Annotated in this window: 72 protein-coding genes, 4 tRNA genes and 17 pseudogenes (2 of these 93 running past the window's edge); 62 read left to right on the forward strand and 31 right to left on the reverse strand. The window is 68.6% G+C overall.

Annotation, left to right across the window (positions count from 1 at the left end):
* The 4 genes from DPM13_RS11805 to DPM13_RS11815 form a co-directional block, all read left to right on the forward strand.
* On the forward strand, positions 1-24 hold the final stretch of the coding sequence (locus DPM13_RS11805; RefSeq protein WP_028718080.1) for a hypothetical protein. It extends 282 nt beyond the left edge of the window; the window shows 24 of its 306 coding nt (coding positions 283-306); its start codon lies off the left edge, out of view; the stop codon is at positions 22-24.
* 71 nt (positions 25-95) lie between these two features.
* Positions 96-878 carry a succinate dehydrogenase iron-sulfur subunit gene (locus DPM13_RS11810; protein WP_028718079.1) on the forward strand — a complete coding sequence of 261 codons (783 nt, stop codon included), beginning with the start codon at positions 96-98 and terminating at the stop codon, positions 876-878.
* Between the two features lie 132 nt (positions 879-1,010).
* Positions 1,011-1,166, forward strand: a complete 156-nt coding sequence (locus DPM13_RS20865; RefSeq protein WP_155992515.1) for a hypothetical protein — start codon at positions 1,011-1,013, stop codon at positions 1,164-1,166.
* 159 nt (positions 1,167-1,325) lie between these two features.
* Positions 1,326-2,159, forward strand: coding sequence for an urea carboxylase-associated family protein (locus tag DPM13_RS11815; RefSeq protein WP_028718078.1), 834 nt, complete (start codon positions 1,326-1,328; stop codon positions 2,157-2,159).
* On the opposite strand, the gene DPM13_RS11820 is transcribed toward DPM13_RS11815, so the two are convergent.
* On the reverse strand, positions 2,156-2,848 hold the full coding sequence (locus DPM13_RS11820; RefSeq protein ID WP_028718077.1) for a metal-dependent hydrolase: 693 nt from the start codon (positions 2,846-2,848) through the stop codon (positions 2,156-2,158). The genes DPM13_RS11815 and DPM13_RS11820 overlap by 4 nt on opposite strands.
* 125 nt (positions 2,849-2,973) lie before the next feature.
* Here DPM13_RS11820 and gatC point away from each other — a divergent pair.
* The 4 genes and pseudogenes from gatC (at position 2,974) to DPM13_RS11840 (ending at position 5,991) form a co-directional block, all read left to right on the forward strand.
* Positions 2,974-3,260, forward strand: a pseudogene (gatC, locus tag DPM13_RS11825) (Asp-tRNA(Asn)/Glu-tRNA(Gln) amidotransferase subunit GatC).
* The gene (gene gatA, locus DPM13_RS11830; RefSeq protein WP_112888080.1) at positions 3,257-4,741 is read left to right on the forward strand and encodes an Asp-tRNA(Asn)/Glu-tRNA(Gln) amidotransferase subunit GatA; all 1,485 of its coding nucleotides are present in this window, start codon (positions 3,257-3,259) and stop codon (positions 4,739-4,741) included. Before gatC ends, gatA begins: the two are co-directional and overlap by 4 nt.
* A 22-nt stretch (positions 4,742-4,763) precedes the next feature.
* Positions 4,764-5,312 carry a hypothetical protein gene (locus DPM13_RS11835; protein WP_080622871.1) on the forward strand — a complete coding sequence of 183 codons (549 nt, stop codon included), beginning with the start codon at positions 4,764-4,766 and terminating at the stop codon, positions 5,310-5,312.
* Positions 5,313-5,322: 10 nt separating this feature from the next.
* Positions 5,323-5,991: an N-acetylmuramoyl-L-alanine amidase gene (locus DPM13_RS11840; RefSeq protein ID WP_112888081.1), complete on the forward strand. Its 669-nt coding sequence runs from the start codon at positions 5,323-5,325 to the stop codon at positions 5,989-5,991.
* Here DPM13_RS11840 and rlmJ read toward each other — a convergent pair.
* Positions 5,937-6,713: a 23S rRNA (adenine(2030)-N(6))-methyltransferase RlmJ gene (gene rlmJ, locus DPM13_RS11845; protein ID WP_112888082.1), complete on the reverse strand. Its 777-nt coding sequence runs from the start codon at positions 6,711-6,713 to the stop codon at positions 5,937-5,939. The genes DPM13_RS11840 and rlmJ overlap by 55 nt on opposite strands.
* A gap of 619 nt (positions 6,714-7,332) precedes the next feature.
* Positions 7,333-7,557: a DUF1127 domain-containing protein gene (locus tag DPM13_RS11850; RefSeq protein WP_080621828.1), complete on the reverse strand. Its 225-nt coding sequence runs from the start codon at positions 7,555-7,557 to the stop codon at positions 7,333-7,335.
* Positions 7,558-7,874: 317 nt separating this feature from the next.
* Between DPM13_RS11850 and DPM13_RS11855 the strand changes: the two genes are divergently transcribed.
* The 9 genes and pseudogenes from DPM13_RS11855 (at position 7,875) to murD (ending at position 18,709) form a co-directional block, all read left to right on the forward strand.
* Complete coding sequence (locus tag DPM13_RS11855) at positions 7,875-8,978, forward strand: Mrp/NBP35 family ATP-binding protein (RefSeq protein ID WP_028718071.1); 1,104 nt, start codon at positions 7,875-7,877, stop codon at positions 8,976-8,978.
* Between the two features lie 674 nt (positions 8,979-9,652).
* Positions 9,653-10,123 carry a division/cell wall cluster transcriptional repressor MraZ gene (gene mraZ, locus DPM13_RS11860; protein WP_233577693.1) on the forward strand — a complete coding sequence of 157 codons (471 nt, stop codon included), beginning with the start codon at positions 9,653-9,655 and terminating at the stop codon, positions 10,121-10,123.
* Positions 10,124-11,095: a 16S rRNA (cytosine(1402)-N(4))-methyltransferase RsmH gene (gene rsmH, locus DPM13_RS11865; RefSeq protein WP_080621830.1), complete on the forward strand. Its 972-nt coding sequence runs from the start codon at positions 10,124-10,126 to the stop codon at positions 11,093-11,095.
* Positions 11,095-11,478: a cell division protein FtsL gene (ftsL, locus tag DPM13_RS11870; RefSeq protein ID WP_080621831.1), complete on the forward strand. Its 384-nt coding sequence runs from the start codon at positions 11,095-11,097 to the stop codon at positions 11,476-11,478. The genes rsmH and ftsL overlap by 1 nt, the downstream gene beginning before the upstream one ends.
* Positions 11,475-13,280: a peptidoglycan D,D-transpeptidase FtsI family protein gene (locus DPM13_RS11875; RefSeq protein ID WP_080621832.1), complete on the forward strand. Its 1,806-nt coding sequence runs from the start codon at positions 11,475-11,477 to the stop codon at positions 13,278-13,280. Before ftsL ends, DPM13_RS11875 begins: the two co-directional genes overlap by 4 nt.
* 29 nt (positions 13,281-13,309) lie before the next feature.
* Positions 13,310-14,778, forward strand: a pseudogene (locus tag DPM13_RS11880) (UDP-N-acetylmuramoyl-L-alanyl-D-glutamate--2,6-diaminopimelate ligase).
* A pseudogene (locus DPM13_RS27050) lies at positions 14,775-16,148 on the forward strand (UDP-N-acetylmuramoyl-tripeptide--D-alanyl-D-alanine ligase). The pseudogenes DPM13_RS11880 and DPM13_RS27050 overlap by 4 nt, the downstream one beginning before the upstream one ends.
* Positions 16,148-17,230, forward strand: coding sequence for a phospho-N-acetylmuramoyl-pentapeptide-transferase (gene mraY, locus DPM13_RS11890; protein ID WP_080621835.1), 1,083 nt, complete (start codon positions 16,148-16,150; stop codon positions 17,228-17,230). The pseudogene DPM13_RS27050 and the gene mraY overlap by 1 nt, the downstream one beginning before the upstream one ends.
* A gap of 78 nt (positions 17,231-17,308) precedes the next feature.
* Positions 17,309-18,709, forward strand: coding sequence for a UDP-N-acetylmuramoyl-L-alanine--D-glutamate ligase (murD, locus tag DPM13_RS11895; protein ID WP_112888083.1), 1,401 nt, complete (start codon positions 17,309-17,311; stop codon positions 18,707-18,709).
* Positions 18,710-18,842: 133 nt separating this feature from the next.
* Here the strand turns inward: murD and DPM13_RS11900 are convergent.
* The 5 genes and pseudogenes from DPM13_RS11900 to glgB form a co-directional block, all read right to left on the reverse strand.
* A pseudogene (locus DPM13_RS11900) lies at positions 18,843-21,240 on the reverse strand (glycogen/starch/alpha-glucan phosphorylase).
* Between the two features lie 191 nt (positions 21,241-21,431).
* Positions 21,432-23,503 (reverse strand): annotated as a pseudogene (gene glgX, locus DPM13_RS11905) (glycogen debranching protein GlgX).
* Entirely contained in the window at positions 23,500-24,930 is a 1,431-nt protein-coding gene (gene glgA, locus DPM13_RS11910; RefSeq protein ID WP_112888084.1) for a glycogen synthase GlgA, read from the reverse strand. The pseudogene glgX and the gene glgA overlap by 4 nt, the downstream one beginning before the upstream one ends.
* A gap of 88 nt (positions 24,931-25,018) precedes the next feature.
* Positions 25,019-26,278: a glucose-1-phosphate adenylyltransferase gene (gene glgC / locus DPM13_RS11915; RefSeq protein ID WP_112888085.1), complete on the reverse strand. Its 1,260-nt coding sequence runs from the start codon at positions 26,276-26,278 to the stop codon at positions 25,019-25,021.
* Between the two features lie 25 nt (positions 26,279-26,303).
* Positions 26,304-28,475 carry a 1,4-alpha-glucan branching protein GlgB gene (gene glgB / locus DPM13_RS11920; protein ID WP_112888086.1) on the reverse strand — a complete coding sequence of 724 codons (2,172 nt, stop codon included), beginning with the start codon at positions 28,473-28,475 and terminating at the stop codon, positions 26,304-26,306.
* A 140-nt stretch (positions 28,476-28,615) separates the two neighbouring features.
* Between glgB and DPM13_RS11925 the strand changes: the two are divergent.
* Positions 28,616-30,216, forward strand: a pseudogene (locus DPM13_RS11925) (alpha-glucosidase family protein).
* 258 nt (positions 30,217-30,474) lie between these two features.
* Here the strand turns inward: DPM13_RS11925 and DPM13_RS20870 are convergent.
* The 7 genes and pseudogenes from DPM13_RS20870 to gltX all read right to left on the reverse strand — a co-directional run bounded on the left by DPM13_RS20870 (position 30,475) and on the right by gltX (position 33,945).
* On the reverse strand, positions 30,475-30,612 hold the full coding sequence (locus tag DPM13_RS20870) for a hypothetical protein (protein WP_189654645.1): 138 nt from the start codon (positions 30,610-30,612) through the stop codon (positions 30,475-30,477).
* Positions 30,548-31,135 carry a hypothetical protein gene (locus DPM13_RS11930; protein ID WP_223252584.1) on the reverse strand — a complete coding sequence of 196 codons (588 nt, stop codon included), beginning with the start codon at positions 31,133-31,135 and terminating at the stop codon, positions 30,548-30,550. Before DPM13_RS11930 ends, DPM13_RS20870 begins: the two co-directional genes overlap by 65 nt.
* The gene (locus DPM13_RS23235) at positions 31,036-31,614 is read right to left on the reverse strand and encodes a hypothetical protein (protein ID WP_223251979.1); all 579 of its coding nucleotides are present in this window, start codon (positions 31,612-31,614) and stop codon (positions 31,036-31,038) included. Before DPM13_RS23235 ends, DPM13_RS11930 begins: the two co-directional genes overlap by 100 nt.
* A 233-nt stretch (positions 31,615-31,847) precedes the next feature.
* Positions 31,848-31,924: transfer RNA gene (locus tag DPM13_RS11940), tRNA-Met, on the reverse strand.
* A gap of 80 nt (positions 31,925-32,004) precedes the next feature.
* Positions 32,005-32,154: a DUF1003 domain-containing protein gene (locus DPM13_RS23240; protein ID WP_223251980.1), complete on the reverse strand. Its 150-nt coding sequence runs from the start codon at positions 32,152-32,154 to the stop codon at positions 32,005-32,007.
* Complete coding sequence (locus DPM13_RS25125; protein ID WP_262983118.1) at positions 32,151-32,573, reverse strand: DUF1003 domain-containing protein; 423 nt, start codon at positions 32,571-32,573, stop codon at positions 32,151-32,153. The genes DPM13_RS23240 and DPM13_RS25125 overlap by 4 nt, the downstream gene beginning before the upstream one ends.
* Before the next feature lie 50 nt (positions 32,574-32,623).
* Positions 32,624-33,945: pseudogene (gene gltX, locus DPM13_RS11950) on the reverse strand (glutamate--tRNA ligase).
* A 78-nt stretch (positions 33,946-34,023) separates the two neighbouring features.
* On the opposite strand from gltX, the gene DPM13_RS11955 reads away from it, so the two are divergent.
* Positions 34,024-34,431, forward strand: coding sequence for a metallopeptidase family protein (locus DPM13_RS11955; protein WP_080621845.1), 408 nt, complete (start codon positions 34,024-34,026; stop codon positions 34,429-34,431).
* A gap of 7 nt (positions 34,432-34,438) precedes the next feature.
* Here DPM13_RS11955 and DPM13_RS11960 read toward each other — a convergent pair.
* Positions 34,439-36,291 (reverse strand): annotated as a pseudogene (locus DPM13_RS11960) (bifunctional sugar phosphate isomerase/epimerase/4-hydroxyphenylpyruvate dioxygenase family protein).
* On the opposite strand from DPM13_RS11960, the gene DPM13_RS23250 reads away from it, so the two are divergent.
* The 6 genes and pseudogenes from DPM13_RS23250 (at position 36,209) to DPM13_RS11985 (ending at position 41,379) form a co-directional block, all read left to right on the forward strand.
* Entirely contained in the window at positions 36,209-36,388 is a 180-nt protein-coding gene (locus DPM13_RS23250; protein ID WP_223252656.1) for a hypothetical protein, read from the forward strand. The pseudogene DPM13_RS11960 and the gene DPM13_RS23250 overlap by 83 nt on opposite strands.
* Positions 36,389-36,440: 52 nt before the next feature.
* Positions 36,441-38,131, forward strand: a pseudogene (locus tag DPM13_RS11965) (FAD-dependent oxidoreductase).
* A complete protein-coding gene (locus DPM13_RS11970; RefSeq protein WP_112888088.1) occupies positions 38,128-38,952 on the forward strand; it encodes a sugar phosphate isomerase/epimerase family protein in 825 nt (274 codons plus the stop codon). The pseudogene DPM13_RS11965 and the gene DPM13_RS11970 overlap by 4 nt, the downstream one beginning before the upstream one ends.
* A 395-nt stretch (positions 38,953-39,347) precedes the next feature.
* Positions 39,348-39,749: a DUF2946 family protein gene (locus DPM13_RS11975; RefSeq protein WP_112888089.1), complete on the forward strand. Its 402-nt coding sequence runs from the start codon at positions 39,348-39,350 to the stop codon at positions 39,747-39,749.
* A gap of 60 nt (positions 39,750-39,809) precedes the next feature.
* Positions 39,810-40,775 (forward strand): DUF1775 domain-containing protein, encoded by a 966-nt coding sequence (locus DPM13_RS11980; protein ID WP_223251981.1) that lies wholly within the window; start codon positions 39,810-39,812, stop codon positions 40,773-40,775.
* The gene (locus DPM13_RS11985) at positions 40,762-41,379 is read left to right on the forward strand and encodes an SCO family protein (protein WP_028718050.1); all 618 of its coding nucleotides are present in this window, start codon (positions 40,762-40,764) and stop codon (positions 41,377-41,379) included. Before DPM13_RS11980 ends, DPM13_RS11985 begins: the two co-directional genes overlap by 14 nt.
* An 84-nt stretch (positions 41,380-41,463) precedes the next feature.
* On the opposite strand, the gene DPM13_RS11990 is transcribed toward DPM13_RS11985, so the two are convergent.
* A tRNA-Arg gene (locus tag DPM13_RS11990) sits at positions 41,464-41,540 on the reverse strand.
* 95 nt (positions 41,541-41,635) lie between these two features.
* The gene (locus DPM13_RS11995) at positions 41,636-43,072 is read right to left on the reverse strand and encodes a sensor histidine kinase (RefSeq protein ID WP_099648879.1); all 1,437 of its coding nucleotides are present in this window, start codon (positions 43,070-43,072) and stop codon (positions 41,636-41,638) included.
* Positions 43,073-43,371: 299 nt separating this feature from the next.
* Between DPM13_RS11995 and rpmH the strand changes: the two genes are divergently transcribed.
* The 11 genes from rpmH (at position 43,372) to DPM13_RS12050 (ending at position 52,558) form a co-directional block, all read left to right on the forward strand.
* A complete protein-coding gene (gene rpmH, locus DPM13_RS12000) occupies positions 43,372-43,509 on the forward strand; it encodes a 50S ribosomal protein L34 (RefSeq protein WP_028718048.1) in 138 nt (45 codons plus the stop codon).
* Positions 43,510-43,541: 32 nt separating this feature from the next.
* A complete protein-coding gene (gene rnpA, locus DPM13_RS12005; RefSeq protein WP_080621853.1) occupies positions 43,542-44,009 on the forward strand; it encodes a ribonuclease P protein component in 468 nt (155 codons plus the stop codon).
* A 101-nt stretch (positions 44,010-44,110) separates the two neighbouring features.
* Entirely contained in the window at positions 44,111-44,251 is a 141-nt protein-coding gene (gene yidD / locus DPM13_RS27055; protein ID WP_112888091.1) for a membrane protein insertion efficiency factor YidD, read from the forward strand.
* Positions 44,252-44,293: 42 nt separating this feature from the next.
* On the forward strand, positions 44,294-45,193 hold the full coding sequence (ttcA, locus tag DPM13_RS12015; RefSeq protein WP_112888092.1) for a tRNA 2-thiocytidine(32) synthetase TtcA: 900 nt from the start codon (positions 44,294-44,296) through the stop codon (positions 45,191-45,193).
* Between the two features lie 59 nt (positions 45,194-45,252).
* Positions 45,253-46,545, forward strand: coding sequence for an EAL domain-containing protein (locus tag DPM13_RS12020; protein ID WP_112888093.1), 1,293 nt, complete (start codon positions 45,253-45,255; stop codon positions 46,543-46,545).
* A gap of 171 nt (positions 46,546-46,716) precedes the next feature.
* Positions 46,717-48,633, forward strand: a complete 1,917-nt coding sequence (gene yidC / locus DPM13_RS12025) for a membrane protein insertase YidC (RefSeq protein ID WP_028718044.1) — start codon at positions 46,717-46,719, stop codon at positions 48,631-48,633.
* Positions 48,630-49,388, forward strand: coding sequence for an MOSC domain-containing protein (locus tag DPM13_RS12030; protein WP_112888094.1), 759 nt, complete (start codon positions 48,630-48,632; stop codon positions 49,386-49,388). The genes yidC and DPM13_RS12030 overlap by 4 nt, the downstream gene beginning before the upstream one ends.
* Positions 49,385-50,035, forward strand: coding sequence for a ribosome biogenesis GTP-binding protein YihA/YsxC (yihA, locus tag DPM13_RS12035; RefSeq protein WP_112888095.1), 651 nt, complete (start codon positions 49,385-49,387; stop codon positions 50,033-50,035). Before DPM13_RS12030 ends, yihA begins: the two co-directional genes overlap by 4 nt.
* A gap of 190 nt (positions 50,036-50,225) precedes the next feature.
* The gene (argB, locus tag DPM13_RS12040; RefSeq protein ID WP_028718041.1) at positions 50,226-51,125 is read left to right on the forward strand and encodes an acetylglutamate kinase; all 900 of its coding nucleotides are present in this window, start codon (positions 50,226-50,228) and stop codon (positions 51,123-51,125) included.
* 88 nt (positions 51,126-51,213) lie between these two features.
* Positions 51,214-51,732 carry a SixA phosphatase family protein gene (locus tag DPM13_RS12045; protein WP_080621860.1) on the forward strand — a complete coding sequence of 173 codons (519 nt, stop codon included), beginning with the start codon at positions 51,214-51,216 and terminating at the stop codon, positions 51,730-51,732.
* Between the two features lies 1 nt (position 51,733).
* Positions 51,734-52,558, forward strand: coding sequence for a shikimate 5-dehydrogenase (locus DPM13_RS12050; RefSeq protein WP_223251982.1), 825 nt, complete (start codon positions 51,734-51,736; stop codon positions 52,556-52,558).
* 27 nt (positions 52,559-52,585) lie between these two features.
* On the opposite strand, the gene DPM13_RS12055 is transcribed toward DPM13_RS12050, so the two are convergent.
* Positions 52,586-52,675: transfer RNA gene (locus DPM13_RS12055), tRNA-Ser, on the reverse strand.
* A gap of 514 nt (positions 52,676-53,189) precedes the next feature.
* Here DPM13_RS12055 and DPM13_RS12060 point away from each other — a divergent pair.
* The 7 genes from DPM13_RS12060 to zapE all read left to right on the forward strand — a co-directional run bounded on the left by DPM13_RS12060 (position 53,190) and on the right by zapE (position 60,089).
* Positions 53,190-53,909 (forward strand): NUDIX domain-containing protein, encoded by a 720-nt coding sequence (locus tag DPM13_RS12060; RefSeq protein ID WP_223251983.1) that lies wholly within the window; start codon positions 53,190-53,192, stop codon positions 53,907-53,909.
* Between the two features lie 76 nt (positions 53,910-53,985).
* Positions 53,986-55,017 carry a cysteine synthase A gene (locus DPM13_RS12065; RefSeq protein WP_080621861.1) on the forward strand — a complete coding sequence of 344 codons (1,032 nt, stop codon included), beginning with the start codon at positions 53,986-53,988 and terminating at the stop codon, positions 55,015-55,017.
* Between the two features lie 8 nt (positions 55,018-55,025).
* A complete protein-coding gene (locus tag DPM13_RS23255) occupies positions 55,026-56,312 on the forward strand; it encodes a DUF3772 domain-containing protein (RefSeq protein WP_223251984.1) in 1,287 nt (428 codons plus the stop codon).
* 94 nt (positions 56,313-56,406) lie between these two features.
* A complete protein-coding gene (locus DPM13_RS23260; protein WP_223251985.1) occupies positions 56,407-56,595 on the forward strand; it encodes a hypothetical protein in 189 nt (62 codons plus the stop codon).
* Positions 56,568-57,506: a mechanosensitive ion channel family protein gene (locus tag DPM13_RS23265; RefSeq protein WP_223251986.1), complete on the forward strand. Its 939-nt coding sequence runs from the start codon at positions 56,568-56,570 to the stop codon at positions 57,504-57,506. Before DPM13_RS23260 ends, DPM13_RS23265 begins: the two co-directional genes overlap by 28 nt.
* 115 nt (positions 57,507-57,621) lie before the next feature.
* The gene (locus tag DPM13_RS12075) at positions 57,622-58,935 is read left to right on the forward strand and encodes an MFS transporter (protein WP_028718031.1); all 1,314 of its coding nucleotides are present in this window, start codon (positions 57,622-57,624) and stop codon (positions 58,933-58,935) included.
* A 50-nt stretch (positions 58,936-58,985) separates the two neighbouring features.
* Positions 58,986-60,089, forward strand: a complete 1,104-nt coding sequence (gene zapE / locus DPM13_RS12080; protein WP_112888096.1) for a cell division protein ZapE — start codon at positions 58,986-58,988, stop codon at positions 60,087-60,089.
* A 14-nt stretch (positions 60,090-60,103) separates the two neighbouring features.
* Here the strand turns inward: zapE and DPM13_RS12085 are convergent, their stop codons facing one another.
* The gene (locus DPM13_RS12085; RefSeq protein ID WP_112888097.1) at positions 60,104-61,090 is read right to left on the reverse strand and encodes a bifunctional folylpolyglutamate synthase/dihydrofolate synthase; all 987 of its coding nucleotides are present in this window, start codon (positions 61,088-61,090) and stop codon (positions 60,104-60,106) included.
* On the opposite strand from DPM13_RS12085, the pseudogene DPM13_RS12090 reads away from it, so the two are divergent.
* Positions 61,085-61,229 (forward strand): annotated as a pseudogene (locus DPM13_RS12090) (IS5/IS1182 family transposase); the annotation flags it as partial. The gene DPM13_RS12085 and the pseudogene DPM13_RS12090 overlap by 6 nt on opposite strands.
* 3 nt (positions 61,230-61,232) lie before the next feature.
* Here DPM13_RS12090 and DPM13_RS12095 read toward each other — a convergent pair.
* A pseudogene (locus DPM13_RS12095) lies at positions 61,233-61,371 on the reverse strand (bifunctional folylpolyglutamate synthase/dihydrofolate synthase); the annotation flags it as partial.
* Positions 61,372-61,379: 8 nt separating this feature from the next.
* Complete coding sequence (accD, locus tag DPM13_RS12100; protein ID WP_036761804.1) at positions 61,380-62,309, reverse strand: acetyl-CoA carboxylase, carboxyltransferase subunit beta; 930 nt, start codon at positions 62,307-62,309, stop codon at positions 61,380-61,382.
* Positions 62,310-62,418: 109 nt separating this feature from the next.
* Here accD and cls point away from each other — a divergent pair, with 109 nt between their 5' ends.
* The 4 genes from cls (at position 62,419) to DPM13_RS12120 (ending at position 65,557) form a co-directional block, all read left to right on the forward strand.
* Entirely contained in the window at positions 62,419-63,825 is a 1,407-nt protein-coding gene (gene cls / locus DPM13_RS12105) for a cardiolipin synthase (RefSeq protein ID WP_223251987.1), read from the forward strand.
* An 18-nt stretch (positions 63,826-63,843) separates the two neighbouring features.
* Entirely contained in the window at positions 63,844-64,167 is a 324-nt protein-coding gene (locus DPM13_RS12110; RefSeq protein WP_028718027.1) for a 4a-hydroxytetrahydrobiopterin dehydratase, read from the forward strand.
* A gap of 175 nt (positions 64,168-64,342) precedes the next feature.
* Complete coding sequence (locus DPM13_RS12115) at positions 64,343-65,128, forward strand: DUF6478 family protein (protein ID WP_099648902.1); 786 nt, start codon at positions 64,343-64,345, stop codon at positions 65,126-65,128.
* Positions 65,129-65,137: 9 nt separating this feature from the next.
* Entirely contained in the window at positions 65,138-65,557 is a 420-nt protein-coding gene (locus DPM13_RS12120) for a hypothetical protein (protein WP_112888098.1), read from the forward strand.
* Here DPM13_RS12120 and DPM13_RS23270 read toward each other — a convergent pair.
* From DPM13_RS23270 to DPM13_RS12130, 3 genes and pseudogenes are all read right to left on the reverse strand, one after another.
* The gene (locus tag DPM13_RS23270) at positions 65,542-65,841 is read right to left on the reverse strand and encodes a GNAT family N-acetyltransferase (RefSeq protein WP_223252586.1); all 300 of its coding nucleotides are present in this window, start codon (positions 65,839-65,841) and stop codon (positions 65,542-65,544) included. The genes DPM13_RS12120 and DPM13_RS23270 overlap by 16 nt on opposite strands.
* Positions 65,841-66,266, reverse strand: coding sequence for a hypothetical protein (locus DPM13_RS23275; RefSeq protein ID WP_223251988.1), 426 nt, complete (start codon positions 66,264-66,266; stop codon positions 65,841-65,843). Before DPM13_RS23275 ends, DPM13_RS23270 begins: the two co-directional genes overlap by 1 nt.
* Positions 66,263-67,004, reverse strand: a pseudogene (locus DPM13_RS12130) (competence/damage-inducible protein A). The gene DPM13_RS23275 and the pseudogene DPM13_RS12130 overlap by 4 nt, the downstream one beginning before the upstream one ends.
* A gap of 111 nt (positions 67,005-67,115) precedes the next feature.
* Here DPM13_RS12130 and map point away from each other — a divergent pair.
* Positions 67,116-67,922 carry a type I methionyl aminopeptidase gene (gene map, locus DPM13_RS12135; protein ID WP_112888099.1) on the forward strand — a complete coding sequence of 269 codons (807 nt, stop codon included), beginning with the start codon at positions 67,116-67,118 and terminating at the stop codon, positions 67,920-67,922.
* Positions 67,923-68,170: 248 nt separating this feature from the next.
* Here map and DPM13_RS12140 read toward each other — a convergent pair.
* Positions 68,171-69,188: pseudogene (locus DPM13_RS12140) on the reverse strand (LacI family DNA-binding transcriptional regulator).
* Between the two features lie 94 nt (positions 69,189-69,282).
* Here DPM13_RS12140 and DPM13_RS12145 point away from each other — a divergent pair.
* A tRNA-Arg gene (locus DPM13_RS12145) sits at positions 69,283-69,359 on the forward strand.
* A 26-nt stretch (positions 69,360-69,385) separates the two neighbouring features.
* On the opposite strand, the gene DPM13_RS12150 is transcribed toward DPM13_RS12145, so the two are convergent.
* The 4 genes from DPM13_RS12150 to nspC all read right to left on the reverse strand — a co-directional run bounded on the left by DPM13_RS12150 (position 69,386) and on the right by nspC (position 73,830).
* A complete protein-coding gene (locus tag DPM13_RS12150; RefSeq protein ID WP_112888100.1) occupies positions 69,386-70,213 on the reverse strand; it encodes a glycosyltransferase in 828 nt (275 codons plus the stop codon).
* A 102-nt stretch (positions 70,214-70,315) separates the two neighbouring features.
* The gene (locus DPM13_RS12155; RefSeq protein ID WP_099648906.1) at positions 70,316-71,344 is read right to left on the reverse strand and encodes a GlxA family transcriptional regulator; all 1,029 of its coding nucleotides are present in this window, start codon (positions 71,342-71,344) and stop codon (positions 70,316-70,318) included.
* 119 nt (positions 71,345-71,463) lie between these two features.
* Complete coding sequence (locus tag DPM13_RS12160) at positions 71,464-72,687, reverse strand: saccharopine dehydrogenase family protein (protein ID WP_112888101.1); 1,224 nt, start codon at positions 72,685-72,687, stop codon at positions 71,464-71,466.
* 36 nt (positions 72,688-72,723) lie between these two features.
* Positions 72,724-73,830, reverse strand: a complete 1,107-nt coding sequence (gene nspC, locus DPM13_RS12165) for a carboxynorspermidine decarboxylase (protein WP_099648908.1) — start codon at positions 73,828-73,830, stop codon at positions 72,724-72,726.
* Positions 73,831-74,062: 232 nt separating this feature from the next.
* Between nspC and DPM13_RS12170 the strand changes: the two genes are divergently transcribed.
* Positions 74,063-74,983: a VaFE repeat-containing surface-anchored protein gene (locus tag DPM13_RS12170; RefSeq protein ID WP_145963360.1), complete on the forward strand. Its 921-nt coding sequence runs from the start codon at positions 74,063-74,065 to the stop codon at positions 74,981-74,983.
* Positions 74,984-75,017: 34 nt separating this feature from the next.
* On the opposite strand, the gene DPM13_RS12175 is transcribed toward DPM13_RS12170, so the two are convergent.
* Positions 75,018-75,476, reverse strand: a complete 459-nt coding sequence (locus tag DPM13_RS12175) for a Fe-S cluster assembly transcriptional regulator IscR (RefSeq protein ID WP_028718017.1) — start codon at positions 75,474-75,476, stop codon at positions 75,018-75,020.
* Between the two features lie 169 nt (positions 75,477-75,645).
* Between DPM13_RS12175 and DPM13_RS12180 the strand changes: the two genes are divergently transcribed.
* The 11 genes and pseudogenes from DPM13_RS12180 to DPM13_RS12220 form a co-directional block, all read left to right on the forward strand.
* The gene (locus DPM13_RS12180; RefSeq protein WP_028718016.1) at positions 75,646-76,305 is read left to right on the forward strand and encodes an alpha/beta hydrolase; all 660 of its coding nucleotides are present in this window, start codon (positions 75,646-75,648) and stop codon (positions 76,303-76,305) included.
* 3 nt (positions 76,306-76,308) lie between these two features.
* Positions 76,309-77,433, forward strand: coding sequence for an HD domain-containing protein (locus tag DPM13_RS12185; RefSeq protein ID WP_112888103.1), 1,125 nt, complete (start codon positions 76,309-76,311; stop codon positions 77,431-77,433).
* Positions 77,434-77,527: 94 nt separating this feature from the next.
* Positions 77,528-78,344 (forward strand): annotated as a pseudogene (locus tag DPM13_RS12190) (NADP-dependent isocitrate dehydrogenase); the annotation flags it as partial.
* 77 nt (positions 78,345-78,421) lie between these two features.
* Positions 78,422-78,718 (forward strand): annotated as a pseudogene (locus DPM13_RS27060) (NADP-dependent isocitrate dehydrogenase); the annotation flags it as partial.
* Positions 78,719-78,989: 271 nt separating this feature from the next.
* Entirely contained in the window at positions 78,990-79,658 is a 669-nt protein-coding gene (gene purQ, locus DPM13_RS12195; RefSeq protein WP_112888104.1) for a phosphoribosylformylglycinamidine synthase subunit PurQ, read from the forward strand.
* A gap of 51 nt (positions 79,659-79,709) precedes the next feature.
* Positions 79,710-81,042: pseudogene (locus tag DPM13_RS27065) on the forward strand (sensor histidine kinase); the annotation flags it as partial.
* A 29-nt stretch (positions 81,043-81,071) separates the two neighbouring features.
* On the forward strand, positions 81,072-81,503 hold the full coding sequence (locus tag DPM13_RS23290) for a sensor histidine kinase (RefSeq protein WP_223251989.1): 432 nt from the start codon (positions 81,072-81,074) through the stop codon (positions 81,501-81,503).
* 16 nt (positions 81,504-81,519) lie between these two features.
* A complete protein-coding gene (locus DPM13_RS12205) occupies positions 81,520-82,845 on the forward strand; it encodes a sigma-54-dependent transcriptional regulator (RefSeq protein ID WP_028718011.1) in 1,326 nt (441 codons plus the stop codon).
* Positions 82,846-83,310: 465 nt separating this feature from the next.
* Positions 83,311-85,926 carry an Rne/Rng family ribonuclease gene (locus DPM13_RS12210; protein ID WP_112888105.1) on the forward strand — a complete coding sequence of 872 codons (2,616 nt, stop codon included), beginning with the start codon at positions 83,311-83,313 and terminating at the stop codon, positions 85,924-85,926.
* A gap of 71 nt (positions 85,927-85,997) precedes the next feature.
* A complete protein-coding gene (locus DPM13_RS12215) occupies positions 85,998-86,741 on the forward strand; it encodes a cytochrome c biogenesis CcdA family protein (protein ID WP_112888106.1) in 744 nt (247 codons plus the stop codon).
* 81 nt (positions 86,742-86,822) lie between these two features.
* Positions 86,823-87,053: pseudogene (locus tag DPM13_RS12220) on the forward strand (PaaI family thioesterase); it runs 171 nt beyond the window's last position.

Raw genomic sequence — 87,053 nt, forward strand, 5'->3', positions numbered from 1 at the left:
CAACCGGGGTGGAGGGCGCGCTGACGCCCTTTGCCATTCAGCCTGCCGCATGACGGCCGATCGCCCGTGGCGGTCAGACCACCAGGAGTAACCCAATGGTCCAACTCAATCTTCCCAAGAACAGCCGCATGCGGGTCGGCAAGACCTGGCCGATGCCCCAGGGCGCCACGAACGTCCGCCGCTTCAACATCTATCGCTGGGACCCGGACACCGGGGAAAACCCGCGCATCGACACCTATTACGTCGACCTGGACAAGTGCGGGCCGATGGTGCTGGACGCGCTGATCAAGATCAAGAACGAGATCGATCCCACGCTGACCTTCCGCCGGTCCTGCCGCGAGGGGATCTGCGGCTCCTGCGCGATGAACATCGACGGCGGCAACCACCTGGCCTGCATCTTCGGCATCGACGAGGTGAAGGGCAAGGAGGTGAACATCTATCCCCTGCCGCACATGCCGGTGGTCAAGGACCTGATCCCCGACCTGACGCATTTCTATGCCCAGCACGCCAGCGTGAACCCCTATCTGATCACCGAGACGCCCACCCCCGACAAGGAGTGGCGTCAGTCGATCGAGGACCGCAAGAAGCTGGATGGGCTTTACGAATGCATCCTGTGCGCCTCGTGCTCGACATCCTGCCCGAGCTACTGGTGGAACGGCGACCGCTATCTGGGCCCGGCGGCCCTGCTGCACGCCTATCGCTGGCTGATCGACAGCCGCGACGAAGCCACGGGCGAGCGGCTGGACGCGCTGGAGGACCCGTTCAAGCTGTATCGCTGCCACACGATCATGAACTGCACGAACACCTGTCCCAAGGGGCTGAACCCGGCCAAGGCCATCGCCTCGATCAAGCACATGATGGTCGAGCGCATCGCCTGATCGCCGCGTGACCTGCACCGGCGTCATGGCCGGTATACCGTGACATGCCGCGCCGCAGGGTGGAATATTCTGCGGCGCGGCATTATCTTTTCCGCGGGGAGACAAACGACCGTTCCGACCCCGGAGAGAACCATGACGACCCTGAACGCGACCGAAAACCTTGCCGTGCTGAAGCGCTCCGCCGACAAGCCTGCAGCCGAGGCGCTGGCGGTGCTGGAGCAGATGTTCGGCTATTTCAGCTTTGAGCCGATGCCGCTTGAGCGTGCGGAAGAGCGCCTCGCGGCCTGAACCCGGCCTTGCCCCTTCGGGCCTTGCAGCGCGGCTTGACGGCCGCGCTTTCGTTTTTGCGGGAGCGTCCCGTGGCACGGCCGCATGGGTATTTGGCAAAACGGTGAAAGCCCGGCGGGCGCTTGCCGTCCCGCGCCCCTTGCGGCTAGCATTGCCGGCATGACCCATCGCATCCCTGTCGACGCCGCCGAGCGTCGTGCCGTCGCCCCGGTCGTCTGCTATCCGGCCGAGGCGCTTCCCGATCCGCAGCTGTTCCAACTGGCCGAGACCCGGCGCATGGCGCGCAAGACCGGCGAATGCCTGGTGCCGCCGCGCCGCGCCCGGTGTTTCCGCGTTCCCGCGGGGCATTTCTTTCGCATCACCTGCACCGAAGGGCCGCAGGTCGGCGACCTGAACCTGTGGTCCGCACATGATCCGTCCGAGCGGTTCTTTTCCGGCAAGACCCGGGCGCTGCACGGCACGCACCTGACGCGCGGCGACCGGATGTGGTCCTGCCTGCCGTTCCTGCGCCCGATGGCGACGGTGACCGAGGACACGCTGGAATGGTACGGGATCGACGAATACGGCGCATCGGTCCATGACGTGATCGGCACGCGCTGCGACCCCTATACCCACAAGCTGCTGAGCGGCGGCGATTATCACCACTGCTGCCATTCGAACCTGACCAACGCCCTGGCCGAGGAACTGAACCGTCCCCCGGCCGAGGTCGAGGGGCTGGTCCACGACGTGCTGAACGTCTTCATGTGCACGGGCTTCAGCCGCGACACAGGGCAGTATCTGATGAAGGCGAGCCCGGTGCGGCCGGGCGACTATCTTGAGCTGTTCGCCGAGATCGACCTGATCGGCGGGCTTTCGGCCTGCCCGGGCGGCGACTGCGGCGCCGAGCATTCCAGCGACGCCGCCCCCTGCCACCCGCTGCTGGTCGAGATCTTTGCGCCCGCGGTCCCGACCGACCGGCCGGTGCCGCAGCCAAGTCCCTATCGCTGGCCCTAGAGCGCGATCGGCACCAGCACCTCGGGTTCGATCACCTGGACCCCGGGCAGGCCGTCCCGCAGGGCCTGGGCATCCTGTTCCAGCAGCGGGAAGGTCTTGTAGTGGCAGGGGATCACGGTCTTGAAATCGAAGTACTTCCGGGCCGCCCATGCCGCGCGCTTCATGTCCATGGTGAAATGGCCGCCGGCCGAAAGGATGCCGATGTCGGGCTGGTGGTATTCGCCCATCCAGCCCATGTCGGCCATGATGTCGGTGTCGCCCGAGACATAGATCACATGGCCTTCGCCCGCGATCATGTAGCCGGATTCGTGGCCGGCATAGATCGGGCCCTCGTTGCCTTCGAAGGACGAGCTGTGGCTGGCGTTCACCATGGTGACGCGCGCGCCGCCCAGGTCCACGGTGCCGCCCTTGTTGAAGCCGATTCCCTCGATCCCCTGGTGGGTCTGCCAGGTCGAGATCAGGTCGTAGATTCCCGCGACCGGGATCTTGAGGTCACGCGCGATGGACAGCGTGTCGCCGGTGTGGTCGCCGTGGCCGTGGGTCAGCAGGATGTGGGTCGCGCCACGGACGGCCTCGTCGCGGCGGTCATCGGGAAAGACCGGGTTTCCCGACATCCAGGGGTCGATCAGGATCACCGCCTGTTCGATTTCAAGCCGAAAGCCGGAGTGGCCAAGCCAGGTCAGTTTCATCGGGGCTCCTTTCCTTGTCGCGGGCATCCTGCCAAGCCAGGCGGCCCGGGTAAAGTTCCGCCGCATCCGCCGCTTGCCCCGCCGGGGCGCGGGCGGTAAACCGCCCCCAAGCGAAAGGAGCCCCCATGGCGATTACTCAGGATGAGGCCCGCAAGGTCGCGCATCTGGCGCGCATCGCGGTCGATGACGCGGACCTGCCGGCCTGGCGCAGGAGCTGAACGGCATCCTGCACTTCATGGAGCAACTGAACGAGGTCGACGTGACCGGCGTCGAGCCGATGACCGGGGTCGAGCCGATGCGCCTGAAGCGGCGCGAGGATGTCGTGACCGACGGCGACATGCAGGACCTGATCCTGAAGAACGCGCCCGACGCGCGCGAGGGCTTCTTTGCCGTGCCGAAGGTGGTGGAATGAGCGAGCTGAACAGACTGACCATCGCCGAGGCCCGCGACGCGCTGGCGAAAGGCGAGACGACGGCCGTTGAGTTGACCGAGGCCTGCCTGTCGGCCATCGAGGGCTCGGCTGCGCTGAACGCCTTCGTCCACAACACGCCCGACCGGGCGCGCGAGATGGCCAGGGCGGCGGATGCCCGCATCAAGGCGGGCGAGGCCGCGCCGATGACCGGCATTCCGGTCGGCGTCAAGGACCTGTTCTGCGTCCGGGACGTGCCCTCGCAATCGGCCAGCCGCATCCTGGACGGGTTCCGGCCGCAATATGAATCGACCGTGACCGGGAACCTGTGGGGCCAGGGCGCGGTCATGCTGGGCAAGCTGAACCAGGACGAGTTCGGCATGGGGTCGTCGACCGAGAACAGCGTCTATGGCCCGACGGTGAACCCGTGGAAGCTGGACGACGGCGTGAACCGGACGGCGGGCGGTTCCTCGGGCGGGTCTGCGGCTGCGGTGGCGGCGGGCCTGTGCCTTGGGGCGGCGGCGACCGACACCGGCGGCTCGATCCGCCAGCCGGCGGCCTTCACCGGCACGGTGGGGCTGCGCCCGACCTATGGCCGGGTCAGCCGCTGGGGTGTCATCGCCTATGCCAGTTCGCTGGACCAGGCCGGGCCGATCGCCCGGACGGTGCGCGACGCCGCGATCATGCTGGGAGCCATGGCTTCGGTCGATCCCAAGGATTCGACCAGCGCCGACCGCCCGGTGCCGGATTACGAGGCGGCGCTGACCGGCGACATCCGCGGCAAGCGCATCGGCATTCCCAGGGAATACCGCATCGAGGGGCTGTCGGACGAAATCGACGCGCTCTGGTCGCGCACCGCCGACATGCTGCGGGATGCGGGCGCCGAGATCGTCGACATCAGCCTGCCCCATGCGCAATATGCGCTGCCGGCCTATTACGTCATCGCCCCGGCCGAGGCATCGTCGAACCTGGCGCGCTACGACGGCGTGCGCTATGGCCGCCGCGCCAAACTGGGCGCGGGCGACGGCGTGGTCGAGATGTATGAAAAGACCCGCGCCGAGGGCTTTGGCCCCGAGGTCAAGCGCCGCGTGATGATCGGCACCTATGTGCTGTCGGCGGGGTTCTACGACGCCTATTACAACCGCGCCCGCAAGGTCCGCGCCCTGATCAAGCAGGACTTCGACCACGCCTATGCCGGCGGCATCGACGCGATCCTGGCGCCGACCACCCCCAGCGCCGCCTTTCCGCTGGGGTCGATGGACAAGGGCGATCCGGTCGAGATGTATCTGAACGACGTGTTCACGGTCACGCTGAACCTGGCCGGCCTGCCCGGCATCTCGGTTCCGGTGGGGCTGGACGCGCAGGGGCTGCCTCTTGGCATGCAACTGATCGGCCGCCCTTGGGAGGAGGGGGCGCTGTTGAACCTTGCGCAGGCGGTGGAGTCTGCGGCAGGCTTCGACGCGAAACCGTCGCGCTGGTGGTAGGCGGGCAAGCAGGGGCATGGCGATGCGCAAACTGACGATCCTTTCGGTGCTGGCACCGATCCTGGCCCTGGCCGCCTGTGCCGAGAATACCGGCTGGAATCCCAATTACAGCGCCATGCACAATGGCTCGCCCTATGCGAAATACCTGCAGACCCGGGAAGCGGCGCTGCAGGGGCAGGGCCCGGTGCCGCAGGTGATCCCGGTGCAGCTGCCGGCCGAGGCGCCCCAGGTCGTGCTGCCCAAGCGCCAGACCGGTGCGGTCCGGGTCGTCGCGGCCGAGGTGCCGGCCAATGCCCAGGTCGCGACGACCGGGCCTTATCCGGGCTCGACCCCGGTGCTGGTGCGCTATGCCCATCAGCAGCCGCAGAACCCCGGCGCGACGGTCTATCAGCGCACTGGCGGTTCGATCGCGCAGGCCGCGCGCCTGTGCAGCAGTTATCCGTCGCGCGATGCGGCGCAGCGGGCCTTCATCGCGTCGGGCGGGCCGCTGATCGACCCGCGCGGCATGGACCCGGACGGCGACGGCTATGTCTGCGGCTGGGATCCCAAGCCCTTCCGCGCGCCGCGCTGAGCCCGCGGCCTTGGGCCCGTCGCCCAATCACGGCGACCGGCGCGGGCAGCGGCCGGCGCTGGTCGTGATCCATTATACCGGGATGGCCGATGCCGAATCGGCGCGCGCGCGGCTATGCGACCCCCTGGCCGAGGTCAGCGCGCATTGGCTGATCCGCGAGGACGGCCGCACCGAGGCGCTGGTCCCCGAGGATCGTCGCGCCTGGCACGCCGGCGCGGGGTCCTGGCAGGGGCGCGAGGACGTGAACTCTCGCAGCATCGGCATCGAGCTTGCCAATCCCGGCGACCGGCCCTTTCCCGAACCGCAGATGGCCGCGCTCGGGTCGCTGTTGCGCGGCATCATGGCCCGCTGGGACATCGGCCCGGCCGGGGTGATCGCCCATTCCGACATGGCGCCGGGCCGCAAGACCGATCCGGGGCCGCGATTCGACTGGCGGAGGCTGGCGCTGGGCGGCCTGGCCCTCTGGCCCGAGGGTCTGGGCGAGGACCGGCCGCTGGCTGACAGCCTGCCCCGGATCGGCTATCCCGACAACCCGGCCGCATTATCGGCCTTTCGCCTGCGGTTTCGGCCCTGGGCCACGGGGCCCGAGACGGAGGACGACCGCCGGGCCGCCGCCGCCCTGGCCTACAGCCTGGCGAACAGGGCAGAGAGCCTGGCCGCCTCGGCCTCCAGCCCGTAGGGCGGGTTCAGCACCACCATGCCCGAGCCGACCATGCCATGCCCTGGCCGGGCGGGGGGAAAGCGCACCTCGGAAAACAGCGCCTCGGGCTGGGACTGGCGCAGTGCGCGCACCATCGGCGCCTGGCGGTCGTCGGTCAGAACCGGATACCACAGCGCGATGATGCCCACGTTCCACTTCCGCGCCAGCAAGCCGATCTGGCGCGGCAGGGTGTCGTAATCGGCCTTGACCTCATAGCTGGGGTCGATCAGCAGCAGCCCCCGGCGCGGCGTGGGCGGGCAAAGCGCCTGCGCCATCTGCAAGCCGTCCTGCCGATGCAGATGGGCGAAACCCGCGACACGGGCCAGCGCCTCGTGCTCGGCCGGGTGCAGCTCGGCCAGATGGGCGTTGTCCTCGGGGCGCAGGAAGTAACGGGCGATCAGCGGCGAGCCGGGATAGGCGTCGGGGCCATAAAGGCTGCGCGCCTGGTCCAGGGCGTGGCGGAGGGGATGGTCCGGGGACAGCCAGTCCTGCGCCAGCGCGCGGGTGATGCCGGCCGCCGCCTCGCCGGTCTTGCCGGCCTCGGGGCTTGACAGGTCGTATAGCCCGCGACCGGCGTGGGTTTCCAGATAGGTCAGCGGTTTCGGCTTGGCGGTCAGATAGGCCAGCATCCAGGCAAGCAGCGCGTGCTTGTGCAGGTCGGCCAGGTTCCCGGCGTGATAGGCGTGCTGATAGGACAACATGCCAGCGCCCTACACCGATGCCCCGCAAATGAAAAGCGGCGGCGCCCAGGGAGGAGGGGGGCACCGCCGCGCAACGCCGGCCCAGGGAGGAGGAGGGGCCGCGTATGGGTGCGGCAATGGCAGGGAGGAGGAGGCCATCACCGCAAGCTGACGATCCCGGGGAGGAGGAGAGGGACCGTCGCATTCCGTGCCGCCGCGTGGCTGCTGTTTTAGGCGGCACCCCCAGGGAGGAGGAGGGGGGTGCCGCCCGAACCGCAAGGCCCAGGGAGGAGGAGGGGCCCGGCGTATTGGTGGCGGCATCCCCAGGGAGGAGGAGGGGGAAGCCGCCTGAACTGCAGGACCCAATGGGAGGAGGGGGCCCCGCGGTATGGTTCGGCGGCTTCCCGGGAGGAGGGAGGGGAGCCGCCTGACTGCGTGGCCCAGGGAGGAGGAGGGGCCCCGCGGTATTCTGTCGGCGGCTTCCCCAGGGAGGAGGAGGGGGAAGCCGCCTGAACCGTAAGACCCAGGGAGGAGGAGGGGTCTTACCGTATCTGAGCGGCGGCATCCTCAGGGAGGAGGAGGGAGGATGCCGCCTGAACCCGGACCCCAGGGAGGAGGAGGGGGTCGGGTATTCCGTTCGTTACTTCGTGCCCCAGGCGGCTTCGTAGGCCACGCTGCGGATCATCGAGCGGCTGATGCCCAGGTCGGCCAGTTCGCGGCCGTTCAGCTGGTTCAGCTCGCGGACGGTCTGGCGGTACAGCGCCCGGCGTGCGAAGTAGTCGCGCATGCCGGCGACCAGGGTGCCAACGCGGCCTTCGCCGATGTGGTTGCGGGCAGCGCCGTGGTTCAGGTCAAGAACAGCCATTTCATACACTCTTGCGTCTCGGTCAGCTTCGGAATGTCCGTCGCTTTGTTAGGGCCAACATGCGCTTTTCGCCGCAGTCGCACAATAGCGGGGGGCGCGATGCTGCTATGCAGAAACCGAATGGCTTTCTGGGAACCTGTCTCCAAGCCTTTAATAACCCTTAATTTTTATAGAACCCTTACAACTGTTCCCGCAAAACCGCGATAATCAGGCAATCTTTACGCGGGGAAACAATGCCTTATTGCGCGGCGCGTCCTTTCCCTTGCCGATGCCGGTCTAAGTTGCGATGCTGCCGCGGCTTTGAAGGCGGGGACCAAATGGCGATATCACAGGAAAGTGTTCTTCTTGAACTGCGGCAGATCGCGGTTCCAGGGGGGGGGAATCTGGTCTCGGCGGACATGGTGCGCGCCCTTTCGGTCGAAAACGGCACGGTCCGATTCGTGATCGAGGCGGCCGACGCCGCGACGGCCCGCGCCCTGGCCCCGGTCGAGGCCGAGGCCGAGCGTCGCCTGAAGGCCCTGCCGGGGGTCGAGCGGGTGCAGATCGTGACGACCGCGCCCGCCGGCCCGCGCGGGCCCGCCCCCCAGGTCGCGGCGCGTTCAGGGGGCGATGCGCCCCCCAGCCTCAAGATCGGCCGCCACCCCACGCCGCAGGCGGGGCCGGCGCCGGTGCCGGGCGTGGCGCGGATCATTGCCATCGGCTCGGGCAAGGGAGGCGTCGGCAAGTCCACGCTGACCTCGAACCTGGCGGTGGCGCTGGCGCGGGCCGGGCGGCGGGTCGGGCTGCTGGATGCCGATATCTATGGCCCCTCGCAGCCGCGCATGCTGGGCCTGACCGGGCAGCGGCCCACCAGCGAGGGGCAGATGATCCAGCCCCTCCACGCCCATGGCGTCACCGTCATGTCGCTGGGCCTGATGATGAAGGAAGGCGAGGCAGTGGTGTGGCGCGGGCCCATGCTGATGGGCGCGCTGCAGCAGATGCTGACCCAGGTGAACTGGGGCGAGCTCGACGTGCTGCTGGTGGACCTGCCGCCGGGCACGGGGGACGTGCAGCTGTCGCTGTGCCAGAAGGCCCAGGTATCGGGGGCGATCATCGTGTCGACGCCGCAGGACGTGGCCCTGATCGACGCGCGCCGCGCCATCGACATGTTCGACAAGCTCAAGACCCCGGTGCTGGGCCTGGTTGAAAACATGTCGACCTATATCTGCCCCAACTGCGGGCACGAGGCGCATCTGTTCGGCCATGGCGGCGTGGCGGCCGAGGCGCGCCAGCTGGGCCTGCCGTTCCTGGGCGAGATTCCCCTGAATCTCGAGGTGCGGCTGGCGGGCGATGCCGGAACGCCGGTCGCGGCGCAGGGCGGGCCGGTGGCCGCGGCCTTCGACCGGCTGGCCGACCGCCTGATCGGCGGCGGCATGGCCTGAGGGTGGGATTCGGGGCCGGTTCCGGGAATTCACGGGACTTTCAGAAAACGATCGTCAAATCCCCAAACAGGTGCCGCCGCGCCTGATCCTGCGTGAGCGCCGTCCGAAACTGTGTTCCTTCTTGACAAGGATGTGCCGGGGCCCGTCGGGGCCCTTTTGCGTTCGCAGCGACGGTTTCAGGGAAAATGTGGGAAATTTGTCCCACCAATGATCACCCACCATATCTTGTGGTTGTGCGCGCCCGAATTCCAATAACTTCCATCAGTTAATGTTTGCTAGCGAAATGTTTCTCCTGTGTTCACGCGCGAAAGGCCGCCTGCGTCCCAGGGCTGCGCCAACAAACCCATTGCGTCCCATGAATTCCCATGCCATCCCTTTGCTCACGGAAACGGGCTCAGGGGACGACAAGATCCCAAGGCGACAAGCAGGCTTCATACAGGCACCCGCTTTCCGAAAAATGCTTCTGTTCCGCGTGAGCAGCACCCCCCAGGTGGCGCGGAAACAGGGCCAATGATCCCCGAAACACGGGGCCCAGAAATGGGAACGAGGGCGGCGGATCGGGCAGTGGCAGCAGCCCGATCCGCCCTTTCCTTTTCGGAGAACCGAAAAGGTCGGGACAGTGGAAGGAGAGCGGGCCGTTGGCACGCCGGTTCAGAGGGTCGGAAGAGGTCAAGGTGGACGCGAAGGGTCGCGTTTCCATCCCTGCCAAGTTCCGCCGCGTCTTTGAATCCTGCGATCCCGACTGGGACACCGGCAAGCGCGCGCAACTGGTCATCGTCTACGGCACGCGCGACTGGAACTATCTGCAACTGTTCACCATGACCGCCATGGAAGAGATCGAGGACGGCATCTCGCGCATGCCGCGCGGCAGCGCCGCCCGCAACCTTCTGGAAAACATATACCAGGGCCATGCCGACGAGGCCGAGATCGACGGCGACGGCCGTCTGGTCCTGCCCCAGAAACTGCGGGAAAAGATCGGTCTCACAGACAGCGCCTTCTTCATTTCGGCGGGCGACAGCCTCAAGGTCTGGAACCCGGCCGCCTATGCGGATGAGGAACGCCGGCTTGAGGAACTGGTTCCCGAGTTCGAGCCGGGCGCCGATCCCCTGTCGCTGCTGACCCCTTCGGGCGGAGCCGAGGTCTGAATGGCGGCCGCGTCCGATCCCCATGTTCCCGTCCTGCTGGGCCCGCTGCTGCGGGCCGTCGCGCCTGTCGCGGGCGTCTGGGTGGACGGCACCTTCGGCGCGGGCGGCTATGCCCGGGGTCTGCTGGCGCAAGGCGCGCAGCGCGTCATCGGCATCGACCGCGATCCCAGCGTGTTCCGCATGGCGCGGGACTGGGCCGGAGAGTATGGCGACCGCCTGCGGCTGACCGAGGGGACCTTTTCCGACCTCGACCGCCTGGCCGGAGAGCCGGTCGACGGCGTGGTGCTGGACCTGGGCGTCAGCTCGATGCAGCTGGACCAGGCCGAGCGCGGCTTTTCCTTTCTGCGCGACGGGCCGCTCGACATGCGCATGGGTGGCGACGGTCCGACCGCCGCCGACCTGCTGAACAGTGCCCCCGAGGCGGTCATCGCCGACGTGCTGTATCTGTATGGCGAGGAGCGGGCCTCGCGCCGCATCGCGCGCGCCATCGTCGCCGCGCGCCCGCTGACCCGCACCGGCCAGTTGTCGGACATCGTCGCCGGCTGCCTGCCGCGCCCCAAGCCGGGGCAAAGCCACCCCTCGACCCGCGCCTTCCAGGCAATCCGCATCTGGGTCAATGACGAATTCGGTCAGCTGGTCGCGGGGCTTGCCGCCGCCGAACGCGCGCTGCGCCCGGGCGGCAAGCTGGCGGTCGTCAGCTTCCATTCGCTCGAGGATCGGATCGTCAAGCGCTTCATGCAGGCGCGCTCGAACAGCGCGGGCGGCGGCAGCCGCTATGCCCCCGAGGTCGAGCAGGACCAGCCCGCCTTCACGCTGCCCTTCCGCCGGGCGATCGGGCCGGACGATCAGGAACTGGCGGCGAACCCCCGGGCGCGCTCGGCCCTGCTGCGCGTCGGCATCCGCACCGATGCGCCGGCCGGCCGGGTCGATCCGCAGGCCCTGGGCCTGCCCCGGCTGGACAGGGGGGCGTGATGCGGTCCGTCCTGTACCTGCTGACGACGCTTGCCGTCATGGCCCTGGCCTTCTGGGCCTATCGCGAGAATTACCGCACCCAGGCCGCCCTGTCCGAGATGACCGCCGTGCAGCGCCAGATCGCCAACCTGCGCGAGGATCTGGGCGTCCTGCGCGCCGAATGGGCCTTTCTGAACCGGCCCGAGCGGCTGCGCGAACTGGTCAACCTGAACTTCGACAAGCTGCGGCTGGTGCCGTTCGGTGCAGACCAGTTCGTGGACGTGGGACAGGTCGCCTTTCCGCCGCCCCGCGCCGCCGCCGCCGCCGGGTTTGACCCGGCCAATCCGCCCATCGAACGCCCGGCGGGCTTTCCGCCGCTCAGACCACAGGAGACGACGCCATGATCCGCACCCCGCTGCGCCCGCTGGCCCGCATTCTTCGCGCGCGTGAGAAGGGCGAGAATCCCGATGCCATCGAGGCCGAGAACCGCGCCCAGCGGCATGCCCAGATCCAGGAACGCGCGCGCGGCCATGCCCAGCGTCGGCTGCTGTTCATGTCCTGCGCCTTTGCGGCGGCCTTCGCGGTGGTGGGCGTGCGCATGGGCGCCATGGCCGCCAGCCAGCCGGTCGAGCCGCGCGCCCAGATCAGCCGCGCCCAGATCATCTCGCAGCGCGCCGACATCACCGACCGCGAAGGACGGGTGCTGGCGACGAACCTGCTGACCCATTCGCTTTATGCCCATCCCCGCCAGATGGTGGACCCCAAGGGCGCGGCCCAGAAGCTGGCGGCGATCTTTCCCGACCTGGACGTCGAGCGGCTGACGGCCGATTTCACCGGCAAGCGCAGCTTCCTGTGGATCAAGAAAAAGATCAGCCCCGAACAGATGCAGGCCGTCCATGACATCGGAGAGCCCGGCCTGCTGTTCGGCCCGCGCGAGATGCGGCTTTACCCCAACGGCCAGATCGCCAGCCACATCCTGGGCGGCGCCACCTTTGGCCGCGAGGATGTCGCCAGCGCCGAGGTGGTGGGTGTCGCGGGCGTCGAGAAGGCCTTCGACCGCTGGCTGCGCGATCCCGCGAACGACGGCGCGCCCCTGACCCTGTCGCTGGACCTGAGCGTTCAGGCCGCGATGGAGGAGGTGCTGTCGAACGGCATGAAGGTGATGAACGCCAAGGGCGCCACCGGCATACTGATGGAGGTCAAGACCGGCGAGATCCTGGCCATGGCCAGCCTGCCCGATTTCGACCCGAACGACCGGCCGCGGCCGCTGCTCAAGGGCGATCCCTCGGACAGCCCGCTGTTCAACCGCGCGGTGCAGGGGCAGTACGAGCTGGGCTCGACCTTCAAGATCTTCCCGGTGGCGCAGGCCATCGACCTGAAGCTGGTCAGCCCCAACACGCTGATCAACGCCAAGGCGCCGATGAAGATCGGCAAGTATCTGATCAACGAATTCCGCAACCACAACTATGGCACGCTGACCGTCACCGATGTCATCGTGAAATCCTCGAACGTGGGCACGGTGCGGGTTGCGCAGCTGCTGGGGCCCGAACGCCAGCGCGACTTTCTTGAAAAGCTCGGCTTCTTCGAGCCGACCCTGATCGAGATGAGCGAGGCGCCGACCGGCAAGCCTCTGGTGCCGAAACGCTGGCCGGCCGTGACCTCGGCCACCGTGGCCTTCGGCCATGGCCTTGCCGCAAGCCCGCTGCACCTGGCCGCCGCCTATGCCACCGTCGCCAACGGCGGCAAGCGGGTGACGCCCACCCTGATCCACGACCGCGTCCGGCGCGAGGGCGAACAGGTGCTGTCGCCCCAGGCCGCGCGTACCGCCGTGCAACTGCTGCGCCAGGTCGTCGTGCGCGGCAGCGGCCGCAGCGCCAATGTCGAGGGCTACGAGGTCGCGGGCAAGACGGGCACCGCCGACAAGCCGCGCCCCTCGGGCGGGTATTACGGCAACAAGGTGGTGTCGACCTTCGCCTCGGTCTTCCCGGCCAGCGACCCGAAATATGTGCTGGTCCTGTCGCTGGACGAGCCGACCTCGGTCGCGGGCGGGGGGGAAAGCCGCACCGCCGGCATGACCGCCGCGCCCGTCGCGGGCGAAACCATCCGCCGCGTCGCGCCGCTGCTGGGCCTGCGCCCGATCACCGACAAGCCCTTGCCGATGGTTGAACGGCCCGCCGGCGATGCGCTAAAGCTCGTCTCGAACTGAAAAACGGGGTTCGCGTGACTGACAGGGCGATGCGGCTGTCCCTTCTGGGGCTAAGGGGGGACAAGGGGCGCGACCCCGAGGTGACGGGAGTAGCCACCGACTCGCGGCAAGTCCGGCCGGGCCATCTGTTCGCGGCGCTGCCCGGATCGGTCGCGCATGGCGGCGAATTCATCCAGTATGCCCTGCGTCAGGGCGCGGCGGCGGTGCTGACCGACCGCCAGGGGGCCGAGATCGCGGCCGGCGTCCTGGCCGGCTCCGACGCGGCGCTGGTGGTGGCCGAGGCCCGCGCGCGGCGCTTTCCGGCGCCGCGGCCCTCTGGTTTGCCGGCCAGCCCGAGGTGATGGTCGGCGTCACGGGCACGTCGGGCAAGACTTCGGTCGCCAGCTTCACCCGCCAGATCTGGCAGGCGCTGGGGCACAAGGCAATCAGCCTGGGCACCATGGGCGTTCAGGGCGACTATCAGGCGAAGCTGGCCCATACCACGCCCGACCCCCTGACCCTGCACCGCATCCTGGCCGAGGCGGCAAGCGCCGGCGTCACCCATGCGGCAATGGAGGCAAGTTCGCACGGGCTGGACCAGCGCCGGCTGGACGGGGTGCGGCTGAAGGCCGGGGCGTTCACGAACTTCAGCCAGGACCACCTGGACTATCACAAGGATTTCGACGCCTATTTCGCGGCCAAGGCGCTGTTGTTCAACCATGTCCTGGACGAAGGCGCGGCCGCCGTCATCAACATCGACGACCCGCGCGGCCGCGAGATGGCGCGCATCGCCCGCGACCGCGGCCTGGTGCTGACCACCATCGGCAAGGCCGAGGGCGCCGACCTGCGCATCCTGGGCCAGCGCTACGACGCGACGGGCCAGGATCTGCGGTTTTCCTGGCAGGGCCAGGCGCATCTGGTCCGGCTGGCGCTGATCGGCGGCTTCCAGGTGGAAAACGTGCTGGCGGCGGCCGGCCTGGCCATCGCGGCTGGCGATCCCGCCGAACGCGTGATCGAGGCGCTGCCCGGCCTGACCACCGTGCGCGGCCGCATGGAGCTGGCCGCCATGCGCGAAAACGGCGCGGCGGTGTTCGTCGACTACAGCCACAAGCCCGGCGCGCTGGCCTCGGCCCTGCAATCGCTGCGCCCGCATGTGATGGGCCGCATCATCGTGGTCTTTGGCGCAGGCGGCGACCGCGACCGGCTGAAGCGCCCCCTGATGGGCGAGGCGGCGCGGCAATTCGCCGATGTCGTCTACGTCACCGACGACAACCCCCGGACCGAGGACCCGGCCGCGATCCGCGCCGAGATCATGGCCGGCGCCGGTCCCGAAGCCCATGAGGTGCCCGACCGGGCCGAGGCGATCCTGCGCGGCGTGGATGCCCTGCAGCCAGGCGACGCGCTGCTGATCGCCGGCAAGGGCCACGAGACCGGCCAGATCATCGGCAGCGATGTCTATCCCTTTGACGACGCGGAGCAAGCCTCGGTCGCCGTCGCCGCGCTGGATGGCAAGATATGACGCTTTGGACCTCGACTGACGCCGCCGCGGCCACGGCCGGGCGGGCGACCCGCGATTTCGCCGTCTCTGGCGTTTCCATCGACACCCGCACGCTGCAGCCGGGCGACCTGTTCGTCGCCCTGCAGGCGGCCCGCGACGGGCATGACTTCGTGGCCCAAGCGCTGGACAAGGGCGCTGGCGCCGCCCTGGTCAGCCGCATCCCCGAGGGTGTCGCCCCCGACGCGCCCCTGCTGGTCGTCCCCGACGTTCTGGCTGCGCTGGAGGCGCTGGGTCGCGCCGGCCGCGCCCGCATGCGGGGCCGCGTCATCGCCATCACCGGCTCGGTCGGCAAGACCTCGACCAAGGAAATGGCCCGCATCGCGCTGGCTGGGCAGGGCGTGATCCACGCCGCCGAGGCCAGCTACAACAATCATTGGGGCGTGCCGCTGACCTTGGCGCGGATGCCAGCCGACACCGATTTCGCCATCGTCGAGACGGTATGAACCCGTCCTGCGAAAGCTAGCCCAGGCACGCCTGGAAAGCTAAGCAGGCCAGCCATGATCACCAGGAGGCCGCCGCCCATCTGAAGAGCTCGGCCACGCAGGAATTGTGGCTGCAGCGGGTGGAGGACTATTTCGCTGACCGCCCACTCGCCAAGCTTCCGAAGGCCTGCGCGTCAGCAACTGTTGCGCGACTGCGCCGATGCGGCGGGGGCCATCGTCATCGGCTTCGGCCAGCACGGCATGGCACGGCCCGTCACCGCCGAGACGACCGACGGCGCCACCCGCGTCCGCGCCCGTGTGCTGGGCGAGACGGTGGATTTCACCCTGGCGACCGCCGGCACGCATTTCGTGATGAACGCGGTCGGGATTCTTGCCGCGCTGTCGGCCGCCGGGGCAGACGTGGCCCAGGCGGCGCGCGGCTTGTCCGACTGGCGCCCGCCCCTGGGGCGCGGCGCGGTCGAGGATCTGGGCGGCATCCGGCTGATCGACGACGCGTATAATTCGAACCCCACCTCGCTTGCGGCCGGTCTTGCGACGCTCGCGCGGCTGACCGGCGGGCGCCGCGTCGCCATCCTGGGCGACATGCTGGAACTCGGCCCGGACGAGGCCGCGATGCACGCCGGCATGGCCCAGGACCCGGCGATGGCCCAGGTCGATCTGGTCCACACCGCCGGTCCCCGGATGCGCGCCCTGCACCAGGCGCTGCCGGCCAGCCGGCGCGGCATCCACGCCGACAGCGCCGCCGCGCTTGCGGACCGGGTCGGCGACCTGGTCGCCCCGGGCGATATCGTGCTTGTGAAAGGCTCCAAGGGATCGCGCGTCTCGACCGTGGTTGACGCGCTGCGGCGGACGGGCCAAAGCACGGCGCCTGGCGAAAGGAATGCCTAATGCTCTACTGGCTCACGTCGCTCTCTGACGGCGGCGATTTCTTCAACCTGTTCCGCTACATCACCTTCCGCGCCGGGGGAGCCTTCTTCACCGCGCTGATCTTTGGCTTCTTCTTCGGCCGGCCGTTGATCGACCTGTTGCGCCGCAAGCAGAAAAAGGGCCAGCCGATCCGCGACGACGGGCCGCAGAACCATTTCTCCAAGGCCGGCACGCCGACCATGGGCGGGCTGCTGATCCTGGCCGCGCTGACCATCGGCACGACTCTCTGGGCGCGGCTCGACAACGGCTATGTCTGGATCGTGCTTCTCGTCACGCTGGGCTTTGCCGCCATCGGCTTTGCCGACGACTACGCCAAGGTCACCAAGCAGCACCACGCCGGCCTCTCGGGCCGGGTGCGGCTGCTGATCGGGCTCTGCATCGCGGCGCTTGCCGGGGCGGCGGCCGCCTGGCTGCACCCCGACGCGCTGTCGGGCCAGCTGGCGCTGCCCTTCTTCAAGGACGCGCTGATCAACCTGTCGATCCTCTATGTCCCCTTTGCGGTCCTGGTGATCCTCGGCGCGGCCAATGCGGTCAACCTGACGGACGGGCTGGACGGGCTGGCCATCATGCCGGTCATGATCGCCGCCGCCACCTTTGCCGTCATCGCCTATATGGTCGGCAACGCCAATTTCGCGAATTACCTCGGTGTCCACTTCGTCCCCGGCACCGGCGAGCTTGCGGTCTTCGTCGCGGCGCTGATCGGCGGCGGCCTGGGCTTTCTGTGGTACAACGCCCCCCCGGCGGCGGTCTTCATGGGCGACACCGGCAGCCTGGCGCTTGGCGGCGCGCTGGGCGCCATCGCCGTCGTCACCAAGCATGAAATCGTGCTGGCCATCGTCGGCGGCCTCTTCGTGGTCGAGGCGCTTTCGGTCATCATCCAGGTCCTCTACTTCAAGCGCACCGGCAAGCGCGTCTTCCTGATGGCACCCATCCACCACCATTTCGAGAAGAAGGGCTGGGGCGAGGCGCAGATCGTCATCCGCTTCTGGATTATCGCGCTGATCCTGGCGCTGATCGGGCTCGCGACGCTCAAGCTGCGCTGATCCTTCACCGTTTGACAAATACCCTCGGGGGGTCCGGGGGGCGAAGCGCCCCCGGCCTTCCAAACCCAAGGAAGCACCATGATCCCGGTTCAAGGCGTCCAGAACCAGACCATCGCCGTCCTCGGCCTCGGCCGCTCGGGCCGGGCCACAGTGGCGGCGCTCGTCGCCGGGGGCGCTCGGGTCGTGGTCTGGGACGATGGCGCGGACACCCGCGCGCAGGCGGAACAGGACGGCATGACCGTCCTCGACCTGACCCGCGAGGCGCACTGGGACGGCATCGACGCGCTGATCACCAGCCCCGGCATCCCGCACCTTTACCCCAGACCGCATCCCGTCATCGCCTGCGCCTATGACATCGGCGTGCCGGTCGACAACGACATCGGGCTGTTCTTTCGCAGCTTCGCCACCCAGGGCTGGGACGCCTTCGACACCCCGCCGCGCGTCATCGCCGTCACCGGCTCGAACGGCAAGTCGACCACCACCGCGCTGATCCACCACATCCTGCAGGAAGCCGGCCGGCCCACACAGATGGGCGGCAACATCGGCACCGGCGTCCTGTCGCTTGATCCGCCCCATGACGGCGAGGTGATCGTCTTGGAACTGTCCAGCTACCAGACCGACCTGGCGCGCGCCCTGACGCCCGACGTGGCGGTCTTCACGAACCTCTCGCCCGACCATCTTGACCGCCACGGCGGGCCGGGGGGCTATTTTGCCGCCAAGCGCCGGCTGTTCGCCGAGGGCGGCCCCGACCGCGCCGTGATCGGCGTCGACGAGGTCGAGGGCCGCTCCCTCGCCGGCCAGCTTGGCATGGGCCCCTCGGACGACCGGGTGATCCGCATCTCCTCGGGGCAAAAGCTGGAACGTTTCGGCTGGGCGGTCTTTGCCCGCAAGGGCTTCCTCGCCGAATGGCGCAAGAGCCGCCAGGTCGCCGCGATCGACCTGCGCGAGATCGCCGGCCTGCCGGGCGAACACAACCACCAGAACGCCTGCGCCGCCTATGCCGCGACCCGCGCCATCGGCATCGCCCCGCGCGAGATCGAGCGCGCCTTCCACAGCTTCCAGGGCCTGCCGCACCGCAGCCAGCGCGTGGCCGAGATCAACGGCGTTGCCTGGGTCAACGACAGCAAGGCCACCAATGTGGACGCAGCCGCCAAGGCGCTGACGGCGTTCAGAAACATCCGCTGGATCGCCGGCGGCATGGGCAAGGATGGCGGGATCGAGGCGCTGACCCCCTTCCTCGGCGCGGTGGTCAAGGCCTATCTGATCGGCCATTCCGGCCGCGACTTCGCCCTGCAACTGGGCCAGACCCCGCACGAGGTGCTGGAAACGATGGACCAGGCCGTCGCCCGCGCGGCGGCCGAGGCCCAGCCCGGCGAAACCGTCCTGCTGGCGCCCGCCGCTGCCAGCTTCGATCAATACCCGAACTTCGAAAAGCGCGGCGAGCATTTCACCGCGCTGGTCCGCGCGCTGCAGGGCTGACGACCGCCGGCACGAGCGCCTGCGCCCCTGGCGTCCGTCAGGCCGGATGCGCGCGCCGGTCCTTAGCGACTCCATGCCTCCTCGGACTGAGCCATGCGAACGCCCGCGCCGCGGTCCGAAAGGCGCACCGCCGCTAGCGGATCAGCGATTCGACCGCCAGATTCCCGATATAGCCCAGGATCGTGCGGTCGGATGAGAAATAGCCCGACCGCGCGATGTTCAGCGTGGCCATCCGGTCCCAGTCCTCGCGGTCGCGATAGGCGGCGTCCACCCGGCGCTGGCAGGCGAAGTATCGCGAAATCCGAAGCCACCAGGAACGGGTCGTCGTTCCAGGTCCGGTCCAGCAGGGTGAAGTAATGCTCGGGCCGCCCGAACCTTCCCTCGGCGATCAGCTGCAGGGCGATCTTCATGTCCTCGCTTTTCTCGATCGCGGCGCGGCCGTGGCCGGGGCGGGCCTTTTCGGCAGCAGCCTCCTCGGCGGTCAGGCCGAACAGGAAGAAGTTCTCGGGCCCGACCAGGTCGCGGATTTCCACATTGGCCCCGTCGAGCGTGCCGATGGTCAGCGCCCCGTTCATCGTGAACTTCATGTTGCCGGTGCCCGAGGCCTCTTTCCCCGCGGTCGAGATCTGTTCGGACAGGTCCGCCGCCGGGATCAGCTTTTCCGCCATCGAGACGTTGTAGTTCGGCGGATAGGCGATCTGCAGGTATTTCGCCGTCACTGGGTCCTGGTTGATCGTGGCCGCCACGTCGTTGATCAGGTGGATGACCGATTTCGCCATCCAGTAGCCCGGTGCCGCCTTGCCGCCGAAGATCTTCAGCCGGGGCATCCAGTCGCCGTTCGGTTCCTCATGGATGCGGTGCCACAGCGCGATGGCCTCCAGGATGTTCAGAAGCTGGCGCTTGTATTCGTGCATCCGCTTGACCTGCACGTCGAAGATCGCATCCGGGTCGGCCTTGATGCCCAGGCGCGCCAGCAGCCCGTTCGACAGCGCCACCTTGTTCTGGCGCTTGGCGGCGCGCAGCTTGTCGCGAAAGCCCGCGTCCGTGGCATAGGGCGCCAGCATCGCCAGCTGGTCCAGATCGCCCGTCCAGCCGGTGCCGATGGTCTGGTCCAGCAGCCCCGCCAGCGGCGGGTTCGCCAGCCGCAGCCAGCGGCGGGGGGTGACGCCGTTGGTCTCGTTCACGATCCGCTCGGGGTGCAGGCGGTGCAGGTCGGCAAAGACGGTCGAGCGCACCAGGTCCGTGTGCAGCGCCGAGACGCCGTTCACCTTGCCCGCCATGATGAAGGCCAGTTCGCCCATCAGCACCTGGTCGTTCTGGACGATGCCGACATGCGAGGGGCGCGCCGTGTTGGCGCGATGCTCGGCGTCGATCATCTCGATGATCTGCAGGTGGCGCGGCAGCACATGGCCCATCAGCCAGGTCGACCAGCGCTCCAGCGCCTCGGGCAGCAGGGTGTGGTTGGTATAGTTCAGCGTCCGCCGCGCCAGGGCCAGCGCCTCGGGAAAGCCGAAGCCGTGTTCGTCCATCAAAAGCCGGATCAGTTCCGGCCCGGCGATGGCGGGGTGGGTGTCGTTCAACTGGATCGCCACCTTGTCGGGCAGGCTGGCCAGATCCTCTCCGTGTTCGGCGACAAAGCGGCGCAGGATGTCTTGAAGCGCGGCCGAGGTCAGGAAATATTCCTGCTTCAGCCGCAGCTCCTTGCCGCTTTCGGTGGTGTCGTCGGGGTAAAGGACGCGCGACAGGGTGCGGGCCAGCGCCTCGGGCTTGGCGGCCTCGGTGTGGTCGCCCGCGTTGAAGCGGTGCAGGTCGAACAGATGCGTGGGCTGCGCCCCCCACAGCCGCAGCGTGTTCGCCCATTCGCCCTTCCAGCCGATCACCGGCGTGTCATAGGCCCGCGCGATCACGCTTTCGCCCGGGCGCCACAGGCTTTGGCCGTCGACCGTTTCGACATGGCCCTTGAAGCCGATGGTATAGCTGTAGTCGATGCGCACGAATTCCCAGGGGTGGGGCTGGTTCAGCCAGTCCTCGGGCGCCTCGACCTGCTGGCCGCCCTCGAAGCGCTGCGAAAACAGCCCGTGCTCATAGCGGATGCCGTAGCCATAGGCCGGCACTCCGAGGCTTGAGAGCGATTCCATGAAACAGGCCGCCAGCCGCCCAAGCCCCCCGTTCCCCAGGGCGGCATCGGGCTCGTCCTCGAGGATCGCCTGCTTGTCGAGCCCGAGGGACGCCAACGCCTCGTCCATCTGGCGGTCGAGGCCCAGATTGATGATCGCGTCGCCCAGGATGCGGCCGATCAGGAACTCCATCGACAGGTAATAGACCCGCTTGGCCTTTTGATCGCGCGAGGCGCGGTGCCCCGCCACCCAAGGCGTCACGATCAGGTCGCGGATCGTATAGCTGACCGCCAGGCGCCAGTCGAAGATGGTGGCGAATTCCGGGCCGCGGCCCTGGGTGTGGGTCAGGTGGTGCAGGATCTGGTCGGTCAGCATCTGCGCCGAAGGCAGCGGGGTCGGGTCTGAGGTCATCATGGCTGGAACTCTGAGGATGGGGGCGGGGCGGAGGGGCGCGGTTTCGTCATTCCCGGTGGTGCCGGGATTTGGCAGGCTTGGAAAGGCGGGGCATGGCTGGCGGCCCCGGGCGGCGGGGCGGAGCCCGGCGCCTGCCCGGATTTTCGCTCTCCTGCCCAGCGATCGGGCGGGGCGGGCGACGGATGGGGGGATCAGCTTTCGGACAGGACAAAGACCACCACGCTTTCCGGGGGAATGGTTTCGATGCGGGTTGCGGCGCGGTCCAGCACGCCGTCCTGGCTGGTGTCGAACTGGCGCCGCCAGGCGCCGCGGGTGGCCGTGGCGGGCAGGTGCACGCGGGTTTCGGGGCCGGCGTTCAGGACCAGAAACACGGCGCCGCGCAGCGCGGCATAGGCGGGCGTCCCCGAGGCCATGCGCATCTCGGCCGCGACCAGGCGCAGTTGGGGGTCGGTCCAGTCGCGCTCCTGCATGGCCTGGCCGTCGGCGCGGCGCCAGAACAGGTCGGGGATGCCGTCCTGTTCGCGCGGCTGGCTGTGCAGGAAGCGTTTCTGCCGCAGGATCGGATGGGCCTTGCGAAAGACGATCAGCCGGCGACAGAAATCCGGGAACCCGGCGTCTGCCGCGTCCCAGTCGATCCAGCAGATGGGTTGTCCTGGCAATAGGCGTTGTTGTTGCCGCCCTGGGAATTGCCCAGCTCGTCCCCCGCAAGGATCATCGGCGTGCCCTGGGACAGAAGCATCGTGGCCATCAGGTTGCGGCGGCGGCGCGCGCGGCGGGCCAGGATCGCCGGGTCCTCGGTCGGACCCTCGACCCCGCAATTGTCGGACAGGTTGTGGTCGTGGCCGTCCCGGTTGCCCTCAAGGTTGGCGTCATTGTGCTTGCGGCTGTAGCTGACCGTATCCATCAGCGTGAAGCCGTCATGGGCCGAGATGAAGTTGACCGAACTGGTCGCCGCCCGCCCGTCGTGATCGAAGCGCGCGGCCGAGCCCGCGATACGCTTGGCATCATGCCGACCAGTCCTGGGTCGCCCCGCCAGAAGCCCCGCACCTGGTCGCGGAAATGGTCGTTCCATTCGGCGAAGGGGCGGGATAGGCGCCCAGCTGATAGCCCGCCGGGCCCAGGTCCCAGGGCTCGGCGATCAGCTTGATGCCGTTCAGCACCGGGTCCTGCCGGAGCGCTCGAAGAACGACCCGTCGCGTCGAACACGCCGCGCGACCGCCCGAGCGCCGAGCACAGGTCGAAGCGGAACCCGTCGACATGCATCACCTCGACCCAGTAGCGCAGGCTGTCCATGACCAGCCGCAGGGTGAAGGGACTGTCCAGGTTCAGCACATTGCCGGTGCCCGCGTCGTTGACGTAGAACCGCCGGTCGTCCTGCAGGCGGTAATAGGCGGCGTTGTCGAGACCGCGAAAGCACAGCGTGGGGCCAAGCTCGTTCCCTTCGGCGGTGTGGTTGTAGACCACGTCCAGGATCACCTCGATCCCGGCGCGGTGAAAGCGCGAGACCATCTGCTGGAACTCGGCGATGTCGCCGTCGCGCAGATAGCGCGGCTCGGGCGCGAAAAAGCCATAGGACATATAGCCCCAATAGTTGCGCAGCCGCCGTTCGACCAGGAAAGCGTCGTCGGCAAAGGCGTGGACGGGCAACAGCTCGATCGCGGTGATGCCCAGCCGGTTCAGGTGATCCAGGATCGGGTCCGAGGCGAGCGCCAGAAAGGTGCCGGCGTCGGGGATGTCGCTGCGGGCGGCGGTCATGCCCTTGACATGCGCCTCATAGATCACGGTGTCGATCATCGGGTGGCGCAGGGGCGCGTCCGCACCCCAGGAAAACGCTGGATCGACCACCACCGAACGCGGCACGAACGGCGCGCTGTCGCGCGGATCGAAGCTGAGATCGGCGGCCGGGTCGCGGGCGCGATAGCCCAGCAGCGCGTCGTGCTGGACCGGGCTGCCCGTCAGGCGCTTGGCATAGGGGTCGATCAGCAGCTTGTTGGGGTTGAAGCGGTGCCCCTGCGCGGGCACATAGGGCCCATCCACGCGATAGCCGTATTTCTGCCCCGGACGCAGCCCGGGGATATAGCCGTGCCAGACATGGCCGTCGCGTTCGGGCAGGTCCAGCCGGGTTCCCTGCCGGCGCGTCGAACAGGCACAGCTGGACGCGGCTGCCATGCTGGGAAAACAGCGCGAAATTGACCCCCGCGCCATCGAAGCTGGCGCCAAGCGGCGCCGGATGGCCTGCGGTGATGGTGGGGCTGCGGTTCATTCGGGGGCGATCAGCCTGTCGTAAAGCCGGGCGTAGGCCGCGGCCGACTGGTCCCAGCCGACGGGTTGCGCCATGGCGTTGCGCTGAATCCGGGACCACACCCTGGGCTGGCTGTAAAGCCTGCACAGGTTGGCCAGCGCATTGCGCAGCGCCTCTGCCGTCACCGGGGCAAATTGCAGCCCGGTTGCCACGCCGCGCGCCAGGGCGGCGGGCGAGGCGTTGATGACCGTGTCGGCCAGCCCCCCGGTCAGCGCGACCAGCGGCACGGTGCCATAGCGCAGCCCGTAAAGCTGGGTCAGGCCGCAGGGTTCGAACCGCGAGGGGACCAGGATCGCGTCGGCGCCCGCCATCATCCGGTGCGACAGCGCCTCGTCATAGCCGATGCGGACGGCGACGTTGGGCTGCTGCCAGGCCAGGTCGCGGAACGCATCCTCGAGCCAGCGCTCGCCCGAGCCCAGCAGCGCCAGCTGCCCGCCCCGTTCCAGAAGCACCGGCAACGCGTCGAGCACGAGGTCCAGCCCCTTCTGATGCGTCATGCGCGAGACGATGATGCACAGCGGGCCTTCGGCCGGGGGCAGGTCCAGTTCGTCCCGCAGCGCGGCCTTGTTCGCGCGCTTGCCCTGGGGCTGCGCATAGGGCTGGATCAGCGGGTCGGCGGCCGGATCCCAGGCCTGGGCGTCGATGCCGTTCAGGATGCCCGTCAGGCTGCCCCGGCGGGCGCGCATCATCCCGTCCATGCCCATGCCGAATTCGGGCGTCATCAGCTCCTCGGCGTAGCGCGGCGAGACGGTGGTCAGCACGTCCGCGCCGACAAGCCCCGCCTTGAGCGCCGAGACCTGGCCCCAGAACTCGTATCCGCCCGGGTGAAAGCGCCAGGGGTCCAGCCGCAGCGACGGGATGCGCTCGGGGCCGGTCGCGCCGTGAAAGGCGATGTTGTGGATGGTCAGCACGCTGCGCACGTCCCGCGTGCCCATGTAGGACAGGTATTCGGTCATGAACCCGGCCTGCCAGTCGTGCCCGTGCAGGACCTGGGGCCGCCAGTCCCCGGCCCCATGGGTCGCCACATGGGCCGCGACCCAGGACAGCGCGGCGAAGCGTTCGGGATTGTCGGGCCAGTCCTGGCCGCTGGGCGCCAGATAGGGCCCGCCGGCCCGGTCGTAAAGGTGCGGCGCCTCGATCGCCAGCAGGTCGAGGCCCGCCGCCGTACCCGCCAGCAACCGTCCCGGTTCCCCGAACAGGTCGTCGAAATCGGCCACCGGCTCGGCCCCGGACAGGGCGGTCATCACCGCCGGATATCCGGGCAGCAGCGTGCGCATCCGCACGCCTTCGGCCGCCAGCGCCGCGGGCAGGGCGCCTGCCACATCGGCAAGCCCCCCCGTCTTGATCAGGGGTGCGCATTCCGAGGCGACCGAAAGAACCTGCGTCATGAGAAACCCCTTTGTTGAAACAGCGACCCGACGCGTCAGAGCAAAGCGCAGAAAGATGAATTCACGGTAAACGGCGATGCGCCGCCGGTTACAACTCTGCGGCGCGCCGGTCCAGCATGTCCTGGGTGATCAGCACGATGCCGCGTTCCGTGACGCGGAACCACTTGGCGTCTTCGGCCGGGTCCTCGCCCACGACCAGGCCTTCGGGAATGACGACGCCGCGGTCGATCACCACGTTGCGCAGGTGCGCGCTGCGGTGGACCGTCACATAGGGCAGCACCACCGCGTGATCCAGCACCGCATAGCTGTTGGTGTGGACCTGCGTGAACAACAGCGAATTGCGGATCTCGGTCCCCGAGACGATGCAGCCCCCCGACACCATGGACGAGATCGCCACCCCGCGCCGGCCCTTTTCGTCATGGATGAACTTGGCGGGGGGCGTCATCACCGCATTGGTCCAGATCGGCCAGTCGTGGTCCCACAGGTTCAGGTCGGGGGTAAAGTCGGTCAGGTCGATGTTGGCCTGCCAGAAGGCGTCGACCGTGCCCACGTCCTTCCAATAGGCGGGGCCGCCCTCGGCGCGCACGCAGGAGATGTCGAAGCGGTGCGCCATCGCCTTGCCGTTCCTGACGATGTCCGGGATCAGGTCGTTGCCGAAATCGTGGCTGGAGTTCGGGTCCTGGGCGTCCTGTAGCAACAGGTCGCGCAGATACGCCCAGTTGAAGACATAGATCCCCATCGAGGCCAGCGCATGGTCGGGATCGCCCGGCATGGCGGGCGGATCGGCCGGCTTTTCCAGGAACGAGGTGATGCGCCCGGTATCGTCCACGGCCATCACGCCAAAGGCCGTCGCCTCGAGCCGGGGGACAGTCAGGCAGCCGACGGTCACGTCCGCGCCGCTTTCGACATGCTCGCGCAGCATGATTTCGTAATCCATCTTGTAGATGTGATCGCCCGCCAGGATGACGATGTAATCCACGTCATAGCTGTCGACGATGTCGATGTTCTGGGTCACGGCGTCGGCGGTGCCGCGATACCAGTGTTCCTCGGACATGCGCTGACTGGCGGGCAGGATGTCCAGAAATTCGTTGCGTTCCGGGCGAAAGAAGTTCCAGCCCCGCTGGACGTGCCGGATCAGGCTGTGGGCCTTGTATTGCGTGGCGACCGCGATCTTGCGGATGCCCGAGTTCATCGCGTTCGACAGCGCGAAGTCGATGATCCGCGTCTTGCCGCCGAAATAGACGGCAGGCTTGACCCGCCGATCGGTCAGTTCGCGCAGGCGCGAGCCGCGCCCCCCGGCCAGCACGAAGGCCATGGCCCTGCGCGTCAGGCGTCGTTGTTCCACCATTGAAAGACCCTCCCTTGAACCCGGATCACCCTGTTTCCCCGGCCACCAGCACCACGACCGACAGCGGCGGCAGGGTCAGCGCGGCCGAGGCGGGCTGCCCGTCGAGCGGTCCGCCCTTTGCCTCGACACCGCCCAGGTTGCCCTGGCCGCTGCCGCCGTAAACGCTGGCGTCGGTGTTGATGGCCTCGCGCCAATGACCCGTGCGGGGCAGGCCGATGCGAAAGCCGTGGCGCGGCACCGGGGTCATGTTGCAGATGACCGCGGCCGGGGCATCGCCCGTGTCCCCCAGGCGCAGCCAGGCCAGGATCGACTGGTCGGGATCGTTCCGAAGCCAGGCAAAGCCCTCGGGGTCGGCGTCCCCGACGTGCAGCGCGGGCGTTTCGCGGTAAAGCCGGTTCAGGTCGCGCACCAGGTCGCTGAGGCCACGGTTCAGCGGCTTTTCGGCCGCCTGCCAGTTCAGCTCGCCATTGTGGTTCCATTCCTCGGGCTGGCCGAATTCGCAGCCCATGAAGATGAGCTTCTTGCCGGGATGGCACCACATGAAACCGTAATAGGCGCGCAGGTTCGCGAATTGCTGCCAGGCGTCGCCGGGCATCTTGCGCAGCATGCTGCCCTTGCCGTGGACCACCTCGTCATGGCTGATCGGCAGGATGAAATTCTCTGAAAACGCATAGACCATGCCGAAGGTCATCAGGTCGTGGTGGTATTTGCGGTAAATGGGCTCGCGCGCCATGTAGCGCAGCGTGTCGTTCATCCAGCCCATGTTCCACTTGTAGCCAAAGCCCAGGCCTCCGGTATCGACGGGGGCCGAGACCTTGGGAAAGCTGGTGCTTTCCTCGGCCACGGTCATGATGCCGGGCACCTCGCCATAGGTGGCGACGTTCATCTGCTGCAGAAAGGCGATCGCCTCGTAGTTCTCGCGGCCGCCGTCCTTGTTGGGCACCCATTCGCCGGCCCGGCGCGAATAGTCGCGATACAGCATCGACGCCACCGCATCCACCCGCAGTCCGTCGATGTGGTATTCCTTGAACCAGTACAGCGCATTGGCGATCAGGAAGTTCTGCACCTCGGTCCGGCCGTAGTTGTAGATCAAGGTGTTCCAGTCCTGGTGGAAGCCCTCGCGCGGGTCGGCATGTTCGTAAAGCGCGGTGCCGTCGAACCGCGCGAGCCCATGCGCGTCGGTCGGGAAATGCCCCGGCACCCAGTCCAGGATCACCCCCAGGCCCGCCCGGTGCGCCGCATCGACCAGGTCGCGGAATTCATGCGGGGGACCGAAGCGGATGGTGGGCGCGTAAAGCCCGACCGGCTGGTAGCCCCAGGACCCATCAAAGGGAAACTCGCTGACCGGCATCAGCTCGATATGGGTGAATCCCAGGTCGCGGACATAGGGGATCAGGTCGCGGGCCAGTTCCTTGTAGGACAGGAAGCGCCCGTCCTGGTCCAGCCGCCGCCGCCAGCTGCCCAGGTGCACCTCGTAGATGGACACCGGGGCGCGGCGGTCCTGCGCGGCGGCACGGCGCTCGATCCAGTCGCCGTCATGCCAGCCGTAACCGCGGATGTCGCGCACCACGCTGGCCTTTTGCGGCGGGTGCTGGCTGCCGAACCCGACCGGATCGGCCTTGAGGATCACGTCGCCCTGCGCATCCAGGATCTCGTATTTGTAAAGCGCGCCCTCGGCCAGGTCGGGCAGAAAGATCTCCCACACGCCACTGCCGCCCAGACGGCGCATCGGATGCATGCGCCCGTCCCAGCGGTTGAAGTCCCCCACGACCGAAACGCGCCGGGCATTCGGCGCCCAGACAGCGAAATGCGTTCCCGGAACGCCCTGATGGGTCGTCACATGCGCCCCCAAGGCGTCCCACAGGCGGCGGTGCGTGCCTTCGCCGATCAGGTGCAGGTCGATGTCGCCCAGGACCGGGCCGAATCGATAGGGGTCCTGGAACTGCCATTCGCGTCCGCTGCCTGCCCGTGCCTTCAGCACATAGTCCCCGGGCGGGATCGGGCCGCCGAACAGGTCGCCGCCCAGCCGGGGCAGGGGCGTCTCGGCCCCGTCCGTCACGGCCCAGAGGGCCGCCAGGTCGGGGTGGAACACCGTCAGCCACCGGCTGTCGCCACGATCATGGGGGCCCAGGATCTGGAAGGGTCGGTCGCAGCACCCCGATTGCAGTGCGGCCCGGTCGCTGTCCTTCAGTTGCAAGGCGGGGCTCCTCGTGCCGTTTCCATCACTCTAGCGCAGGTGCAGTTTCAGACAATCTCCGGTGCAACGTTTTACCGGCCTTTGCGGTTCAGGATCGGGCGTGGTTCAGTGAACCCGAATCCGGCGCAAAGGGGATCGGCATGCAGGAGTGGTGGCGCGACGCGGTGATCTATCAGATCTATCCGCGAAGCTTTCAGGACAGCAACGGCGACGGTATCGGGGACCTGCCCGGCATCACGCAACGGCTGGATCATGTGGCCGGGCTGGGGGCGGATGCGATCTGGCTGTCGCCGATCTTCACCTCGCCGATGAAGGACATGGGCTATGACGTGTCGGACTATACCGACATCGACCCGCTGTTCGGCACCCTGGCCGATTTCGACGCGCTGGTCGCGCGGGCCCACGAACTGGGGCTGAAGGTCATCATCGACCAGGTCATCAGCCACTCCAGCGACAAGCACCCGTGGTTCGTCGAAAGCCGGCGCGACCGCACCAACCCGCGCGCCGACTGGTATGTCTGGGCCGATCCCAAGCCCGACGGCACGCCGCCGAACAACTGGCCGTCGGTCTTCGGCGGCCCGGCCTGGGAATGGGAGCCGCGGCGGCGCCAGTATTACCTGCACAACTTCCTGATCGAGCAGCCCGACCTGAACCTGTGGAACCCCGAGGTGCAGGACGCGCTGCTGGCCGCCATGCGCTTCTGGCTGGAGCGCGGGGTGGACGGGTTCCGGCTGGATACGGTGAACTATTACTTCCACGACCGCCACCTGCGCGACAATCCCTTCAACCCCGACCATACGGCGCCGGACACCTATGGCTTCCAGATCCCGCTGTTTTCCAAGAACCAGCCGGAAAACCTGGCGTTCCTGCGGCGGCTGCGGGCCCAGACGGACGAATTCGACGGCCGCATGATGGTGGGCGAGGTCGGCGACGGCGGGCAGTCCGCGATCAACATCATGGCCGCCTATACCGAAGGCGCCGACCGGCTGCACATGTGCTATTCCTTCGAGATGCTCAGCCCCGACTTCACCGCCGGCCATTTCCGCAAGGTGATCGAGGGCGTGCGCGAAGGCGCGCCGCACGGCCACAGTTGCTGGAGCTTTTCCAACCACGACGTGATGCGCCATGTCACCCGCTGGGCGCCCCATGCCAAAAGCCCCGAGGCGCTGGCGCGCCAGGCCATCGCCATGCTTGCGTCCTTTCCCGGCACTGTCTGCCTGATCAGGGCGAGGAACTGGGCCAGACCCAGACGGAGCTGGTCTATGAGGAACTGACCGACCCGCCTGCGCTGCGCTTCTGGCCCGAGATCAAGGGCCGCGACGGCTGCCGCACTCCCATGGTCTGGGAGGCGGCCGCCGCGAACGCCGGCTTTTCGTCGGGCGCGCCCTGGTTGCCCGTCAAGCCCGAGCAGGCCGCCCGGGCGCTGGACGCCCAAGGCAACGACGGCGTGCTGGCCGCCTATCGCGCGACGCTGGCCTTCCGCAAGGGACAGCCCGCGCTGCGCTGGGGGGATGTGGCGTTCCTGGACCTGCCCGAGCCCATCCTGGCCTTTCGCCGGATGCTCGACGGGTCCGAGATCACCTGCGTCTTCAACCTGTCCAAGGAACCTGCCTCGCTGCGGGTCAAGGGCAAGCCCAGCCTGATCGGGCCGGGGTCCGGCAGGATCGCGGGCTCGGTCCTGTCGCTGCCTCCGAACGGCTTTGCCTGGCTGGCCGGCGCGGGGGTCGTGCTGTCGGCGTGATGGGAGCGCCTGTTCTTGCCCCGAGGACGCAAGGCAGGGCCACACGAGGGCAAGGGCTCTCGGCAGGACGGGCGTTACCGTAAGACCTGGGGCATGGACCAAGCATTCCCCGGCGGGGGATCTGGTCGTCCCGGCGTGTGGCGGCCTTGGCGGATGACTGCGGGTGCCGGCGTCCACGAGTCCAGACGCCTGGACCTGGCGGCTGATGTGTGCTGGCAGGGGAGACCGTGCACGTCGCACGGCCTCCCCTTTGCTGGCTCAGAAGTCGAAGACGTGCGACAGCAGGATGGTATCGCCGCCGCCAAAGTTCAGCAGCGTGCCCTGGCCGTTTTCAGAGACGGAATAGTGGCGCCCGCCCAGGTCCAGCCGGTCGATGCCGACGTCGAAGCCCAGCACCGTGTCGGCACCGTGGCCCGCGCGGAAAATCAGCGTGTCGGCATCGCCGCGCCGCGTCGCGCGGAAAGAAGTCGCCATTGGCCGAGATCAGGTCGTTGCCCCGCCCGCCGGTGATCGTGTCGCGGCCTTCGCCCCCTTCAAGGGTGTCGCGCCCCGCCGAACCGATCAGCACGTCGTTGCCCCAGCGCGTGCCGGCATGGAAACCGGCCGCGTTCAGGCCGATGTCCGCACCCGAGCCGTCGATCGTGTCCCGGCCTTCATGGGTCCAGACGGTTTCGAACGAACTGAAGCGGGCCGTTTCGGTGGTGCCGGTGAAGTCGATCGTGGCGGTGCCGTTCACGGCCGAGGTCATCTTGACCGAAACGCCCGTCCCGTCCCAGTCGTGCGCCCAAAGGTTCACCACGTCCGAGCCCGTGCCGCCGTTCAGCACGTCGTTGCCATAGGCCAGGCCCTTGGTGCCCGAGTTGCCTTCGGCCGTGCCCTGACCCCAGCGGATGTTGTCGTTGCCGGCGCCGCCGAAGATGGTGTCGTTGCCGCGCGACCCGTGATGAAGTCTTCGCCCGCACCGGCCCAGACGCGGTCGTTGCCTTCGCCGGGGTCGATGAAATCGCCCGCGCGCGTGCCGTTGACCTGATCGTTGCCGCCGCCGGTCCAGATCGAGAGGCCATAGCGGTCCAGCGTCGCCTGGCCGGCGCGCACGATGTCGTTGCCATTGCCCAGAACCAGACGCTCGATTCCGGTGAAGGTCAGGGTTTCGTTGCCGCGCATCACGGTCCCGTCCTCGGTCGAGGTCAGGTGGATGCGGGTCCCGGCATTGCTTTCGATGAACAGGCGGTCGCCGCCTGTCTTGGCGCCATAGACGTTGGTGTCATAGGCTTCGCCCGTGTCGCCGCCGTGGATGGTGGCCGAACCGCCGCTGTAGTGGAATTCGTCCGCCCCACCAAGACCCCAGGTCACGAGCCGCGCGGCAATGGTGATGCTGTCATTACGTTCTGTAGGCATGTCGTCTCCAATACACATCCCGCCTTCGCGGGTGGCATTTGTCTAAGACGAGCGGTGTTAAATTACACTTAACGGGTTCCCGGCCCAGGGAGCAAAACTGGCGTGTTTATGCTTAAAATCCCGGATTCCGGCAGGTTCTTGCGCAGCCTCAATCATAAAATACAACAAAATCCGCCGATTATCGGCAGGTTCCCGCCGGTGGCAATTTGTCTGATAACACCAAGGAAGGAAAATGGTAGCGGAGGAGGGATTTGAACCCCCGACACAAGGATTATGATTCCTCTGCTCTAACCAGCTGAGCTACTCCGCCACGGGTGCGGGGTAACTACGGCGAGGCGCGGGAGGCGTCAAGGGGGTCTGCTACGCTTTTTCACCTTTCTCAGCCGCGCATCAGGTCCGGTGCTGCAATCGGCGCAGCGTCTCGGCCAGCATGTCCAGTTGCTCTTGCTGCTGTGCGATCAGGCGGGCAAGCTGATCGGTGCGAAGCTGGTCCAGCTTTTCGTGCAGCGCCATGATTTCAAGCTCGGCCTTCAGGTTCACCTCGTAGTCATGCGCGGCGGCGCGGCGGCCTCGGCCTGCCGGTTCTGGTTGATCAGGACGAAGGGGGCCGGAAGCGCGGCCAGCATCGACAGCATCAGGTTCAGGAAGATGAACGGATAGGGGTCCAGGGCGTGCCGCCCCATCGTCAGGTTCAGCGCGCACCAGACGGCCAGAAACAGAGCAAACAGGGCGATGAAGGTCCAGGACCCGCCAAAGCTGGCCACGCGGTCGGCCATGCGGGCGCCAAGGTCGTGGTCGCCGCCGTCCTCGGCGCCGACGTCTCGACTGATCGGCCGGCGGCTGCCGAGCCGGTCCAGCACGCGCCGTTCCGTCTCGGCCAGGGTGTCGATGTCGCGGCCAAGCCAGCGCGCGGCTGCGGCGGCGCTGCGGTGCGGGTCCTGCAGACGGGTCTCCTGCATGGTCTGGATGCAGACGGCCCCGGCGATGCGGCGCTGGCAAGGCCGTGCGGTCAGCCCCGTGCGCGGACCACCTGCAGCAGCGGCATGACGTCGGACATGTCGGACCATGCGCCTGGCCGGTCAGCGCCTTGCGCAGCGGCATGAACAGCGCCTTGCCCTTGCGGCCGGTGGCCTGCTTGACCGCATTGGTGAATTCCCCCCAGGTCGCGTCGCTATAGGGCGGGGGCGGCAGCAGGGTCATCGCCTGGGCGATGAAATCGGCATCCTCGGGGTCGATCTGCGGTTCGGCCCCCTGCGAAAAGATCTGCCACCAGCCCGCAAGGTCGTCGAGCCGGGTGATGTTCTGCGACGCCACCCGCCAGAAGCGCTCGGCCAGGTCCGCAGGCACGTCCAGGGCCGCGATGCGGTCCTTGACCGCGTCGAAGGGCAGGGACTGGTTCGCCTCGCGCGTCAGCGGCCACAGGTCCTCGGCGTCGAACTTGGTGGGCGAGGCGCCGAACTGCGACAGCTCGAAGCCGGCAGCCAGCTCGTCCAGCGACATCTTCAGCTCGACCGGCTGCGAGGAGCCCAGCCGCGCCATCAGCGACAGCAGCGCCTCGGGCGCCACCCCCGACTCGCGCAGGTCCTTGATCGCCAGCACGCCCAGGCGCTTGGACAGTTCCTCGCCCTGTGCGCCGGTCAGAAGGCTGTGATGGGCGAAGGCCGGCGGCGTGGCGCCAAGCGCGCGGATGATCTGGATCTGCGTCGCGGTGTTCGTCACATGGTCGGCGCCGCGCACGATATGGGTGACGCCCATGTCGGCGTCATCGACAGAAGACGCGAAGGTATAAAGCACCTGCCCGTCGGCGCGGATCAGAACGGGGTCGGACACGGACGCCGCGTCGATGGAAATGTCGCCCAGGATGCCGTCCGGCCACTCGATCCGCTCCTGATCCAGCAGGAAGCGCCAATAGCCGTCCCGGCCCTCGGCCCGCAGACGCGCCTTGTCCTCGTCCGACAGGTTCAGCCCGGCGCGGTCATAGACCGGCGCTTGCCCATGTTCAGCTGCTCTGCGCTTCAGGTCCAGCTCGGTCGGGGTCTCGAACACCTCGTAAAGCCGGCCGGCGGCACGCAGCCCCTCGGCCGCCTCGGCATAGCGGTCCAGCCGGTCCGACTGGCGTTCGATCCGGTCCCAGGTCAGGCCCAGCCATTCCAGGTCGCGCTGGATGCCGTCCGCATATTCCTGCTTGGACCGCTCGCGGTCCGTATCGTCGAGGCGCAGGATGAAGGTACCGCCCGCCTTGCGCGCGATCAGATAGTTCATCAGCGCCGTGCGCAGGTTGCCGACATGGATGTGGCCGGTGGGCGAGGGGGCAAAGCGGGTGGTGGTCATGGATGGTCTCCTGTCGGCTTCGCTCTTTCACAAACGGCGGTTTTTGTCCATATCGGGGCCTAAGGACGAGGTGATGCGATGCTGGACTGGAAGACTGCCGAGGCACCCGACGCGGCGCTGATCGAGGAAATGGCGCGCGAAGCCATTGCCGCCCTGCCGCCCGAATTCGCCGGCCCCGCCGCGCAGGTCGTGCTGCGGGTCGAGGATTTCGCGGCCGAGGACGTGCTGGACGAGCTGGAGATCGACGACCCGCTGGACCTGACCGGCCTTTACGACGGGGTGCCGATGACCGAGAAATCGGCCAGCGAGCCGCAGCATTTCCCCGACACGGTCTGGTTGTTCCGCCGCGCCATCCTGGACGAATGGGCCGCGCGCGGGGATGTCAGCCTAGGCGCGCTGGTGGGCCATGTCGTGGTCCACGAATTCGCCCATCACTTCGGCTGGTCGGACGACGATATCGCCGCCATCGACCGCTGGTGGGAATGACCGGGGCCTAGCCCCGCGGCATTCCCGCCGGACGGGCCGTGCGTTTCTGGGCGGCGATGCGGAAGGGCGCGTTCGGCGCGCCGTATCCCGCGTAATTCCCCTGACGCTGGACGATTTCCAGAAAGAATCCGTCCTCGCGCGGGGTGGAATACAGCTGGAAGAACTGGCCGCCCGCGTCCTCGTCATACATGACGTTGTGGCGGCGCAGCCGCTCGGTCAGCGACGCGTCAAGGCCGAAGCGGGCGGCCACGTCGTCGTAATAGTTCGCGCCGATGCGCAGGGCCGGAAAGCCCAGCCCCTCCAGCGCCGCGGCGGTGGTGAAGATGTCGGCGCTGGCGAATGCGATGTGCTGGACCGACGAGCCCAGGCTTTCCTCGATGAAGCGGCCGGCCAGGGTACGGCGCGCCTCGGCCCCGTTCAGGGTGACGCGCATCCCGCCCGAGCGGATGGCCTGCGACCGCACCAGCCCGTCGGGGTCGATCACGTCCACCATGGGCGATTTCTGCGCGTCGAAGATTTCGGTGTAGAACAGCGACGACGACAGCATCTCGTCATAGGGCATGGTCTGGCCCAGGTGGTCGATGCCGGTGATGCCGGCGCCCGCGACCTGCGGCTGGTCGATGCGGAAATCGACCTGCCAGATGTTGGCGAGGTCCGAGCGGCTGTCCAGGAACCGCATGACGCTGCCCGAGACGCCCCGGATGGCGGGAATCGACAGCTCGCCCGCGCCGACGTCCTGCGCATGGGGCTGTGCCAGCAGCGCGGTCGCGCGGGCATGCGCCGCCTGCGCGTCGGGTAGGTTCAGCCCGATTTCGGAAACGGTCGTGCCATGCGCCACGTAAGAGGTGCGGGCAAAGCCGCGCGGGTCGGTGTTGACCAGCACGTTCGCATCGCCCTGCCGCCACAGCGTCACCGCCTTGGAGACATGGCGCCCGGCGGGCTGGAAGCCCGTCGCGGCCAGCAGCGCACCCAGCGCCGGGGCCTCGTCCTCGCTGGTGGCGAACTCGATGAACTGGATGCCGCCGACCTGCTGGGGGGGCGGGAAATCGGGCAGGTCGGTTTGCAGCGCCGGCTCGGCGCGCCGGGCGCGGTCCTGCACCGCGATCAGGCTGCGGTGCCCGTCCAGCGCCACCAGCCGGGGCAGCCCCGCGCGGAACTGGTCGTTGAAGATTTCCAGGCTGAGCCAGCCGTCATAGCCCGTCGCCATGACCGCGCGCATGAAGCGGGTGACGTCCAGGTCGCCCTCGCCCGGCATGTTGCGGAAGTGGCGCGACCAGTACAGCAGGTCCATGTCGATGGCCGGCGCGTCCGCCATCTGCACGAAAAAGATCTTGTCGGCCGGGATCGCGCGGATGCTGTCGGGTTCGATCCGGCGCGCCAGCGTGTGAAAGCTGTCGAGGATCAGCCCGATGTTCGGATGGTCGGCGCGGCGCACGACCTCCCATGCGTCGCGGTGGTCGTTGACGAAGCGGCCCCAGCACAGCGCCTCGTATCCGACGCGGATGCCGTATTGGCGGGCAAGCTCGCCCAGGTCGTGGAAATCGGCGGCCATGCGGTCGATGCCGCCCATCGCCGCCGGGTGCAGCGAGGAGCAGAACAGCACCAGATCGGTGCCCAGCTGGTTCATCAGCTCGAACTTGCGCGCAGCGCGGGCAAAGGCGCGCGAACGGTGGGGCTCGGGCAGGCCCTCGAAGTCGCGGAAGGGCTGGAACAGGGTGATCTCCAGCCCCTGGTCGCGCACCATGCGCCCGACCTCGGCCGGGCTGAAGCCGAGGCGATGAAATCCTGTTCGAAAATCTCGATCCCGTCAAAGCCGGCGGCGGCGATGGCGGTCAGCTTCTCGGTCAGGTTGCCCGACAAGGATACCGTTGCGATCGAGGTTTTCATGGGGGTCTCGTGGTCTGAAGATGCGGAGGCGAGAACACCACAGATCGCGGCGCGGGGAAAGATGGGTTGATTTGTTGCCTTTATTTCAATAATGGAAAGCCATTCCATTACATGGGGGCGCAATGCGGCGCAACTGCGATCTTCTGGTGCTGGGCTCGGGCGCGGCGGGGCTGTCGGCGGCGCTGACCGGCGCGCGGCTCGGGCTGCGCGTGGTCCTGGCCGAAAAGGCCGAGGTGCTGGGCGGAACCAGCGCCTGGTCGGGCGGCTGGATCTGGTGCCCGGGCAACGCGCTGGCGGCCGAGGCCGGGATCGCCGATCCGCCGGGCGCGGCGCGGCGCTATCTGGCCGCCGCGCTGGGACCGGATTTCGACGCGGCGCGGGTCGATGCGTTCCTGGAAAACGCGCCCCGCATGGTGGATTTCCTGCGCGATGCGGGGCTGGATTTCGAAAGCGGCAGCCGGATTCCCGACACCTATGGCCATCTGCCGGGGGCGGGGACGGGCGGACGTTCCGTCATCGCGGCGGCCTACGACGGGCGGCGGATGGGGGCGCTGATCGACCTGCTGCGCCCGCCACTGCGCGAGACGAGCTTCTGGGGCATGACGATCCAAGCGGGGGCGGACCTGCGGGCCTTCCTGACGATGCGCCGCTCGGCCCGGTCTCTGGCGCATGTGACGATGCGCGTGGGGCGGCATCTGTGGGACCTGGCGCGGCATGGGCGGGCGATGCAGCTGCGCAACGGACAGGCGCTGGTCGCGCGGCTGATGGTGGCGGCGCAGGACGCCGGCGTGGTGTTCCTGACGCAGGCCCCGGGGCAACAGCTTCTGGTCGATGCGGGCCGCGCGCCGGGGCGGTGCTGGACACGCCCGACGGGCCGGTGCGGGTCCGCGCCGCGCGCGGGGTCGTGCTGGCGACCGGCGGTTGGCCGCATGACGGCGCGCGCCGCGCGGCGCAGTTCCCGCGCAACGACTGCCACGCCACCCTGGCCGTGCCGACCGCGCAGGGCGACGGCGTGCGCCTGGCCGAGGCGCTGGGCGCCGTGCAGGCCCGCGACCTGGCAAGCCCCGCCGCGCTGTGCCCGGTGTCCGAGGTGCCCTGGCCCGACGGCCGACGCGGCGTCTTTCCCCATGTCATCGAACGCGGCAAGCCGGGCCTGATCGCCGTGCTGCAGGACGGCCGGCGCTTTTGCAACGAAGGGCTAGGCTACCACGACTATGTCACCGCGCTGCTGCGCGCGGTGCCCAAGGGGGCTGTGCCGCAATCCTGGCTGATCTGCACGCGCGCCTTTCAGCGCCGCTATGGGCTGGGCATCAGCCGGCCCGCGCCGGTCCCGGCCGGGCCCTGGATCCGGCGCGGCTATATCAAGACCGGCGACACGCCCGAGGCGCTGGCGCGGGCCTGCGGCATCGACCCCGCAGGGCTGGCTGCGACGCTTGCGGACTGGAACCGCCATGCGGCGCGGGGCGAGGATCCGGCGTTCGGGCGGGGCAGCACCCCTTACATGCGCCTGCAGGGCGACCCGGATGTGAAGCCCAATCCCTGCGTCGCGCCGATCGACCGCGGGCCCTATTATGCGGTGCGGGTGATCCCCGGCAGCTTCGGCACCTTTGCCGGGCTGCGAACGGATGCGCGCGCCCGGGTGCTGGACGGGCAGGGCGCGCCGATCCCCGGTCTTTATGCCGCAGGCTGCGACATGGCCAGCGTCATGGGCGGGCATTATCCGGCGGGCGGCATCAACCTGGGCCCCGCGCTGACCTTTGGCCATGTCGCCGCAAGGGACGCGGCGGGCCGGCCCGATTCGGAGGACGCATGACACGACCGATCTCGCTTGCCCATCTGACCGCCATCGAACTGTCGCCGCCCGAGCTGATCCACATGGCCGCGCGGCTGGGCTATGATGCCGTGGGGCTGCGGTTGATCCGGGTCACGCCCGATACGCCCGGCTATCCGCTGATGAAGGACCCGGCGCTGATGGCCGCGACACGCGCGGCACTGGACCGGACCGGGCTGCGCGTGCAGGATATCGAATTCGTCCGCATCACCCCCGGGCTCGACGTGGCCGCGCTGGGTCCCTTCCTTGAGGCCGGGGCGACCCTGGGGGCGCGGCAGGTGATCTGCGCGCCCTATGATCCCGACCTTGCCCGGCTGGCCGATACGCTCGGCACCCTTTCGGGCGCCTGCCGCGCGCGGGGCTTGCAGGCGGTTCTGGAGTTCTTTCCCTGGACCGCCGTGCCCGACCTTGCGACCGCGCTGCGCGTCGTCGAGGCGGCGGGACCCGAGGCTGGGCTGCTGGTCGATACGCTGCATTTCGACCGCTCGGCCAGCAGCATCGTCGATCTGGGCCGCGCGCTGCCCCGAATGCCCTTCCTGCACCTGTGCGACGCGCCCGTGGCGCCGCCCTACACGACCGAGGCGCTGTTCCACGCCGGCCGGGTCGAGCGCCTGCCCGCGGGCGAGGGCCAGATTCCCCTGTGCCCGATCCTGGACGCGCTGCCCCCGGATCTGCCCGTCGCGCTGGAGGTGCCGATGACCGCCCGCACCCGGGCCGAGGGCATCGAATCGGTCGCCCGCCATGTGCTGGAGCGCACCCGTGCCTTTCTGGCCGGGCTCAAGGAAGCCGCAACTCCCGGCTGAACAGGGCCTCGGGGGCTGACGTCACGACATCGCGTCAAAAAGCTTGCAACCTGCCGGGACTATTGGCTAAACCTGCGACACGTTGCGCATGGCCTTGCATCTATGCGCGGGTTTTGCATCAGGGCTCTGCTGTTCCTGAACCGCTGGCGTGCCTTGGGCATGGCGACGTGTCGGGTCGTGTCGATGCATCACCCTTGCGCAGGGCAGCGCGCTGCTGGCGACGGTTGCAGTGCCCCCGTCGCCAGCCATCCCCTTTTCTTGCCTTGGTCCTGTCCCGCGCCGCCGGATGCTGCATCGTGTCGCGGGCCTTGGGGGTTCCCCCGGACGGGGTTTTCTGGCAGCAGGGACGGGGAAGGGTCGGAGGCCGGGGCGCAGGCATGGCATCGCAGGGCAGAATGAAAACCGGATGCCGGGCGGGGCCGCTGCGTTGGCTGGCCCTGGTGCTGGTGCTGCCCTTTCTGCTGCTTGCCGCCTTCAAGCCGGGGACCATGCTGGCCGCCGATGCGCAGGGCCGGATCATGGTCCTGCTGTGCGGCGGCCACGGCCCGGTCGAGATGGCGGTGGGTCTGGACGGCACGCTGACGCCGGTTTCGGACCTGGGCCACGATCCCGCCCCCGCCAAGGCGCCCTGCGGCTGGGCGCTGCACGGCCAGCCCGCGCTGACGGCGTCGGGCCCGGTGCTGCCTGTGCCCGTCCGTCTGTCGATCCGTTTGACCGAGGCCGCGCCGGTCCTGTCGCCCGCGCTTGTTCATCCGCCCGGCCCCGCCTGGCCCCGGGGTCCACCGCGCACCGCGTGACGGTTGCGTTCGCGCGCCCTTCGGGCGTGTGCCCCTTGTCCTTGCATGCGGAACGGATTCATGCGGAAACAGATGTTCGGCGCCCTGGTGGGTGCCTCGATTGCGGCGATAGCGAGCCCGGCGCTGGCCCATGTCACGCTGGAGCGGGCCGAGGCGCCCGCCGGCTCGACCTACAAGGCGGTGCTGCGCATCGGCCACGGTTGCGATGGCAAGGCCACCCGGACCTTGCGCGTCCAGATCCCGGACGGCTTTTACAACGCCAGGCCGATGCCCAAGCCAGGCTGGCAGCTGGCGACCACGACGAGGCCTTATGCCCGGCCCTACGACAACCACGGCACCGCGATGACCGAGGGCGTGCGCGAGATCACCTGGTCGGGGGGCGAGCTGCCCGACGACTGGTATGACGAATTCGTGCTGCGCGGCACCATCGGCCCCGAGGTCGCGCCGGGTGCCACGCTGTATTTCCCGACCGTGCAGGAATGCGACGGCGCCGCGGCGGAATGGACCGATGCCTCGGGCAACGCGGCGGCAGAGAACCCCGCGCCGGCCCTGCAGGTGACCGAGGCGGCGGACCACGGCGACGGGCACGCCCATAGCCATGGCCATGACGCGGCCGGTGCGGCCGTGCTGGGCGATCTGTCCATCGCAGGCGCCTCGGCCCGCGCCACGCCGCCCGGCGCCCCGGTCGGCGGCGTCGTGCTGGACGTGACCAACAAGGGTGCCGCGGACGACCGGCTGGTCTCGGCCAGCACCCCCGTGGCGGGGCGGGTCGAGATCCACGAGATGGCGATGGAGGGTGACATCATGCGGATGCGTCCCTTGCCGGACGGCTGGCCGGTGCCGGCGGGGCAGACGGTCTCGATGCAGGCGGGTGGACAGCACCTGATGCTGATGGAACTGAAGGGACCGCTGGTCGAGGGCCAGGCGCTGCCCCTGACCCTGCGCTTTGAACACGCGGGCGAGGTTGCGCTGACCGTGCCGGTCGGGCCCGCCGGAGGAAAGGGGGCAAGCCATGCCGGGCACTGAGAACAGGGGCGGGCTGCGCCGCATCCGCTGGGCGCTTTGGGGGCTGGTGGTGCTGGCCGTGCTGGTCGTGGCCTGGATCCAGGTGATCGGCCCCCGGCTGTCGGCACTGCCCGACGCCGGCACGGCGAACCTGGGCCGGGGCGATTACCGGCTGGCCGCGACCGACGGCTCGGCCTTCACGCAGGACAGCCTCAAGGGGGCGCCCTCGGCGGTGTTCTTCGGCTTCACCAATTGCCCCGACGTCTGCCCGACCACCCTGGGCGACATCGCTGGCTGGCAGGAGGAGTTCGCCGCCAAGGGCAAGCCGCTGCGCGCCTATCTGGTGACGGTCGACCCCGAGCGCGACACGCCCGAGCGTCTGCGCGACTATGTCTCCTGGGTGCCCGGGGTGGTGGGTGTGACCGGCGCGCCTGACGAGGTCGCCAAGGCCGTCAAGGCGTTCCGCGTCTATGCCCGCAAGGTCCAGACCGAGGATGGCTACACGATGGACCATTCCGCCATGGTCCTGCTGTTCGACGCCGAGGGGCGCTATGCCGGCCTGGTCGGCTATCAGGAGGACCCCGCCCGCACCCGCGCCACGCTCGAGGCGCTGCTGGGGGCGTGATCCCAGGTGCCCGGGCCAGCCCCGGGCGCCGCCTTCCCACGGGCCGGACATGAAAAAAACCGCCCCGAGGGGCGGTTCTTTCAATGGCGGACCCGGAGCGATTCGAACGCCCGACCCCCAGATTCGTAGTCTGGTGCTCTATCCAGCTGAGCTACGGGTCCGCTGTGAGGCGGTTATCTAGAGACAGGCGCCGGGGGGTGCAAGGCCAAAAATGAGGCCGCGCGAAGAAAACTGCGCGGGGTCGAATTCCCGGCGGTCAGGCGGCGGGCGCCTCGGCGGGCAGGGGGATGCCGGCCAGTTCGCGCGGCAGGCGCAGGCAGAACTGAGTGCCCTCCTCGTCGCTGCGCAGCAGGTCGAGGCGGCCGCCATGGTTGCGCACCAGGTCCGCCGCGATGGCAAGGCCCAGGCCCGTGCCGCCCTTGCGCGAACCGCCCGAAAAGGGCTGGAACAGATAGTCGCGCGCCTTCTTCGGCAGGCCGGGGCCGGTGTCGCCGACCCGGATGAACCATTCGGCTTCGTCCTCGCCGGCGCCGATCTCGATGGTGCCCGGGCGGCGGGTTGCCTCGATCGCCTGGCGGGCGTTGCGCACCAGGTTCGACAGCACGCGGAACATCTGGTCGCGGTCGGCCCGCACCATCAGGCCGGGCGGCACGTCGGTCAGGAACTCGATCGGGGCAGCGCCATCCTGGGCGGCGCCCTCGGCGGCCAGGGCCTCGGCCTCGGCCACCTCGGCGACCAGCGCCGCCAGGTTGAAGCGCGACAGCGACGGCGCGGGCTCCTCGGCCTTGCCGAAGGCCAGGGTGGTCTCGCACAGGTTCACCGCGCGGCTGATCGAATTGACCAGCTTGGGCGCGGCGCGGCGCACGGCGGGGTCGGCGCTGGTTTCCAGCCGGTCGGCGAAGATCTGCGCCGTGGTCAGGATGTTGCGCAGGTCGTGGCTGATGCGCGCCACGGCCTGACCAAGCTGGGCCAGCCGTTCCTTTTGCTTCAGCGACGATGTGACGGTGCGCTGCATGGCGGCCAGCGCCGTCTCGGCCTCGTTCAGTTCGCTCAGGCGCGCGGTGGGGGTGATGATCAGCCGCGCGTCCTCGGGCGCGCTGGCATAGGCGGTCATGTGGTTGATGACGCGCCGGATCGGCACCAGCAGCAGCCGCTGCGCTGCCACGTTCAGCAAAAGCGCCGTCAGGATCGAGAAGGCGGCCGAAATCAGCAGCAGGCGCAGGCCATAGTCGATCATCTCGGTGCGCAGCCGGGCGGTGTCCATGGTGATCTCGATCAGCTGGCCGGCCTGGTTGACCGGCGCGCCGATCACGCGGATCACGCGGTTCTGCGGGTCCATCAGCTGCGCCAGGGCATCGCGCGCCGAGGTCAGGAAGGGCTGGTCGCGCAGGTCGTAGGTGGCCGCGATGGGCCCGGGGATGGGCGAGGACAGCACCAACTGGCGCACGTCGTTGCGCCGCAGCACCACGTTGAACACGCCCGCGTTCTCCAGCAGCTCCGATTCCAGGTCCGAGGCCAGCGATTCATCGGTCGCCAGCAGCGCGAGACTGGCGATCTGCGCGCGTTCCAGGCGCGATTCCAGGTAGTCCTGGCGATAATTCGCAAGCGAGGGCAGCAGAATCAGCAGTTCGGCCAGAATCACGAAGATCCCGGTCAGGACCGCAAAGCGCCCGGAGAGGGTATTCAGGGACATGGTGACCTTATGCAGTTCTTCTCCAGGGCCGTGCCTTTGCCAGACACATAAGGCGTTGCAGGCCGCAGTTCAAACATTCGTGACCGGCCCAGGGTTCCGTGCCGGGCCGCCGGCGCCGGCTCGCGGCCGGTCCGGCGCCGGCATTTCCTTCACGGTCATGAACACGCGCAGCCCGGCGTGGTCAATGTGGTTGACTTGCGGGCGGGGCGGGACTATGCAGCGGGCCTCGAATAGACCGGCGCGTCTTGCGTGGGCCGATGGCCCATACCCCGTACGCGCCTTGACCCCGGAGTTTGAAGATGTCGAAACGCACTTTCCAGCCGTCGAACCTGGTTCGCGCCCGCCGTCACGGTTTCCGCGCGCGCATGGCGACCAAGGGCGGCCGCCGCGTTCTGAACGCCCGCCGCGCCAAGGGCCGCAAGGTTCTCAGCGCATAAGCGCCGACGCGCCACGGCGCGGGCCGACGCTGATGCCAGAGGCAGCCGAAAACGCCGCCGCTGACCGGAATGCCCAAGAGGGCGTGCCGGGCAGGGCGGCTTCCGGCATTTCCGGGGACGCCGGCCGGCCGAAGCTTGTGACCCTGCGTCAGCGGGCGGATTTCCTGCGCGCGGCCTCGGCCCGGCGGCAGGGAACGGCGGGCTTCCTGCTGCAGGCGCGCTGTCGCGACGACGGGTCGGACGCGGTGCGGGTGGGCTTTACCTGCTCGAAGAAGATCGGCAATGCGGTGGCCCGCAACCGCGCCAAGCGCCGGCTGCGGGCCTTGGCGCGCGAGATCCTGCCCGCGCGGTCCCGACCCGGCTGGGACTATGTGCTGGTCGGACGGCCCGAGGCCACCATCGCGCGCGACTTCGCCGAGCTGCGGGGCGATCTGGAACAGGCGCTGGCCCGGGTGCACGAGGCGCGTGCCGCCGCGTCGCGCAAGGGATCGCGGTCGTGACGCCGCTGGCCCATCTGCTGGCGCAGCCGGTTGCGCAGTTCTGATTGGCCGCAAGCCCTTCGACCTTCAGCCACGCGCCGTCAACGCCATAGACATAGCAGGTGCGTTGGCCGTTGGCTGTTACCGAAAGCGGGCGGTTCGCGCCGCCTAGGCTGACATCGCGCCGCCTGTGCCGCTGCCACCCCTGGGGCGGGCAGGGCTTCGACCCGGTGCCGGAACCCCGGGGCTGCGGGCGGGACTGACGCCCCGGCCATCCACGCCATCAGACCCCAAAGGATGCACCGATGCGGGACGACACCCACGACCAAGACGAGCCGGCCGAGGACATCCACCCGCTGTTTCGCGGCGCCCCGTCCTCGACCGAGTTCCGCAAGCTGAGAAAGCGCCTGGTGCGCGAGACCCGCGCCGCCATCGAGACCTATGCCATGGTGCGCCCCGGCGAGCGCTGGCTGGTCTGCCTGTCGGGCGGCAAGGACAGCTACACGCTGCTGGCCGTGCTGCACGAGTTGAAGTGGCGCGGCCTGTTGCCGGTCGATCTGCTGGCCTGCAACCTCGACCAGGGCCAGCCCGGCTTTCCCGCGACGGTCCTGCCGGAATTCCTGACCGAGCGCGGCGTGCCCCATCGCATCGAATACCAGGACACCTATTCCATCGTGAAGGAAAAGGTCCCCGAGGGACGAACCTATTGCGCGCTGTGTTCGCGGCTGCGGCGCGGCAACCTGTACCGCATCGCGCGCGAGGAGGGGTGCCAGGCCGTCGTCCTCGGCCATCACCGCGACGACATCCTGGAAACCTTCTTCATGAACCTGTTCCACGGCGGCAGGCTGGCCTCGATGCCGCCCAAGCTGCTGAACGAGGACGGCGACCTGAACGTGCTGCGCCCGCTGGCCTTCGTGGCCGAGGCCGATTGCGACCGCTTTGCCCGTGCGATGAACTATCCGGTGATTCCCTGCGATCTGTGCGGCAGCCAGGAGGGGTTGCAGCGCATGCAGGTCAAGCGGCTGCTGGACGAATGGGAAAGCCGCAGCCCCGGCCGGCGCCAGGTGATGTTCCGGGCGCTGACCAATGTGCGCCCGTCGCATCTGCCGGACCCGGCACTGTTCGATTTCGCCGCCCTGACGCCCGATCGGTCGGATTTTAGTGAAAAACTGGGCCGTGAAGTGCCGGTGCTGCGCGAACTTTAACGGAACGAAAAGCACCTCGCCGCTAGTCTCGGGTCAGGCAACATGATTCGGATCGGACTATGGCATACGGAATCAATGCGGCGGCCGCGCGCCTTCGGCGGCTGGTCGGCAAGGCGGGCGGAGTGGTGCCGCCGCCGGCGAAAACCCGGGCCGCCCTGGTCCTGCGCATCGAGAATGCCGAGATGCTGCGCGCCAGCCTGGGCCCCCGGGCGCTGGACCGGCTGGTCGAGGCGCTGGCCCTGCGCCTGACGGCCGAACTGCGCTTTGTGCCGCAGGCCCGCTTTCCGGGACAGACCGAACTTTACGGCTTGCTGGCGGTGCGGCGCAGTTCCGCGTTGCCGGGCCATCTGGCGCAACTGGGCGCGATCTGCCGCAGCCCCGTGGACCTGGGCGAAATCCGGGTGACGCCGGTCGTCAACGCGGTCATCGTCAGCGATGACGGCGGGCGGGCCGGCCAGGCGGCGCTTTACGCCTTTGGCCGCGACGCGCTGGACGCCTGCAGCCCGCTGACCCAGGGCGGGCAGTTGCGCTTTGTCGAATATAGCCGAGAGGAACCGCCGCTTCGGGCCGAGCCGCTGTTTTCGCCCGACCAGGTACAGTGCCGCTTTCAGCCGCAGATCTGCTGCGACACCGGGCGGGTGGTGGGGCTGTCGGTGCTGGCCGGGATCGAACATCCCGAACTGGGCCCGCTGGACCTGGCCGATTTCCAGACCCGCCTGTCCGACGAAGTGCTGGGTGCGGCGCAGCGCGCGGTGCTGCGCCAGGCGCTGAGCGCGCTGCGGGGCTGGGACCGGATGGGGCTGCAGGTGCCGCTGGTCACGCTGCCCCTGGGCGACCGCGTGCTGGCCGACCCCGCCTTCACCGAGGCGGTGCTGTGGGAACTCGACCGGCTGGAGCTGGAGCCCGCGCGGCTCGAGATCGAGGTGACCGAGCCCATCGGCCGCAGCGGCGGCCGGGCGCCGGTGGTCGAGAACCTGCAGCGGCTCTGCTCGAACGGGTGCCGGATCGCGATCGGCGATTTCGGCAGCGGCCAGGCGGGGCTGGACGACATCCGGCTGCTGCGCGTCTCGCGCGTGCGGGTCGGGCACGGCTTCACCGCGGGCTGCGACCGCCGGGTGGACCAGCAAAGGATGATCCTGGCGATCCTGGCCCTGGCCGAGCATCTGCGTCTGGCGACCCTGGCCGACGGCGTCGCCACCATCGACGAGAAATCCTTCCTGTCCCAGATCGGCTTCGGCGCGATCCAGGGCCGTGCCGTGGTTCCGCCACAGACGGCGCGCGAGATGGACGAGGTCCTGACCGCGCTGGAGACGAGCCTGCCGCCCCAGTTCGGCCTGAGCCGCCGGGCCTGAGGCACGCGCCGGCCGGCGCCCCGGGGCGCGGACCCTCGCGGCCTCTGTCCAGGGTGGGGAAGGGCCCTGCGCCATGTCGGCCTGCGGCAAATTCCCTTGACCTTTGGCGGTCGCTTCTGTTGAAGCGGCCCGAACCCCACGGGGTCGCAGACGACGAAGGACAGGTCCGGCATGGAAGACAACAACCGCAACCTCATTCTGGCGATGGTGCTTTCCGCCCTCGTCATCCTGGTCTGGTCGATCTTCTTCGCGCCGGAACCCGCGCCGCCCGCGCAACAAACCGCGCAGACACAGACGGTTCCGGGCCAGGCCACGCCGGATGCGCCGCCTGCGGCGAACGCGCCGACGCTCGGCACGGCCAGCGCCGATCCTTCGGCCGGGGCGCAGCGGCTGCGGGTCGAATCGCCCTCGCTCCGGGGCAGCATCTCGCTCGCCGGGGGCCGGATCGACGATCTGGAACTGACCGGCTATCACGAGACGCTGGATCCGAACTCGCCCTATGTCCGCCTGCTGTCGCCGACCGCCCAGCCCGGGATCAAGGCCGACGGCTCGCCGGTGGCGCCCGGCGGCAACCTGTCGGTCACGCTGCAAAAGCCCTATTATGCGGTCTACGGATGGATGCCCGGCCCGGGCACGGACCCCGCGCTGGTGCCGGGGCCGGCGACGGTCTGGCGGGTCGAATCCGGCGACGTGCTGGCGCCTGGCAAGCCGGTGACGCTGGCCTGGGACAACGGCGCGGGCCAGATCTTCCGCCGCACCTATGAACTGGACGACAAGTTCCTGTTCACCATCAGCCAGTCGCTGGAAAACACCGCCGCCACGCCGTTCTCGGCCGCGCCCTACGGGATTCTCGCGCGCCACGGCAGGCCCGACACGCAGAACTTCTTCGTCCTGCACGAAGGCGTCGTCGGCATGACCGATGGCCAGCTTCTGGAAAAGAAATACAAGGCCATCACCGAGCTTGCCGCGACGGGCGCCGAGGGGCCGGCGCTGCTGACCGACGTGGCCGAGAACGGCTGGATCGGCTTTACCGACAAGTACTGGATGACGACGCTGGCCCCCGCGCCCGGCTCGGCCTTTACCGCCGTGGTGAAATACGCCCCCGGCGCCGACATCTTCCAGACCGAGGCGCGGATGCCGATGCAGACCGTCGCCCCCGGCGCCACCGCGAGCAGTTCCAGCTATCTGTTCGCCGGCGCCAAGGTCTGGGAAACCATCCGCGGCTATCAGGAAAACCCCGGCATCGACCGCTTCGTCGATTCGATCGACTGGGGCTGGTTCTATTTCCTGACCAAGCCGATCTTCCGCCTGCTGCACTGGCTGCACGGCTTCATCGGCAACATGGGCTGGTCGATCATCGGCCTGACCTTCATCCTGAAGCTGCTGGTCTTTCCGCTGGCGCGCAAGTCCTACATCTCGATGGCCAAGATGAAGGAACTGCAGCCCCAGATGGAGGCGATCAAGGAGCGCGTCGGCGACGACCGGATGAAGTACCAGAAAGAGGTGATGGAGCTTTACAAGCGCGAGAAGGTGAACCCCGCCGCGGGCTGCCTGCCGGTGCTGCTGCAGATCCCGATCTTCTTCTCGCTCTACAAGGTGATCTTCGTCACCATCGAACTGCGCCACGCACCCTGGATCGGCTGGATCCGCGACCTGTCGGCGCCCGATCCGTCCAGCCTGTGGAACCTGTTCGGCCTGCTGCCCTGGGCGACGCCGGGGCAGGGCAGCTTCCTGCACAGCTTCACCCTGCCGGCGCTGGCGATCGTCTTGGGCATCAGCATGTGGATGCAGCAAAAGCTGAACCCGGCCCCCGCCGATCCGGCGCAGAAGATGATCTTTGCCTGGATGCCCTGGATCTTCATGTTCATGCTGGGCGGCTTTGCCTCGGGTCTGGTGCTTTACTGGATCACCAACAACCTGATCACGATTGCCCAGCAGTACACGATCATGTCGATGCACGGCCACCGGCCCGACCTGTTCGGCAACATCCGCTCCAGCCTGCCGGCGCGCGGCAAGGCCGAGGCCAAGCCCGCCGGAAAGCCTGCCGCCAAGGGCGGCGACAAGCCCGGCGGCAAGGCGGGCAAATGACCGGCCGCATCGCCCGGATCCGGCGCCACCCGATCAAGTCCGTCGGCGGCGAGGATCTGGGCCGGGCCACCCTGCGCGCCGCGCAGCGCCTGGCCGGCGACCGGCAATGGGCGCTGCTGACCGAGGCCGGCGAACGCCACGCCGGGGACGGTCCGCGCCCGGTGCGCTGGCTGCCGAAATCCTGCTTCGTGCGTGGCGTGGCCTCGGCACCCCTGCAGGCCGTCGCGGGCGGATGGGACGAGGATGCGGGCCAGCTGTCCCTGACCCATCCCGAAAGCCCCCCGCTGCGGTTCGACCCCGAGACCGAGGGGGCGCGCCTGGTCGAATGGATCGCGCCGCTGTGGCCCGCCGACAAGCCCGCACCCACGCGGCTGGTCCAAGGCCCGACCGGCTGGACCGACGTCAGCCAGCCTTGGCTGTCGATCCTGTCGCTGGCAAGCCTTCGCGACCTTGAAACCCGGCTGGGCCTGCCCCTGGGCGTCGAACGCTGGCGCGCGAACCTGTGGATCGACGGCTGGCAGCCCTGGGCCGAGCGTGACCTGATCGGCCGCATCCTGACCGTGGGCGGGGTCGAACTGCGCGTGACCGAGACCATTGGCCGCTGCGCCGCCACCAGCGCCGATACCGCGACCGGCTGCATCGACATCGACATGCCGCAGGCGCTGCAGGCGCAGTTCGGCCATTCCGACTTCGGCATCTACGCCGAGGTCGTCACCGGCGGCGAGATCGCCCTGAACGACGAGATTTGCGCATGAAGGTGGCCTTTCCCGTCGCCCCCGAGCCCGATCCCGACACCGCCGAGGCGGCGCGCAAGCTGTTCGCGGGCCCGGTCGATTTCCTGAAGGGCGTGGTCGGCATGGACGGCCTGCCCCCCGCCGACCGGCCCGAGCTCTGCTTCGCCGGCCGCTCGAACGTCGGCAAGTCCAGCCTGATCAACGCGTTGACGGGGCGGAACGGGCTTGCCCGCGCCTCGAATACGCCGGGCCGCACGCAAGAGGTGAACTATTTCACCCTGGGCGAACGCGCCTATCTGGTCGACCTGCCGGGCTATGGCTTTGCCAAGGCCCCCGTCGCGGTGGTGGCGAAATGGCAGGCGCTGCTGAAATCCTATCTGTCGGGCCGCCCGACGCTGCGCCGGGCCTTCGCGCTGATCGACGCCCGCCACGGCGTCAAGGATGTCGACCACGAGATCATGAAGCTGCTGGACCGCGCCGCCGTGCCCTTCCAGGTGGTTCTGACCAAGGCCGACAAGATCGGCGCCCAGGCGATGGAGACGACCGTGGCCCAGGTCGCCGAGGCCTTGCAGAAGCATCCCGCCGCCTATCCCGAACTTGTGATCACAAGCTCGGACAAGGGGCAGGGCATCGCAACCCTGCGCGCCATCATCGCGGGCCTGGACTGACGGGGCGGGCCCCCGCAGCCAGATCCCTGCCGGGAATGGACCGGCGGGCGCCTGCCGGACCCATCGCGGCGCCGCGCTGCGGGCGCCTCTTGCCGGGCCGGGCAGCCCATCCCGGATGGTCTGGACCTTGGCGCCGGTGCGGCCTAGGCTCGGCCGCGACGAACAGGGGCTCTCGATGAGAAAGCAAGACATGAACCGTGACTGGACCGCCACTGCCCGCACCCTATCCGAGGCGCTGCCCTATATGCAGCGCTATTCGGGCGCGGTCGTCGTGGTGAAATTCGGCGGCAATGCCATGGGCGACGACGAGGCCATGGCCGAATTCGCCCGCGACATCGTGCTGATGAAGCAGGTCGGCATCCACCCGGTCGTCTGCCACGGCGGCGGCCCCATGATCAACGAATTGCTGGGCAAGCTGGGCATCGAAAGCCATTTCGTGCGCGGCAAGCGTGTCACCACCCGCGAGACGGTCGAGGTGGTCGAGATGGTCCTGTCGGGCCTTGTCAACAAGCGCATCGTCCAGGCGATCAACGACGCCGGCGGGCGCGCGGTCGGCATCTCGGGCAAGGACGACGACCTGATGGTGTGCGAGGCGGACGACCCCGAACTGGGCTTCGTCGGACGCCCGGTGGAAATGAACGTCCAGATCATCCGCGACCTCTACAATGCCGGGCTGATCCCGGTGATCGCCCCCGTCGCCACGGGGATGGAGGACAACGAGACCTTCAACGTCAACGGCGACACCGCCGCGGGCGCCATCGCCGGCGCGCTCAAGGCCGACCGGCTGCTGCTGCTGACCGACGTGGCGGGCGTCAAGAACGCCGAGGGCGAGGTGGTGACCGCGATGACCCCGGCCCAGGTCCGCGCCATGATCGAGGACGGCACCATCGCCGGCGGCATGATTCCCAAGACCGAAACCGCCCTGCAGGCCATCGACGAAGGCGTGCGCGCCGTCGTCATCCTGGACGGCCGGGTGCCGAACGCCACGCTGCTGGAGCTGTTCACCGAACATGGCGCCGGGTCGCTGATCCGCTCGACCGAGCCCCGGGTCAAGCCGCGCGGCCTGCGCCAGGGCGGCAGCGAGCTTTGAGCGCGCGCCCCACGCAAAGGCTTGCCGGCCAAAGGAAAGCTGTGGCAGGCTGCCGATACACCAACCCAAAGGCCGCAAAGGCGCGCGCATGACCCCCTCTGGACATTGCAGACTGATCCTGACCCGCCATGCGAAATCGTCCTGGGACGACGCCGCGCAGCCCGATCACGAACGGCCGCTGAACGACCGCGGCCGGCGCTCGGCCCGGGCGCTCGGCGACTGGCTGGCCAGCCGCGGCTACGAGCCCGAGGAGGTGCTGTGTTCGACTGCGCAGCGCACCCGCGAGACCTGGGAGCGGGTGGCGCTTGCGCCGCTCGAGGTGCGGCCCGCCCTGCGGTTCGAGCCGGGCCTCTACCACGCCACCCCCGAACAGATGCTGGCCATCCTGCGCACGGCGACTGCGCCCACGGTGATGATGCTGGGTCACAACCCCGGCATCGCGGCCTTTGCCGCCGCGCTGCCGGCGCGTGCGCCGATGGACCCGGATTTCCGCCGCTTTCCGACCGCCGCCACGCTGGTCGTGGATTTCCAGGCCGAGACCTGGGCCCAGATCCAGCCGGGCCAGGGCAGCGTGCTGGATTTCGTCCGCATCGACGGCCGGGGATAGGGTGGCGGCCCCCGAAAAGCCGCCCATCGGGCCCGCGACGCAGCTTTGCATGTCGCTGGCCGCCCGGCCGGGGTCCTTCGGATCGCGCTTTCACAACCGGCTTTACGAACGGCTCGGGCTGGATTTCGTCTACAAGGCCTTCACCACCCGCGACCTGCCGGCGGCGATCGGCGGCATCCGGGCGCTGGGGGTGCGCGGCTGCGCGATCTCGATGCCCTTCAAGGAGGCGGTCATTCCCCTGCTGGACGGGCTGGCGCCCTCGGCCGCGGCCATCGACAGCGTGAACACCATCGTCAACGACGCCGGCCTTCTGACCGGGCACAACACCGATTACAGCGCCGTGGCCCAGATCAGGACCGGGCGATCGTCCCGGCGCGCGGTTCCTGTTGCGCGGGTCGGGCGGGATGGCCAGGCGGTGGCGGCGGCGCTGCGCGACCGGGGCCACCGCTCTGGCGTGATCGTGGCGCGCAACGCGGCGTCGGGGCCTCGGCTGGCGCAGCTTTACGGGTTCGATTGGGCGGAAAGCGACCGGGGGCTGACAGCGCCGCTGATCGTGAACGTCACCCCCCTGGGCATGCAAGGCCCCGACGCCGAGGCGCTGGCCTTTTCGCCCCAGGCCATCGACGCGGCCCTGACGGTCTTCGACGTGGTGGCCCTGCCCGAGGAAACCCCGCTGATGCGCGCGGCGCAGGCGGCGGGCAAGCGCCGCATCTCGGGCGCCGAGGTGGCGGTGCTGCAGGCGCTTGAACAGTTCGTGCTGTACACCGGCATCCGCCCCGATCCCGATCAGCTGCGCGACGCCGCAACCTTCGCACGCGCCGCCTGAAGCGGGGGAATTGACAAAGGGGGAAGTTGGCGGAGAGGGTGGGATTCGAACCCACGGAACCCGTGAAGGCTCAACGGTTTTCGAGACCGCCCCGTTCGACCACTCCGGCACCTCTCCGCGCTTGGGTGGTGGCGGGGATTTAGACGGGGCGGGGTTGAAGCGCAAGGGGCTTTCCGCGAAAAAGCGGCGAAATCCGTCACACCCATGTCCCGCAGGTGCGCCATGCCGAAATCCGTCCTGATCCGCTCCGTTCCGGCGGGCGCGCGATGATCTTTCTGGTGGGGGCGCTGGCCCATCCCATGCTGCGCATGCGGCTTGCGCCCGGCGCGTCGAGGTCGAGGGGCTGCCCGGCCATGCGCTGCAGGGCGGGCAGGGTGCGGGCATCGCGCCGGACGGCTGGCCCGCGCTGGTCCCCGCCCAGGGGCGGGTGCCGCTGTGGCGGACCGACGGACCCCGGCGCTGACCCGCTATGCGCACATCTTCGGGCTCGAGCCGGTGGCGGTCGCCGGGCGCGACATCCTGGGCGTCGCCGTCCGCGCGCGGGAAGGCGCCGGGCGCTGGGACCCCGAGCTTGCCGCCGCGCTGAGCCGATCACCTGATCGCGCTGCCGCCCGACCGGCCGACCGAGGCGGTGCGGGCGCGGCTGCCCCTGATCGCGGCCTGGGTCGCCTCGACCCTGCGGGCGGCGCGCGACAGCCGCGACCTGCCGGCCCTGGGCCCGGCGGGAGACGACCGGCTGCAGGTGCTGGCGGTCGAGGAGCCCTATGCGGAATTCTTCTCGGTCCAGGAAATCACCCTGCGCCACCGCCGGCACCGGGGCGGCTGGACGCCCGAGGTGCTGCGCGCGGTCTTCGTCTCGGGCGATGCGGCGGTGGTGCTGCCTTGGGACCCGCTGCGCGACCGGGTGCTGCTGATCGACCAGTTCCGCGCCGGGCCCGCCGCGCGCGGCGACCGCCAGCCCTGGTTCTGGGAGGCCCCCGCCGGCCGCGTCGATCCGACCGAGACGCCCGAGCAGGCCGTGTTGCGCGAGGCCATCGAGGAAACCGGCCTGGCCATCGACCGCCTGATCCCCGGTCCCCACAACTATCCCAGCCCCGGCCTGCTGGCCGAGTTCCTGTATCTTTACGTCGGCATCGCCGATCTGCCCGACGACGTGGCGGGCTTCGGTGGCCTCGATACCGAGAACGAGGACATCCGCAGCCAGCTTCTTCCCCGCGCCGAACTGACGCGGATGGCGCTGGCGGGGCAGGTCAGGAACGGGCCCCTGCTGTCGCTTGCGCTGTGGCTGGAACTGAACCAGCAGAAGATTCGCATGGAACTTGGGCAGGATAAGCCGGGTTTGATCCCCTGACCCCGGGCGGGGCGGGGTTGCCGCCCGCCGGCGCCCGCGTGTAAACCGGGGCGACCACTTCGCGAAAGGCCACGCCATGCGCATCTGCCCCGACCTCGCCTCTGCCATCGGCAACACGCCCCTGATCCGGCTGCGCCGCGCCTCCGAGGAAACGGGGTGCGAGATCCTGGGCAAGGCCGAGTTCATGAACCCCGGCCAGTCGGTCAAGGACCGCGCCGCGCTTTACATCATCCAGGACGCCGTGGCGCGGGGCGAGCTGAAGCCCGGCGGCACCATCGTCGAGGGCACCGCCGGCAACACCGGCATCGGCCTGGCCTTGGTCGGCGCCTCGATGGGCTTCCGCAGCGTCATCGTGATCCCGGAAACCCAAAGCCAGGAGAAAAAGGACATGCTGCGCCTGGCCGGGGCCGAACTGGTCGAGGTGCCGGCCCAGCCCTACAAGAACCCCAACAACTACGTCCGATACTCGGGCCGGCTGGCCGAGGAACTGGCCAGGACCGAGCCCAACGGCGCGATCTGGGCCAACCAGTTCGACAACACCGCGAACCGCCGCGCCCATCTGGAAACCACCGGGCCCGAGATCTGGGAACAGACCGGGGGCAAGGTCGACGGCTTCATCTGCGCGGTCGGCTCGGGCGGTACGCTGGCGGGCGTCGCCGACGCGCTGCAGCCCAAGGGCGTCAAGATCGGCCTGGCCGACCCCGAGGGCGCGGCACTTTACAGCTTCTACACCGAAGGGGTCTTCGAAAGCCCCGGCTCCTCCATCACCGAGGGTATCGGCCAGGGCCGCATTACCGCGAACCTGGAAGGCTTCACGCCCGATTTCGCCTATCGTATCCCCGATGCCGAGGCGCTGCCGGTGATCTTCGACCTCTTGGAACACGAAGGGCTGTGCCTGGGCGGCTCCTCGGGGATCAACGTCGCGGGCGCCATCCGCATGGCGCGCGACATGGGGCCCGGTCACACCATCGTGACGGTGCTGTGCGATTACGGCACGCGTTACCAGACCAAGCTGTTCAACCCCGACTTCCTGCACGCCAAGGGCCTGCCCGTGCCCCGCTGGATGGCGCGCAAACCCGCCGATCTGCCCGAGGTTTTCGAGGACTGATATCCCGCATGACACGTCTGAATGCTCTGGTCACGGCGCTGCTGCTGTGCCTGTCGATGGTTCTTGGGGGCGCCGCGCTGGCACAGGACCAGCCGCAGGCCCCGAATTACGACGCCTGGAACAAGCTGGCCGACCAGACCGAGGACATTCTGGAATCCGGCCAGGCCAATGACACCCGGCTGCAATCCATCCGCGAACAGGTCGTGCAGTGGCGCGACCGCTTCAAGGCGGCCGAAGGGACGAACAGCACCCGCATCGCGACGCTCAAGGACCAGATCGCCGCCTTGGGGCCGGCCCCGGCCGAGGGCCAGACCGAATCCGACGATATCGCCGCCCGCCGCAAGGAACTGAACGACCAGCTTTCCGAATTGCAGGCGCCGGGGCTAAAGGCGGTCGAGGCCTTTGGCCGCGCCGACGCGATCGTCCAGCAGATCGACCAGACCATCCGGCAGCGCCAGACCTATGCGCTGATCCGGCAGACACCCTCGCCGCTGAACCCGGCGAACTGGGCGCCCGCCGTGACCGAGGCGGTGGATATCAGCAGGAATGTCGCGACCGAGGTCAGCGCCCGCTGGGACGACTACGGCTCGGGGCCGGACGGCCGGTCGCGGATGCTGGTGACGCTGGGCTTCCTGCTGGCGGCGCTGCTGCTGTTGTCGCGCGGGCGGCTCTGGGTCGATTCCCTGCCGCAACGCCTGTCGGCGCGGGCCAGCGAACGGTCGCGGGCCGCGGTGGTCTTTGCCGTCTCGCTCAGCCAGATCGCGATTCCGTTCTTCGGCGTGCTGCTGGCGACGGCGGCGCTGGTGTCGACGGGGCTGTTCAGCGACTGGGGCCGGCCGCTGCTGCTGTCCATCCCCGGCGCGGGCCTGTCGCTGTTCGGCGGCATCTGGCTGGTCGGGCGGCTGTTTCCCGAACCCGGGGCGGGCGGCTCGCTCCCGCTGCCCCTGAACGACGACACGCGGCGCCAGGCGGCGTTCCGCGCCTCGATGCTGGCCTTGGCGATGGCGCTGCACCAGCTGTTCTCGCGCTCGGTGCTGCCGCTGGCCGGGTTCCACAGCCAGAACGACAGCGAAACAGTACCCCAGCGCCTCAGCGAGGCCTCGGCCGGGGTCTGGCACTTCCTGATGATCCTGCTGGGCGCCTTCTTCCTGTTCCAGCTGTGCAACATCCTGCGCCGCATCCGCCCGGTCGAGGGCGAGCGCAGAACTATCGCATCCGCATCGTGGTCTTTCTGGGCATGGCCGGGCGGATCGTCGCGCTGGCCGCGCCGATCGCTGCGGCGGCGGGCTATGTGACCGGGGCCAACGCGGCGCTCTGGTCCTCGGTCATGACGCTGGGCTGGTCGGCCTGCTCATCATCCTGCAGGACTTCATCGCCGATCTCTATGCCATGGCCACCGGGGGCGACCAGTCGGCGCGCGACGCGCTGATGCCGGTGCTGGTCGGCTTTGCGCTGGTGGTGCTGTCGCTGCCGCTGTTCGCCCTGATCTGGGGCGCCCGGCCCAGCGACCTGGCCAGCTTCCGCGCGCGCAGGGCTTCAGCTTTGCCGGCGTGCGCCTGTCGCCCATGGCGATGCTGACCTTCGTCATCGTCTTTGCCATCGGCTATTCGCTGACCAGCTTCGTGCAGGGCGCGTTCCGCAGCTCGATCCTGCCCAAGACGCGGCTGGACACGGGCGGGCAGAACGCGGTCGTGTCGATGATCGGCTATGTGGGCCTCGCGCTCGCGGCGGTCTTTGCCATCACCTCGGCCGGGATCGACCTGACCTCGCTGGCCTTCGTCGCCGGTGCGCTGTCGGTCGGCATCGGTTTCGGCATGCAGCAGGTGGTGTCGAACTTCGTCTCGGGCATCATCCTGCTGGTCGAGCGGCCCATCGCCGTCGGCGACTGGATCGAGGTCGGCGGCCAGCAGGGCGTCGTGAAAAAGATGGCGGTGCGCGCCACCCAGATCCAGACCTTCGACCGCACCCAGATCGTGGTGCCGAACTCGAACCTCATCACCCAGCCGGTGACGAACTGGACGCGCAACAACCTGTCGGGCCGCATCATCGTGCCGCTGACCGTGGGCGTTCCCACCGATCACCGGCTGGTCGCCCAGCTGCTGCGCGAGATCGCCGAGGATCAGCCCACCGTGCTGATCAACCCCGCCCCCGCCGTCCTTTTGCGCAGCATCACGCCCTCGGGGCAGAACTGGGAACTGCGGGCGATGCTGTCGGACATCAACGGCGGGGTGGGCGTGGTCTCGGAGATCAACCAGCAGATCCTGGACCGCTTCCCCGCCGCAGGCATCATCCTGCCGGGCAGCACGCGCGGGGCGCAGGACATCTTCCTGCACCCGGCCGAAGAACCCGCCGCCCCGGCCCCCGACGACGACAAGGGCGACGATGCGGCGGCCCCGGCCGCGCTGCCCGACCCATCCGAGGATCTGGCCTCGAACGAGGGCGCGGCCTTCGGTCCCTCGGGCCAGCAGCCCGCCCGCGACCGGGGCTGACGTCCGGCACCGCGCCCGCCGTCCCCGGGCGCGGGTGAAGTCCGGGTTCGCGCTGGAAATTCCTGCCGAGGTATGGGCAAATGCGGCCAGTGATTTCGGCGGGACGGGGCAGGCCATGCAGATGACCATCGACGAGGCGCTGGCACAGGGGGGCGCGGGTTCGTTCCAGCGCCGGCTTCTGGGCATCTTCGGGCTGGTCTGGGCGGCGGATGCGATGCAGGTCATCGCCATCGGCTTCACCGCCGCCTCGATCGCAGCCAGTTTCGGCCTGACCGTGCCGCAGGCGCTCCAGACCGGGACGCTGTTCTTTCTGGGCATGTTCGCGGGCGCGACCCTGTTCGGCCGCATCGCCGACCGGATCGGACGGCGCAACGTCCTGCTTCTGACGGTGGCCTGCGATGCGGTCTTTGGTCTGGCGTCGGTCTTTGCGACCGACTTCACCATGCTTGTGGCGCTACGCTTCCTGACCGGGATGGCGGTGGGCGGCACGCTGCCCGTCGACTACGCCATGATGGCCGAATTCCTGCCGCCCCGGAACCGGGGCCGCTGGCTGGTCTGGCTGGAAGGCTTCTGGGCGCTGGGCACCATCGTCATCGCCCTGACCGCCTGGGCGGCGCACAGCCTAGGTGCCGAGGAGCCCTGGCGCTGGATCTTTGCCGTCGCCGCGCTGCCCGCGCTGATCGGGGTCTGGCTGCGCCTCTGGGTGCCGGAATCGCCCATGTATCTGCTGCGCAAGGGGGACGAGGCCGGGGCGCGCCGCGTGCTCGACCGGGTGCTGGCGGCGAATGGCGCGCCGGCGCTGCAGGCCGGCACCCGCCTGGTCGCGCCGGTGCTGCCCGGCACGGGGCAGGGGCTGTTCGGCCCCGAACTGCGCAACCGCAGCATCGCGATCTTTGCGACCTGGTTCCTGGTCTCGCTGTCCTATTACGGGGTGTTCGTCTGGCTGCCCTCGGAACTGGTCAAGGGCGGCATGGGCTTCGTGCGCGGCCACGGCTTCCTGGTGCTGCTGGCCTTGGCCCAGATCCCCGGCTATGCCCTGGCCGCCCACGGGGTCGAGGCCTGGGGCCGCAAGCTGACCCTGCAGGTTTTCCTGCTGCTCAGCGCGGTCGCCTGCTTCCTTTTCACCATCGCCGCCAGCCCCTGGCTGATCGCCGCCTCGCTCATGGTGATGAGCTTTGCACTGCTGGGCACCTGGGGCGCGCTTTACGCCTTCACGCCCGAGCTTTACCCGACCGGCCTGCGCGGCACCGGGATGGGCACGGCCAGCGCGGTTGCGCGGGTGGGCGGGCTTCTGGCGCCGTCGCTGCTGGCCAGCGTGGTCGCGCGCGGCTTCGGCGTCGCCATCGGGGTCTTTGCCGCGCTCCTGGTGCTGGCGGCGCTGATGACCCTGCTGATCCGGGCCGAGACGCGCAACCAGGCCATCGGCTAGGCCGCCGCCGCCCCTTGCCTTTCCCCCGCGCGAATGGCTAGTGCGGCGCCATGACCACCGTATCCGACCTTTACGAGGCCCGCGTCCGCGCCGGCCAGCTGGAACCCGACGCGGCGCAGCGCGGCGTCCTGCCCGCGCTCGACCGCCTGGTGCGCGACCTGGGCGCGGCCGCCCCGCCGCCGCAGCCGCAGAAATCGGGCTGGTTCGGCAAGCTCCTGGGCGGGGGCGCATCCGATCCCGCGCCGCCGGTCCGCGGCATCTACCTGTGGGGCGGCGTCGGTCGCGGCAAGTCCATGCTGATGGACCTGGTGGCCGAAGCCGCGCCCACCCCGCAAAAACGGCGCGTGCATTTCCACGAATTCATGCAGGAAATCCAGGCCGGGCTGAACCGCGCCCGCCAGGCCGGCCAGCAGGACGCGGTGCGCCCCGTCGCCATGGAGGTCGCCGCCGCCACCCGGCTTTTGTGCTTTGACGAAATGCAGATCACCGACATCGCCGACGCGATGATCGTGGGCCGGCTGTTCCAGATCCTGTTCGAACAGGGCGTGACCATCGTCACCACCTCGAACCGCGTCCCCGAGGACCTGTACAAGAACGGCCTGAACCGCCAGCTGTTCCTGCCCTTCATCGCGCTGATCCGCGAGCGGCTTGAGGTGATCGAGCTGGCCAGCCCCACCGACCACCGCCAGGACCGGGACGAGGGCGCGCAGGTCTGGTTCTCGCCCGCCGACAGCATCGCGCGCGGGGCGCTGGACGCGATCTGGGCGCACGAGACGGGCGGCCAGCCGGAAACCCCGCTGGTCCTCGACATCAAGGGCCGCAAGGTCGAACTGCCCCGGCACGTCGGCCGCGCGGCGCGCGCCAGCTTCTGGGACCTCTGCGGCAGGCCGCTCGGGCCCGGCGACTACCTGACCATCGCCCAGGCGCTCGATGTGCTGCTGATCGACGCCATCCCGCGCCTGTCGCAATCGAACTTCAACGAGGCCAAGCGTTTCGTCACCCTGATCGACGCGCTTTACGAGGCCCGCGTCCGGCTGATCGCCAGCGCCGCCGACGACCCCGAACGGCTGTATGCCGAGGGCGAGGGCGCCTTCGAATTCGAACGCACCGCCAGCCGCCTGCGCGAGATGCGCGACGCCGACTGGGGGCGCTAGGGGGCCGCCAGGCCTCAGCCGTTCTCGCGCAGCACCCGTCCCGCCAGGTAAAGCGAGCCGCAGATCAGGATGCGCGCGCCGGGATGGGCGGCGGCGATCCCCGCGACCGCCGCGCCCACATCGGGCGCGGTCGTGGCAGGCAGCCCCGCCTGCGCCGCAAAACCGGCGGTCTCCTCGGCGGGCAGGGTGTTCGGCTCGCCGGGAATGGCCACGGCGGTCAGGCTTTGCGCCACGCCCGCCAAGGGGCGCATGTAACCCAGCACGTCCTTGGTGTTCAGCATGCCGCAGACCAGATGCGTCGGCCGCGCGGGCATCGCGGCCAGGGTCGCGGCCACCGCCTCGCCCCCGGCCGGGTTGTGCCCGCCGTCCAGCCACAATTCGCACCCGCCCGCCGCCTCGACCAGCGGGCCGCGCGTCAGGCGCTGCATCCGCGCGGGCCATTCGGCGCGGGTCACGGCGGCCACGGCCTCGGGTTCGCCAAAGCCCAGTTCGCGCAGCGCGGCGATGGCTGTGCCGGCGTTCTGGAACTGGTGCGGCCCCGGCAGCACCGGCGGCGGCAGGTCCAAAAGCCCGCGCTGGTCGAAATAGACCAGCCGCCCGTGTTCGGCGTAAGCGTCCCAGTCCTGCCGTGCGATCAACAGGGGCGCGCCCAGCGCCTCGGCCCGCGCCTCGATCACCGCACGCGCGGGCGCCTCCTGCAGGCCGACGATCACCGGCACGCCGCGCTTGATGATCCCGGCCTTTTCGCCCGCGATCTCGGGCAGGGTCTCGCCCAGGTATTGCGTATGGTCGATGCTGATCGGGGTGATGACGCTCAGCCGCGGGGCGGCGATCACGTTCGTCGCGTCCAGCCGCCCGCCCAGGCCCACCTCCAGCAGCGTGTAATCCGCCGCCACGCGCGAGAACGCCAGGAAGGCCGCCGCCGTGGTGATCTCGAAGAAGGTGATCGGCGCGCCGCCGTTCGCCGCCTCGCATTCTTCCAGCGTGGCGGCCATATCCATCTCGGGATCGAGGAGGAAACGCTCGAGATACGGGCGGTGGAAGTAACTTCGAGCAATGTCGGCGATGCTGCCGGACCTGCTTGCCCGGATCCCAGCGGACGAGGAGATCGCCACGGTCACGGCCCACGATGCCTACGACCCGGCGATGGGATGACCGGCGGGATGCGCCGTTCGGGATGGTCCAGCGCCGCCAGCAGCCGTTCCATCCGGTCCAGCGACAGGTCGATGACCTTCGGGTGCAGCGCCATCAGCCGCGCCAGGATCGCGTCCGACGATGTCATCGCGCGGCTCAGGCCGGGTTCGCTTCGGCCGCCTCGGGGGCGGGGGCGGGGATCGGGCCGGGCGCGGGCAGGTCGCCCGCCACCGGCGCGGGCAGGTTGCCCACCATGCGCAGGATGCCGACCAGCTCCTCGCGCAGCTTCTTGCGATGGGTCACCCGGTCCAGCATGCCGTGCTCCAGCAGGTATTCGGCGCGCTGGAACCCCTCGGGCAGCTTTTCGCGGATGGTCTGCTCGATCACGCGCGGCCCGGCAAAGCAGATCAGCGCATTGGGCTCGGCGATCTGGATGTCGCCCAGCATGGCATAGCTCGCGGTGACGCCGCCGGTCGTCGGATGGGTCAGCACGACGATATAGGGCAGGCCCGCTTCCTTCAGCATCTCGACGGCGACGGTGGTGCGGGGCATCTGCATCAGGGACAGGATGCCTTCCTGCATCCGCGCGCCGCCGGCGGCGGAAAACAGCACCAGCGGACGGCGCAGCGCCACCGCGCGCTCGGCGGCGGCGATGATGGCGTTGCCGACATACATGCCCATCGACCCGCCCATGAAGGAAAAGTCCTGCGCCGCCATGACGACGGGGGTGCGGCCCATCTCGCCCTCGGCGACCAGCATGGCCTCCTTCTCGCCGGTGGCCTTCTGCGCGGCCTTCATCCGGTCGGGATACTTCTTCTGGTCGCGGAACTGCAGCGGGTCGGCGACCGGCTCGGGGACCTTGACCTCGTTGAACACGCCGCCGTCGAACAGCGCGGCAAAGCGGGCGCGCGGGCTGATCGCCAGGTGGTGGTCGCAGTTGGTGCAGACGTTCAGGTTCTCGGCCAGTTCGCGATGAAACAGCATGGTCCCGCATTCGGGGCACTTGGTCCACAGGTTCTCGGGCACTTCGCGGCGCGAGAACAGCGAATTGATGCGCGGACGCACATAGTTGGTGATCCAGTTCATCCGGGGGCCCCTTGCGGCTCAGGTCTGGCCCGTGACTTAGGCAAAACCGCGCGGAATTGCAATTCCACGCGGGCCGGGCTTTGATGCGCGGATGTGGACCCAAGCGCTCGTGTTCCTTCACTACGCCGTCGCCCTGGCCGTGTCCGTGCGGGTGCTTCTGCGTCCCCGGCTGGAACCCTCGGTCCGCCTGTCCTGGATCCTGGTGATCGAACTTGTGCCCCTGGTCGGGATCCTCGCCTATGTCCTGTTCGGAGAGATCCGGATGCGCGGCGCCGAGGTCGAGACCATGGCCAACGTCCGCTCGCGCCTGTCGGGCCTGTGGAAGCCCAGCCCCGAACTGGTGCGCCACGCCCCCGATTTTGCGGCCCCGATCATCGCGGCGTCGCGCGACCACCGGCTTCGGCGCGGTCGCCGGCAACCGCGCGGCGCTGCTGGCCGAGGACGACAGCGCCATCGCCGACCTGGTGGCCGCCATCGACGGGGCCGCGACCACGTCCTCATGCTGTTCTACATCTGGCTCGACGATGCCTCGGGCCGGGCGGTGGCGCAGGCCGCGATCCGCGCCGCCGGGCGCGGCGTCAAGGTGCGCGCGGTGATCGACGCCTTCGGCTCGCGCGCGTTCAGCTACTCGGAAAGCTGGCGGGCGATGCGGGCGGGCGGCGTCGAATGCGTCGAGGCGCTGCCCCTGGGCCTGCCCATCGTCGGCGGGCTGTCCCAGCGCATGGACCTGCGCAACCACCGCAAGATCGTGGTGATCGACCATGCCATCGGCTTTACCGGCAGCCGCAACTGCGCCGACATGGCCTTCGCGATCAAGCCGCGCTTCGCCCCCTGGATCGACATCCTGTTGCGCATCGAGGGGCCGGTGGTGCGCCAGATGCAGGCCGTCTTCCTGCAGGACTGGATGAGCTATACCGGCGAGGACCTGGGCGACATGCTGCTGATGGTGCCCCCGGTCAACGCCCCGGGCGAGATCAGCCAGGTCGTGTCGACCGGCCCGGACGACCGCCAGGGGTCGCTCTCGGACTGCATGGTGACGATGATCCACGCCGCCCGCGACCGGCTGGTCATCACGACGCCCTATTACGTGCCCGACGCCTCGCTGGACACGGCGATCCGCACGGCGGCGCGGCGCGGGGTCGACGTGACCATGATCCTGCCCGCGCGCAACGACAGCCTGGTCGTGCAGGCCACCTCCGAGGGGTTCTACTACGGTCTCGTCTCGGCGGGGGTGAAACTGATGCTGTTCCACGGCGGGCTTCTGCATTCCAAGATCATCACCGTGGATGGGCGCATGGCGATGATCGGCAGCGCCAACATGGACCGCCGCAGCTTCGAGCTGAACTATGAAATGAACATGTTGTTCGTGGGCGACGACCTGACGGCGGTGCTGGACGCCCGCCAGATGACCTATATCGAGCGGGCCGAATCGATCACCATCGGCGAGATCCGCGCCTGGTCGGTGTGGCGCCGGCTGCGCAACAACCTGCTGGCGCTGGCCGCGCCGATCCTGTGACCCGGAAAGGGGGACCCCATGACACTGGCCCGGCAACCGATCACCCAGGGCGCGCACCGGCTGGAGCCCGAAACGCTGGCCGCGCGGCTGGCCGAACTGCCCGGCTGGACGCTGACCCCGGACGGCGACGCCATCCGCCGGACCTGGCGGCTGCGCGACTTCCGCCAGGCGGCGGCCCTGGCCAATGTCGTGGCCTGGCAGGCCGAGGCGGCCAACCACCACCCCGACATCGCCTTCGGCTGGGGCCATGCCAGCGTCGCCTTTACCACCCATTCCGCCAAGGGGGTGACGCTGAACGACCTGATCATGGCCGCCCGGCTGAACCTTGCCCTGCCCGACTAGGCGGCACCCGGCCCGGGCGCCCGCGCTTTCGGCGCCGGCCCCCTTGCCCCGGTCGCGGGCTCGCCCTATCCAAATGGCAGACAGCCCAAGGGAAGCCTTTGCGATGACAGACAGCCGCCCCGACCGGACACGCCCCCAGCGCCCGCCGTCCGCAGCCGTCGCGCGCGGCTAGCCCATGGCGATCCGTCCCCGCAGGTGGCTTGACCGCAGGGCCCGCGAACGCGCGCTCGCCCAATGGGCCGAGATGGCCGAAAGCGTCGAGTTCATGGGCCCCGGCCGCATCCGCGCCCTGACCGACGAGGCGCTGGCCCTGCGCGCCAGCATCAACCGCTTCCTGATGCGCGGCGACCGCAAGGCGGCGGTGTCGCGCGCGGCGCTGGGCGCGGTGCAGCTGCCCGGCGGCACCGACTGGCGCTGGCGTCCCGGCTTCATGGCCGGCCAGATCACGCCGCGCGGCATCGCCGCGCCCGAACCCGGCACGCGGCTGGGGGACCGGGCGGCGGTCTGGCACGACTGCGCCGAACGCACCCTGATCCTCGAACAGGTCCAGAACCCCCGCGCCACCGACCTGTCGCCCTACGGCCTGCGGCTCGAGGTCTTCGGCTTCACCGGCAGCTTCCTGTCGGTCTCGATCGACCTGCCGACCGACGCGCTCGAAGGGCTGACCCGCAACCACATCATCCGGCTGGAAACCACGCTGGCGGTGGAACGCCCGCTGCCCGTCTATGCCCGGCTGAACGTCGGCCACGGTCCCAACATCGACGAGATCCTGCAGCACCTGCGCGGGATGGAGGCCGGGCTGCAAAGCCAGCAGGTCGTCGAATTCGACCTGGCCTATACCGAGATGAACGAAAGGCGGCTGGAAAAGATCTGGCTGGACCTGATCTTCGAGGCGCCCGGCATGAACGCGGTGGACATGCGCGAACTGTTCCTCTCGCGCCACCTGCGCGCCGATTTCTAGGAGAGGCCGATGGACGAGTTCGAATCGCTGGGACTGAAAAGCGGCATCTGGCAGGGCATCCTGCGCCGCGACACCGCGCCGGGCCGCCTGCTTCTGGTCCATCTGGGCAGCCGCGTGGCCGAGGCCCGCGTCACCCCCCAGGACGACGGCCACTGGCGCGTCGCCGCCGCGATCCCGGCGCAGAAGCTGTCGGACGGGGTGCAGACCTTCCTGCTGCTCGAGGACGCGGGCGAGGGGGCCGAGCCGCCGCTGGCGACCGCGCGCCACCTGGCCAGTCTCAGCCTGGTCGCCGGGGCGCCGCTGGAACAGGACCTGCGCGCCGAGATCGACCTGATGCGCAGCGAACTCGACCTGGTAAAACGGGAACTGCGCCGCGTCGCCGCCCGGCAGGACCAGGCTCGGCAGGACCAGGCTCAGCCCGACCAGTAGTCATAGGCGCCGACCTCGGCAAAGCCCAGCTTGTCATAGGCCGCGCGGGCGGCGGTGTTGGCGCGCTCCACGGCCAGCGCCAGCCGGTCCGCGCCGACCGACAGCGCCCAGTCGGCGGCCGCGCCCAGCAGCCAGCCGGCCATGCCCTGCCGGCGAAAGGCGGGGGCGACCTCGATGGCATGGATCATTGCCACCGGCCCGTCCGCCGCGACGAAGGCCGCGCCGGCCGCGCGGTCGTGCAGGCGCCCCAGCAGGGCGGCGCGGGGCAGGGCGACGCGCTCCATCACCGCCGGCGCGCCGCGCCGATCCCGCCGGCGGCCCACAGGTCGCGCTGGATCGCCAGCGGCGGCCAGGTCGCGAAGGCGGTCATCCCCGGCAGCCGTCCGGCCAGCGCCGCGCAGCCGCAGACCATGATCGCGGTCGGCGTATGGGGGCGATAGCCGCGCGCCGCCAGCGCGTCCCGCAGCGCGGTGTCGCCCAGGGCCACGCGGAACAGCGGTGCCTGGTCCCAGCCCCGGTGCACCGCCTCGGCCGCGGCGATGTCGGCCGCGCTCCAGCCCGGGCCCAGCGCCCGGCTCGACCCGACCCGGCCCCCGGCCCCCAGGCCCCGGCCCGTGCGCAGCGCGCCGCTGTCCCGCGTCTCGGCGGCGGGCCAGGTGGTCTCGAAGGCGCGCGCCAGGTCCGGGGCGATGTCCGGGTCTGGGGTCACAGGTCCAGCCTCTGGCGCAGCACGGCCATGGCCTCGGCCACGCGGGCCGCGTCCAGGCCCCGCACCACCAGGTTGGTGCCCCAGCCGGTCGGGTCCTGGAACGGATAGGAGCCCAGCGACAGGTCGGGATAAGCCTCGGCCACCGCCTTCAGGTCCTCGGCCACGTCGCTTTCGCCGCGCCGCCACCTCGACCGATTGCGACTGCACCGGGCGCCCGCCCGGCAGGCGCGGCACCAGCCAGGCGACCATGGCGCGGAACACCTCGGGGACGCCCGCCATGACATGGGTATTGCCGATGGAAAAGCCCGGCGCGGCCGACACCGCATTGTCGATCAGCGTCGCGCCGACGGGGATGCGCGCCATGCGCAGGCGGTTCTCGGTCATCTCCAGCCCCAGCCGGTCGTAGCGCGCCTGCAGCATGGCGCGGGCCTCGTCGTTCACCTCGACCGGGGTGCCGTGAGCCGCGCCCACCGCGTCGGCGGTGATGTCGTCATGCGTGGGCCCGATGCCGCCCGACGTGAACAGCAGGTCATAGGCCCCGCCCAGCGACTTGTCGAAGGCCCGGATCGCGGCGACGATCTGGTCCTGGTCGTCGGCGACCACCCGGATCTCGCGCAGGTCGAACCCGGTCGCGGACAAGACGCCCGCCAGGTGGTGGGCATTGCCCTCGCGCGTGCGGCCGGACAGGATTTCGTCCCCGATGACAAGGATGGCGGCGGTGGGATTGTCGGATTGCATGGCACGCTCCTCGCGGCGCTGGTTCTCGGCCCAAAGGTATAGGCCTGCGCGCGGGGCTGGAACAAGTGGCCGCGCGGGACTATCTGTGGCTCAAGCAATGACGAGGATCCGATGAACGACGCACGCCAGACCCGCGAGGGCATCCGTATTCATGAGCCTCAGGATTTCGAGGGCATGCGCGCGGCCGGCCGCGTCGCGGCGCAGATCCTGGACGAGGTGGGGCCCATGGTCCAGCCCGGCACCACCACCGGCGCGCTCGACGACTTCATCCGCGCCCGGGTGACGGAACTCGGCACGACCAGCGCCACCATCGGCTATCGCGGCTATCAGCACGCCAGCTGCATCAGCGTGAACCATGTCGTCTGCCACGGCATCCCCGGCGACAAGATCCTGGCCGAGGGCGACATCCTGAACATCGACGTGACGGTGATCCTGGACGGCTGGTACGGCGACAGCTCGCGCATGTATGTGGCCGGAAAGCCCAGCGTCAAGGCCAAGCGCCTGATCCAGGTGACGCATGACGCGCTGATGAAAGGGATCGAGGCGGTGCGCCCCGGCGCCACCTTCGGCGACATCGGCTGGGCGATCCAGAGCTATGTCGAAGGCAACCGCATGTCGGTGGTGCGCGACTTCTGCGGCCACGGGCTGGGCCGCACCTTCCACGCGCCGCCGAACGTCCTGCACTTCGGCCGCCCCGGCAAGGGGCCCGTGCTGGAGGAAGGCATGTTCTTCACCATCGAGCCGATGGTGAACCTCGGCCGCCCCGAAACCAAGATCCTGGCCGACGACTGGACGGCGGTGACGCGCGACAAGTCGCTCTCGGCCCAGTTCGAACATTCGATCGGCGTGACCGCCAGCGGCGCCGACATCTTCACCCTGTCGCCCGGCGGCGTCTTCTACCCCGACCTGGATGGCTAGGCGCCGGTCGCCGGCCCCGCTGCCCTGCCAGCCTCGGGCGTGGGCAAGAATGGGTATTTGAAAAACGGTGAAGGACCAGGCGCCGTCCTGTGTGTTCGGCGCGGCGAACATGGTGCGCGCCGCATCGGGCTTTCACCGTCTTCCCAAATACCCATGCGGCGGCCGCAACCCGCGGCAGCGCCCACCGCGGTGCACACCCTGTGTACGCGCGGTGTACGCCCCGTGCACCGTCGGAACAGCGGAAAACCTCAGGTTTTCCGGCGGATGGTGTCGCCCGGGATGAAGGTCGGCGCCAGGGCGATCACCCCCCCTTCGGGCGGCGCCTCCTTGCCCGCGACGATGCGGGCGGCGCGCCGGCCGATATCGACGCGCCGCGCGTCGGTGGTGGCCAGCCGCATCGGCAGCCCGTCCAGCAGATCGACCCCGTTGAAGCCCGCCAGTCCCAGCCGGCCGGGGATGTCCAGCCCGCGCTCAAGGCACCACAAAAGCCCGCCCGCGCCGATCATGTCATTGGAATAGTAAAGGAAATCCAGGTCTGGCTCGCGCGTCAGGATGCGCTCGGTCAACTCGCGCCCCTTGCTCAGGGACGACCCGCCCTGGTAATATTCCCGCGCCGCCAGCTGCACGCCCAATTCGCCCAGCCGCGCCTCGAACCCGGCCAGGCGCTTGCGCGCGCGGTGGTCCTCGGGCATGTGCGTGCCGATGAAGCCGATGCGCCGATAGCCCGCGCCGAAGATCTCGTCCGCGATCTCGGTCCCCGCCCGGCGGTGCGAGATTCCGACAGCCGTATCAATGGGTTCGCCGTCCACGTCCATGATCTCGACGACCGGCAGACCGGCGTTGTCCAGCATCGCCCGCGCCGCCCGGCTGTGCTCCAGCCCGGCCAGGATCACCCCCGAGGGCCTCCAGCTGAGCATGTCGTAAAGCACCGCGTCCTCGCGCGAGGGGCTGTAGTTCGTCACCCCCACCACGGGCTGCAGGCCGGTATCGTCCAGTTCCGCCGGACGCGCCCGGCCTCGGGAAAGACCATGTTCGACAGCGACGGGATACCACCGCGACCAGGTTGACGCGCTGGCTGGCCAACCCGCCCGCGATCTTGTTCGGGACATAGCCCAGCGTCCGCGCGGCCGTCAGCACCTTCTCGCGCGTCGCGGCCGAGACATCGCCCCGGTTGCGCAGCACGCGGCTGACGGTCATCTCGGAAACCCCGGAAGCTTCCGAGACATCGCGCAAGGTCAAGGGGCGGCGGGGTCTTTTCGTTGTCATCGGGATTCCGGTCGGCGTCATGTTACCGTTACCGCACCTGCCCCTGCGCGGCAAGCTTGCCAATCCCGCCGCCAAAGGGCAAAAGAGGCGCGGCGGCCCCGTGGCTCAACTGGATAGAGCAATCCCCTCCTAAGGGATAGGTTACAGGTTCAAGTCCTGTCGGGGTCACCAGACGCCCTTTCCTCCTTGCGCCGCGATCAAACCGGCAGCCCGGCCACCGCCCGCGCCTCGGGCGTCAGATAGGGGAAATGGCGCTCGACGGCCTTGGTGGCGGTTTCGGCGTCGATCAGGTTCATCTTCTGGCGCCGGATCCGGCCTTCGTCCAGCGTCGTGTCGTTCATCCCGTTGTGGGTGACAAGCGACATGTGCCCCGGGATCGAGATCGAGGTGAACCGCTCGGCCATCCCGTAATGGCCAAAGCCGAAGATGCTGGCGCTGGGGTGGAACAACGCCACGCCCGCGCTGAAGAACGGTGATCGCCACTGATAGACGCCGGCGTGATCGCCGCCGACCGAACAGAACAGCACGTCGCGGAAGCTGGCGGCAAAGGGAAAGGCGTTGGGCACGATTCCTCCGGCCGCCTGGCGCATGCGGCGGATATAGACGTTGCACAGCGCGTCGTCGTCATCCAGCCGGAACTGCAGGGTCTGGCGATAGTCGATTCCCAGCTCCTTGAACACCTGGCCCTGGGCGGTGCCGGCATGGATGACGGGGAAAAAGCGCAGCACCACCTGAGGCACGGCCGCGCAAAGCGCCGCAAGCCGGTCGCGATAGGGCTGCGGCATCAGTTCCGAGGCCAGCACGACGAAGGTGAAGTCGGGATCGGTCTGCGCCCGGATCGAGGCCAGGGTCAGGTGCTCGAAGGTGGTGAACCTTCGTTCCAGCCGCTCGGGCACAAAGATCGAAGCCTTGCGCGCCTCGACCGCCTCGGCGTTCTCGTCGGCCTTGTCTGGCGGAATGGTCCTGAAGGCGGCCCAGTCGCCGCGGCCCAGCAGCGAAAAGCGGCAGATGCCGACGATTTGCAAGAAATAGCCCTCCGATCCACAACCGGGGCGGGATTTCCCCGGGCGGGTCGAGTTAAGGCAAGCCTGCCGGACAAGGCAATGGCGAAGGACGGATTTTTCCGGTCATTCCTCGGCGGGCTGGTTGCGCGCGCGCTCTTGCCGCCACAGGTCGGGGGTCGTCCCCTCGGTTTCGCGAAAGACGCGGATCAGGTGCGAGGCGTCGCAGAAACCCGTTTCCTCGGCGATGCGGGTGACGGTTCGGTCGGTGCGGGCCAGCAGCATCCGCGCCTGCGCCAGCCGGATGCGCGCCGAAGCATCCGCCGGGGGCAGGCCCAGGTCGGCGTTGAAATGGCGTTCCAGCTTGCGCCGGCCCACGCCCAGGTCGCGCGCGATGCGGGCGATGGGCAGGGGTGCATGCAGGTTCTGCTGCATCGCCAGCAGGGCGCGGCGCACCAGAGGATCGCGGGCATTCAGTTCCAGCGGCAGGCCGGGCTGGGGGCGGTCGCCCTCCATCGGCTCGTCGATCATCAGGATCGACAGCGCCTTGCGCGCGGCCGCCCGGCCCAGGTGGCGGTCGATCAGGAAGGCAGCCAGATGTGCCGCGCTGACGCCCCCCGAACAGGACAGCCGGTCGCGGTCGACGACGAAGATCTGGTCCGAGACCGGGCGCATCCGGTCGAACTCGGCCAGGAAATCCTGGTGATGGAACCAGCTGACGCAGCAGCGGTAGCCGTCCATCAGCCCCAGCCGCGCCAGGGCGAAGACCCCGGTGCACAGCCCGCCCAGCCCCACCTTGGCCGCCGCCGCCTTTTGCAGGAAGGCGTTCTGTTCCGGCGACAGCCCGCCGCCGCCGTCGATCAGCCCGCCCACGGTGATGATATAGTCGAAGCGGCCCGGATCGCCCAGCCGCTCGTCCGGCTCGATCCGCATGCCGCAGGACGACTGCACGGGCGCAAGGTCATGGGACAGGATCGCCCAGCGGCACCGGATCGGGCGCGAGCCGTCGCCGTCGTCAGCCGCCAGCCGCAGCACGTCGACGAATGTGGCAAAGGCCGACAGCGTGAAGCGCGGCGCCAGCAGAAAGCCGATGCGCAGGCGCGGGGCGGGGGCTTGGGCCTTGCCGGAGGCGGGAATGTCGGATGGATCGGGCATGACGCGAATCAACGATGATTTGTGTCGCGATCATGACAGGTGTTGCCCCGCCACGCCATAGGCACGCGCGGCCCCGGCGGGCCGCGCGGTTCGACAGGCTTCCCGGATGGTCCGGGGCGTTACAGCGGATGATCGCCGGTGGCGTCGATCACCCGCGTGGGCAGGCCAAGCTCGCCCAGCAGCTCCAGGAAGGGACGGGCGGGCAGGTCCTCGACATTGGCCATCTTCCTGACGTCCCAGGGGCCGCGCGCGATCAGGATAGCGGCGGCGACCGGGGGAACGCCCGCGGTATAGCTGATGCCCTGGCTGCCCACTTCCTGATAGGCCTCCTTGTGGTCGGCGACGTTGTAGATGAAGACCTCGCCCGGCTTGCCGTCGCGGGTGCCCTTGACCAGATCGCCGATGCAGGTCTTGCCCTGATAGTCGGGCGCCAGGCTTGCCGGGTCGGGCAGCACGGCCTTGACCACCTTCAGCGGCACGACCACGAGCCCCTCGGCGGTTTTCACCGGCTGTTCGGAGAGAAGCCCGAGGTTCTGCAGGACGGTAAAGACATTGATGTAATGGTCGCCGAATCCCATCCAGAAGCGCACGTCGGCGTCCTTGTAGCGGGCCGACAGGCTGTGCACCTCGTCATGGCCCGACAGATAGGCGGTCTGCTTGCCGACCACGGGCAAGTCCCACTCGCGGCCGACCTCGAACATCCTGTTTTCCTGCCAGGCGCCATTCTGCCAGGAATAGACCGTGCCGGTGAATTCGCGGAAGTTGATCTCGGGGTCGAAGTTGGTGGCAAAATAGCGGCCGTGGCTGCCGGCGTTGATGTCGACGATGTCGATCGAGTCGATCTTGTCGAAATACTCGTCCTCAGCCAGACGGGCATAGGCATTGACCACGCCGGGGTCGAAGCCCGCGCCCAGGATCGCGGTGATCCCGGCCTTGGCCACGTCCTCGCGCCGCTTCCATTCGTAATTGCCGTACCAGGGCGGGGTTTCGCAGACTTTCTTAGGGTCCTCGTGGATGGCGGTGTCGATATAGGCCGCGCCCGCGTCGATGCAGCCCTGCAGCACCGTCATGTTGACGAAGGCCGAGCCCACGTTGATGACGATGCCCGCGTCGATCTTGCGGATCAGCGCGGCGACGGCGGCGCTGTCCATGGCGTCCAGCGGATGGGCGGTGAATGCGACCGAATGGCCCTTGTCACGGATGCTCGCGGCGATCTGCTCGGCCTTTGAGACAGTGCGGCTGGCGATATGCAGCGTTCCGAATTCGCGGGCGTTCTGCGCCAGCTTATGCGCGACCACCTGCGCGACGCCGCCGGCGCCGATGATGAGCACGTTCTTGGGCAATTCGATCTCCTTTTCGGGCAGGGAAGGGGGCGCCTGTCAGGACAGGCTGGCCTTGTAATCGTCATAGCCGAAGCGGCGCGCCTCGCGGATCGTGCCGTTTTCGTCCCGGATCGCGATTGCGGGCATGGCGACGCCGTTGAACCAGTTCTTCTTGACCATCGTATAGCCCGCGGCATCCGCGATGCTGATGCGGTCGCCGACCTTCAGGGGCGCGGGAAAGCGCGCCTCGCCGAAGATGTCGCCGGCCAGGCAGGTCTTGCCCGCGACCTGATAGGCGTGCTCGCCCTCCTGCGGCAGCTTGGCGGTTTCGCGATAGATCAGCAGGTCCAGCATATGCGCCTCGATGGAACTGTCCACGATGGCCACGTCCTTGCCGTTGTGGATCAGGTCCAGCACCGTGACCTCCAGGCTGGCGGCCTTGGTGATGCTGGCCTCGCCCGGTTCCAGGTAAAGCTGGACGCCGAACCGCTCCTGAAAGGCGCGCAGCCGCGCGGCCAGCCGGTCCAGCGGATAGTCGTCGCCGGTAAAATGGATGCCGCCGCCCAGCGATACCCAGTCAAGCTTTTCCAGGAAGCCCCCGAACTCGGCCTCGATCCGCGACAGCTGCGCATCGAACAGGTCGAAGTCGCGGTTTTCGCAGTTGTAGTGGATCATCACGCCGTTGATGCGGTCGAGCGCGGATTCCAGACGCGGCAGGTCCCACTCCCCCAGGCGCGAGAAGGGGCGCGCCGGGTCGGCCAGGTCGAAGCCGCTGGTCGAAAAGCGCGGGTTCAGCCGCAGGCCCATGGCGATGCCGCGATCCCTGGCGCGGGCGCCGAACCGATCCAGCTGGCCCAGCGAGTTGAAGATGATCTTGTCGGCGTAACCCAGCGCCTCGTCGATCTCGTGATCGGCCCAGGCGACGGAATAGGCATGGGTCTCGCCGCCGAACTCCTCGTGTCCCAGCCGCAGTTCGTACAGGCTGGACGAGGTGGTGCCGTCCATGAACGGCCGCATGACGTCGAAGACCGACCAGGTCGCGAAGCATTTCAGCGCCAGCAGGCATTTGGCGCCGGACTGCTGGCGCAGGGTCTGGATGCGTTCCATGTTCACCCGCAGCCGCGCCAGGTCGATCAGGTAATGGGGCGTTTGCAGATCGGGCATGGCGGTCCTCGTAAGGGGGCGGGGCGGATGAAGTGGCTCATTTAGGGGCACCTTGCGGATTTCGCAAGGAATGGTGACGTGACCATGACGGCCCGGACGGATGGCGGGCGGGTCGGGGGCGCGCTGCGGATCAGCCGGATATCGCCGGAGATGCCGGCGGGGTCGGCGCCGCGCCGCCTGCACGGGAACAACCGGCTTGAACCGACTCGGCCGATCTGGCTAGCGGGGCCGCATGACACAAGATGCACATATCAGACCTCATGCCCGCAGGATCGCCGCCGCCGCCGTGCTGGCGCTTGCCGGCCTTGTTCACCCGGCCCTGGCCCAGGACGGCGCGGTCACGCTGACCAGCACCGTGGTCGAGGATTCCGACGACAACCGCTTCTTCATGCGCACCGGCGGCATCGCCCGCGACGATGTGGCCTATGAGGGGCTGGTGCCTGGCCGGACCTATACCCTGGTCGCGCAGCTTTATCACATAGGCGAGCAGCGGCTGGTGGGCGAGCCCGCCTTTGCCGAACTGACGCCCGAGGCGGCCAGCGGCAAGACCAGCTTTCTGTTCCCGGTGCCGCAGAACCGCACCCGCTACAATATCGACTATGCCGTCTACCTGACGCTTTACGACGGCAAGGTCGATGCCGCGAACCTGGCCGATGCCACGCCCATCGCCCAGATCCGCGACACCGAAAGCGCGGCGACGGTGGTGCAGGTCCACGCGATCCAGCGCATCGCGGTGACCGCCAAGGACGCCGCGGACGGCGACCGGGCGCTGCCGGGCGAGGGCGGCAGGATCGTGGCCGAGGTGACATACGAAAACCTGGTCGAGGGCTATCCCTACACCCTGTGGGGCGAGCTGATGAAGACCAGCGGCCAGTCGACCGGGATCTATGCCGCCATCCCGGAATACAAGCCCGAGGGCAAGAACGGCACCGTGACGATGGAATTCACCGTTCCCGAGGGGTTCGAGGGGGTCGCGCTGATGCCCTCGGTCGGGCTTTATCACCAGAAGCGCGTGGCGATCGGCCAGAATGGCATCCTGTCGATCCTGCCCGATGCGCCCAATCCGGTGATGATCGCCTCTGACCCGAACCTGAACGTCCCGGAAAAGACCGTCGCCATCGGCACGCTGTTCGAAGACCTGCCCGAACAATAGGATTGCCGCGCGCCCCGCCCCGGGGGGGCGCGGCCTAGTCGTCCACGATGGACAGGATCTTGGGCAGGGCGGGGCAGGGCAGCAACTGGTTCTTGGCCACGTCCGCCAGGGTGTGGTTGTGCAGGAACACATAGACATGCGCCGACAGCCCCTCCCACAGCCGGTTCGACAGGGTCTGCGCGCGCGAGCCCGAGATCCCGCCCGAGGCCCCCGCGCCGATGTGCAGCGCGCTGACGGTTTCGTCCACCGCGCCCAGGATGTCGGCCACGCGGATCGTTTCGGGGGCCCGCGCCAGGCGATAGCCGCCGCCGGGGCCGCGCACCGATTCCACCAGCCCGGCGCGCCGCAGCCGCACGAACAGCTGTTCAAGATAGGGCAGCGAGATGTCCTGGCGCTTGGAAATCTCGGCCAGCGAGGTCAGGTCGTCGCCCTTGGCGATGGCCAGATCGACCAGCGCGACCATTGCATAGCGGCCCTTTGTGGACAGTTTCATCCCGGTCTCCCTTGTTGACGCAAGACAGGGATCAAGCTAATCCGCCAGCGCCGTGCATGACTGCGTCTTGCCGGTGCCCGGTCTTGCCTGATTCAGCCGCGCTTCCCAGATTGACGATCTAGAGCCCAGCCGCCACAGGGTCAAGAAACCCGAGTTTCAAAGGAAGCCCATGCCCGAACTGATTTTCCCCGGTCCCGACGGTCGTCTCGAGGGGCGCTACCACGCGCAGGCCAATCCCGACGCGCCCATCGCCATCGTGCTGCACCCGCATCCGCAATACGGCGGGACGATGAACAACCGGGTCGTCTATAACCTGCACTATGCCTTTCACCGCATGGGTTTCACCGTCATGCGGTTCAACTTTCGCGGCGTGGGCCGCAGCCAGGGCGAATTCGACCAGGGCATCGGCGAACTCAGCGACGCCGCCTCGGCGCTGGATTACCTGCAGGCGATGAACCCCAACAGCAAGCATTGCTGGGTCGCGGGCTTTTCCTTCGGCGCCTGGATCGGCATGCAGCTGCTGATGCGCCGCCCGGAAATCACCGGCTTCATCAGCGTGGCGCCGCCGGCGAACATGTACGATTTCAGCTTCCTTGCGCCGTGCCCGTCCTCGGGGCTGATCATCAACGGCACCGCCGACCGCGTGGCGCCGCCCAAGGACACCCACACCCTGGTCGGCAAGCTGCGCGAGCAGAAGGGTATCACCATCACCCACGAGGAGATCGAGGGCGCGGACCATTTCTTCCGCGACGACGAGGTGCACATGAAGCCGATGATCGACAAGGTGCAGACCTATGTCCGCCGCCGGCTGACCGAAAGCACGCGCTAGGCCATGTCGGACCTGACGGCGCGCTTCGCCTTCCTGACCGAGGCCGACCGGCTGAAGTCGGTCGAGCGGGCGAACGTGCTGATGGACCTGTCGCGGCCCGAGAACAGCGCCGAGCACAGCTGGCACGTCGCGCTTTACGCGCTGGTCTTCGGCGGCTCGGACCGGGCCATCGCGATGATCCTGCTGCACGATCTGGTCGAGATCGACTGCGGCGACCACCCGATTCACCTGGACCACGACGCGGCCGCGGTCGAGGCGGCGGAACGTGCCGCCGCCTGCCGCCTGTTCGGCCTGCTGCCGGATGGCGCGCGCCTGCTGGCGCTGTGGCAGGAGTTCGAGGCCGCCCTGACCCCCGACGCCCGTTTCGCCAAGCGCATGGACCACGTCCAGCCGTTGTTCCAGGTCCTGTCCGCGCCCCGGCCGCTGCCCGGCCATCTGGGCATCGCCCGCGACAACATGACGCGCGGCCGCTGCGCCCGGCTGTGGCAGGAGTGGCCCGAGGCGATGGCGGCGGGGCAGGGGATGCTGGACGGCACCCCTCCGCCCGACGGTCTGGCCGGCCGCCTGGCCTTTCTGGCCGAGGCCGACCGGCTGAAGTCGGTGCTGCGCGCCAGCACGCTTTGCGACGGCTCTCGCCGGGAAAACAGCGCCGAACACAGCTGGCACCTGGCGCTTTACGCGCTGGTCATGGCGCCCGTCGCGGGGCCCGAGGTGGACATCGGCCGGGTCATTCGCATGCTGATCCTGCACGATCTGGTCGAGATCGACGCGGGCGACGTGCCGATCCATGCGCTGAACGGCGCCGCGCACCACGGCGCGGCCCAGCTGGCGGCCGAGGAGGCCGCCGCCGAACGGCTGTTCGGCCTGCTGCCCCAGCCGCTGGGAGCCGAGCTGCATGCGCTTTGGGCCGAGTTCGAGGCGAACGAGACCCCGGATGCGGTCTTTGCCAAGGCTCTGGACCGGGCCCAGCCGGTCATGCAGAACATCGCCTGCGGCGGCGGCTCCTGGATCGAATACCGTGTGACCTATGAGCAGCTGGTCGAGCGCGTGGGCCTGCGCATCCAGCGGGGCGCACCGACCCTGTGGACCTGGCTGGACGAAAGCGCGCGGGGGTTTTTCGCCCGGTAGGCTGGGGACTGTATGCAATCGCATACCAGCCTTTCCTTTGGCGTTCTTTCTCGCTATAGGGCGGTCAGCCGAATCCTAACCGAAGGGACCACCCATGTCGAAGATCAAGGTAGAGAACCCCGTCGTCGAACTCGACGGCGACGAGATGACCCGGATCATCTGGGACTTCATCAAGCAAAAGCTGATCCTTCCCTATCTGGACATCGACCTGAAATACTACGACCTGGGCATCGAGGAGCGCGATCGCACCAACGACCAGATCACCGTGGACGCGGCCAACGCCATCAAGCAGTACGGCGTCGGCGTGAAATGCGCCACCATCACCCCCGATGAGCAGCGGGTCGAGGAATTCGGCCTGAAGCAGATGTGGAAATCGCCCAACGGCACCATCCGCAACATCCTGGGCGGCGTCATCTTCCGCGAGCCGATCATCTGCAAGAACGTGCCGCGCCTGGTTCCCGGCTGGACCCAGCCCATCGTCGTCGGCCGCCACGCCTTCGGCGACCAGTACCGCGCCACCGATTTCCGCTTCCCCGGCAAGGGCACGCTGACGCTGAAATTCGTCGGCGAGGACGGCGAGGTGATCGAGCGCGAGGTGTTCCAGTCGCCCGGTTCCGGCGTCGTCATGGGCATGTACAACCTGGACCAGTCGATCATCGACTTTGCCCGGTCGTCCATGAACTATGGCCTGATGAAGGGCTGGCCGGTCTATCTGTCCACCAAGAACACCATCCTGAAAGCCTATGACGGCCGCTTCAAGGACCTGTTCCAGAAGGTCTATGAGGAAGAGTTCCAGGACAAGTTCAAGGCCGCCGGCATCCATTACGAACACCGGCTGATCGACGACATGGTGGCCAGCGCCTGAAATGGTCGGGCGGCGTCTGGGCCTGCAAGACACGATGGCGACTGCAGCGGACACCGTCGCGCAGCGCGAGCTGCGTCGCATATACGGTTGGGTGACGCCGGACGGGAACCGTTCGGCGAAGATCCGGGCGGGACCGTGACGCGCCATGACCGCGAGCACCTGAAGGGCAACCAGACCTCGACCAACTCGATCGCGTCGATCTTTGCCTGGACCGGCGGCCTCAAGCACCGCGCGAAGCTGGACGGCAACGAGGCGCTGAAGACCTTCGCCGAGACGCTGGAGCGCGTGACCGTGCAGACCGTCGAGGACGGCTACATGACCAAGGACCTGGCGCTGCTGGTCGGGCCCGACCAGAAGTGGCTGACCACCATGGGGTATCTGGAAAAGGTCGACGAATACCTGAACAAGGCGCTGGCCTGATCGCTTTCAGGGACAGGTGCGGGGCCGGGGGAAACCTCGGCCCCTTCCTTTTGTGCGAACGATAGCCCGGCGTTGCGGGTGGGACGCGGCCTCGGTCTTCCTCGTTGCAAAATACCCATGCGGCAGTGCCGCTGGCGCGCACGCATGGGTATTTGGAAAACAGTGAAAGCCGGTGTCGCGCGCGTGCCCGTCTGGTTTCGCGCGTTCAAGGCGGCTTAACATGCGGGCGGTCCTGGAGTAAGGGAAGCGCGAGCAAAACGGAGTGTCCGCCATGAAAGCCGCCGTCATCACCTTTCCCGGTTCGAATTGCGACCGCGACCTGGCCGTCGCGCTGACGCAGGCGGGGGCGGATGTGGCGCGGGTCTGGCACAAGGACACGGCCCTGCCCCAAGGGGTGGATCTGGTCGCGGTACCGGGCGGCTTTTCCTTTGGCGACTATCTGCGCTGCGGCGCCATCGCCGCCCATTCGCCCATCGCGCCGGCGATCCGCGACCATGCCGCGCGGGGCGGCTTCGTGCTGGGCATCTGCAACGGCTTCCAGGTCCTGACCGAACTGGGCCTGCTGCCGGGCGCGCTGATGCGCAACTCGGAACTGAAGTTCATCTGCCGCGAGGTCGGGCTGACCGTCGCCAGCGCCAGCAGCCCCTATACCCGGGCCTATGCCCCGGGCGAGCATATCCGCCTGCCCGTGGCGCATCACGACGGCAATTACCAGATCGATCCCGAGGGGCTGGCCGCGCTGAAGGACCAGGACCGGATCGCCTTTGCCTATGCGCCGGCGATCAACGGCTCGGTTCTGGACATCGCCGGCGTACTGTCGGAAAACCGCCGCGTGCTGGGCATGATGCCCCATCCCGAGCGGGCGGCCGAGCCGGCCCATGGCGGGACGGATGGCGCACGGCTTTTTGCCTCGGTCGTGCAAGAGCTTGCCACCGCCTGACTTGAGCGGGAGCCCTTCGCGCACTAGACTGAATCGTCGCCCGCCAAGGCGATGCCGGAGGGATATGCACGAGATCGACCATCCAGCGGTTCAGCCGCCGCCAGCCGCGAAGGCCGGGCGGGCCGATGGGGTCTGCGCGGCATCATCGGGGCCCTGCTGGTGCTGGCGGTGGGCACCATCTGGTTCACCAACGGCTGGCTGACGGCGCGGTTTTCGGAAAACACCCGGGTCCGGACGGAACTGCGTTCGGCGCTGTATACGGGCAACCTGCTGTCGGAACTGCAGCGCACTTCGGTCGTGCCGCAACTGCTGGCGCGCGACCCGGCGCTGATTTCGGCGCTGATGGCCAAGGATTTCTCGGGCACCTCGGCGCGGCTGATCTCGGCCCAGAAGGAAATCGGCGCGGCCTCGATCCGGCTCTTGGATGCCTCGGGGCGCACGGTGGGGTCGACCGATCGCAACCTGATCGGCACGAATTATGTGCAAGAGCCCTTCTATGTCGAATCGCTGCGGTCCAAGGACACGGTCTTTACCGTCTCGCCTTCGCCGCAGGGCGCCTATGAATTCGCCTATTCCCGGGCGGTGGTGGCGGACGGGCGCACGCTGGGCGTGGTCGTCGTCGGCGCGGACCTGACGCGGCTGGTGCGGTCCTGGGCGGGTATTTCCGACGCCATCGCCGTCACCGACAGCGAGGGGCAGATCATCCTGTCCACCGAACCGCGCTGGCGGGGCTTGACCGTTCCCGAGGCGCTGGCGGTGCGTTCCGCCCCCTCGGCCATCGCGCGGGCCTTTCAGGTGACGGCCGACTGGGCCTCGCCCCCGGCCGACGCCTATGTGCAGGGCAAGGCGGTGATGCAGGCCGAGACGCGCATCCCGTTCCGCGGCTGGAAGATGATCGCCTTTACCACCTACGAGTCGGTGCGCGAGCGGGTGAATGCGGTGCTGGCGCTGGTCATCATGGGCTTCGCCATCCTGCTGGCGGCCGTGTTCTACCTGCTGTCGCGCCGCGCCCGGGTGGAATCGGCGGCGTATATGCGCGAATCGGCCGACTTGCGCGCCCTGAACCAGCGCCTGACGCGCGAGATCGCCGAACGCGAGCGGGTCCAGCGCGAGCTGCGCGTGGCCGAGCAGACCGTGCAGCAATCCAGCAAGCTGGCCGCGCTGGGCGAGATGTCTGCCGGCTGTGCAGGCGCGGATGAACCGCCATGGCCGACGCGAATATGTCCAGGTTCTGCGGCTTCTGGAGACTTTCGATCTCGCCGATCTGCGGGCTGCCGTGACGCAGGCCCTCCGGATGGGGGCGATCAGCTTTGATGCAGTGAAGCATCTTCTGCTTTGCCGGGTGGAGCGCCGACCACCGCGCCTGGACCTCGACTGCTCGCCCTGTCCAGCGCGCTGGTGAGAGGAGCCGCAGTGCGCGGCCGCACGATCCGGCTGCAGCGCAATATCCCGCGCTATCCGGTCATGGTCTATTGCGACCGCATCCGGCTGGAGCAGGTCATCATCAACCTGCTGCGCAACGCGATCGACGCCATCAAGGGCGTCCGCGAACCGGCGATCGAGATCACGGTCAGTTCGGGCTCTCACGCATTCTTGTCTGTTCGGGACAATGGTCCGGGCGTATCCGACCTGGAACGGCTGTTCGAGCCCTTCTTCACGACCAAGAAACCCGGCGAGGGTACGGGCTTGGGGCTGGCGATCTCGTCCGGGATCGCGGCCGATTTCGGAGGACGCCTGACCGCGCACAACGCGGAGGACGAGCGGGGCCGCGGGGCCGTATTCGAACTTGAGCTGCCGCTGCATGATCCGGGCCGACGGGCCGGAACGCAGCTGGCGGCGGAATAAGGAAAGGTAGGCGCGCATGAGCCGCACGATGAAGATTGCCGTTGTTGACGATGAACCCGACATGCGCGAATCGATCAGCCAGTGGCTGGCGCTTTCGGGCTTCGACACCGAGACATTCGCCAGCGCCGACGACGCGCTGAAGGTGATCGGCGCGGACTGGCCGGGGGTCATCATTTCGGACATCCGCATGCCGGGGACGGACGGGATGGCCTTCCTTAAGCGCCTGATGGGGATCGATTCGGGTCTGCCGGTCATCATGATCACCGGCCATGGCGACGTGCCGATGGCGGTCGAGGCCATGCGGATCGGCGCCATGGACTTCATGGAGAAGCCCTTCAACCCCGAACGGCTGACCGAGCTGGTCAAGAAGGCCAGCCAGGCCCGGCGCATGACGCTGGACAACCGCGCCCTGCGCCGCGACCTGTCGGAAGGCCAGCAGGTCATGTCCAAGCTGATCGGTGCAAGCCCGGTGATGGAGCGGCTGCGCGAGGATATCCTGGACCTGGGCCAGGCAGACGGCCATGTCCTGATCGACGGCGAGACCGGGACCGGCAAGACGCTGGTGGCGCACGCCCTGCACGCCGTGGGGCCGCGCGCGTCCAAGAAATTCGTGCCGATCTCCTGCGCCGCCTACAACGACGAGGTTCTGGCGGCGAAGCTGTTCGGCCCGGTCGAGAACGGGCTGCCTGCGGTCGAGGAAGCGCGCGGGGGCACGCTTTGCCTCGAGGACATCGAGGCGCTGTCCGACGGGCTTCAGGCGCGGCTGCTGGCTTTCATCGCCGAGCAGGGCAGCCCGGCCGAAACCCGGATCATCGCCATTTCCAATGCCCGGGGCGAGGGCCGCAAGGCCGAGGATTCGCTGCGCCCCGACCTGTTCTATCGCCTGACCGCGCTGAAGATCACCCTGCCGCCGCTGCGTTCGCGCGGCGAGGACATCCTGGCGCTGTTCACCCGCATGACCGAGCAGTTTTCCGAGGAATACGGCTGCGAGCCGCCTCAGGTCACGGCGCAGGAGGCCGCGCAGCTGTTGCAGGCGCCCTGGCCCGGGAACGTGCGGCAGTTGATCAACGTGGCCGAGCGGGCAGTGTTGCAGAACCGGCGCGGCTCGGGCTCCATCGCCTCGTTGCTGATGGCGGATGGCGAGGACACGCAGGAAGCCACCACGACCGAGGGCAAGCCCTTGAAGGAATACGTCGAAAGCTTCGAGAAGATGCTGATCGACAACACCATGCGCCGCCACAAGGGCAGCATCGCCGCCGTGATGGACGAGCTTTGCCTGCCGCGCCGGACGCTGAACGAGAAGATGGCGAAATACGGGCTGAGCCGCAGCGATTACCTGTAGCCTCTTCTGCCCGGATATGCCGCAGGCCGTGCGACCGGCCGGCGGCTAAAGTCGGCCGCCGCAGAAAAACCGATTGTAACTGCGCGGTCTTCCCCGCTATCTTCGCCCCAAGGGGCGGCCTGTCGCAATTCATGGTTGTTCGTCCCCGCCAGTTTCGCAGCGTGTCAGCCGGTCACGGCCCGAACAGGGGTGACGGCGGGTGCGCGGAAAAATCAGCGCCCATGCCCCCCGGGGCCTCTGGGCATTCGTATCGCCGTCCGGGGCGCAGGTGCTGCGCTTTGGGCCAAGAAAGGTAAACAGACGCGATGGATCGCGCAGCGCAGCTTGATCGGGAACGGCACCGGGGAAAATTTCCCGATGCCGCGATTGCTGCTGTCAGCGTGCCGCGTCGCGTTCTTACAATGAGCAGCGGGATCATGGCGCCGCCCATGCGCGGACCAGGCCTGCTGCCCGGAAATCGGAAACATGTCAAAAAAAATGCTGATCGACGCCACGCATGCCGAGGAAACTCGGGTTGTCGTGGTCGATGGAACCAAAGTCGAAGAGTTTGACTTCGAGACGGTCAACAAGCGGCAGCTTGCGGGCAACATCTATCTGGCCAAGGTGACGCGGGTCGAGCCCTCGCTGCAGGCGGCCTTCGTGGATTACGGCGGCAACCGCCACGGCTTCCTGGCCTTTGCCGAAATCCACCCGGATTACTATCAGATCCCCGCCGCCGACCGTAAGGCGCTGCTGGAGGAAGAGCGCCAGGCCGCCGCCGCCGAGAATGACGAGGCCGAAAAGCCCAAGCGCGGCCAGCGCCGCCGCAAGGGGCCCAAGCCCGCCGTCGCCGATGCGGGCGACGCGGTAGTGTCCGAGGACATCGCGGGCATGGCCATCGTCGATCCGACCGAAGGCGACGGTGGGCCTGCCGAGAGCTTCCACCCCGAGCCCGAGGCAGAAGCCATCGCACCCGATGCCGCCTTGCCCGAGGCTGCGTCCGAGCCCGCCCCCGAGGAGGAGCACGCCGACGAGGAAACCGCCGAGGACGACGGCATCGAATCCGTCGCCGAGGAGGATGTGGCCGAGGAGATCAGCGCGCCGAAGCGCCAGCCCCGCGCGCGCCGCTACAAGATCCAGGAAGTCATCAAGGTCCGGCAGATCATGCTGGTCCAGGTCGTCAAGGAAGAGCGCGGCAACAAGGGCGCGGCCCTGACCACCTACCTGTCGCTGGCCGGCCGCTATTGCGTGCTGATGCCCAACACTGCGCGCGGCGGCGGCATCAGCCGCAAGATCACCAATGCCGCCGACCGCAAGAAGCTGAAGGAAATCGCGTCCGAGCTGGAGGTGCCGGAAGGCGCCGGGCTGATCATCCGCACCGCCGGCAGCCAGCGCACCCGGACCGAGATCCGCCGCGACTATGAATACCTGATGCGGCTGTGGGAGCAGATCCGCGAACTGACCTTCAAGTCCATCGCCCCCGCGCCGGTCTATGAGGAAGGCGACCTGATCAAGCGCACGATCCGCGACATCTACTCGAAGGAAATCGAGGAGGTTCTGGTCGAGGGCGAGCGCGGCTATCGCACGGCCAAGGACTTCATGAAGATGATCATGCCGTCCCACGCCAAGAACGTGAAGCACTACCAGGACCAGATGCCGCTGTTCGCGCGCTACCAGGTGGAAAGCTATCTGGCGGGCATGTTCAACCCGGTCGTGCAGCTGAAGTCGGGCGGCTACATCGTCATCGGCGTGACCGAGGCGCTGGTCGCCATCGACGTGAACTCGGGCCGGGCCACCAAGGAAGGCTCGATCGAGGATACGGCGCTGAAGACGAACCTGGAGGCCGCCGATGAGGTGGCGCGCCAGTTGCGCCTGCGCGACCTGGCCGGGCTGATCGTCATCGACTTCATCGACATGGAGGAGCGGCGCAACAACGCCGCCGTCGAGAAGCGCTTCAAGGACAAGCTCAAGACCGACCGGGCGCGGATCCAGGTCGGCCGCATCTCGGGCTTTGGCCTGATGGAGATGTCGCGCCAGCGCCTGCGTCCGGGCATGCTGGAATCGACCACGCAGCCCTGCGCGCATTGCCACGGCACCGGGCTGATCCGCAGCGACGATAGCATGGCGCTGACCATCCTGCGCGCCATCGAGGAAGAGGGCACCCGCAAGCGTTCGCGCGAAGTGCTTGTCAAGGCGCCGGTCGCCGTCGCGAACTTCCTGATGAACGCCAAGCGCGAGCATATCGCCGGCATCGAGACGCGCTATGGCATGTCGGTGCGGGTCGAGGCGGACCCGTCGCTGATCTCGCCCGACTATGCCATCGAGAAGTTCAAGACCGCGACGCGGAACGTGCCCGAGGTGACGCATCCCGTCGTTTCGGTCGATGCACGGCTGATGGCCCAGATCGACGAGGAAGACACGTCCGAGGATGAGGGCGAGGACCTGACCGCCGAAGTCGAGGATGCCGCGGCGGACGAGTCCGGCGCTGCGGGCGATGACGCCCAGTCCGAGGAACTGCGCGGCGACCGCGACGAGGGTGGCGAGAACGGCAAGCGTCGTCGTCGCCGCCGTCGCCGTCGCAATGGCCGCAATGGCGAAGCCGAAGGGCAGGGGGGTGACGAAACCGACGCGCCCGAGGTTGCCGAGGGAGAAGCCGAGGCCGAGGAGCAGGCCGCACCCGAAGCGGCACCCGAGAGCGACGAGCAGGGCGCCGGTTCGCGCCGCCGCCGGTCGCGCCGCCGCAAGGGCGAGCAGGCCGAGGTTGCCGCGGAACCCGCCGCGCCTGTCGATCTGACCGACCTGCCGATTGCCGACGTGCAGCCCGAGCCGGATGAGGTCGTGGCAGAGGTTGCGGAAGCTGAGCCTGCGCCCGCGCCGGAACCGGACGCTGAGGCCGTGCCCGCCGAGCCGATGGCCGTGGCCGAAGAGGCGCCCGCCCCCGTCGAGGCGACCCCGGAGCCGATGGCCGTCGAGCCTGAAAGCGCGGAGCCCGAGGTGGCGGAAAGCGTCGAGCCCGCCGCGCCGCAGCCCGAGCCGGAACCCGCGATGACCGCCGAGGAGCCGTCACGGCCCAAGCGGCGCGGCTGGTGGTCGCAGGGCTGATTGTCGCAGATGACACAAGATTGAGGCGCGGGGTCTTTCCCGCGCCTTTTTCATGGCGCAATCTGCGCGGCATGTTGGGAATCGAGCTTGCAGACGCCGCCTTCCTGCCCGCCGCGATGGTTGCGCTGCTGGCCGGCATCCTGTCCTTTCTGTCGCCCTGCGTCCTGCCGGTCGTCCCCCCCTATCTGGCCTATATGACCGGAGTCGGGGTCGGCGGTCTGCGCGCGGGCGAACGCAGCGCGGTGGTTCCGGCGCTGTTCTTCATCCTGGGGCTCTCGACCGTCTTTCTGCTGATGGGCATGGCGGCCTCGGCCTTCGGGCGGGTGTTCCTGCAATGGCAGGAGTGGCTCGCGCGCGGTGCGGGACTGGTCGTGATCGTCATGGGGCTGCATTTCCTGCGCCTGATCCGCATCCCGTTTCTGGATGGCGAGGCGCGGATCGACGCAGGCGACAAGGGGGGCAGTTCCCTTGGGGCCTATCTGCTGGGCCTGGCCTTTGCCTTTGGCTGGACCCCCTGCATCGGCCCCCAGCTTGGCATGATCCTGTCGCTGGCAGCGACCGGGGCCGAGGCGCAGCGGGGCGTCGCGCTGCTGGCGGTCTATGCCTTGGGCCTGGGCATCCCGTTCCTGCTGTCCGCCATCTTCGTCAACCGGGCAATCGGGCTGATGAACCGCATCAAGCCGCATCTGAAGCTGATCGAACGCATCATGGGCGCGCTGCTGGTGGTGGTGGGCCTTGCGCTGCTGACCGGGGCCTTCCCCAGCTTTGCCTATTGGCTGCTGGAAACCTTTCCCTGGCTGGCCGCCCTGGGCTGATCCGGGACCGGGCTCTTGCGCTTTCCAGGCGCGGCCGCCACTCTGCCCGCCGCAGGGCGCTGGGGCGCATGGTGGCGATGGATGCGGCCACAACCGATTGCGGATCAGGCCTTTCCCCAGGTCGCGGGCCAGATCCGGGTCGAATCGCTGGACGACCGCTGACCGCCCGCGCTGATCGTCCAGCACGGCCATCTGCGGCCGGGGGGCACGGTCAGCGGCCCTGCCATGTTCGCATTGGCGGATGTGGCGATCTATCTGGCGATCCTGTCGCGGATCGGAGAGGTAGCCCTGGCGGTGACGACCAATGCCTCG

It is taken from the genome of Paracoccus mutanolyticus (assembly GCF_003285265.1).
GTDB classification, from domain to species: Bacteria; Pseudomonadota; Alphaproteobacteria; order Rhodobacterales; family Rhodobacteraceae; genus Paracoccus; species Paracoccus yeei.

What these genes read in the sequence shown, in the direction of transcription:
- DPM13_RS23260 (WP_223251985.1), top strand. Translation starts at nt 56,407, where the DNA reads ATGGCCACCGGGGGCGACCAGTCGGCGCGCGACGCGCTGATGCCGGTG.
- DPM13_RS11985 (WP_028718050.1), top strand. Translation starts at nt 40,762, where the DNA reads ATGCCGGGCACTGAGAACAGGGGCGGGCTGCGCCGCATCCGCTGGGCG.
- rnpA (WP_080621853.1), top strand. Translation starts at nt 43,542, where the DNA reads ATGCCAGAGGCAGCCGAAAACGCCGCCGCTGACCGGAATGCCCAAGAG.
- DPM13_RS12020 (WP_112888093.1), top strand. Translation starts at nt 45,253, where the DNA reads ATGGCATACGGAATCAATGCGGCGGCCGCGCGCCTTCGGCGGCTGGTC.
- accD (WP_036761804.1), bottom strand. Translation starts at nt 62,309, where the DNA reads ATGAACTGGATCACCAACTATGTGCGTCCGCGCATCAATTCGCTGTTC.
- ftsL (WP_080621831.1), top strand. Translation starts at nt 11,095, where the DNA reads ATGCGGTCCGTCCTGTACCTGCTGACGACGCTTGCCGTCATGGCCCTG.
- DPM13_RS23255 (WP_223251984.1), top strand. Translation starts at nt 55,026, where the DNA reads ATGACACGTCTGAATGCTCTGGTCACGGCGCTGCTGCTGTGCCTGTCG.
- DPM13_RS11995 (WP_099648879.1), bottom strand. Translation starts at nt 43,072, where the DNA reads ATGTCCCTGAATACCCTCTCCGGGCGCTTTGCGGTCCTGACCGGGATC.
- gatA (WP_112888080.1), top strand. Translation starts at nt 3,257, where the DNA reads ATGAGCGAGCTGAACAGACTGACCATCGCCGAGGCCCGCGACGCGCTG.
- DPM13_RS12045 (WP_080621860.1), top strand. Translation starts at nt 51,214, where the DNA reads ATGACCCCCTCTGGACATTGCAGACTGATCCTGACCCGCCATGCGAAA.
- DPM13_RS11835 (WP_080622871.1), top strand. Translation starts at nt 4,764, where the DNA reads ATGCGCAAACTGACGATCCTTTCGGTGCTGGCACCGATCCTGGCCCTG.
- DPM13_RS11875 (WP_080621832.1), top strand. Translation starts at nt 11,475, where the DNA reads ATGATCCGCACCCCGCTGCGCCCGCTGGCCCGCATTCTTCGCGCGCGT.
- DPM13_RS12185 (WP_112888103.1), top strand. Translation starts at nt 76,309, where the DNA reads ATGTCGGACCTGACGGCGCGCTTCGCCTTCCTGACCGAGGCCGACCGG.
- DPM13_RS12110 (WP_028718027.1), top strand. Translation starts at nt 63,844, where the DNA reads ATGACACTGGCCCGGCAACCGATCACCCAGGGCGCGCACCGGCTGGAG.
- DPM13_RS11815 (WP_028718078.1), top strand. Translation starts at nt 1,326, where the DNA reads ATGACCCATCGCATCCCTGTCGACGCCGCCGAGCGTCGTGCCGTCGCC.
- DPM13_RS11820 (WP_028718077.1), bottom strand. Translation starts at nt 2,848, where the DNA reads ATGAAACTGACCTGGCTTGGCCACTCCGGCTTTCGGCTTGAAATCGAA.
- DPM13_RS12155 (WP_099648906.1), bottom strand. Translation starts at nt 71,344, where the DNA reads ATGCCCGATCCATCCGACATTCCCGCCTCCGGCAAGGCCCAAGCCCCC.
- DPM13_RS12215 (WP_112888106.1), top strand. Translation starts at nt 85,998, where the DNA reads ATGTTGGGAATCGAGCTTGCAGACGCCGCCTTCCTGCCCGCCGCGATG.
- DPM13_RS12170 (WP_145963360.1), top strand. Translation starts at nt 74,063, where the DNA reads ATGACACAAGATGCACATATCAGACCTCATGCCCGCAGGATCGCCGCC.
- DPM13_RS23235 (WP_223251979.1), bottom strand. Translation starts at nt 31,614, where the DNA reads ATGCCTACAGAACGTAATGACAGCATCACCATTGCCGCGCGGCTCGTG.
- rpmH (WP_028718048.1), top strand. Translation starts at nt 43,372, where the DNA reads ATGTCGAAACGCACTTTCCAGCCGTCGAACCTGGTTCGCGCCCGCCGT.
- DPM13_RS12065 (WP_080621861.1), top strand. Translation starts at nt 53,986, where the DNA reads ATGCGCATCTGCCCCGACCTCGCCTCTGCCATCGGCAACACGCCCCTG.
- rlmJ (WP_112888082.1), bottom strand. Translation starts at nt 6,713, where the DNA reads ATGTTGTCCTATCAGCACGCCTATCACGCCGGGAACCTGGCCGACCTG.
- yidC (WP_028718044.1), top strand. Translation starts at nt 46,717, where the DNA reads ATGGAAGACAACAACCGCAACCTCATTCTGGCGATGGTGCTTTCCGCC.
- DPM13_RS23270 (WP_223252586.1), bottom strand. Translation starts at nt 65,841, where the DNA reads ATGGAGCGCGTCGCCCTGCCCCGCGCCGCCCTGCTGGGGCGCCTGCAC.
- DPM13_RS11955 (WP_080621845.1), top strand. Translation starts at nt 34,024, where the DNA reads ATGCTGGACTGGAAGACTGCCGAGGCACCCGACGCGGCGCTGATCGAG.
- DPM13_RS23250 (WP_223252656.1), top strand. Translation starts at nt 36,209, where the DNA reads ATGAAATCCTGTTCGAAAATCTCGATCCCGTCAAAGCCGGCGGCGGCG.
- mraY (WP_080621835.1), top strand. Translation starts at nt 16,148, where the DNA reads ATGCTCTACTGGCTCACGTCGCTCTCTGACGGCGGCGATTTCTTCAAC.
- map (WP_112888099.1), top strand. Translation starts at nt 67,116, where the DNA reads ATGAACGACGCACGCCAGACCCGCGAGGGCATCCGTATTCATGAGCCT.
- DPM13_RS11980 (WP_223251981.1), top strand. Translation starts at nt 39,810, where the DNA reads ATGCGGAAACAGATGTTCGGCGCCCTGGTGGGTGCCTCGATTGCGGCG.
- DPM13_RS11850 (WP_080621828.1), bottom strand. Translation starts at nt 7,557, where the DNA reads ATGGCTGTTCTTGACCTGAACCACGGCGCTGCCCGCAACCACATCGGC.
- DPM13_RS12115 (WP_099648902.1), top strand. Translation starts at nt 64,343, where the DNA reads ATGGCGATCCGTCCCCGCAGGTGGCTTGACCGCAGGGCCCGCGAACGC.
- nspC (WP_099648908.1), bottom strand. Translation starts at nt 73,830, where the DNA reads ATGCCCGATCTGCAAACGCCCCATTACCTGATCGACCTGGCGCGGCTG.
- DPM13_RS12075 (WP_028718031.1), top strand. Translation starts at nt 57,622, where the DNA reads ATGCAGATGACCATCGACGAGGCGCTGGCACAGGGGGGCGCGGGTTCG.
- DPM13_RS12175 (WP_028718017.1), bottom strand. Translation starts at nt 75,476, where the DNA reads ATGAAACTGTCCACAAAGGGCCGCTATGCAATGGTCGCGCTGGTCGAT.
- DPM13_RS12030 (WP_112888094.1), top strand. Translation starts at nt 48,630, where the DNA reads ATGACCGGCCGCATCGCCCGGATCCGGCGCCACCCGATCAAGTCCGTC.
- glgC (WP_112888085.1), bottom strand. Translation starts at nt 26,278, where the DNA reads ATGGTGGAACAACGACGCCTGACGCGCAGGGCCATGGCCTTCGTGCTG.
- DPM13_RS25125 (WP_262983118.1), bottom strand. Translation starts at nt 32,573, where the DNA reads ATGCAGGAGACCCGTCTGCAGGACCCGCACCGCAGCGCCGCCGCAGCC.
- DPM13_RS20865 (WP_155992515.1), top strand. Translation starts at nt 1,011, where the DNA reads ATGACGACCCTGAACGCGACCGAAAACCTTGCCGTGCTGAAGCGCTCC.
- DPM13_RS12205 (WP_028718011.1), top strand. Translation starts at nt 81,520, where the DNA reads ATGAGCCGCACGATGAAGATTGCCGTTGTTGACGATGAACCCGACATG.
- DPM13_RS12210 (WP_112888105.1), top strand. Translation starts at nt 83,311, where the DNA reads ATGTCAAAAAAAATGCTGATCGACGCCACGCATGCCGAGGAAACTCGG.
- DPM13_RS12180 (WP_028718016.1), top strand. Translation starts at nt 75,646, where the DNA reads ATGCCCGAACTGATTTTCCCCGGTCCCGACGGTCGTCTCGAGGGGCGC.
- DPM13_RS12085 (WP_112888097.1), bottom strand. Translation starts at nt 61,090, where the DNA reads ATGGATATGGCCGCCACGCTGGAAGAATGCGAGGCGGCGAACGGCGGC.
- DPM13_RS11970 (WP_112888088.1), top strand. Translation starts at nt 38,128, where the DNA reads ATGACACGACCGATCTCGCTTGCCCATCTGACCGCCATCGAACTGTCG.
- ttcA (WP_112888092.1), top strand. Translation starts at nt 44,294, where the DNA reads ATGCGGGACGACACCCACGACCAAGACGAGCCGGCCGAGGACATCCAC.
- argB (WP_028718041.1), top strand. Translation starts at nt 50,226, where the DNA reads ATGAACCGTGACTGGACCGCCACTGCCCGCACCCTATCCGAGGCGCTG.
- rsmH (WP_080621830.1), top strand. Translation starts at nt 10,124, where the DNA reads ATGGCGGCCGCGTCCGATCCCCATGTTCCCGTCCTGCTGGGCCCGCTG.
- DPM13_RS11855 (WP_028718071.1), top strand. Translation starts at nt 7,875, where the DNA reads ATGGCGATATCACAGGAAAGTGTTCTTCTTGAACTGCGGCAGATCGCG.
- yihA (WP_112888095.1), top strand. Translation starts at nt 49,385, where the DNA reads ATGAAGGTGGCCTTTCCCGTCGCCCCCGAGCCCGATCCCGACACCGCC.
- zapE (WP_112888096.1), top strand. Translation starts at nt 58,986, where the DNA reads ATGACCACCGTATCCGACCTTTACGAGGCCCGCGTCCGCGCCGGCCAG.
- DPM13_RS12120 (WP_112888098.1), top strand. Translation starts at nt 65,138, where the DNA reads ATGGACGAGTTCGAATCGCTGGGACTGAAAAGCGGCATCTGGCAGGGC.
- DPM13_RS11810 (WP_028718079.1), top strand. Translation starts at nt 96, where the DNA reads ATGGTCCAACTCAATCTTCCCAAGAACAGCCGCATGCGGGTCGGCAAG.
- DPM13_RS11975 (WP_112888089.1), top strand. Translation starts at nt 39,348, where the DNA reads ATGAAAACCGGATGCCGGGCGGGGCCGCTGCGTTGGCTGGCCCTGGTG.
- glgA (WP_112888084.1), bottom strand. Translation starts at nt 24,930, where the DNA reads ATGACGCAGGTTCTTTCGGTCGCCTCGGAATGCGCACCCCTGATCAAG.
- murD (WP_112888083.1), top strand. Translation starts at nt 17,309, where the DNA reads ATGATCCCGGTTCAAGGCGTCCAGAACCAGACCATCGCCGTCCTCGGC.
- purQ (WP_112888104.1), top strand. Translation starts at nt 78,990, where the DNA reads ATGAAAGCCGCCGTCATCACCTTTCCCGGTTCGAATTGCGACCGCGAC.